90 protein-coding genes and 1 pseudogene are annotated in these 93,633 nt (G+C 72.3%); 55 read left to right on the plus strand and 36 right to left on the minus strand.

Going from position 1 to position 93,633, the window contains the following annotated elements:
* Window positions 1–15: 15 nt before the first annotated feature.
* Genes N801_RS04970 through N801_RS04985 form a run of 4 tightly spaced genes read right to left on the minus strand, consistent with a single transcriptional unit; the run spans window position 16 to window position 2,391 of the window.
* Complete coding sequence (locus tag N801_RS04970) at window positions 16–330, minus strand: AzlD domain-containing protein (protein WP_035933744.1); 315 nt, start codon at window positions 328–330, stop codon at window positions 16–18.
* On the minus strand, window positions 327–1,076 hold the full coding sequence (locus tag N801_RS04975; protein WP_052112621.1) for an AzlC family ABC transporter permease: 750 nt from the start codon (window positions 1,074–1,076) through the stop codon (window positions 327–329). Before N801_RS04975 ends, N801_RS04970 begins: the two co-directional genes overlap by 4 nt.
* Window positions 1,073–1,666, minus strand: coding sequence for a GNAT family N-acetyltransferase (locus tag N801_RS04980; protein WP_035933745.1), 594 nt, complete (start codon window positions 1,664–1,666; stop codon window positions 1,073–1,075). Before N801_RS04980 ends, N801_RS04975 begins: the two co-directional genes overlap by 4 nt.
* On the minus strand, window positions 1,663–2,391 hold the full coding sequence (locus tag N801_RS04985; RefSeq protein WP_035933749.1) for an enoyl-CoA hydratase: 729 nt from the start codon (window positions 2,389–2,391) through the stop codon (window positions 1,663–1,665). Before N801_RS04985 ends, N801_RS04980 begins: the two co-directional genes overlap by 4 nt.
* A gap of 41 nt (window positions 2,392–2,432) precedes the next feature.
* Here N801_RS04985 and N801_RS04990 point away from each other — a divergent pair, with 41 nt between their 5' ends.
* Complete coding sequence (locus N801_RS04990) at window positions 2,433–3,242, plus strand: FAD-binding oxidoreductase (RefSeq protein WP_035933751.1); 810 nt, start codon at window positions 2,433–2,435, stop codon at window positions 3,240–3,242.
* On the opposite strand, the gene N801_RS04995 is transcribed toward N801_RS04990, so the two are convergent.
* Together N801_RS04995 and N801_RS05000 are read right to left on the minus strand one after the other, a co-directional pair.
* Window positions 3,230–3,694 carry a dihydrofolate reductase gene (locus tag N801_RS04995; protein WP_035934236.1) on the minus strand — a complete coding sequence of 155 codons (465 nt, stop codon included), beginning with the start codon at window positions 3,692–3,694 and terminating at the stop codon, window positions 3,230–3,232. The genes N801_RS04990 and N801_RS04995 overlap by 13 nt on opposite strands.
* A gap of 101 nt (window positions 3,695–3,795) precedes the next feature.
* The gene (locus N801_RS05000; RefSeq protein ID WP_035933752.1) at window positions 3,796–4,587 is read right to left on the minus strand and encodes a thymidylate synthase; all 792 of its coding nucleotides are present in this window, start codon (window positions 4,585–4,587) and stop codon (window positions 3,796–3,798) included.
* Window positions 4,588–4,637: 50 nt separating this feature from the next.
* Between N801_RS05000 and dapA the strand changes: the two genes are divergently transcribed.
* The 3 genes from dapA to N801_RS05015 all read left to right on the plus strand — a co-directional run bounded on the left by dapA (window position 4,638) and on the right by N801_RS05015 (window position 10,140).
* A complete protein-coding gene (gene dapA, locus N801_RS05005) occupies window positions 4,638–5,525 on the plus strand; it encodes a 4-hydroxy-tetrahydrodipicolinate synthase (protein WP_035933754.1) in 888 nt (295 codons plus the stop codon).
* A complete protein-coding gene (locus N801_RS05010) occupies window positions 5,522–7,207 on the plus strand; it encodes a ribonuclease J (RefSeq protein ID WP_035933757.1) in 1,686 nt (561 codons plus the stop codon). Before dapA ends, N801_RS05010 begins: the two co-directional genes overlap by 4 nt.
* Window positions 7,208–7,422: 215 nt before the next feature.
* The gene (locus N801_RS05015) at window positions 7,423–10,140 is read left to right on the plus strand and encodes an FtsK/SpoIIIE family DNA translocase (protein WP_084108240.1); all 2,718 of its coding nucleotides are present in this window, start codon (window positions 7,423–7,425) and stop codon (window positions 10,138–10,140) included.
* Here the strand turns inward: N801_RS05015 and N801_RS05020 are convergent.
* Window positions 10,124–11,230: a MauE/DoxX family redox-associated membrane protein gene (locus N801_RS05020; RefSeq protein ID WP_035933760.1), complete on the minus strand. Its 1,107-nt coding sequence runs from the start codon at window positions 11,228–11,230 to the stop codon at window positions 10,124–10,126. The two genes, N801_RS05015 and N801_RS05020, sit on opposite strands and share 17 nt — an antisense overlap.
* A 53-nt stretch (window positions 11,231–11,283) precedes the next feature.
* On the opposite strand from N801_RS05020, the gene N801_RS05025 reads away from it, so the two are divergent.
* A complete protein-coding gene (locus N801_RS05025; protein ID WP_052112622.1) occupies window positions 11,284–11,991 on the plus strand; it encodes an ion channel in 708 nt (235 codons plus the stop codon).
* A gap of 15 nt (window positions 11,992–12,006) precedes the next feature.
* Here the strand turns inward: N801_RS05025 and N801_RS05030 are convergent, their stop codons facing one another.
* Both N801_RS05030 and N801_RS05035 read right to left on the minus strand, forming a co-directional pair.
* Complete coding sequence (locus N801_RS05030; RefSeq protein WP_035933767.1) at window positions 12,007–13,191, minus strand: dipeptidase; 1,185 nt, start codon at window positions 13,189–13,191, stop codon at window positions 12,007–12,009.
* Window positions 13,192–13,205: 14 nt separating this feature from the next.
* Window positions 13,206–14,159, minus strand: coding sequence for a hypothetical protein (locus tag N801_RS05035; protein ID WP_035933772.1), 954 nt, complete (start codon window positions 14,157–14,159; stop codon window positions 13,206–13,208).
* A gap of 208 nt (window positions 14,160–14,367) precedes the next feature.
* Between N801_RS05035 and rimO the strand changes: the two genes are divergently transcribed.
* The 5 genes from rimO (at window position 14,368) to N801_RS05060 (ending at window position 17,965) form a co-directional block, all read left to right on the plus strand.
* Window positions 14,368–15,768, plus strand: coding sequence for a 30S ribosomal protein S12 methylthiotransferase RimO (rimO, locus tag N801_RS05040; protein ID WP_035933777.1), 1,401 nt, complete (start codon window positions 14,368–14,370; stop codon window positions 15,766–15,768).
* Window positions 15,765–16,421 carry a CDP-diacylglycerol--glycerol-3-phosphate 3-phosphatidyltransferase gene (pgsA, locus tag N801_RS05045; protein WP_035933780.1) on the plus strand — a complete coding sequence of 219 codons (657 nt, stop codon included), beginning with the start codon at window positions 15,765–15,767 and terminating at the stop codon, window positions 16,419–16,421. The genes rimO and pgsA overlap by 4 nt, the downstream gene beginning before the upstream one ends.
* Window positions 16,418–16,945: a CinA family protein gene (locus N801_RS05050; protein WP_084108243.1), complete on the plus strand. Its 528-nt coding sequence runs from the start codon at window positions 16,418–16,420 to the stop codon at window positions 16,943–16,945. Before pgsA ends, N801_RS05050 begins: the two co-directional genes overlap by 4 nt.
* A 142-nt stretch (window positions 16,946–17,087) precedes the next feature.
* Entirely contained in the window at window positions 17,088–17,387 is a 300-nt protein-coding gene (locus N801_RS05055) for a helix-turn-helix domain-containing protein (protein WP_035933792.1), read from the plus strand.
* Between the two features lie 11 nt (window positions 17,388–17,398).
* Window positions 17,399–17,965, plus strand: coding sequence for a GrpB family protein (locus N801_RS05060; RefSeq protein WP_035933798.1), 567 nt, complete (start codon window positions 17,399–17,401; stop codon window positions 17,963–17,965).
* Here the strand turns inward: N801_RS05060 and N801_RS05065 are convergent.
* From N801_RS05065 to N801_RS05080, 4 genes are read right to left on the minus strand one after another with little or no spacing between them, the layout of a single operon-like run.
* A complete protein-coding gene (locus N801_RS05065; RefSeq protein ID WP_035933800.1) occupies window positions 17,950–18,816 on the minus strand; it encodes a DNA-formamidopyrimidine glycosylase family protein in 867 nt (288 codons plus the stop codon). The two genes, N801_RS05060 and N801_RS05065, sit on opposite strands and share 16 nt — an antisense overlap.
* Window positions 18,817–18,861: 45 nt before the next feature.
* Entirely contained in the window at window positions 18,862–23,589 is a 4,728-nt protein-coding gene (locus N801_RS05070; RefSeq protein WP_035933804.1) for an ATP-dependent helicase, read from the minus strand.
* 15 nt (window positions 23,590–23,604) lie between these two features.
* Entirely contained in the window at window positions 23,605–24,867 is a 1,263-nt protein-coding gene (locus tag N801_RS05075) for an MFS transporter (RefSeq protein ID WP_035933811.1), read from the minus strand.
* Window positions 24,864–25,451, minus strand: a complete 588-nt coding sequence (locus N801_RS05080; protein WP_052112624.1) for a winged helix-turn-helix domain-containing protein — start codon at window positions 25,449–25,451, stop codon at window positions 24,864–24,866. The genes N801_RS05075 and N801_RS05080 overlap by 4 nt, the downstream gene beginning before the upstream one ends.
* A 96-nt stretch (window positions 25,452–25,547) precedes the next feature.
* Here N801_RS05080 and N801_RS05085 point away from each other — a divergent pair, with 96 nt between their 5' ends.
* Window positions 25,548–25,772, plus strand: a complete 225-nt coding sequence (locus tag N801_RS05085; RefSeq protein ID WP_035933816.1) for a DUF3046 domain-containing protein — start codon at window positions 25,548–25,550, stop codon at window positions 25,770–25,772.
* A gap of 4 nt (window positions 25,773–25,776) precedes the next feature.
* A complete protein-coding gene (locus N801_RS05090) occupies window positions 25,777–26,784 on the plus strand; it encodes a nitronate monooxygenase (protein WP_035933820.1) in 1,008 nt (335 codons plus the stop codon).
* 53 nt (window positions 26,785–26,837) lie between these two features.
* Here the strand turns inward: N801_RS05090 and N801_RS05095 are convergent, their stop codons facing one another.
* The gene (locus N801_RS05095) at window positions 26,838–27,737 is read right to left on the minus strand and encodes a ribonuclease HI family protein (protein WP_035933822.1); all 900 of its coding nucleotides are present in this window, start codon (window positions 27,735–27,737) and stop codon (window positions 26,838–26,840) included.
* A gap of 335 nt (window positions 27,738–28,072) precedes the next feature.
* Here N801_RS05095 and recA point away from each other — a divergent pair.
* Window positions 28,073–29,071: pseudogene (gene recA, locus N801_RS05100) on the plus strand (recombinase RecA); the annotation flags it as partial.
* A 435-nt stretch (window positions 29,072–29,506) separates the two neighbouring features.
* Window positions 29,507–29,974, plus strand: coding sequence for a regulatory protein RecX (locus tag N801_RS05105; protein WP_035933838.1), 468 nt, complete (start codon window positions 29,507–29,509; stop codon window positions 29,972–29,974).
* A gap of 131 nt (window positions 29,975–30,105) precedes the next feature.
* Here N801_RS05105 and N801_RS05110 read toward each other — a convergent pair whose 3' ends face one another.
* Window positions 30,106–30,738, minus strand: coding sequence for a YceI family protein (locus N801_RS05110; protein ID WP_035933850.1), 633 nt, complete (start codon window positions 30,736–30,738; stop codon window positions 30,106–30,108).
* Window positions 30,739–30,932: 194 nt separating this feature from the next.
* On the opposite strand from N801_RS05110, the gene N801_RS05115 reads away from it, so the two are divergent.
* The 3 genes from N801_RS05115 (at window position 30,933) to miaB (ending at window position 34,293) form a co-directional block, all read left to right on the plus strand.
* Window positions 30,933–31,916 (plus strand): homocysteine S-methyltransferase family protein, encoded by a 984-nt coding sequence (locus tag N801_RS05115; RefSeq protein ID WP_084108246.1) that lies wholly within the window; start codon window positions 30,933–30,935, stop codon window positions 31,914–31,916.
* Window positions 31,917–32,018: 102 nt separating this feature from the next.
* Entirely contained in the window at window positions 32,019–32,753 is a 735-nt protein-coding gene (locus N801_RS05120) for a YoaK family protein (protein ID WP_035933859.1), read from the plus strand.
* Between the two features lie 22 nt (window positions 32,754–32,775).
* Window positions 32,776–34,293, plus strand: a complete 1,518-nt coding sequence (gene miaB / locus N801_RS05125) for a tRNA (N6-isopentenyl adenosine(37)-C2)-methylthiotransferase MiaB (protein WP_035933868.1) — start codon at window positions 32,776–32,778, stop codon at window positions 34,291–34,293.
* A 125-nt stretch (window positions 34,294–34,418) separates the two neighbouring features.
* On the opposite strand, the gene N801_RS05130 is transcribed toward miaB, so the two are convergent.
* Complete coding sequence (locus N801_RS05130; RefSeq protein WP_035933877.1) at window positions 34,419–34,634, minus strand: antitoxin; 216 nt, start codon at window positions 34,632–34,634, stop codon at window positions 34,419–34,421.
* Between the two features lie 126 nt (window positions 34,635–34,760).
* On the opposite strand from N801_RS05130, the gene def reads away from it, so the two are divergent.
* The 3 genes from def to dapF are packed head-to-tail and all read left to right on the plus strand — an operon-like array spanning window position 34,761 to window position 37,204.
* The gene (def, locus tag N801_RS05135; RefSeq protein WP_035933879.1) at window positions 34,761–35,411 is read left to right on the plus strand and encodes a peptide deformylase; all 651 of its coding nucleotides are present in this window, start codon (window positions 34,761–34,763) and stop codon (window positions 35,409–35,411) included.
* The gene (gene miaA / locus N801_RS05140; protein ID WP_035933889.1) at window positions 35,401–36,330 is read left to right on the plus strand and encodes a tRNA (adenosine(37)-N6)-dimethylallyltransferase MiaA; all 930 of its coding nucleotides are present in this window, start codon (window positions 35,401–35,403) and stop codon (window positions 36,328–36,330) included. The genes def and miaA overlap by 11 nt, the downstream gene beginning before the upstream one ends.
* Window positions 36,323–37,204 (plus strand): diaminopimelate epimerase, encoded by an 882-nt coding sequence (gene dapF / locus N801_RS05145; RefSeq protein WP_084108249.1) that lies wholly within the window; start codon window positions 36,323–36,325, stop codon window positions 37,202–37,204. The genes miaA and dapF overlap by 8 nt, the downstream gene beginning before the upstream one ends.
* A gap of 9 nt (window positions 37,205–37,213) precedes the next feature.
* On the opposite strand, the gene N801_RS05150 is transcribed toward dapF, so the two are convergent.
* Window positions 37,214–37,843, minus strand: coding sequence for a class I SAM-dependent methyltransferase (locus tag N801_RS05150; protein WP_035933907.1), 630 nt, complete (start codon window positions 37,841–37,843; stop codon window positions 37,214–37,216).
* A 21-nt stretch (window positions 37,844–37,864) separates the two neighbouring features.
* On the opposite strand from N801_RS05150, the gene hflX reads away from it, so the two are divergent.
* Window positions 37,865–39,346, plus strand: coding sequence for a GTPase HflX (gene hflX / locus N801_RS05155; protein WP_035933913.1), 1,482 nt, complete (start codon window positions 37,865–37,867; stop codon window positions 39,344–39,346).
* A gap of 124 nt (window positions 39,347–39,470) precedes the next feature.
* Here hflX and N801_RS05160 read toward each other — a convergent pair whose 3' ends face one another.
* Window positions 39,471–42,065, minus strand: a complete 2,595-nt coding sequence (locus N801_RS05160) for a DEAD/DEAH box helicase (RefSeq protein ID WP_035933922.1) — start codon at window positions 42,063–42,065, stop codon at window positions 39,471–39,473.
* Between the two features lie 50 nt (window positions 42,066–42,115).
* Between N801_RS05160 and N801_RS05165 the strand changes: the two genes are divergently transcribed.
* The 5 genes from N801_RS05165 to rpsT all read left to right on the plus strand — a co-directional run bounded on the left by N801_RS05165 (window position 42,116) and on the right by rpsT (window position 49,649).
* Window positions 42,116–44,836 carry an MGH1-like glycoside hydrolase domain-containing protein gene (locus N801_RS05165; RefSeq protein ID WP_035933930.1) on the plus strand — a complete coding sequence of 907 codons (2,721 nt, stop codon included), beginning with the start codon at window positions 42,116–42,118 and terminating at the stop codon, window positions 44,834–44,836.
* Window positions 44,833–45,627 carry an SDR family NAD(P)-dependent oxidoreductase gene (locus N801_RS05170; protein ID WP_052112625.1) on the plus strand — a complete coding sequence of 265 codons (795 nt, stop codon included), beginning with the start codon at window positions 44,833–44,835 and terminating at the stop codon, window positions 45,625–45,627. Before N801_RS05165 ends, N801_RS05170 begins: the two co-directional genes overlap by 4 nt.
* 179 nt (window positions 45,628–45,806) lie before the next feature.
* Window positions 45,807–48,092, plus strand: a complete 2,286-nt coding sequence (locus tag N801_RS05175) for an ATP-dependent DNA helicase (protein ID WP_035934288.1) — start codon at window positions 45,807–45,809, stop codon at window positions 48,090–48,092.
* A gap of 76 nt (window positions 48,093–48,168) precedes the next feature.
* Window positions 48,169–49,164 carry a DNA polymerase III subunit delta gene (gene holA / locus N801_RS05180; protein ID WP_052112626.1) on the plus strand — a complete coding sequence of 332 codons (996 nt, stop codon included), beginning with the start codon at window positions 48,169–48,171 and terminating at the stop codon, window positions 49,162–49,164.
* A gap of 224 nt (window positions 49,165–49,388) precedes the next feature.
* Window positions 49,389–49,649: a 30S ribosomal protein S20 gene (rpsT, locus tag N801_RS05185; RefSeq protein WP_035933937.1), complete on the plus strand. Its 261-nt coding sequence runs from the start codon at window positions 49,389–49,391 to the stop codon at window positions 49,647–49,649.
* 89 nt (window positions 49,650–49,738) lie between these two features.
* Here rpsT and N801_RS05190 read toward each other — a convergent pair whose 3' ends face one another.
* Complete coding sequence (locus N801_RS05190) at window positions 49,739–50,167, minus strand: type II toxin-antitoxin system PemK/MazF family toxin (protein ID WP_035934306.1); 429 nt, start codon at window positions 50,165–50,167, stop codon at window positions 49,739–49,741.
* Window positions 50,168–50,347: 180 nt separating this feature from the next.
* On the opposite strand from N801_RS05190, the gene lepA reads away from it, so the two are divergent.
* The 3 genes from lepA (at window position 50,348) to N801_RS05205 (ending at window position 53,269) form a co-directional block, all read left to right on the plus strand.
* Window positions 50,348–52,216 carry a translation elongation factor 4 gene (gene lepA / locus N801_RS05195; RefSeq protein WP_035933947.1) on the plus strand — a complete coding sequence of 623 codons (1,869 nt, stop codon included), beginning with the start codon at window positions 50,348–50,350 and terminating at the stop codon, window positions 52,214–52,216.
* A 151-nt stretch (window positions 52,217–52,367) separates the two neighbouring features.
* A complete protein-coding gene (locus tag N801_RS05200; protein ID WP_035933950.1) occupies window positions 52,368–52,832 on the plus strand; it encodes a hotdog fold domain-containing protein in 465 nt (154 codons plus the stop codon).
* A complete protein-coding gene (locus N801_RS05205) occupies window positions 52,829–53,269 on the plus strand; it encodes a nitroreductase family deazaflavin-dependent oxidoreductase (RefSeq protein ID WP_035933953.1) in 441 nt (146 codons plus the stop codon). Before N801_RS05200 ends, N801_RS05205 begins: the two co-directional genes overlap by 4 nt.
* A 42-nt stretch (window positions 53,270–53,311) precedes the next feature.
* Here the strand turns inward: N801_RS05205 and N801_RS05210 are convergent, their stop codons facing one another.
* The 3 genes from N801_RS05210 to N801_RS05220 are packed head-to-tail and all read right to left on the minus strand — an operon-like array spanning window position 53,312 to window position 55,623.
* The gene (locus N801_RS05210; protein ID WP_245618224.1) at window positions 53,312–53,872 is read right to left on the minus strand and encodes an NUDIX hydrolase; all 561 of its coding nucleotides are present in this window, start codon (window positions 53,870–53,872) and stop codon (window positions 53,312–53,314) included.
* Window positions 53,869–54,669 (minus strand): tyrosine-protein phosphatase, encoded by an 801-nt coding sequence (locus tag N801_RS05215; protein WP_245618225.1) that lies wholly within the window; start codon window positions 54,667–54,669, stop codon window positions 53,869–53,871. The genes N801_RS05210 and N801_RS05215 overlap by 4 nt, the downstream gene beginning before the upstream one ends.
* Before the next feature lie 18 nt (window positions 54,670–54,687).
* The gene (locus N801_RS05220; protein ID WP_035933955.1) at window positions 54,688–55,623 is read right to left on the minus strand and encodes an ornithine cyclodeaminase; all 936 of its coding nucleotides are present in this window, start codon (window positions 55,621–55,623) and stop codon (window positions 54,688–54,690) included.
* A 296-nt stretch (window positions 55,624–55,919) separates the two neighbouring features.
* Between N801_RS05220 and hemW the strand changes: the two genes are divergently transcribed.
* A complete protein-coding gene (hemW, locus tag N801_RS05225; protein ID WP_035933958.1) occupies window positions 55,920–57,146 on the plus strand; it encodes a radical SAM family heme chaperone HemW in 1,227 nt (408 codons plus the stop codon).
* Between the two features lie 64 nt (window positions 57,147–57,210).
* Here hemW and N801_RS05230 read toward each other — a convergent pair whose 3' ends face one another.
* Together N801_RS05230 and N801_RS05235 are read right to left on the minus strand one after the other, a co-directional pair.
* Window positions 57,211–58,227 (minus strand): IS3 family transposase, encoded by a 1,017-nt coding sequence (locus tag N801_RS05230; protein ID WP_342666901.1) that lies wholly within the window; start codon window positions 58,225–58,227, stop codon window positions 57,211–57,213.
* Window positions 58,200–58,667, minus strand: a complete 468-nt coding sequence (locus N801_RS05235; RefSeq protein ID WP_052112627.1) for a hypothetical protein — start codon at window positions 58,665–58,667, stop codon at window positions 58,200–58,202. Before N801_RS05235 ends, N801_RS05230 begins: the two co-directional genes overlap by 28 nt.
* An 81-nt stretch (window positions 58,668–58,748) precedes the next feature.
* On the opposite strand from N801_RS05235, the gene N801_RS05240 reads away from it, so the two are divergent.
* A complete protein-coding gene (locus tag N801_RS05240) occupies window positions 58,749–59,516 on the plus strand; it encodes an SDR family oxidoreductase (RefSeq protein ID WP_035933964.1) in 768 nt (255 codons plus the stop codon).
* Between the two features lie 79 nt (window positions 59,517–59,595).
* On the opposite strand, the gene N801_RS05245 is transcribed toward N801_RS05240, so the two are convergent.
* Both N801_RS05245 and N801_RS05250 read right to left on the minus strand, forming a co-directional pair.
* Window positions 59,596–60,099 (minus strand): DUF4870 domain-containing protein, encoded by a 504-nt coding sequence (locus N801_RS05245; RefSeq protein WP_084108251.1) that lies wholly within the window; start codon window positions 60,097–60,099, stop codon window positions 59,596–59,598.
* Window positions 60,100–60,447: 348 nt separating this feature from the next.
* The gene (locus N801_RS05250; RefSeq protein WP_035933969.1) at window positions 60,448–61,320 is read right to left on the minus strand and encodes a DUF3097 domain-containing protein; all 873 of its coding nucleotides are present in this window, start codon (window positions 61,318–61,320) and stop codon (window positions 60,448–60,450) included.
* Between the two features lie 69 nt (window positions 61,321–61,389).
* On the opposite strand from N801_RS05250, the gene hrcA reads away from it, so the two are divergent.
* The 3 genes from hrcA to N801_RS05265 all read left to right on the plus strand — a co-directional run bounded on the left by hrcA (window position 61,390) and on the right by N801_RS05265 (window position 64,370).
* Complete coding sequence (gene hrcA / locus N801_RS05255) at window positions 61,390–62,421, plus strand: heat-inducible transcriptional repressor HrcA (RefSeq protein WP_035933979.1); 1,032 nt, start codon at window positions 61,390–61,392, stop codon at window positions 62,419–62,421.
* A 69-nt stretch (window positions 62,422–62,490) separates the two neighbouring features.
* On the plus strand, window positions 62,491–63,624 hold the full coding sequence (dnaJ, locus tag N801_RS05260; protein ID WP_035933988.1) for a molecular chaperone DnaJ: 1,134 nt from the start codon (window positions 62,491–62,493) through the stop codon (window positions 63,622–63,624).
* Window positions 63,625–63,626: 2 nt separating this feature from the next.
* On the plus strand, window positions 63,627–64,370 hold the full coding sequence (locus N801_RS05265) for a 16S rRNA (uracil(1498)-N(3))-methyltransferase (RefSeq protein WP_035933997.1): 744 nt from the start codon (window positions 63,627–63,629) through the stop codon (window positions 64,368–64,370).
* Here N801_RS05265 and N801_RS05270 read toward each other — a convergent pair.
* Complete coding sequence (locus N801_RS05270; RefSeq protein WP_035934003.1) at window positions 64,367–65,416, minus strand: Gmad2 immunoglobulin-like domain-containing protein; 1,050 nt, start codon at window positions 65,414–65,416, stop codon at window positions 64,367–64,369. The two genes, N801_RS05265 and N801_RS05270, sit on opposite strands and share 4 nt — an antisense overlap.
* Entirely contained in the window at window positions 65,413–65,952 is a 540-nt protein-coding gene (locus tag N801_RS05275; RefSeq protein WP_035934012.1) for a SigE family RNA polymerase sigma factor, read from the minus strand. Before N801_RS05275 ends, N801_RS05270 begins: the two co-directional genes overlap by 4 nt.
* 50 nt (window positions 65,953–66,002) lie before the next feature.
* Between N801_RS05275 and N801_RS05280 the strand changes: the two genes are divergently transcribed.
* From N801_RS05280 to N801_RS05335, 12 genes are all read left to right on the plus strand, one after another.
* Window positions 66,003–66,350, plus strand: a complete 348-nt coding sequence (locus N801_RS05280; protein ID WP_035934020.1) for an HIT domain-containing protein — start codon at window positions 66,003–66,005, stop codon at window positions 66,348–66,350.
* A gap of 25 nt (window positions 66,351–66,375) precedes the next feature.
* On the plus strand, window positions 66,376–67,491 hold the full coding sequence (locus N801_RS05285; protein ID WP_052112628.1) for a PhoH family protein: 1,116 nt from the start codon (window positions 66,376–66,378) through the stop codon (window positions 67,489–67,491).
* A complete protein-coding gene (gene ybeY / locus N801_RS05290; protein WP_035934028.1) occupies window positions 67,488–67,955 on the plus strand; it encodes an rRNA maturation RNase YbeY in 468 nt (155 codons plus the stop codon). Before N801_RS05285 ends, ybeY begins: the two co-directional genes overlap by 4 nt.
* A 51-nt stretch (window positions 67,956–68,006) precedes the next feature.
* Entirely contained in the window at window positions 68,007–69,308 is a 1,302-nt protein-coding gene (locus tag N801_RS05295) for a hemolysin family protein (protein ID WP_035934037.1), read from the plus strand.
* On the plus strand, window positions 69,301–70,263 hold the full coding sequence (gene era, locus N801_RS05300; RefSeq protein WP_035934045.1) for a GTPase Era: 963 nt from the start codon (window positions 69,301–69,303) through the stop codon (window positions 70,261–70,263). The genes N801_RS05295 and era overlap by 8 nt, the downstream gene beginning before the upstream one ends.
* A gap of 177 nt (window positions 70,264–70,440) precedes the next feature.
* The gene (locus N801_RS05305; protein WP_245618227.1) at window positions 70,441–72,276 is read left to right on the plus strand and encodes a BCCT family transporter; all 1,836 of its coding nucleotides are present in this window, start codon (window positions 70,441–70,443) and stop codon (window positions 72,274–72,276) included.
* A 42-nt stretch (window positions 72,277–72,318) separates the two neighbouring features.
* Window positions 72,319–73,356: an aspartate-semialdehyde dehydrogenase gene (locus N801_RS05310; protein ID WP_035934054.1), complete on the plus strand. Its 1,038-nt coding sequence runs from the start codon at window positions 72,319–72,321 to the stop codon at window positions 73,354–73,356.
* On the plus strand, window positions 73,349–74,137 hold the full coding sequence (gene ddaH, locus N801_RS05315) for a dimethylargininase (protein ID WP_052112629.1): 789 nt from the start codon (window positions 73,349–73,351) through the stop codon (window positions 74,135–74,137). The genes N801_RS05310 and ddaH overlap by 8 nt, the downstream gene beginning before the upstream one ends.
* Before the next feature lie 264 nt (window positions 74,138–74,401).
* Window positions 74,402–76,153 (plus strand): 2-isopropylmalate synthase, encoded by a 1,752-nt coding sequence (gene leuA, locus N801_RS05320; protein ID WP_035934060.1) that lies wholly within the window; start codon window positions 74,402–74,404, stop codon window positions 76,151–76,153.
* Window positions 76,154–76,307: 154 nt separating this feature from the next.
* The gene (locus N801_RS05325) at window positions 76,308–77,117 is read left to right on the plus strand and encodes an alpha/beta fold hydrolase (RefSeq protein WP_211254671.1); all 810 of its coding nucleotides are present in this window, start codon (window positions 76,308–76,310) and stop codon (window positions 77,115–77,117) included.
* Window positions 77,114–78,088, plus strand: coding sequence for an alpha/beta fold hydrolase (locus N801_RS05330; RefSeq protein ID WP_211254672.1), 975 nt, complete (start codon window positions 77,114–77,116; stop codon window positions 78,086–78,088). Before N801_RS05325 ends, N801_RS05330 begins: the two co-directional genes overlap by 4 nt.
* Before the next feature lies 1 nt (window position 78,089).
* A complete protein-coding gene (locus N801_RS05335) occupies window positions 78,090–79,523 on the plus strand; it encodes a WS/DGAT/MGAT family O-acyltransferase (protein ID WP_035934067.1) in 1,434 nt (477 codons plus the stop codon).
* Between the two features lie 14 nt (window positions 79,524–79,537).
* Here N801_RS05335 and N801_RS05340 read toward each other — a convergent pair whose 3' ends face one another.
* Both N801_RS05340 and N801_RS05345 read right to left on the minus strand, forming a co-directional pair.
* Window positions 79,538–80,161, minus strand: a complete 624-nt coding sequence (locus N801_RS05340) for an alpha-ketoglutarate-dependent dioxygenase AlkB (RefSeq protein ID WP_035934076.1) — start codon at window positions 80,159–80,161, stop codon at window positions 79,538–79,540.
* A 62-nt stretch (window positions 80,162–80,223) separates the two neighbouring features.
* Window positions 80,224–81,123, minus strand: coding sequence for a GNAT family N-acetyltransferase (locus N801_RS05345; RefSeq protein WP_035934087.1), 900 nt, complete (start codon window positions 81,121–81,123; stop codon window positions 80,224–80,226).
* A 120-nt stretch (window positions 81,124–81,243) separates the two neighbouring features.
* Between N801_RS05345 and recO the strand changes: the two genes are divergently transcribed.
* Window positions 81,244–81,969 carry a DNA repair protein RecO gene (gene recO, locus N801_RS05350; RefSeq protein WP_035934095.1) on the plus strand — a complete coding sequence of 242 codons (726 nt, stop codon included), beginning with the start codon at window positions 81,244–81,246 and terminating at the stop codon, window positions 81,967–81,969.
* Complete coding sequence (locus N801_RS05355; RefSeq protein WP_035934102.1) at window positions 81,966–82,781, plus strand: isoprenyl transferase; 816 nt, start codon at window positions 81,966–81,968, stop codon at window positions 82,779–82,781. The genes recO and N801_RS05355 overlap by 4 nt, the downstream gene beginning before the upstream one ends.
* Here N801_RS05355 and N801_RS05360 read toward each other — a convergent pair.
* The 6 genes from N801_RS05360 to N801_RS05385 are packed head-to-tail and all read right to left on the minus strand — an operon-like array spanning window position 82,756 to window position 86,716.
* Window positions 82,756–83,160, minus strand: a complete 405-nt coding sequence (locus N801_RS05360; RefSeq protein WP_035934111.1) for a PIN domain-containing protein — start codon at window positions 83,158–83,160, stop codon at window positions 82,756–82,758. The two genes, N801_RS05355 and N801_RS05360, sit on opposite strands and share 26 nt — an antisense overlap.
* Window positions 83,161–83,213: 53 nt before the next feature.
* Window positions 83,214–83,639: a Fur family transcriptional regulator gene (locus tag N801_RS05365; protein ID WP_035934118.1), complete on the minus strand. Its 426-nt coding sequence runs from the start codon at window positions 83,637–83,639 to the stop codon at window positions 83,214–83,216.
* Entirely contained in the window at window positions 83,636–84,634 is a 999-nt protein-coding gene (locus N801_RS05370; RefSeq protein WP_035934127.1) for a metal ABC transporter permease, read from the minus strand. The genes N801_RS05365 and N801_RS05370 overlap by 4 nt, the downstream gene beginning before the upstream one ends.
* On the minus strand, window positions 84,627–85,448 hold the full coding sequence (locus N801_RS05375) for a metal ABC transporter ATP-binding protein (protein WP_035934376.1): 822 nt from the start codon (window positions 85,446–85,448) through the stop codon (window positions 84,627–84,629). The genes N801_RS05370 and N801_RS05375 overlap by 8 nt, the downstream gene beginning before the upstream one ends.
* Entirely contained in the window at window positions 85,445–86,380 is a 936-nt protein-coding gene (locus N801_RS05380; protein WP_035934137.1) for a metal ABC transporter substrate-binding protein, read from the minus strand. Before N801_RS05380 ends, N801_RS05375 begins: the two co-directional genes overlap by 4 nt.
* A 54-nt stretch (window positions 86,381–86,434) precedes the next feature.
* Entirely contained in the window at window positions 86,435–86,716 is a 282-nt protein-coding gene (locus N801_RS05385) for a DUF6703 family protein (RefSeq protein WP_035934150.1), read from the minus strand.
* A gap of 66 nt (window positions 86,717–86,782) precedes the next feature.
* On the opposite strand from N801_RS05385, the gene N801_RS05390 reads away from it, so the two are divergent.
* From N801_RS05390 to N801_RS05420, 7 genes are all read left to right on the plus strand, one after another.
* A complete protein-coding gene (locus tag N801_RS05390; RefSeq protein WP_035934160.1) occupies window positions 86,783–88,207 on the plus strand; it encodes a glycine--tRNA ligase in 1,425 nt (474 codons plus the stop codon).
* Between the two features lie 109 nt (window positions 88,208–88,316).
* Window positions 88,317–89,228 carry a hypothetical protein gene (locus N801_RS05395; RefSeq protein ID WP_035934171.1) on the plus strand — a complete coding sequence of 304 codons (912 nt, stop codon included), beginning with the start codon at window positions 88,317–88,319 and terminating at the stop codon, window positions 89,226–89,228.
* A gap of 98 nt (window positions 89,229–89,326) precedes the next feature.
* Complete coding sequence (locus tag N801_RS05400) at window positions 89,327–90,661, plus strand: hemolysin family protein (RefSeq protein ID WP_035934181.1); 1,335 nt, start codon at window positions 89,327–89,329, stop codon at window positions 90,659–90,661.
* A 79-nt stretch (window positions 90,662–90,740) separates the two neighbouring features.
* Window positions 90,741–91,832, plus strand: coding sequence for a CE1758 family FMN-dependent luciferase-like monooxygenase (locus N801_RS05405; protein ID WP_035934192.1), 1,092 nt, complete (start codon window positions 90,741–90,743; stop codon window positions 91,830–91,832).
* Between the two features lies 1 nt (window position 91,833).
* Entirely contained in the window at window positions 91,834–92,493 is a 660-nt protein-coding gene (locus tag N801_RS05410; protein ID WP_035934202.1) for an FMN reductase, read from the plus strand.
* 218 nt (window positions 92,494–92,711) lie between these two features.
* A complete protein-coding gene (locus N801_RS05415; protein ID WP_035934215.1) occupies window positions 92,712–92,915 on the plus strand; it encodes a cold-shock protein in 204 nt (67 codons plus the stop codon).
* A 129-nt stretch (window positions 92,916–93,044) separates the two neighbouring features.
* Window positions 93,045–93,633: sigma factor-like helix-turn-helix DNA-binding protein (locus N801_RS05420; RefSeq protein WP_052112630.1), on the plus strand; the 589-nt coding region annotated here is incomplete at its 3' end.

Raw genomic sequence — 93,633 nt, forward strand, 5'->3', positions numbered from 1 at the left:
GGGCGAGCGGGGGGCTCAGCCCCAGCCGAGCGCCCGCAGACCGGCCGCCACCGCCGCGGCGCCGATGACGACGACGAGGAAGTTCGCCCGGAGCAGCAGGAGCACGACCGCCGCCCCGACCGCGGCCAGCCGGGCGTCGACGTGGAGCGACCCGCCGTCGCCGCCGAAGGTCTGGATCGCCACCAGCCCCGCGAGCAGCGCCACCGGCAGCAGCGCGAGCACCCGGCTGCGCCTGGGTCCGTCCACCCACGCGGCCGGCACGAGGTAGCCGGCGAGCTTCGTCGCGAACGAGAGCCCGGAGGCGAGCAGCACGATCGTCCACGAGCTCACGCGACGTCCTCCGGGTCGACCCGCTCGTGGCGGCCGCCGCCGGAGAGTCCGATGACGGCCGCGGCGAGCACGGTGAGGATGACCGGCACCCCCACCGGCAGCAGGGGTGAGGTGAGGAGCGCGATCGCGACGGCGAGCACCATCGTCGCGGCCGCGTCGCGGCTGCGCAGGCGCGGCCACAGCAGCGCGGTGAAGGCCGCGGCGGCGGCGGCGTCCAGTCCCCACCGCTCCGGCTCGCCCAGCGCGTTGCCGACGTAGGCCCCGACGAGGGTCATGAGGTTCCAGAGTGCGAAGACGGTCAGCCCGGTCGCCCAGAAGCCGAGCCGGCCGGCGTGCCGGTTCTCCTGGCCCACGGCGACGGCCGTCGACTCGTCGATGGTGACGTGGGCGGCGAGGAGCCGACGCAGGCCGGCCACCCCGAGGATGCGCGAGGTCTGCAGGGCGTAGAGGCCGTTGCGCAGGCCCAGCAGGGTGGACGTCGCGACCGCGGCCGGACCGGTGCCGCCCGCCCCGAGGATGCCCACGACCGCGAACTGCGACCCGCCGCTGAAGAGCAGCACGGACAGGGCGACGGTCTGCAGGATGCTCAGCCCCGACGCGACGCCGAGCGCGCCGAAGCTGATGCCGTAGGCACCGGTCGCCACGCCGACCGAGAGGGACTGTCGCAGAACGGCTCTGCGCTGCTCGTCGGCCAGCGGTGCGTATGCCGCGTGCTCACCCTCGTGACCGGCGGCGGCCGCGCTCACCCCTCCTGCTCCGCGTCGTCGGGAGCGAGCGAGGCGACGAGGCGCACCTCCCGCAGGGTGTCGCCCTCGGGGGAGACCACCCGGTCGCGGTAGGCCCCGTCGGGCCCGAGCCCCGAGGCGACGAGGAAGGCCCGGGTGGCCTCGTCGTCGGCGAGGACCCAGATCGCGACGTCCTCGGCGCCGGCCCCGCGCAGGTGGTCGACGCACGCGTTGAGCAGCCGGGAGCCGTGACCGAGCCGCCGGCCACCGGGGTGCACGCCGATGGCGGTGACCTCTCCGCGCGCGGGACCGGCGTCCGGGTCCTGGCTCGGGCCGATGGCGGCGAAGCCGACGACCTGCTCGCCGGCGCGGGCCACGAGCAGCCGGTGGACGCCCTCCGGCGGGTGCTCCAGCGAGCTGCGCCACGCCTTCGCGAAGGACGGGGCGACGAACTGGGCGACGACGTCGTCGGGCACGCGGCCGGCATACGCCTGGGTCCAGACGGCCGCCTGCACCACCCCCACGGCGGGCGCGTCGGTCGGCACGGCCGTGCGCACGCTCGCGTCGGCGGTCGGCCCGGCGGCGTGCGAGTGTCCCTCGTGCTCGCTCATCGGCCCAGGAACTCCGGCGTGCGGCGCTCGCGGAAGGCGGCGCGTCCCTCGGAGAGGTCGTCGCTCGACCACGCCGTGGCGAAGGCCGCCTCGTAGCGTGCGACCTCGGCGTGGTCGGCGCCGTGCGCCTCGAAGCCGAGCTTGGACCCGGCCTGGGTCAGGGGGGCGAGGTCGGCGGCGCGCGCTGCCAGCGCCACGGCGGCGTCGAGGTCCCCGCGCTCCTGCGCGAAGCCCAGCCGCCACGCGTCGTCCGCCGTGAGCACCGCGCCGGTCAGCACCATGTGCCGGGCCGCACCCTCGCCCCAGAACCGGCTCACCCGCTCGAGCGTCCAGTGGTCGACCATGAGGCCGAGCCTGGCGACCGGGACCGCGAACCGCGCGTCGTCGGCGACGACCCGGAGGTCGCACGCCACGGCGAGCTGCATCCCGAGCCCCATGCACGACCCCGAGATCGCCGCGACCGTGGTGACCGGCGCCGCGGACAGGCGGGCGAGGACCTCGGCGAGCCGGTCGGTGAACCCGACGTCCTCGAGCTCGGTGAGGTCGGCGCCGGCGCAGAAGTGGCCACCGTTCCCGGTGACGACGACGGCCCGCGAGTCGCCGACGGCGCGTTCGACGGCCGTGTCGAGCTCGTCGAGGGCGTCGTGGTTCAGGGCGTTGCGTCGTTCCGGTCGGTCGAGGGTGATGACCGTGACCCGGTCCGTGCTGCGTGAGTGAATCGCCACGCGGTCGAGCCTAACCGGACGGCGTTTGTGAGGATGGGGCCGTGTCCCTGCTCCGCCGGCCCTCGAAGCCGCACCCGCTCTTCCGCCCCCTCGTCGTCGCCGAGGTGGACCCGGTTGCCGAGCACGCCGTGTCGATCGGGTTCGACGTCGGCACCATGCCCGTCTTCGTCGACTACCGGGCCGGGCAGTACGTGACCCTGCGCGCCCTCGTCGGTGGGGAGGACGTCCGCCAGTCCTACTCGATCTGGGTGCCGCCGAGCCGCGCCCGCAGCGAGGGCGTCATCCGGATCGCGGCTGCCGCCGTGCAGGGCGGGCGGATGTCCCCGTGGCTGGCCACCGAGGTCGAGGTCGGCGAGATCATGGGGGTCCTGCCGCCGCTGGGGGAGTTCGTGCTCGACGAGGTCGACGGGCCGCGCCACCACGTCGGAGTCGTCGGCGGCTCGGGCATCACGCCCGTCCTCGCGATCGCCGCCGCGGCCCTCGAGCAGCACCCCGAGTCCACGGTGGACCTCATCGTCGCCAACCGCACGCGGGACTCGACCGTCCTGGGCCGCGAGCTCGACCTGCTGGAGGCCGTCTCCGACGGTCGGCTCCGCGTCGAGCACGTCCTCAGCCGGGAGCGGGTGCCCGGGGTGCGCCGGGGCCGGATCGACGCCCTGGTCATCCGCGACGTGCTCGACGACGTCGGCGGCATCGAGGGCGTCGACGACTGGTGGCTGTGCGGGCCCGAGGGCCTCATCGCCGACGTCGAGTCGTGGCTCGGCGGGCAGGGCATCGCCGCGGGACGCATCCACCGCGAGCGGTTCACCTCCACCGGGCCGGTCGACCCGCTCAAGGCTCAGCGCTCGTAGGTCACCCACGCGAAGCCGTCGCGCTCCACGCGCGCGGTCTCGCGCCACTGGGTCGGGTCGATCTCGGGGAAGCGCACGTCGCCCTCGGGCTCCTGGTCGACCTCGGTGATGAGCAGGCGGTGCGCGAAGGGCATCGCCTGCCGGTAGACCTCTCCGCCACCGGCGACGAAGACCTCACCCACGGGACCCGCGAGCCCGAGAGCGTCGTCGAGCGAGTGGACGGTCTCGACGTCGGGGTGGTGCCAGTCCGGCTGGCGGGTGATGACGATGGTGCGCCGCCCCGGCAGGACCCGCCCGATCGAGTCGAACGTCCTGCGCCCCATGATCATCGCGTGGCCCATCGTCGTCCGCTTGAAGAAGGCGAAGTCCTCGGGCAGGTGCCATGGCATGTCGTTGTCGGCACCGATGACGCCGTTGCGTCCCACCGCCGCGATGAGTGTCACCTGGGTCATGCCGTTCACTGTAGGACCCACCGACACCCGTCGGCAGGCCGTCCGCGCACGGCGGGCGCGGGTCCCACGCTCTGCGTGGGCCGGCCTACGGACGCCTGCGGTCAGACCGCGATGGGCGCCTTGATCGGCGGGTGAGGGTCGTAGCCGACGAGCTCGAAGTCGTCGAGGTCGTAGGCGTCGATGCTCTCCTTGCGCGCGATGGTCATCGTCGGGAGGGCGCGCGGCTCCCGGGTGAGCTGGAGGCGGGCCTGCTCGAGGTGGTTGGAGTAGAGGTGGGCGTCGCCGAGGGTGTGCACGAACTCGCCCGGCTCGAGGTCGGTGAGCTGGGCCACCATCATCGTGAGCAGCGCGTAGGAGGCGATGTTGAACGGCACGCCGAGGAAGACGTCGGCCGAGCGCTGGTAGAGCTGGCACGACAGGCGGCCATCGGCCACGTAGAACTGGAACAGGGCGTGGCACGGGGGCAGCGCCATGTCGTCGACGTCGGCGACGTTCCAGGCGCTGACGATGTGACGGCGGCTGTCGGGGTTGGTGCGGATCGACTGGATGACCTTGGCCACCTGGTCGACCTCGCGACCGTCGGGGGTGGGCCACGAGCGCCACTGGTGGCCGTAGACGGGGCCGAGGTCGCCGAGCTCGTCGGCCCACTCGTCCCAGATCGAGATGCCGCGCTCCTGCAGCCAGCGCACGTTGGTGTCGCCGCGCAGGAACCACAGCAGCTCGCCGATGATCGAGCGCAGGTGCAGCTTCTTCGTCGTCACCACGGGGAACCCCTCGGCGAGGTCGAACCGCATCTGGTGGCCGAAGACCGAGAGGGTGCCGGTGCCCGTCCGGTCGGACTTCTCGACACCCTCGTCGAGGATGCGGTCGAGCAGGTCGAGGTACTGGCGCATGGGCCAGAGCGTAGCCCCGCCCTCGGACGGCACCCACTACCCTGAGCCGCATGACGACGAACCCCTTCGGCCGGGTCATCACGGCCATGGTCACCCCCATGCATCCCGACGGATCGGTCGACGAGGTGGGGGTGCGTGCGGTCGTCGAGCACCTCGTCGCGACCGGTCACGACGGGATCGTCGTCAACGGCACGACCGGCGAGTCGGCGACGCTCACCGACGACGAGAGCATCGACGTCGTGCGGATGGCGGTCGAGACCGCCGGGGACCGGGCTGCCGTCACCGCCGGGGTCGGGTCCAACGCGACCGCGCACAGCATCGAGATGGCGGCCCGTGCGGCCGAGGTCGGCGCCCACGCACTGCTGCTCGTCTCGCCGTACTACAACAAGCCGACCCAGGCCGGCCTGCTCGCGCACTGCCGGGCCGTCGCCGACTCGACCGAGCTGCCGGTCATGCTCTACGACATCCCCGGGCGGACCGCTACGCCGTTCGCGACGGAGACGCTCATCGCCCTCGCCGAGCACCCCCGGATCCTCGCCGTCAAGGACGCCAAGGCCGACCTCTGGGCCTCGTCGCACGTCATGGCCTCGACCGACCTGCTCTGGTTCAGCGGCGACGACGTCCTCAGCCTCGCCCACCTCGCCCAGGGTGCGGTGGGAGTGGTCTCGGTCGTCGGTCACGTCGCCGGCAGGGAGTATGCCGCGATGCTGGCTGCGACGAACCGGGGTGACTTCGCGTCCGCACGGGAGATCCACCACCGGCTCATCCCCGCGGTCGACGCGATCATGACCCAGTCGCAGGGCGCGATCATGGCCAAGGCGGCCCTCGTCGAGCTCGGCGTCATCGAGTCGGCGTTCGTGCGGCTTCCCCTCGTCGAGTCGCCCCCGGAGCACCTCGACGTCCTGCGTCACGGCCTCGTGGAAGCAGGGCTGCGGTGAGCCACCCGCACCCCGAGCTCACCCTGCCGCCGGCCCTCGTGGACGGCGGCGTCCGTGTCGTCGCCCTCGGTGGCCTGGGCGAGGTCGGCCGCAACATGGCCGTCATCGAGCACCGGGGTCAGCTGCTCGTCATCGACTGCGGCGTCCTCTTCCCCGACGACCACCACCCGGGCATCGACCTCATCCTCCCGGACTTCAGCCACATCGCCGACCGGCTCGACGACATCCAGGCGATCGTCCTCACCCACGGCCACGAGGACCACATCGGGGCCGTCCCGTTCCTGCTGCGCCTCAAGCCGGACCTCCCCCTCGTGGGCTCGCAGCTGACCCTGGCCCTCATCGAGGCCAAGCTCAAGGAGCACCGGATCACGCCCCTCACGCTCAGCGTGAAGGAGGGCGACCGCGAGACGTTCGGCCAGTTCGACTGCGAGTTCGTCGCCGTCAACCACTCCATCCCCGACGCCCTCGCGGTGTTCGTGCGCACGTCCGGCGGGACGATCCTGCACACCGGCGACTTCAAGATGGACCAGCTGCCGCTCGACGGCCGGCTCACCGACCTGCGCGCCTTCGCGCGCCTCGGCGAGGAGGGCGTCGACCTCTTCATGACCGACTCGACCAACGCCGAGGTGCCGGGGTTCACCACCCCCGAGAAGGACATCGCCCCCGCCATCGACCGGGTGTTCCGCCACGCGCGCCGCCGGATCATCGTCGCGTGCTTCTCCTCGCACGTGCACCGCGTGCAGCAGGTCCTCGACGCCGCCGAGAAGTCCGGCCGCAAGGTCGCGATGGTCGGCCGCTCGATGGTCCGCAACATGGGGATCGCCGCCGACCTCGGCTACCTCAAGGTGCCGGACGGCATCCTCGTCGACTTCAAGCGGCTCGGGGACCTGCCGGACGACAGGGTCACGCTCATCTGCACCGGCTCCCAGGGCGAGCCCATGGCGGCACTGTCGCGCATGGCCAACCGCGACCACCAGATCGAGGTGGGGGAGGGCGACACCGTCCTCCTCGCGTCCTCGCTCATCCCGGGCAACGAGAACGCCGTCCACCGCGTCATCAACGGGCTCATGCGCCTCGGCGCCGACGTCGTCCACAAGGGCAACGCCCGCGTCCACGTCTCCGGCCACGCCAGCGCAGGCGAGCTCCTCTACTGCTACAACATCGTCAAGCCGCGCAACGTCATGCCGGTGCACGGCGAGTGGCGGCACCTGAGGGCCAACGCCGACCTCGCGCTCGCGACGGGCGTCGACCCCAGGGGTGTCGTCGTCGTCGAGGACGGCGTCGTCGTCGACCTCGTCGACGGCCGCGTCCGCGTCGCGGGGGCGGTGCCCTGCGGCTACGTCTACGTCGACGGGTCCTCGGTGGGGGAGGCCGACGAGGGCCTCCTCAAGGACCGCCGGATCCTGCGCGACGAGGGCTTCATCTCGGTCATCGTCGTCATGGACTCCTCGAGCGGCAAGATCGTCGCCGGACCGGAGATCACCGCCCGCGGCTTCGTCGAGGGCGACGTGGCCTTCGACGACGTCATGCCGCGCCTGGTCGCGGCGCTGGACGACGCGACGGCCCACGGGGTCGTCGACAGCTACCAGCTCGAGCAGGTCATGCGGCGCGCCATCGGCGGGTGGGTCGGACGCAAGATCCGTCGCCGCCCGATGATCATCCCCGTCGTCATCGAAGCGTGACTCTCGCCTCTTGACCGACTGATTGCGCATTCCGACCGGCTCGCTGGAGCTCGCCCGCCTCTTGACCGACTGATTGCGCATTCCGCCCGGCTCGCTGGAGCTCGCCGGGCGGAATGCGCAATCAGTCGGTGGGGTCGCCGGGCGGAATGCGCAATCAGTCGGTGGGGCGCGTGTGACGCGTGTGTCCAGGGTGACTTTCGCCTAGGGTGCGGAGCATGGCCTCTCGTTCGACGACACCAGCGCGCTCCCGCACGGCCAGCAGCCGTCCGGCGAACCGGCGCGCGCCCGCTCGCACGACGAGCCGCAAGAAGGCGCCCGCCAAGGGCGCCACCCCGCTGCCCCTCGCCGCCGTCAAGGGCGCCTGGATGGGCCTGGCCCACGTCACCGGCGGGACCGTCCGCAAGGTCTCCCACGTCGGGCAGGACCTCGAGCCCGAGCACCGCCGCGACGGCGCCGGCCTCGCCCTCATCGCGCTCGCCGTCGTCGTCGCCGCCCGCGAGTGGTGGGGCCTGACCGGTGTCGTCGGCAACGCCGTCCACGCCGTGGTCGCGGGCACGTTCGGGCGCGTCGCCTACGCCCTCCCGATCGTCCTGCTGCTCTTCGGCCTCCACCTCTGGCGCACCCCGCGAGGGCACTCGGCCACCAACCGCATGTCCATCGGCACCGCCCTGCTCGCCTTCGCGGCCTGCGGCGTCGTCCACGTCTCCGCCGGCATCCCCCAGCCCCCGGCCGGGGCCGACGGGATGCGCGCGGCCGGCGGCATCATCGGCTTCCTCGCCTCCAGCCCGCTCGAGGCGGCGGTCTCCGTCTACGGCACGATCCCGCTGCTCCTCCTCCTCGGGATCTTCGGGCTGCTCGTGCTCACCGCGACGCCGGTGCACGAGATCCCGAACCGGTTCGACCACCTGCGGGCCGCGCTCCTCGGCCACCCGCTGCCCGAGCGCGACGCCGACGCCACCGACGAGGTCCCGGTCAAGAAGCCGCGCCGCCGCCGGGACTTCACCGACGAGCCGATGGTCGGCGACGAGGCCTACGAGCAGGCGGCGATCGTCGACTACGAGGAGAAGGGCAGGTCCGGCAGGGGCAAGGCACCGGCGACGCCGGCGAAGGCCCCCGAGGACAGCGGCTTCCGCCCCGGCCAGAAGCGCCCGACCGCCCCCGGCGTGCTCGCCCCCTCCGCGGCGCCGGTCGAGCAGGTCCGTCTCGAGGCGCCCCCGACGACGCCGTTGCCGCAGCGCGTCGAGCAGCTCTCCCTCGCCGGTGACATCACCTACACGCTCCCCGACAACGCCGCGCTCAAGCAGGGCGCGCCGCACAAGGAGCGCTCCGAGGCCAACGACCGCGTCGTCGAGTCGCTGACGACCGTCCTCGACGAGTTCGGCATCGACGCCCAGGTCACGGGGTTCACCCGCGGCCCGACGGTCACGCGCTACGTCGTCGAGCTCGGCCCCGGCATCAAGGTCGAGCGCGTGACCGCGCTCTCCAAGAACATCGCGTATGCCGTCGCGTCGGCCGACGTGCGCATCCTCAGCCCCATCCCCGGCAAGTCCGCGATCGGCATCGAGATCCCGAACCCGGACAAGGAGATGGTCTGCCTCGGCGACGTCCTGCGCAGCCGGGTCGCCCGGGACAACCACCACCCGATGGTCATGGGCGTCGGCAAGGACGTCGAGGGCGGCTACGTCATCGCCAACCTCGCCAAGATGCCGCACCTCCTCGTGGCCGGTGCGACGGGCTCGGGCAAGTCGAGCTTCATCAACTCGATGATCACCTCGGTGCTCATGCGCTCGACGCCGGACGAGGTCCGCATGGTCCTCGTCGACCCGAAGCGGGTCGAGCTCACGGCGTACGAGGGCATCCCGCACCTCATCACCCCGATCATCACCAACCCCAAGAAGGCCGCCGAGGCCCTCCAGTGGGTCGTGCGCGAGATGGACACCCGCTACGACGACCTCGCGGCCTACGGCTACAAGCACGTCGACGACTTCAACAAGGCGGTCAAGTCGGGCAAGGTGCAGCCGCTGCCCGGGTCGCAGCGCGTCATCCACCCCTACCCCTACCTGCTCGTCATCATCGACGAGCTCGCCGACCTCATGATGGTCGCTCCGCGCGACGTCGAGGAGTCGATCGTCCGCATCACCCAGCTCGCGCGGGCCGCCGGAATCCACCTCGTGCTCGCGACCCAGCGGCCGTCGGTCGACGTCGTCACGGGCCTCATCAAGGCCAACGTGCCGAGCCGGATGGCGTTCGCGACCTCGTCGCTGGGCGACAGCCGGGTCGTGCTCGACCAGCCCGGGGCCGAGAAGCTCCTCGGCCAGGGTGACGGCCTCTTCCTGCCCATGGGCTCGAGCAAGCCCATGCGTGTGCAGGGCGCCTGGGTCACCGAGTCCGAGATCCAGGAGATCGTCGCCCACGTCACCGGCCAGCTCAAGCCGACCTACCGCGACGACGTCACCGTCGTCGCGTCCAAGAAGCAGATCGACGACGACATCGGCGACGACCTCGACCTGCTGCTGCAGGCCACCGAGCTCGTCGTGACGACGCAGTTCGGGTCGACGTCGATGCTGCAGCGCAAGCTGCGGGTGGGCTTCGCCAAGGCCGGGCGACTCATGGACCTCCTCGAGTCGCGTGGCGTCGTCGGTCCGTCGGAGGGCTCCAAGGCCCGCGACGTGCTCGTCCGCCCCGACGACCTGCCGACCACCCTGGCCCTCATGCGCGGCGACGAGGTGATCGACGCCGACCCGGCCTTCGACAACGAGGCGCCCGACGCGCCGTCGGAGGCGTCACCGGCACCGCAGCCGCGACCTGCCCCGCACGACCGCTACGGCATCGACGCGGTGGCCGCCGACCTCGAGAGCCGCCCCCGGGTGGAGCCGTGGGACGAGGACGAGGACGACAGCGAGGACGCCTGGGAGCTCACCGGCCGGAGGTGACCGGGTCCGACTCGGCAGGTGCCGGGTCGGACCCGTCAGCCGCTGGCACGACGGCGGACGGGTCGGGCACCTCCCGCAGGGCGTCCCCGACGTCGTCGATGAAGGCCCGGACCTCGTCCGACCCACCCACGGGCCCCCCGGCGAGGTAGCCGTCCACCCCCAGCAGCACCGCGCTGGGCGACCTCGTCAGGCCCAGGCTCGTCCACACGAGCCCGGCGTGGTCGAGGAGCGTACCGCTCGGCGGGGGGCCGACGAACTTCTCCGCGATGGGCACGGAGAAGACGATCCGCACGTCGACCTGGTCGAGACGCGCGTTCCAGCCGTCGAGGTCGGCCATCGCGGCCTTGGTCGACGCGCAGTAGCAGTTGACGAAGACGAGCAGCTGGGCCCTGCGGCGGGACAGCTCGAGGAGGGTGACCGGCCCCCGGTCGGGTCGGTGGAGCACGGCCGACGGCGTGGGGGCCCGCGCGTACTCGTCGTCGTCCCCGTCCTCGACGTCGCCGGGGAACGCGGCAGGCGCGGGCCCGCCCGGCCCGGGTGGCGTCGCGCTGGCAGCCCGCTGCGGCGCCGCCGGCCCCCCGAGGACGAGTCCGGTGACGACGCAGGCGAGGGCGCCGAACGCCAGCCACAGCCCGTCTCCGCGGTCGGCTCCGCCGAGCAGTGACCAGACCGTGCGGCCCGACGCCGCGAGGGCGGTGGACGCCACGGCGGCCGCGACGAGCAGCGTGTTGCGCAGCAGCGTCCGCCCGGTGACCTCGTGGTTGCCGACCTCGCCGAAGCAGTCGCAGGACGGCCGGGGGGAGAGGCTGAGCCCGCGGGCGATGAGCCCCCAGTAGACCGTCATGAGGACGAGCGCGCCGCCGCTGGCGAGGGCGAAGACCGGCCGCCACGGCGTGAGGAGCCCTGCGACGAGGGCGAGCTCGACCACGGGAACGGCGCGGGCCAGGGCCCGCGGGAGCACCCAGGCCGGGAGCTCGAGGTTGGCCACGACCGAGCGCAGCGACTCGCCCCTGCCCCACTTGGCGGCGGCGGCCAGGCCCAGCACCCCCGCGAGCACGAGTGGCGGGATCACCCAGGCGGCGTGGCGCATGTCGTCATCCTAGGTCGGCGCAGCCGTCCGCGGACGCGCCTAGAGTGACGCCCATGGAGACGACTCTCTGGGACGACCTGCGCGAGCCTCCGACCCGCACCGAACGGTGGGCCGCGGTGCTGCGCAAGCAGCCGTCGGCCTTCCTCCTCGCCGTCCAGCTGCTCGTCATCGTGCTGCTGCCATGGCTCCAGGGACTCGAGTACGGCCGGGTCGCCCTCACCGTACTGAGCCTGTGTGCCCTCACGGTGGCCGTCTTCACGGTCCGGAGCACGCCCGCGCTCACGTGGCTGTCGGTGCTCCTCGGCCTTCCTGCCGGCATGCTCGAGATCTGGTCGGTCGCGTCACCCGGCAACACGGTCGTGGTGGCCCTGGCCCACACCGCCTTGTCGCTCTTCTACTTCTACACGGCCTACGGGCTCGTCTCCTACATGTTCGAGGACGCGTGGGTCACCAAGGATGAGATGTTCGCGGTCGGCGCGGCCTTCACGGTGCTGCTCTTCGCCTTCACCTACCTCTTCCTGGCCATCCAGGAGCTGTGGCCCGGGTCGTTCATCGGCCACGACGAGACGGTCCAGCGCAGCTTCCTCGAGCTGCTGTACCTGTCGGCGGCGAACCTCACCAGCGTCGGCCTGTCGGACATCGTGCCGGTCGGCTCCCAGGCGAGGGCCTTCGCCATCCTCGAGCAGCTGGGCGGGGTCATGTACATCGCCATGGTCATCTCACGACTCGTCGCGCTCACGGTGCTGCGCAGCCGGAACTGACCGCGCGGAGTCGGCTCAGCGGCCGTCGAGGTCCTCGATGCGCGCGATGCTCGGGCCGCGGGTCGCGGAGACGTCGCGCGCGACCTCCTCGACGCCCTCGAGCACGCGCATGGCGTTGCCCCACGTGAGCCTGCCGAGGTCCTCGTCGGACCAGCCCCGCTCGGCGAGGGCGCCGAGCAGCCTCGGGTAGCCCGCGACGTCCTCGAGCCCGGTGGGGAGCTGGTCGACACCGTCGTAGTCGCCGCCGAGCCCGATGTGCTCGACGCCGGCGACCTCACGCACGTGCTCGACGTGCGCGACGACGTCGTCGACGGTGGCGTGCGGCTGGGGGTTCGCCTGTTTGTGCCGCTCGATGAAGGCGCTGTATGCCGTGTGGTCGGCCCAGTGGACGTCTTCCGTCGCGGCCGCGTCGGCGGCCTCGAGGTCCCACTCGCGCACGGCCGGTGAGATGAACTTGGGGACGAAGGTGACCATGCAGAGCCCGCCCTTGGTCGCGAGCGTCGCGAGGACGTCGTCGGGCACGTTGCGCGGGTGGTCGCACACGGCCCGGGCCGAGGAGTGCGAGAACATCACCGGTGCGAGGGAGGTCTCGAGCGCGTCGCGCATCGTGTCGGCCGAGACGTGGGAGAGGTCGACGGCCATGCCGATGCGGTTCATCTCACGCACGACCTCGTGGCCGAACGCGGACAGGCCCCCGAGCACCGGCTCGTCGGTGGCGGAGTCGGCCCAGGGCACGTTGTCGTTGTGGGTGAGGGTGAGGTAGCGCACCCCGAGGGCGTGCAGCATCCGGAGGGCACCGAGCGAGCTGTCGATGCTGTGACCCCCCTCGGCACCCATGAGCGAGGCGATGCGACCTGACGCGCGAGCCGCGCGGACGTCGGTCGAGCTCACCGCGAGAGCCAGCTCACCGGCATACCGGCTCGTCATCGTCCGCACGAAGTCGACCTGCTCGAGGGTGGCCGTGACCGCCCGCTCACCGGCCCACTTCGCGTCGACGTAGACCGACCAGAACTGCGCGCCCACGCCACCGCGGCGCATCCGGGGAAGGTCGGTGTGGGTCGAGGGGACCTCGCCGCCGATGTCGAGTCGGTCGAGGTCGTAGGCGACCTGCTCGCGAGAGGCCCACGGGAGGTCGTTGTGACCGTCCCACACGGGATGGCTCGCGAGCAGGTCGCCGATGCGCTGGGGCGTCGAGGTCATCGCCCCAACCTAGGTCAGCGGCCGGCGCGCTTGAGGAGGGCGGTGGCGAGGCTCTTCGCCCTGGCGGTGGTGCGCTTGGCCTTGGTGTCGGCCGCGTCCAGGGCGATCGACCAGTCGTTGCGGACTCCGATGACGCGGTAGGACACGGTGCCCCCCGCGGCGCCGCCGGCCACGGACACGACTCCGGCCGGGCTCGTCGAGATCCACAGGTTCGGCATCGGTCCGGTGATCGGGGAGACGAGCGACACCGGCTCGGTGAGGTCGACGTCGGCGACGGTCGCGGCATCGAGGGTGGCGGCGCCGGCGCCGGAGCCGTTGAGCGTGATCTGGCCGCTGAACGTCACCTCCGGTCCGTTGGCGGACGTCACGCCGTAGACGACCGAGCTCAGGGTGAGGACGACCTCGTGGCCCTCGATGTAGTAGGTGTCACCGATGGAGACGACGGCGGGGACGCCGATGGGGGAGAGCGCGGCGATGCCGACCCCGTCACCACCGTCGGCCCAGATGCCGCCGCCCGCGCCGCCGTCACCGGAGCTCGTCGTGGAGAGGTTGGTCGCCTCGACCGCGTAGCGGTCCACGTTCGCCGTGTTGGCGAGCACACCGGTGTTGTTGATTCCACTCGCGGCCATGCCGGCGCCGGAGCTGGCGCTTCCGGTGTTGGCAGCCGACAGGCCGTACTTCGACCCTGCCCCTGTGCCACCGGCGAAGCCGTTGTTGTTCTGAGCGAAGAAGAATGCCCCAGCGCCGGCACCGTTGTTGCGGACCGTGAGCGTGATGCCGGAGCCGGCACTGATGAGCGTGGTGCCGGCGGTGCCGGCGTTGTTGGACAGACCTTGCAGGATCGGCTGACCCGGGGCAGCTTCTGCCCCGGTGGCGGTGACGACGGTGACCGCGCTGGCGGCCGCACCCACGGCGCCGGCTCGTATGGCCGTGCGGCGGTTGAAGGCAGCGTTGACCTTTGTGGACATGAGGGACCCCTTGATCGAATGGTGTGACGGTGTGTCGCGGCTGAGTATCCACCGCCGAACCGCCCCTGAACAGCCCTTTCGGCAACACTTGTGATGACTTGTCGTCGGCTTCGCGACGTCGGGTGACCGGCTTTGTGACGACTTGTGGTCGGCCGGTGCGGATCCGGGCCTGCAGGCGCACTCCTTCGGCCCAACTAGAGTGGCACCCATGCCTGCTTCCGCGACGACCTCCCGCTCGGTGGCCGTCGTCACCTTGGGCTGCACCCGCAACGACGTCGACTCCGAGGAGCTGGCCGGTCGGCTCGCGGCGGGCGGCTGGACCCTCGTCGACGACGCGGCGGACGCGGACGTCGCCGTCGTCAACACGTGCGGTTTCGTCGAGCAGGCCAAGAAGGACTCGATCGACAGCCTCATCGAGGCGTCGTCGCTCAAGGAGACCGGCCGCACCCAGAAGGTCGTGGCGGTGGGCTGCCTGGCCGAGCGGTACGGCCAGACCCTGGCCGACGAGCTCCCCGAGGCCGACGCGGTCCTCGGCTTCGACACGTATGCCGACATGTCGACGCACCTGCGGACCATCCTCGACGGCGGCACGGTGCCCAGCCACGTGCCCAGCGACCGCCGCAAGCTGCTTCCGCTCTCCCCGGCCACCCGTCAGGGTGCCGCCGCCGACGTCGCGCTGCCCGGACACTCAGCCCCTCGCGCCCGGCTCGGGACCGGACCGTGGGCCCCGCTGAAGATCGCGAGCGGCTGCGACCGTCGGTGCGCCTTCTGTGCCATCCCGATGTTCCGCGGGTCCTTCGTGTCGCGCCGCCCCACCGACGTCATCGACGAGGCACGCTGGCTCGCCACCCAGGGCGTGAGTGAGCTCTTCCTCGTCAGCGAGAACTCCACGTCGTACGGCAAGGACCTCGGGGACCTCGCCCTCATGGACGCCCTCCTGCCCGAGCTCGCCGGGCTCGACGGGATCGAGCGAGTGCGCGTCTCCTACCTCCAGCCCGCCGAGGTCCGCCCCGGGCTGCTCGACGCCATGGTCGCGATCCCCGAGGTCATGCCGTGGTTCGACCTGTCCTTCCAGCACGCGTCGGCGCCGCTCCTGCGACGCATGCGACGGTTCGGTGGCACGGAGGCTTTCCTCGGCCTCATCGACGACGTCCGTCGCCGCTCGCCGCTCGCCGGCATCCGCAGCAACGTCATCGTCGGCTTCCCGGGCGAGACCGAGGCCGAGGTCGACGAGCTCGCGCAGTTCCTCACGGCGGCGCGCCTCGACGTGGTCGGGGTGTTCGGCTACTCGGACGAGGACGGCACCGAGGGCGAGCTGCTGTCCGACAAGGTCCCCGCCGCGGCCATCGCCGAGCGGGTCGAGCGCATCACCGACCTCATCGAGGAGCTCACCGCCCAGCGCGCCGAGGACCGCATCGGTGAGACGGTGCGGGTGCTCGTCGAGGAGACCGACGACGAGACCGGCGACGCCGTCGGTCGCGCCGAGCACCAGGGCCCCGACGTCGACGGCACCACCCGGCTCGTGGGTGTCACGGCCGCCCCCGGCGAGACGGTGCGTGCACGGGTCGTCGGGACCGAGGGCATCGACCTGGTCGCGGACCCGACATGACCGACCGCACGACCCCGGTCTCCCGGATCGCCCCGAGCGCGTGGAACGTCGCCAACGGGCTGACCGTGCTCCGGCTGCTCCTCGTGCCGGTGTTCGGGTGGCTGCTCCTCTGGGGGGAGGGCCAGGACGCCTCGACCCGGTGGTGGGCCCTCGGTGTCTTCACCGTCGCGATGATCACCGACCGGATCGACGGCGACATCGCACGCAGCCGCGGCCTCATCACCGACTTCGGCAAGGTGGCCGACCCGATCGCCGACAAGGCGCTCGTGACCATGGCGCTCGTCGCCCTCTCGGTCATCGGCGACATCCCGTGGTGGATCACGGTCGTCATCGTCGTGCGTGAGTGGGGCATCACCGCCATGCGGTTCTGGGTGATCCGCCACGGCGTCATGGCGGCCGGACGCGGGGGCAAGGTCAAGACCCTCCTCCAGGCCCTGGCCCTCGGGTTCTTCGTCCTCCCGCGCTTCTCGCTCCCGTTCGAGGGCGTCCTCGACGTGGTGGCGTGGGTGACGCTCGTCGCGGCCCTCGTCGTCACCGTGGTCACCGGCGTGGACTATGCCGTCGACGCCCTCCGGCTGCGCCGCACCAGCCCGCGCGCCCTGGCCAAGAAGGCTGCTCGCGCCGCCAGGCGGGACCCGGAGCAGCGCGGGTGACCGCGCCGGACCCCGCACCGGATCCCGCAACGGACCCCGCACCCCGTCGCGGGCCGGAGGCCGTCGTGCCGCTCCTCGTCGCCCGGGGGTGGACGGTCGGCACCGCCGAGTCGCTCACCGGCGGGCTCGTCTGCGCCGCACTGACCTCCGTGCCGGGATCGTCCGACACGGTGCGCGGGGCCGTCGTCGCCTATGCCACCGACGTCAAGGCGGAGCTGCTCGGTGTCGACCGCCGCCGGCTGTCCGAGGTGGGGCCGGTCGATGCGCTCGTGGCCGCGCAGATGGCCCTCGGCGTGCGACGCCTGCTCGGCACCGACGTGGGTCTCGCGACCACGGGGGTCGCCGGCCCGGGGCCCTCCGACGGTGTGCCGGCGGGCACCGTCCACGTGGCGGTGTCCGGTCCGTGGGGTCCCGAGCCGACGACCCGCGCCCTGACCCTCAGCGGCGACCGCGAGGCCGTCCGGTCCTCGTCGGTGGTCGCTGTGCTCGACCTGCTCGCCGAGGCGCTGACCGCGTCGCCCTGACGACACACCGGGGCTCTGCCGGCCGCGATGTCCGGCGACCTGCGGGAATAGCCCAACTCGCCGAACCCTTCGACGTGAGGTGCCCCCCGCGATGTAGCGTGGAGTCCACGACCACCGGCCCACAGCGAAGGGAGGCCCGCTCATGATTCTGCTCCGACACGAGCTCGGTGAGGTCCTGCGTGAGCGCCGCCAGGACCAGAGCCGCACCCTGCGCGACGTGGCCGCCTCGGCATCGGTGTCCCTCGGCTACCTCAGCGAGATCGAGCGCGGTGTCAAGGAGGCCTCCTCCGAGCTGCTCGCCGCCGTGTGCGACGCCCTCGACGTGCCGATGTCGATCGTCCTCGACGACGTGAGCCGCCGCGTCGCCCACGTCGAGTCGCTCAGCGCCCCGGTCTCGCTGCCCGTCGGCGACCGCGCCGTCGTCTCCGCCTCCGCGGCCTGAGCCCACCGCCGATGGGCGACCCGGTCGTCGGGGAGCGGCCAGAACCCTGGTCCGTCCCCGTCGTGCTCCACGACCCGGATCCGGCGTGGCCGGACGTCTGGGCCGAGGACGCGGCGGAGATCCGTGCCGCCCTGGGACCGACGGCGCTCGCCGTCGACCACGTGGGGTCGACCTCGGTGCCGGACCTCCCGGCCAAGCCGGTCATCGACATCCTCCTCCAGGTGCCGGACTCTGCCGACGAGGACGCCTACGTCCCGGCCCTGGTCTCGCTCGGCTACTGGCTCCAGATCCGCGAGCCCGACTGGCTGGAGCACCGCGTGCTCTACCGGACGACGGCACGGGGAAGCACGCACAACGTCAACCTGCACGTGCTCTCGCCCGGCCTCGCGTCCTCGGAGATCGCGCGCATGCTCACCTTCCGGGACCGGCTCCGCTCCCACCCGGGTGACCGGGAGCGGTATGCCGCGGTGAAGCGCGAGCTGGCCACGCGCCGGTGGCGCTACGTCCAGGACTACGCGGACGCGAAGTCCGAGATCGTCGAGGACATCCTGCGCCGGGCCGCTCAGGCGCGGCGGTAGGGGTTCGACCGTCCGCCCGAGGAGCCGAGCGGGCGCTGCGCCCGGCCGTCGTCGCCGGGAGCCATGCCTCCCTGGCAGGCCGGGCAGTAGAACATCGTCCGCTCCCGTCCGGCGGGCCCGATCATCGACACCCGCACCGGGCCGCCGCAGCGACGGCACGCTCGTCCGGAGCGCGCGTGCACGTAGTGCTCCTCGCCGCGACGCCGCACGCCGGTGCTCGACTGGACGGCGTGGTGGCGTGACGCGTCCATGAGGCGGTGGATCCGCGCGACGAGGGCCTCCACCCGGGCCGGACCCACCTCGCTCGCCGGGGTCCACGGACCGACGCGCTCGATGAAGAGGGACTCCGACGCCCACAGCGTGCCGACCCCGGCGAGCACCCGCTGGTCGAGCAGGGCGGCCCCGATCACCGTGCCCGAGGCGAGGACGTTCGCGACCGCACGCTCGGGGTCCCAGTCGGGTCCGAGGACGTCGGGGCCGAGATGGCCGACGACGTCACCCTCACGGGAGGTCGGCACGATCTCGAGCATGCCGAGCCGGAGGCCGAGGGCCGACCAGGTCCGCGTGCCGACCGCGGCACGCAGGTCGGCACGGCGCAGCCAACGCGCGGTGTCCGCGACCCGCTCGACCCGCCACTGTCCCTCCATCCTGAGGTGGGAGTGGATGGTCAGCCCCGAGTCGACGCGGTGCAGGAGGTGCTTGCCCCGGCTCACCACGTCGATGGTCGCCGCGCCGCGCAGGTCGGCGGTGGCGATCTCGGGGAACCGGAAGTCGCTCAGCGTGATCGTCTCGCCGGACAGAGCCTGGTCGAGCCGGTGAGCGGTGCGCCAGACGGTGTCGCCCTCAGGCACGCTCACCCTCCCGGGCCGGGACCGGCCGCGAGGCCGCCACGGGGGTCATCGCCGCAGGCGAAGCCCGCGCGGCGTCGCGTGGAAGCCGGCCTGGGCCAGCGCGTCGACGAGCGGGTGGCCGGACCCGAGGAGCGCGCCGCCGTCCGCCTTCTCGACGGTGAGCCGACCGAGGGCGCCCTCCCGCACCGCCAGGGCGAGGGCGTCGGCCGCGGCCTGGAGGCTCACGCCGTCGTCGGTCCAGGAGAGCAGGGTCTTGCCGCCCCGCTCGACGTAGAGGACGAGCTCACCGTCGACGAGCACGACGAGCGCGCCCGCCTTGCGACCGGGCTGGTGCCCCTTGCGTCCGGGGACGTCGGGCTCGTCGGCACCCTCGGGAACGGGGCGGTCCGGCCACGGCAGCGCCGCGCCGTAGGCGTTGGCGGGGTCGGTGGCGGCGAGCACGAGGGCGCGCTGGTCGCTGGGCTCCGGTGACGCCCCGAGGGCCCGGGCCCCGGCGCGGAGCCGGTCGATGGCCCCGGTCGTCGCGAACTGCGCCGCCCCGAGCGACTCGACGAAGTAGCCACGGCGCACCCGCCCGGACTCCTCGGCCGCGGCGAGGACGCGGTAGACGGCGGCGAACCCGCCGGGCACGTCCTCGGCGACGACGCTGCCCCGGGTCAGCACGCCGTAGCGGTCCTGGAGGATCTCGGCCGTGGCGAGGGTGCGGACGGTGGTCTCGGTCTCCACCTCGGGCAGGAGGGCCCAGCGTCCGGCGACGGTCGCCGGGGCGGAGCGGGCGACGGTGTGGGGGCGTGAGCCGCCCCGTCGACCACCGAGCGTGCCGAGGGAACCGGTGCGGCCGGCATACCGGGTCGAGCGGGGACCGGACGTGGCTCGCTTGTGGGCGGTGCGTCCCCCGGCGAGCAGCGCGCGCACCGGGGTGAAGGTGTCACCCGAGACGTGGCCGGACCACACGAGCGACCAGAGGGCGTCGACGACCTCGGTGTCGCTCGCCTCGACGGCGTCGGCCAGGGCCCGGAAGAAGTAGGCGCCGCCGCGGGAGAGCACGTCGAGGACGGTCTGCGCCCGGTCACCGAGCTCGGCGTCGTCGGGCGCCGTCATCGTCAGGTGGGCCGTGTCCGCGAGGTGGAGGGAGACCCAGCCGTCGTCGCCGGGGAGGGATCCGTGGCCACGCCAGACGACCTCGCCCACGCTCATGAGCTCGTCGAGCATCGCGGGGGAGTAGCCGGCGACCCGCGCCGGCAGGACGAGGGTCTCGAGGGCGCTGGCCGGCAGGACGGCCCCGGCCAGCTGCTCGACGGCCCGGATGAGGCCCTCGCGACCGCGCAGGCCTCCCCCGACCGACTGCCACTGCGGCAGGAACCGGGCGAGCTCGACCGCGGCGACCGGCTCGACCTCGGCCCGCAGGGCGGCGAGGGAGCGTCGGCGCAGGGTGCGCAGCACCTCGGCGTCGCAGTAGTCGAGGCCGTGCTGGCCACCGCCGCTCTCGGTCGGCAGCAGCTCGCCCTCGACGACCCGACCGGACGAGACGAGGCGGCGCAGCGCGTCCATGGCAACGGCCGGGCCGACGCCCCACCACTGGGCGACCGCGACGACGGGGAAGGGGGCGTGGGTGCGCGCGTAGCGGGCCACGAGGTCGCCGAGCGGGTCGGGGACCGGGTCGAGGAACGCCTGGGGGACGCCGACCGGCAGCGAGACCCCGAGGGCGTCGCGCAGCCGGGAGGCGTCCTCGATGGCCGCCCACCGCTCCTCGCCGCCGACCCGGACGCGGATGACGCGACGCGCGCCCTCGAGCTCGACGAGCCAGCCACCGATCTCGTTCGTGCTCGCGCCGTCGCGGGTGCGGGCCTCGATCTGCGCGAGCGTCAGCGGGCCGAGGGTGCGCAGGAGGTCTGCGACGTCCTCGCCGTCGCGGCAGCGTCGTTCCTCGGCGAGGCGCTGCAGCTCGGACTCGGTGCGTGCCACCGCCTCCGGGTCGAGAAGGTCGCGCAGCGACAGGCCCTCGCCGCGACCGAGGAGCTCGGCGAGCAGCGTCGGGTCGAGCGACAGCGCAGCGGCCCGCTTCTCCGCCAGCGGTGAGTCGCCCTCGTAGAGGAACTGGGCGACGTAGCCGAACATCAGCGACCGGGCGAAGGGGGAGGGCTGGCTCGACTCGACGTCGACGAGCGTCACCTCGCGGGAGGCGATCGAGGACATGAGGGCGGTGAGACCGGGCACGTCGAAGACGTCCTGCACGCACTCGCGGACGGTCTCGAGGACGATGGGGAAGGAGGCGTACTGGCTCGCCACCTCGAGCAGCTGGGCGGCGCGCTGGCGCTGCTGCCACAGCGGCTGTCGCCGGTCGGGCCGGCGCCGGGGCAGCAGCAGCGCCCGGGAGGCGCACTCGCGGAAGCGGGCGGCGAAGAGGGCGGACCCGCCGATCTCACCGGTGACGAGGTCGTGGACGTCGTCGGGCTCGAGCCGGACGAGGTCGAGCAGCTCGGCCGCGGCCCCGCGACCGGACGAGCCCTCGCCGTCGAACTCGAGGTCGGGCAGCCGGAAGACGATGCCGTCGTCGCCGTGCATGGCCTGCACGTCGACCCCGAACCGCTCGCGCATGCGGGCCGAGACGCACAACGCCCACGGGGCATGGACCTGGCCACCGAACGGGGAGTGGACGGCGACGCGCCAGTCGCCGATCTCGTCACGGAAGCGCTCGACGACGATGGTGCGGTCGTCGGGGACGTGCCCGGTCGCCGCCCGCTGCTCCTCGAGGTAGGCGACGAGGTTGTCGGTGGCCCACTCGTCGAGCCCGGCCGCGGACACCCGCGTGCGGGCCTGCGCGGGGGTCGACGCCGCCACCTCGCGCACGAACGCCCCGACGGCCCGGCCGAGCTCGGCGGGACGGCCCAGCTGGTCGCCCTTCCAGAACGGGAGCTTGCCGGGCTGGCCCGGGGCCGGGGTGACGAGGACGCGGTCGTGGGTGATGTCCTCGATCCGCCACGTGGACGTGCCGAGGGTGAAGACGTCGCCGACCCGCGACTCGTAGACCATCTCCTCGTCGAGCTCGCCCACGCGCCGTCCGGTGCCCTCACCGGTGGCGAGGAAGACGGCGTAGAGGCCGCGGTCGGGGATCGTGCCGCCCGAGGTGACGGCGAGGCGCTGGGCACCCGGCCGCCCGGTGAGCACCCCGGTGACGCGGTCCCAGACGATGCGCGGCCGGAGCTCGGCGAACTCGTCGCTCGGGTAGCGACCGGAGAGCATGTCGAGGACCGACTCGAGGATGGAGCGGGGCAGGGACGCGAAGGGGGCGGCGCGCCGCACCACCTGCTCGAGGTCGTCGACGGCCCACTCGTCGAGCGCGGTCATCGCGACGATCTGCTGGGCGAGGACGTCGACCGGGTTGGCCGGGACGCGCAGCGACTCGATGGCGCCGAGACGCATGCGCTCGACGACGACGGCGGTCTGGACGAGGTCGCCGCGGAACTTGGGGAAGAGGATGCCGTGCGAGACGGCACCGACCTGGTGACCGGCGCGCCCGACCCGCTGGAGGCCGCTCGCGACCGAGGGGGGCGACTCGACCTGGACGACGAGGTCGATGGCGCCCATGTCGATGCCGAGCTCGAGACTGGAGGTGGCGACGACCGCGGGCAACCGGCCGGCCTTGAGGTCCTCCTCGATGAGCTGGCGGTGCTCCTTGCTGACCGAGCCGTGGTGGGCCCGGGCCAGCACGGCCGGAGCGCCGGCGGACCCGCCGGCCTGCGCCATCACCTGGGCCGGGGTGCGGGACCGCGCCTGGCGGGGGTCCGCCCCCACCGGCTCCGCGTCCCCGGCGGCCCGGGCCTGCGCCTCCAGCTCGAGCCGCTCCTCCCAGATCTCGTTGAGCCGCGCGGTGAGCCGCTCGGCCAGCCGACGGGAGTTGGCGAAGACGAGCGTGGCCCGGTGCGACGCGATGAGGTCGACGATGCGCTCCTCGACGTGCGGCCAGATCGACGCGCGCCGTTCGGCACCGGCGGCCGGGCCGCTGAGGTCGCCCTCGACGACCTCGCCCAGCGAGGACATGTCGGGGATGGGCACGACGACGTCGAGGTCCCACTCCTTGGTCGAGGGCGGACGCACGACGTCGACCGGGCGACCGCCCGCGAGGAACCGCGCGACCTCGTCGACGGGCTCGACCGTGGCCGACAGGCCGATGCGCTGGGCGGGCCGGTCGAGCAGCGCGTCGAGCCGCTCGAGGGAGAGGGCGAGGTGGGCACCCCTCTTGGTGCCCGCGACGGCGTGGACCTCGTCGAGGATGACCGTCTCGATCCCGCGCAGCGCCTCACGCGCCTGCGAGGTGAGGAGCAGGAAGAGCGACTCGGGGGTGGTGATGAGGATGTCGCTGGGCGCCCGCGCGAAGACGCGTCGCTCGGCGGCGGGGGTGTCACCGCTGCGGACGGACACCGTGATGTCGGGAGGGGTGGAGCCGAGCCGGGTCGCGGCGTGACCGATGCCGACGAGGGGGCTGCGCAGGTTGCGCTCGACGTCGACCGCCAGCGCCTTCATCGGCGAGACGTAGAGGACCCGGCAGCGACGCAGCTTCTCGTCGGGGATGGGCTCGGACCCGAGACGGTCGAGGGCCCAGAGGAACGCGGACAGCGTCTTGCCCGACCCGGTCGGTGCCACGACGAGCGCGTGGTGCCCGCTGCTGATGGCCTCCCACGCCCCGGCCTGGGCCGGGGTGGGTGCGCTGAACGAGTCCCGGAACCACGTCGCCGTGGGCGGGGAGAAGCGCTCGAGAACGTCGGTCGTCATGAGAGGGCCAGCCTCTCACTCACGTCCGACAGCCGACGGGCTCCGGGCGAGGTCCATCTCCCTCCACTCCGGACGCAGCCCCGGCACGGTCGTCGAGACGAGGTATGCCGTCCCGGCGGCTCCCAGCGCCGGCGCCACCCCCACGGCGGCGACCGCGGCGCCCCCGACGATCCCGCCGATGGGGATGCCGGCCCAGGCGAGGGCGTCGGCGAGCGATCCCACCCGGCCGACGATGTGGCGCGGGACCCGCTCGAAGAAGATCGCCCCGATCGTCGGGTTGATGAACCCCGCCCCGAGACCGGCGGCGACGTTGGTGACGACGATGACCCACAGCGGTGCGTCGACCGCGAGGGCGAGGTAGCGCGGCGCCCCCGCGAGGGTGAAGCCGACGAGGTAGGCCGTGCGCCGGCTGAAGCGCCCCGACATCGTCGTCGCCACGAGGCTCGACGCCACCGCGGCGCCGCCGAAGAGGAGCCCGAGCAGCCCGATGAGCTCCGGGCCGCGACCCTGGTCGAGCACCCAGACCGGGAGCATCACCGAGATGTAGGCGGCCTCGAGCAGGTTGGTCACCGCGATCATCGCGAGGACCGAGCGCAGCAGCCGGTCCTGGCGGAGGAACGACGCGCCGGCCCTGAGCCGCGACGTGTACGAGCCGGTCTCCGTCGAGCCGGCCGCGGTCAGCGGTGGCACGAGGACCGCGACGACCAGGGCACTGAGGAACGAGGCGCCGGCGGTCACGGCGACGGTCTCGGGCGCACCGAAGCCGGCGACGAGCAGGCCGCCGATGCCGGCCCCGAGCAGCCCGCTCGCCCGGTCGATCGTGCTGTCCAGCCCGGTGATCTTCTCGATTCGCATCCCGGAGGCGTCGGCGACCGCGGGGATCATCGTGTTGCGGGCGCCGTCGCCGGGCCCGCGGAAGACGCCGGCCAGGGCGACGAGGGCCAGCAGCAGCGGGATCCGCTCGGGCAGCGACAGCTGCCCCACGGCATACAGGATCGGGATGAGCGCGAGGAAGGCGCCGCTCACCAGGTCCCCGATGACGCTGATGGCGCGCGGACCGCGACGGTCGACGAGAGGCCCGCCGAGCGCCTTCGAGACGACGTAGGGCCCCATCTCGGCGGCGAGGACGAGGCCGGTGAGGCTGGGTGACCTCGTCTGGGTGTAGACGAACACCGGGAGCGCGATCGTCGAGACGCGCGTGCCCGCGATGGACACGCCCGACGCGACGAGCATGCCGTAGAGACCGCGCCGGCTGGGGCGCGTCGGTGCGGCGTTCACTCGTCGGACATCCCGGGGGCGAGGAAGACCTCGAGGTTGACGGAGACCGGCCGGGCGTCGGCGGGGGCGTCCTCGGTGCCCTGGTGCGGGCGGTAGGCCCGGATGACCGCGGTGAGGTCGGCCATGAGCGTCGTGGTCTCGTCCGGTGTGAGGCGCAGCGTGAAGTTGCTGAACGTCCCCGCGTCCTCCCACTCCGGCGGAAGGGTGGCGATCTCGGCGATGGCCCTCTGGGCGTTGTCGGCGTACCCGGCCGCGACCGCGGACAGGTAGGCGGCCGACGTCTCCTGGTCCGCGTCGTGGGTGTCGAAGTAGGTCCGGGCGTGGGCGGCTCGCCACCACCGGTCGCGGGCGTTGCCCAGCTCGCTCGCCTCGACGACGAAGCCGGCCTCGGCGAGCTGGCGGACGTGGTAGCTCGTGGCCCCCGTGTTGACCCCGAGATGGGCCGCGAGACGGGAGGCCGTGGCCGGTCCGTGGAGGCGCAGGGCACTGAGGATCCGCGGACGCAGGGGGTGCGTCAACGCCTTGAGCGTCGTCGCGTCGAGGACGACGTCCCGCCGCGGGTCGGGCTCCAGGGGGGTCGCCATGGCGATGACCCTACAAAGGAATGTGTGGGATCGCAGGATCTCGCCCGGTTCTTCGGCGATTCATGACAACGAGGTCGGTGTGACACACTCGCGCCCATGCGGATCAGCCACTTCTGGACGCTGATGCACGACGAGTTCGGCGAGACCTACGCACCCACGCTGGCGCGTGACCACGTCCTCGGAGTCCTCGGCGGACGCAGCGTCATGCAGGCGCTCGACGACGGCATGCACCCCCGCCTCGTCTGGCTCGCGCTGTGCGACGACATGGACGTGCCGCACGAGCGCCGGCTCGGTCGCGAGGACGCGCCCGAGCGCGCCTGAACCGGTGACCCTCCTCGACCGCCGCGTCGTCCTCGCGCCGATGGCCGGCGGGCCCGGCACGGTCGAGCTCGCGGCCGCCACGACGCGAGCCGGGGCGTTCGCCTTCCTCGCCGGCGCCTACCTCCCTCCGGACCGTCTGCGCGACGACATCGTCCTGCTGCGCTCGGCCGTCGGCGGCGCGCCGTTCGGGGTCAACCTCTTCGCGCCCTCGCCCTACGAGCCGGGCAGCGCGGCCCGCGTCGACGACTACGCCGCGCGGCTGCGGCCGCTGGCGGAGAAGGCCGGGGTCGCGCTCGGGGAGCCGGTCCACGACGACGACTCGTTCGACGCCAAGATCGAGGTCGTCCTCGCCGAACGCCCGGCCGTCGTGTCCTTCGCGTTCGCGTGGCCGCCCGCCGACGTCGTCGACCGCCTCCGGTCCGCCGGCATGGAGGTGTGGGTCACGCTCAACGAGGCGAGCGAGACGGCGTGGGCCGACGAGCTCGGCGTCGACGCGATCGTCGCCCAGGGCTGGGAGGCCGGGGGTCACCGCGGGGGCCCGGTCGACACCGGGCACCACCAGGCGCCGACCCGCCTGCTGCTGCAGAGCATCCAGCAGCTCACCTCGCTGCCGGTCATCGCCGCCGGCGGCGTGTCCGACCCCGCCCACCTGGCCGCGCTGCTCGACGCCGGAGCGCACGCCGTGGCGTGCGGGACGGCCTTCCTGCGCGCCGACGAGGCCGGCACCGCCGAGGTGCACCGGCACGAGCTGACTCACCGCGCCGACACCGTCGTGACCCGTGCCTTCACCGGGCGCAGTGCCCGCGCACTCTCCACGTCGTGGACCGAGGTGTTCGGCGAGGCGGCCCCCGCGGCCTACCCGCAGGTGCACCACCTCACGGCACCGCTGCGCCGTCACGGGAAGGCCACCGGCCAGCCCGACCTCGTCCACCTGTGGGCGGGCACCGGGCACCGCAGCGCCCGCCAGGCGCCCGCGGCCGACATCGTGGCCGAGCTGCTCTCGAAGGCCTGACCCGCTCGGGTCGGCTCACCCGCAGCCGTATGCCGGTCCGCCGGGTCGGGTGGTCAGGTCTCGGGGGTGCCCTGGTGGAACAGCTGCTGCCAGTGGCCGGACGTGCGCACCCACAGCGACGACCGCAGCGTCGAGCCGGAGTCGGTCGACGCCCGCCAGGTGAGCAGCAGCGCGTCCTCGCCCACCCGGAGGCAGGAGATGACGTCGAGCGTCACCGGCGACGTGAGCGGGCCGATCTCGTCGAGGATCTCGGCGCGGGTCCAGAGCCGGCCGGACCGGCCGACCTCCGACCACTGCGGATGCAGGAGGGCGGCGACCGCGGCGCTGTCGGAGCGGGTCGCGTCCTCGAGGAGGGCGCGTTCGAGGGCGATGACCTGCTCCTCGTCGGTGGGGGCGGGGGTGTCGTCGAGGTCCGAGAAGAGGTCGGGCTCCGGCGCCGGAGGAGAGGGCGCCGAGGCCGGGGCGGGGCGCTCCGGGGGTGTGGTCCCCGCTCCGGTCCAGCCGGGGCCGGGGTCGGGGGCGGCGCCGCGCTGCCACGCCGTCGCCGCACCGTTGGCGAGGCGGTCGGCCTCCTCGTTGAGCTCGTGCCCGGAGTGCCCCTTGACCCACTCGAAACGCACCGTCCGGCCGGTCATCGCGCGGTCGAGCGCCTGCATGATCTCGACGTTCATCACCGGCTTGCCGTCGCCCTTCTTCCACCCCTTGCGCTTCCAGCCGGGCATCCACTGGGTGATGGACTTGATGACGTAGGTGCTGTCGCAGTAGATGACGAGGTCGTCGTCGGCGTCCGCCGTCTGCTCGAGCAGGTCGAGCACCGCGGTGAGCTCCCCCTGGTTGTTCGTACCGTGCGGCCACCCGCCGGCGGCCCAGTGGGCGTCGTCGACGTACCAGGCCCACCCCGCCGGTCCGGGGTTGCCGAGGGCCGAGCCGTCTGCTGCCGCGATGATCGTCACGGCGCAGGAGTCTGCCAGTGCCCGGGCCCCGACCGTGGACCAGTCGCTTCCCGACCTCCGGGTCCGGCGTCGCCGACCGGCTGACCGGCCGGCCGACCGACCGGCCGAGGGTCCGGCGTGTCGCGACCGGCGATCCCTTGCGTCGAACACGTGTTCGTCTACTGTTGTGCACAGGTCGCCGGATCCGCAGCCCCTGTCCACAGCCTCCACGGCAGCTGCAGACCGCTGTCGGTGCGACGACCTAGCGTCTGACCCGAGATCGCGACGAGACCGACCGCGGACACGGGTCGCCGGCGGGCGCGCACATCGAACGACACAGGAAGAGCAGGTGCGACATGGCTGCAACAGCCGTCAGCAACGACCGCGCGAAGTCCCTCGGCGTGGTCCTCGGGCAGATCGAGAAGCAGCACGGCAAGGGCGCGATCATGCGCCTCGGCGACGACGTGCGTCCCCCCATCGAGGTCATCCCCACCGGCTCGATCGCGCTCGACGTCGCGCTCGGCATCGGCGGCCTGCCCCGGGGCCGGGTCGTCGAGATCTACGGCCCGGAGAGCTCGGGCAAGACGACCGTCGCCCTGCACGCCGTGGCCAGCGCCCAGCGCGCGGGTGGCATCGCGGCGTTCATCGACGCCGAGCACGCCCTCGACCCGGAGTACGCCGCGAAGCTCGGCGTCGACACCGACAACCTGCTCGTGTCCCAGCCCGACACCGGTGAGCAGGCGCTCGAGATCGCCGACATGCTCATCCGCTCCGGCGCCCTCGACATCATCGTCATCGACTCCGTCGCCGCCCTCGTGCCGCGCGCCGAGATCGAGGGCGAGATGGGTGACAGCCACGTCGGCCTCCAGGCCCGGCTCATGAGCCAGGCCCTGCGCAAGATCACCGGCGCGCTCAACAACACCGGCACCACCGCGATCTTCATCAACCAGCTGCGCGAGAAGATCGGCGTGATGTTCGGCTCGCCCGAGACCACGACCGGTGGCAAGGCCCTGAAGTTCTACGCGTCCGTGCGTCTCGACGTCCGCCGCATCGAGACCCTCAAGGACGGCAGCGACCCCGTCGGCAACCGCACCCGGGTCAAGGTCGTCAAGAACAAGGTGGCGCCGCCGTTCAAGCAGGCCGAGTTCGACATCCTCTACGGCCAGGGCATCTCCCGTGAGGGCGGGCTCATCGACATGGGGGTCGAGCAGGGCTTCGTGCGCAAGGCCGGCGCCTGGTACACGTACGAGGGGGACCAGCTCGGCCAGGGCAAGGAGAACGCCCGCAACTTCCTCAAGGACAACCCCGACCTCTCCGACGAGATCGAGAAGAAGATCAAGGAGAAGCTCGGCATCGGCCCCCGGGTCGACACGCCGTTGGAGGCCGTCCCCGAGGTCCCGGTCGACTTCTGACCGGGCGACCGTTGACCGCTGCCCGGAGCTGACGCGATGACCTTCGCCGACGCGGACGCGCCGCCGCCCCCGTGGGCGGCGGCGCGACCTGACCTGCCGCCCCCGCCCCACCCCCCGCCCCCGTCGGCGAGCCCGGGCTTCGAGCCCGTGGGCAGCGAGCCGCTGGGGTACGGGTCGACCCGGCCCGGGACCGGCTCCTCGTCGTCGACGCCCGGCCGGTCGTCCACGTCACCGTCGACACGACGGGGGCAGCGGCGCGGGCAGGGACGAGGGGAGGGCCGAACGGGCCGAGACGGCGGGTCCCGACGCGGCCGTGCTGCACCGGCACCTCCGCCGCCGGACGCCGAGTCGACCGGCACCGAACCGGACGCGCACGACGTGGCGCGCCAGATCGTCCTGCGCCAGCTGACGAACTCGCCCAAGTCACGCGCCCAGCTCGAACAGGCGCTGGCACGACGCGAGTGCGACCCCGACGTCGCCTCCGCGGTCCTCGACCGCATGGAGGACGTCGGGCTGGTCGACGACGAGGCGTACGCGGGCATGCTCGTGCGATCGCAGCAGGCCGGTCGCGGGCTCGCCCGGCGCGCCCTGGCGCAGACGCTGCGCCAGAAGGGGGTGTCCGACGAGGTGGCAGAGGCCGTGCTCGAGGACGTCGACCCCGCGGACGAGGAGGAGCGCGCCCGGGCGCTCGTCGAGAAGCGCCTGCGCCGCCTGCACGGCCTCGACGCCACCGTGCAGACCCGGCGGCTCGCGGGCATGCTCGCCCGCAAGGGCTACCCCTCCGACGTCTCGATGCGCGTCATCCGTGAGGCGATCGCGGGGACGGCGGAGCACCAGCGGGACTGACGTCGGGCCCGAGGGGCCGGACCTGCCCTGACGTGGGCCGGCCGCGGGAGGGTCCGGGGGGCGTTGGCCTCACCCGGACGCCACGAAGGGCGAGGACCGTGTGGTCCTCGCCCTTCGCTCCCTCGGGTCGGTCAGACCTGGGACGGGACCTGAGCGATCGCCGAGATGTCGAACTCCAGCTTGACCTTCTCGCTGACCAGGACGCCGCCGGTCTCGAGGGCCGCGTTGAAGTTGAGGTTCCAGTCGGTGCGGTCGATGGTCGTCGAGCCCTCGAAGCCGATCCGGGTGTTGCCGTACGGGTCCTTGGCGGACCCGGTCTCCTCGAAGTCGATGGTGACGGGCTTGGTGACGCCGTTGATCGTCAGGTCACCGGTGATGGCCCACTCGGAGCCGTCGCGGGCCACGTCGGTGGAGACGAAGGTCAGCGTCGGGTGGTTCTCGATGTCGAAGAAGTCGGGGGTCTTGAGGTGACCGTCACGCTGCTCGCTGCCCGTGGTGACGGACGCGGCCTGGATGGTGACGTCGACCTTGGAGTTGGCCGGGGTGGCGGTGTCGACGTGGGCGGTGCCCTCGAACTCGTCGAAGTTGCCGCGGACCTTGGTGACCATGGCGTGGCGGGCGGAGAAGCCCAGACGCGAGTGGCTCGGGTCGAGGACGTAGTCGCCGGAGATGTCGGAGACGAAGCTCGACGACGCCTCGGTGGCGGCGGGCGCCGACGTCGGGGCGGGGGTGGTGGTCTTGGCGGTGCGGGTGAACAGTCCCATGATCAGTCCTTCGGTGGTAGTGGTTGAACCTTCAATCGATAGTCTGCACGACTTTGGTTGTCATGTCAACTATTGGACGAGGGGGCGGTGGGGGTGGGCACCTCGACGTCGGCGACGAGCCCTCGGACGGGGTCTGGTGCGGGTCGCCGCGGCGGGGGAGGCTGGGACCTCCGCACCCCGAAGGGAGGCCCTGGATGAGCGCTGGCACGCGTCACGGTTCCGACCCGGTCCCGGCAGGATCCGCCTCGTCCGGGGGTTCGTCGCAGACCGGTTTCCGGTGGGTCACCGACGGGGGCCTGGAGACGGACCTCATCTTCCGTCACGGGGTGGACCTGCCGTTGTTCGCCGCCCACCCGCTGCTGTCGGACCCGCACGGCCGGTCCCTGCTCACCTCCCACTACTCCGGCTTCGCCGAGGTGGCATGTGCCGCCGGTGCCGGGCTCCTCCTCGAGACGCCGACGTGGCGGGCCAGTCCGGACTGGGTGGCGGCCCTCGGCGGCTCGCTCGCCGACGTCCTCCAGGTCAACTTCGAGAGCATCGTCTTCCTCGCCGGTCTGGCGGAGAACCTCGGGGCGTCGGGACACCTCACCCGCTCGCGGACCAGGGTCGTGGGCGTCATCGGTCCGCGCGGTGACGGCGACATCCGCAGCGCGACCGGCTCCGCCGACGAGTTCGCCGCGTACCACTCCTTCCAGGTCGGCGCCTTCGCCGAAGCGGGAGCCGAGCGGGTCACCGCCTACACGCTCACGAGCGTCTCCGAGGCGGTGGGCGTGGTCCAGGCCGCCCGCGACCACGACCTCGAGGTCGCGATCTCGTTCACGGTGGAGACCGACGGGCGACTGCCCGACGGGACGCCGCTCGACGCGGCGGTCGAGTCCTTGTGGAGCCAGGCGCCGCCCGACGGCCTGCTCGTCAACTGCGCGCATCCGGCCCACGTCGCCGCCGCGCTCGACGAGGGTGACTCCTGGGCCGAGCGGGTCACCGGACTGCGGGTCAACGCCTCACGGCAGTCGCACGCCCAGCTCGACGCGGCCGAGGAGCTGGACGAGGGCGACCTCACCGACCTCGTGGCGGAACACCGGCGGCTGGAGGACCGGCTTCCCCGGCTGGAGATCGTGGGCGGGTGCTGCGGCACCGACGTCCGCCACGTCGCGGCCCTGTGGGGGGTCACCCCGTGATCGACCGACGGCGACCCCGCGGGGCGCCGAGGACCCACGCGCGCCCGGCCGCGTAGCGTCGGTCCTCGTGACGCACGAGCCCCTGCCCCGGTCCACCTCCGGATGAGATCCCGAGCGGCGCGGGTGGCTCGGCTCGCCGGCGCGGACCGCACGGCCCGCCGCAACGCCTGGCTGGCCGCGGTCCTGGCCCTGGTCGCGGGAACGCTCAACTCCGTGGGCTTCGTCGCCGTCTCGGTCTACACGTCGCACATGACCGGCATCACCGCCTCGATCGCCGACCAGCTCGTGCGGGGTTCTCTCGGGCTCGTCGTCATCGGGGTCGAGGCCCTCGCCTCCTTCGTCCTCGGGGCGATGACCTGTGCCCTGGTCTTCAACTGGGGTCGCCGTCGGGGGCTCCGGGGCAAGTTCGCGAACGTCCTGCTGCTCGAGGCCGTGCTCGTCCTCGCGTTCGGAGGGCTCGCCGACCAGCTCGTCTGGGAGCACCGTGGTCATGTCTTCGTCGTCGTCCTCTGCTTCACCATGGGTCTGCAGAACGCGACGATCACCAAGGTCTCCGACGCCCAGATCCGCACCACCCACGTGACCGGCATGGTCACCGACATCGGGATCGAGCTCGGCAAGCACCTCTACCGCAGCCGCATGCCCGGTGAGCCGCCCGTGCGTGCCGACCTGCGCAAGCTCGGCATGCTGGCCGGGCTCGTCACCCTCTTCCTCCTCGGAGGCGTGCTCGGTGCCGCGGGCTACCTCACCCTCGGCTTCCAGGTCCTCATCGTTCCGGCCCTCGTGCTCTTCGCTGTGGCCGTCCCGCCGGTGCTCACCGACCTGCGGCGTCGGTGAGGCCCCGTACCCTGTGAGGGCGATGACTGACCTCAAGACCTACGACGTGCGCACGCACGGCTGCCAGATGAACGTCCACGACTCCGAGCGCCTCGCCGGCCTCCTCGAGACCGCGGGCTACGTCGACCTGGCCAGTGTCCCCGCGCCCGAGCGCCCCGACACGGCCGACGTCGTCGTCTTCAACACCTGCGCCGTGCGCGAGAACGCCGACAACAAGCTCTACGGCAACCTCGGGCAGCTGCGCCCGGCCAAGACGAGCAACCCCGACATGCAGATCGCGGTCGGTGGCTGCCTGGCCCAGAAGGACCGCGCGACCATCGTCACGAAGGCGCCGTGGGTCGACGTCGTCTTCGGCACCCACAACATCGGCAGCCTGCCGGCCCTGCTGGACCGCGCCCGCCACAACAAGCGCGCCGAGGTCGAGATCCTCGAGTCCCTCGAGACCTTCCCCTCGACCCTCCCGACGCGCCGCGACTCCGCGTACGCCGCGTGGGTGTCCATCTCCGTCGGCTGCAACAACACCTGCACGTTCTGCATCGTCCCCAGCCTGCGCGGCAAGGAGACCGACCGCCGCCCGGGTGACGTCCTCGCCGAGATCCGGGCGCTCGTCGAGCAGGGCGTCGTCGAGGTCACCCTGCTCGGCCAGAACGTCAACACCTACGGCGTCGAGTTCGGCGACCGCCTGGCGTTCGGCAAGCTGCTGCGGGCCTGCGGCGAGATCGAGGGCCTCGAGCGGGTCCGGTTCACCAGCCCGCACCCGGCGGCCTTCACCGACGACGTCATCACGGCCATGGCGCAGACCCACAACGTGGCACCGAGCCTGCACATGCCCCTGCAGTCGGGCTCGGACCGCGTCCTCAAGGCCATGCGCCGCTCGTACCGCAGCGACCGGTTCCTCGGGATCATCGACCGGGTTCGCGACCAGATCCCGGACGCGGCGATCACGACCGACATCATCGTCGGCTTCCCCGGGGAGACCGAGGAGGACTTCGCCCAGACGCTGCGCGTCGTCGAGCAGTCGCGCTTCGCCAGCGCGTTCACCTTCCAGTACTCCATCCGTGCCGGCACGCCCGCGGCGACGATGGCCGACCAGGTGCCGAAGGCCGTCGTGCAGGAGCGGTTCGAGCGGCTCGTCGCCCTCCAGGACGAGGTGTCGTGGTCCGAGAACCGCGCCATCGAGGGCAGCACCGTCGAGGTGCTCGTTGCTCCCTCCGAGGGCCGCAAGGACCGCGAGACCGCCCGGATGAGCGGGCGTGCCCGCGACAACCGGCTCGTGCACTTCGCCGTGCCCGAGGGCGGCGAGGTCGCCCGCCCCGGCGACGTCGTCAGCGTCGACGTGACCTACGGGGCGCCCCACCACCTCGTCGCCGACGGCGCCCTCCACGGCGGGACCTACGCCGTGCGCCGCACCCCGGGCGGCGACGCCTGGGCGGGCCTCCAGGACGCCCCCGTCCCGGGCAAGCCCGCGGTCAGCCTCGGGATGCCCTCGATCGGCCGACCGGTGGCCTCGCCCCCCGCGCCGCCGGCCTGCGGGACCTGAGCCACCAGGCACCCGGCACCCGGCGCCATGGGCGGACCGGACCGGACGGCATACCCGCCCGCGACAGCACGAGGCCCCGGACCGCCTGGTCCGGGGCCTCGCGTGTGTCGAGGAGATCGAGGGTGCTACTCGGCCGGGGGGTTCTCACCCTCGCCGGAGCCGATGCGCTCGTCCGCCGCAGCCTGTCCCTGATCGATGTGCTCGGAGAACCGACCGCCCGAGGCGCCGTCGGCGAGGTCGCCGCCGCGCTCCAGACCTTGGTCGCTGAATTCCTCGAGCTTGTCAGGGTTGTCCGCGGCCAGACTCTCCGCCTTCTCCTTGGCACTGTCAAAGAAACTCAAGGGGGCTCCTCTCTCTGGGCAACAGGGGTCCGCTCCCGGGGGAGCGGTCCACCCACCATGGACCTGTTGACCCACCGGCGCAAGGGGAGGTCGTGGGACGGCCCGCGGATTTGCGACACTGGACCCATGACGATCCGCCCCATCACCATCACCGGCGAGCCGGTGCTGCACCGCCGCGCCGAGCCGGTCGAGGTCATCGACGACGGCATTCGCGAGCTCGTGGCCGACATGTTCGAGACGATGGACGCCGCCCGTGGTGTCGGGCTGGCCGCTCCGCAGGTCGGCGTGGGGCTGCGGATCTTCACGTGGCAGATGGACAACCACGACGGCATCCCCGTTCGTGGCGTCGTCATCAACCCGTTCGTCTCGGCGGCCAAGCCGGTCGTCGGGGACCCCAGCCCGCAGGACGAGTCCGAGGGCTGCCTCTCCGTGCCCGGCGAGTCGTTCCCCCTGCGCCGGGGCGAGTCCGCCACGCTCACCGGGCTCGACCTCGACGGCAACGAGGTCTCGTACGCCGCGACCGGCTGGTTCGCGCGGATGTTCCAGCACGAGTACGACCACCTCAACGGCTTCCTCTACGTCGACCGTCTCCAGGGCAAGTGGGCGCGCAAGGCGAAGAAGGCGGTCAAGGCGCAGGGGTGGGGCACGCCGGGCCTGACCTGGATGCCCGGCGTCGACCGTGACCCGTTCGGCCACGACGACGAGGACGAGTACGACGACGACGAGGTGATCGCCGAGGGCGGGCACGCCCGCTCCGAGGACGAACTTGCCCGCTGACGGCCCGCTCGTCATCGCGGTCGTCGGGCCGACCGCCAGCGGCAAGTCCGAGCTGGCCCTTCGGCTGGCCGAGGCGGTCGGCGGCGAGGTGGTCGGCGCCGACGCCATGCAGCTCTACCGCGGCATGGACATCGGCACCGCGAAGCTTCCCCTGGCGCAGCGGCGCGGCGTCCCGCACCACCAGATCGACGTCCTCGACGTCACCGACGAGGCGACGATCGCCGCGTACCAGGTGGCCGCCCGCAGGTCGGTCGCCGACGTCCGCGGTCGCGGCCTCCACCCCGTCGTGGCGGGGGGGTCCGGGCTCTACGTCCGAGCCGCCCTCGACCACCTCGAGATCCCGCCGACCGACCCGGAGGTGCGGGCGCGGCTCGAGGCCGAGGCGGAGGCGCAGGGTCCTGCGCCGCTGTTCGCCCTGTTGACGGAGCGTGATCCCGTTGCGGCAGGACGCATCGGGCCACACAACGTGCGCCGGGTGATCCGGGCGCTCGAGGTCGTCGAGATCACCGGACGGCCGTTCAGTGCGACGATGCCGGAACGGCGCCATCTGCTGCCCACCGCCGTGCTCGGACTGCGCCCGCCTCGTGAGCTGCTCGACCTCCGCATCGACAGCCGGGTCGAGCAGATGTGGCGGGAGGGCCTCGTCGACGAGGTGCGCTCGCTCGTCCCCCACGGCATCCGGCGCGGACGCACGGCCTCCCGTGCACTCGGCTACGCCCAGGCGCTGGCGCAGCTCGACGGCACCATGACGCGGGACCGGGCGATCGCCGAGACGGCCCAGGCCACCCGGCGCTACGCGCGGCGCCAGGAGTCGTGGTTCCGTCCGGACCCGCGGATCCACTGGGTCGACCCCGGCGGCGCCGGCGCGCTCGACGACGCCGTGGCGTGGGTCGAGAAGGCGATCGCCGACAATGGCTGACATGACGACCTGGCGCTTCACCAAGGGGCACGGCACCGAGAACGACTTCGTCCTCGTGCCCGACCTCGACGCGCGCCTCGACGTCGACGCCGAGATGGCCCGCAGCCTCGCCGACCGCCGCGCCGGGATCGGGGCGGACGGCGTCATCCGCGTCGTCCCCACGGCATCGGCCACTGAGGAGTCGGTGCGCGCCATGGCCGAGCGCGCCCCGTGGTTCATGGACTACCGCAACGCGGACGGGTCCGTCGCCGAGATGTGCGGCAACGGCACCCGCGTCTTCGCTGCCTACCTGCGTCGTGAAGGCCTCGAGGGGGCGGACGAGTTCGAGATCGCCACCCGTGGGGGCATCAAGGGCATCCGCATCGAGGGCGAGATGATCGCGACGAACATGGGCAGGTGGCGCTTCCTCGACCCGGACCGCGCCGCGGCGGACGGCTTCGACTCCCTCGTCCACGTCGACGGGGGCGACGAGCCCTGGTCGGCGCTGTCGGTCGACCTGGGCAACCCGCACACGGTCGTGGCCCTGCCCGAGACGGTCGTGCTCGCCGACGTCGACCTGACCCGTGCGCCACACGTGAAGCCCGATCCGTCGAACGGCACCAACGTCGAGCTCGTGCGGGTCCTCGGCGACGCCCACATCGCCATGCGCGTGCACGAACGAGGCGTGGGTGAGACCCGCTCGTGCGGTACCGGCGTCTGTGCGGCTGCCCTGGCGACCAGCTTCTGGGCCGGTGACGCCGAACCCACCCGCGACTGGACGGTCGACGTGCCGGGCGGCCGGCTGCGGGTGCGGGCGCTTCCCGGCCACCAGGTCGAGCTCGCCGGCCCTGCTGCCCTCATCGCCGACGGCACCGTGGACCTCTCCGCCCTCTGAGCGGTCCCGCTACCGCGCCCCTGCGTCCACCCGGAGGACGCGGAAGCCCTTGGCGGACCCCTGGCGACCACACGGCATACCGAGCTCGGCCTCGATCCAGCGTTGGAGGCTGTCGGACCCCAGGTTGCGCTGGACGACGAGGTAGGCCGACCCGCCGGGGGCGAGCCGGGGCAGCCACTCGCGCAGCAGGTCGTGCAGGGCCGCCTTGCCGATGCGGATCGGCGGGTTGGACCAGATGAGGTCGTATGCCGCGTCGCTCGGCACCGCGTCGGGGGTCACCGCGCGCACGTGGTCGAGGCCGAGGGCCTGCGCGTTGCGGGCGAGGAGGTCGACGCTGCGCTCGTTGACGTCGACCCCGAGGACGTCGGCGTGCTCGGACAGCAGGCCCAGGGTCAGGGCGATGGGCCCCCACCCGCAGCCGAGGTCGAGGAAGCGGCCGGAGGGTGGGGGGTCGGGGACCTCGTCGAAGAGGACGGCCGTCCCCTTGTCGACCCCGCCGGGGCTGAAGATGCCCGGGGCGACCTCGACCGTGACCGCGCGGCCCGCGAGGGTGACGTCGAGCGGCCGGCGCTCGTCCGGGCTGGCCGGGGACGCGGTGAAGTAGTGGTCCACCGAATCCGTTCGCCCCGAGCTGGTCATAGATGAGACCCTAGACGGAACATGACTGAGCGACACCACATCCTCTCCGGCCAGGCCGACGCCCTCTCCGACCCCGACGTCGACTCCGACGGGTTCCTGGTCGACGGTGACGACGACGACGAGGCCCCTCTCGCCCTCTACGACGGCGACCAGCTCGAGCGCGAGGAACGCGCGGCGCTGCGCCGGGTCGCGGGCCTGTCCACCGAGCTCGAGGACGTCACCGAGGTCGAGTACCGCCAGCTGCGGCTCGAGCGCGTCGTCCTCGCGAGCGTCTGGTGCGACGGCACGCTCGTCGACGCCGAGAACTCCATGCGTGAGCTCGCGGCACTCGCCGAGACCGCGGGGGCCGAGGTCCTCGAGGGCGTCATGCAGCGCCGGCAGAAGCCCGACACGGCGACCTACCTCGGCAAGGGCAAGGCCGAGGAGCTGCACGACCTCGTCGTCTCCGAGGGAGCCGACACCGTCATCTGCGACACCGAGCTCGCCCCCAGCCAGCGGCGCGCGCTCGAGGACGTCGTCAAGGTCAAGGTCATCGACCGGACCGCGCTCATCCTCGACATCTTCGCTCAGCACGCCAAGAGCCGTGAGGGCAAGGCCCAGGTCGAGCTCGCCCAGCTCCAGTACCTCCTCCCGCGCCTGCGCGGCTGGGGTGAGTCGATGTCGCGCCAGGCCGGTGGACAGGCCGCCGGCGGCCAGGGCATGGGCTCGCGCGGACCGGGTGAGACCAAGATCGAGCTCGACCGTCGACGGATCAACACCCGCGTCGCCAAGCTCAAGCGCGACATCGCCGGGATGAAGACCCACCGCGACACCAAGCGAGGGAGCCGACGGTCCAACGGCATCCCCAGCGTCGCCATCGCGGGCTACACCAACGCGGGCAAGTCCTCGATCCTCAACCGGCTCACCGGGGCCGGCGTCCTCGTCCAGAACCAGCTGTTCGCGACGCTCGACCCGACGGTCCGGCGCAGCGAGACCCCGGACGGGCGCGAGTTCACCTTCACCGACACGGTCGGGTTCGTCCGCCAGCTCCCGCACCAGCTCGTCGAGGCCTTCCGCTCCACCCTCGAGGAGGTCGCCGAGTCCGACCTGCTGCTCCACGTGGTCGACGGGTCGCACCCGGACCCCGAGGGCCAGATCTCGGCCGTGCGCGCGGTCCTCGCCGACGTCGACGCCACCGACGTCAAGGAGGTCATCGTCGTCAACAAGGCCGACATCGCCGACCCCGAGGTCGTCGACCGGATCCTGCGCCAGGAGAGGCACGCGATCGCGGTCTCCGCCCGCACCGGTGCGGGGTTCGACGCCCTGCGCGCCCTCATCGGCGACGAGCTGCCGCAGCCGGACATCGACGTCGAGGTCCTCCTTCCGTACGACCGGGGCGACCTCGTGAGCCGCCTCCACGAGGAGGGCGAGATCCTCGCCAGCGAGCACGTCGGCGAGGGCACCCGGGTCACCGCCCGCGTCAACGCCGACCTCGCGGCCGAGCTGTCGGGCTACCGCGCCTGACCCGTCCGCTTGGTGCCGAACTCGCCAATTCCCCCACTCGGTCCGCGACACGCCGTGTGCCCAACGGGGGAATTGGCGAGTTCGGCACGGGACCCGGGGGTGAGGGTCGGGGTGTGGGGTGGGGTCAGAGGCGGCGGAGGCCGGTGGTCACGAGGACGAGCTCGCCGGCGGCGTCGCTCGCGTCGAGGTCGACGACGGCCTCGATGACCCAGTCGCGGTCGTCGGCCGGGTCGGCGAGCACCTGCCGGACCCGCCAGATGCGGTGCTCCTCGTCGTCGTCCAGACCGGGGACGTGGTCCTTGGCCGGCTCGACCTGGAGCAGCGAGGGTCCGCGCGCGTCGGCATCGACGCCGATCGAGCCGTGCTCGTCCCAGTACGCACCGAGCGCGGCGTCCCACGCGCCGAGGTCCATGACGACGGATCGGCCGTCCTCGGGCACGACCACCGACGACACCTCGAGCCGGGCGAGCGCCTCGATGTCGTCGAGCGACGCGAGCTCGGCCCGACGCCACATCGCCTGCCGCACCATGGCCCGGAACGCCCGCTCGTTGGCCGTGACCGGTCGCGGCGGCGGCGGCGCCTCGCCGTGGGCGGCGACCGCGTTGCGCACCGACTCGGGGTCGGTGAGTGCCGCCCACTCGTCGATGAGCGAGGAGTCGGTCTGGCGGATCGTCTCCCCGAGCCAGTCGATGAGGGTGTCGAGCTCCTCACCCCGGTGGGAGTCCGGGACGGTCTGGCGCAGCGTGCGATAGGCGTCGGAGAGGTAGCGCAGCACCACACCCTCCGAGCGGGTGAGGCCGTAGCGGCGGATGAGGTCGCCGAAGCTCATCGCCTGCTCCCACATCTCGCGGACGATGCTCTTGGGGTCGAGGGCGTCGTCCCGGAGCCACGGGTGGGTCTGCCGGTAGGTCTCGTATGCCGGCTCCAGCAGGTCGAGGAGCGGGCGCGGCCAGGTGATCTCCTCGACGATGGCCGTGCGCTCGTCGTACTCGACGCCCTCCGCCTTGAGCTCGGCGATCCGCTCGCCGCGGGCGGACCACTGCTGGGCGCGCAGGACCGGGCGGGGTGAGTCGAGCACCGCCTCGACGATGGACACGGTGTCGAGGGCGCGGGTGGGGGAGTCCGGGTCGAGCAGGTCGAAGGCCGCCAGGGCGAAGTGCGCCAACGGCTGGTTGAGCGCGAAGTCCGCCGGCAGGTCGACGGTGAGGTCGACGGTGCGGCCGTCCGGACCGGGCTCGGGGAGGCGGACGATGACGCCCGAGTCGAGCAGGGACCGCCCGAGGTGGATCGCCCGGCGGGCGAGCCGAGCCTGCCCCGCGAGGCTCTCGTGGTTGTCGCGGGTGAGCCGGCTGACCGCGGCCACCGGGTCGCCGGGCCGGGCCATGAGGGCGAGCAGCATCGAGTTGTCCATCCGCATCCGGGGCGTCAGTGCCTCGGGCTCGCTGGCGACGAGCTTGTCGAACGTCTGCTCGGTCCACACGATCGAGCCCTCCGGGGCCTTGCGGCGCTGGACCTTGCGCAGCTTCTTGGGGTCGTCGCCCGCCTTGGCGATGTTGCGCTCGTTCTCGATGACGTGCGGGGGTGCCTGCACGACGACCGAGCCGCTCGTGTCGAAGCCGGCCCGCCCGGCCCGCCCGGCGATCTGGTGGAACTCACGCGAGCGGAAGATCCGGTCCCGCTGGCCGTCGAACTTCGCCAGTCCGGTGAACAGGACGGTGCGGATCGGGACGTTGATGCCGACGCCGAGGGTGTCGGTCCCCGCGATGACCTTGAGCAGCCCCGCCTGGGCGAGCTGCTCGACGATCCGGCGGTAGCGGGGGAGCAGCCCGGCGTGGTGGACGCCGATGCCGCGGCGCAGCAGGCCGGACAGGGTCCGTCCGAAGCCGGCGGCGAAGCGCACGGTCGCGAGGCGGTCCGCGATCTGCGCCTTCTCGTCGGCGGTGAGCAGCCGGAGGTTCGTCAGCGACGCCGCGTGCTCCGCGGCGAGCTGCTGCGTGGGGTGGACGACGTAGACCGGCGCCTGGTGCGTCGTGACGATCTCCTCGACCGTCTCGGCGAGGGGCGTCAGCGACCACGCGAACGACAGCGGAACCGGCCGTTCGGCCGTCGTGACGACCGACACGTCCCGCCCGGTGCGCCGGGTGAGGTCCTCGGTGATGCGCGCCATGTCGCCGAGCGTCGCCGACATGAGCAGGAACTGTGCCTGCGGCAGCTCCAGCAGCGGCACCTGCCACGCCCACCCGCGCTGCCCGTCGGCGTAGTAGTGGAACTCGTCCATGACCACCATGCCGACGTCCGCCGACGAGCCTTCTCGCAGAGCGATGTTGGCGAGCACCTCGGCGGTGCAGCAGATGATCGGGGCGTCGGCGTTGACCGCGGCGTCGCCGGTGAGCAGGCCGACGTTCTCGGCACCGAAGACCTCGCAGAGCGCGAAGAACTTCTCGTTGACGAGGGCCTTGATGGGCGCGGTGTAGAAGCTGACCCGGTCGCCGGCGAGGGCGGCGAAGTGGGCCGCGACACCGACGAGGGACTTGCCAGAGCCGGTGGGGGTGGCGAGCACGACGTGGCGTCCCGTGACGACCTCGATCACGGCCTCGTCCTGGTGGGGGTACAGGGCGATGCCGGAGTCCTGCGCCCAACCGGTGAAGACGGCATACAGCTCGTCGGCGTCGGTGGTCACGGAACCCAGTGCGCGGTCGGCCAACGGGTGTGAAGTCATCGCCTGCATCCTCCCACTGCTGCAGGGCCCCACCGTGCGAAGGTGGGGCCATGACGTCGGTCGAGCCCGAGGGGCGCCCCGTGACCGAGGAGCACCAGCGCCTGCGCGACTCCCCCCACGACGGCGACGTCTGGCGTGCCTGGGGGCCCTTCGTCTCGGGCCGGCAGTGGGGGACCGTGCGTGAGGACTACTCCGCCGACGGCGACGCCTGGGCGTTCTTCCCGTTCGACCACGCGCACGCCCGGGCCTACCGGTGGGGCGAGGACGGCATCGCGGGGGTGTGTGACCGCTACGGCTTCCTCAACCTCGCGGTCGCCATGTGGAACGGGCAGGACGACCGGCTCAAGGAGCGGCTGTTCGGGCTCACCAACGGGGAGGGCAACCACGGCGAGGACGCCAAGGAGTACTGGTGGCACCTCGACGCCACACCCACGCACAGCTGGGCGCAGTACCTCTACCGCTACCCGCAGGCGGCGTTCCCGTATGCCGCACTGCGCGAGGAGAGCGCGGCGCGCGGCCACGACGTGCCCGAGTTCCAGCTCTTCGACACCGGCGCGCTGGACGAGGACCGCTTCTTCGACGTGGTGACGACCCACGCGAAGGCGGCTCCCGGGGACCTCTGTGTCGTCGTCGAGGCGACGAACCACGGGCCGGAGGCTGCGCCGCTCGACCTCGTGCCGCAGCTGTGGTTCCGCAACACCTGGGCGTGGGGCCGTGACGACCGCACGCCGGTCATCGAGGTCGTGGAGTCCACCGTCCCGGGAACGGTCGCGCTGCGGGCGACGCACGACCACCTCGGCGTCGTCCGCCTCGTCGCCGAGGGGTTGCCCGAGGTGCTCGTCTGCGACAACGAGACCCACGTCGAGGCCGTCTTCGGCGAGGGCACGAGCCTGAGCGAGCACCCCAAGGACGCGGTCGACCGGGCCGTCGTCCACGCCGACCCGAGCCTGCTCGCCACCGACGGCCGCGGGACCAAGGTGGCGCTGCGCTACCACTTCGACGCGGTCGCCCCGGGTGCGACCGTGCGGATCCGGCTGCGCCTGCACGACGACGACTGGGTCGGCGGCGTGGACGAGGTCGACCCCCTCGGCGACCCCTTCGGCGCCGGCTTCGACGGCGTGCTCGCCGCCCGCCGGACCGAGGCCGACCGCTTCTATGCCTCCGTCATCCCGGACCACGTCGGCGACGAGGAGCGCCACGTCGCCCGGAGGGCGTTCGCGGGGCTCAACTGGTGCAAGCAGCTCTACCGCTACGACGTCCGCGAGTGGCTCGAGGGCGACCCCGCCGGCCCGCCGCCCCCGGACTCCCGGCTCGCCCGAGAACCGTTGGGCCGCAACACCTCTTGGTCACACCTCGCCCTCGCCGACATCATCTCGATGCCGGACGAGTGGGAGTACCCGTGGTTCGCGGCGTGGGACCTCGCCTTCCACACCGTCGCCATCGCCCACATGGACCCGCAGTTCGCGAAGAACCAGCTCCTCCTCATGTGCCGCGAGTGGAGCCAGCACCCCAACGGCCAGCTGCCGGCATACGAGTGGTCGTTCGGCGACGTCAACCCGCCCGTCCACGCGTGGGCCGCGTGGCACGTCTACGTCCTCGACGGCTCGCGCGACCGCGGCTTCCTCATCCGGGTGTTCACCAAGCTGCTCTTCAACTTCTCGTGGTGGCTCAACCGCAAGGACTCCGACGGCTCGAACCTCTTCGAGGGCGGCTTCCTCGGGATGGACAACATCAGCGTCTTCGACCGGTCGCGCGAGGTGCCGGACGGGTGGCGGCTCGAGCAGTCCGACGCGACGAGCTGGATGGCGTTCACCTGCCTGCAGATGCTGCGGATCGCGCTCGAGCTGAGCCGTGGCGACCGTGACTGGGACGGGCTCGCGACGACCTTCCTCGAGCACTTCTTCTCGATCGCCGAGGCGATGGAGACGTTCGGCACGGAGGGGGTGTCCCTGTGGGACGAGACCGACGAGTTCTTCTACGACGTCCTCGTCGACGGGGACGGCCACGGCGCGCCCGTCCGGGTCCGCTCGCTCGTCGGGCTGCTGCCGCTCATCGCGGTGGCCAACGTGCCGGCGTGGGCGTTCGAGGAGCTCACCGACTTCACCTCCCGGCTGCGTTGGCTCCAGGACCGGCGGCCCGACCTCACCGACTCGCTGCTGCACAGCCAGGACGGCGACGTCGTCCACAACAGCCTCACGCCGGTGGTCCGCCCGCGGCTCGAGGCGATCCTGCGACGCCTCTTCGACGAGGAGGAGTTCCTGTCGCCGCACGGCATCCGCTCCCTGTCGGCGTCCTACCGCGGAGGCGCCGAGATCGCCGTCGGTGACACCTCGGTCCGCATCCAGTACGACCCGGGGGAGTCCTCGAGCGGCATGTTCGGCGGCAACTCGAACTGGCGCGGTCCGGTCTGGTTCCCGACCAACGTGCTCGTCCTCGACGCGCTCCTCGTCATGGCCGAGGGTGCCGACGGAGACCTCGTCGTCGAGTTCCCGACCGGCTCAGGCCACCGGATCTCGCTGGAGGAGGCGGCGATCGCCGTCCGCGGACGCCTGATCTCGCTCTTCCTGCCGCGGGCGGACGGCCGCCGTCCCGGTACCCCGCGCGAGCACCCGGCCGGCCCGCTGTGGGACGTCCACCCGACGTTCAGCGAGCACTTCAACGGCGACGACGGGACCGGACTGGGCGCGTCGCACCAGTGCGGCTGGACGGCCCTGGTCGCGCACCTCATCTGCACCAGTCCCGAGGACCTACGCAAGGAGATCGACCCATGACGACGGCCCCGCTGCCCCCCACCCCCGCCCGTCCCCTGGAGGGCAGGGTCGTCGTCGTCACCGGGGGCAACAGCGGGATCGGCGAGGGGATCGTCCGGGCGGCGGCCGCCCAGGGCGCCAGGGTCGTCATCGACTACGTCTCGCGTCCCGAGGACACCGACGCGATCATCAGGGACATCGAGGCCGCCGGCGGTGAGGCCGTCGGGTGCGAGGCCGACGTCAGCATCGTCGCCGACCTGCGGCGGCTCGTCAGCACGACGGTCGAGGCCTTCGGCCGGCTCGACGTCATGGTCAACAACGCCGGGGTCGAGTTCGAGGAGACGCTGGCCACGCTCACCGAGGAGAAGTACGACCTCCTCATGGGGATCAACCTCAAGGGCGCGGTGTTCGGCACCAAGCTGGCGGCCGAGCAGATGCGGGCGCAGGGCGGCGGCGGGGTCGTCGTCAACATCTCGTCGACGCACGAGGACTGGCCGATGCCGAGCGACCTCGCCTACTGCATCTCCAAGGGCGGGATGCGCATGCTCACCCGCACCGCCGGTGTCGAGCTGGGACCGGACGGCATCCGCGTCGTCGCCGTCGGCCCGGGCGCGATCCGCACCCCGATCAACGCCGAGGACACGCCGGCCGAGACCCGGGCCCTCGAGGCGGCGATCCCGCTCGGCCGGATCGGCACGCCGGAGGAGGTGGGCGCGCTGGTGTGCTTCGTCGCGAGCGACGCGGCCTCCTACGTGACCGCGACGACGGTCATGGCCGACGGCGGGCTGATGCAGCAGCCGGGTGCCGTCTGAGCGTCCGGTTCAGGGTGGGGTTCGGCGTGTCGCGGGCCCAACGGGGGAATTGGCGAGTTGGGCACGGGGACACGCCGGTATGCCGGGTGCCCGCCGTGCCGGGTGCCCGCTCTCGCGCCGGGCGGCGCACCTGTGGAGGGGGCGCCTCGGGAGTCGGCGGGACGGCATACCCTGTGTCGGTGCCGACCCTCGACGACCTCCTCGCGGCCGCGGTCAGCGGTGTCAAGGGGAGCGAGCGACCCGGCCAGGTGAGCATGGCCAAGGCCGTGGCGCACGCCGTCGACTCGGGTGAGCACCTCCTCGTGCAGGCCGGCACCGGCACCGGCAAGTCCCTCGCCTACCTCGTCCCGGCGGTCCAGCACGCCATGGAGGTCGGCAAGCCCGCGGTCGTCGCGACCGCCACGCTCGCCCTGCAGGCCCAGATCGTCGACCGCGACATGCCCCGGGTCGCCGACTCGCTGGCGCCGCTGCTCGGACGGCGACCGACCTACGCGATCGTCAAGGGGCGGCGCAACTACCTCTGCACGCACAAGCTCGAGGGCGGCTTCCCCGACGACGAGGAGGGCCTGTTCGGGGTCGGCGACGTCGACCAGCAGGCCGGCTGGCTCGGCAAGGAGGTCGTGCGCCTGCGCGAGTGGGCCGACGAGACCGAGTCGGGTGACCGCGACGAGCTCGTGCCCGGGGTCTCGGAGCGCGCGTGGCGACAGGTGTCGGTCAGTGCCCACGAGTGCCTCGGCGGCAGGTGCCCGATGGTGGCCGAGTGCTTCGTGGAGCGCTCCCGCGAGGCGGCCAAGGGCGTCGACGTCATCGTCACCAACCACTCGTTCATGGCCATCGACGCGTTCGAGGGCCGCCAGATGCTCCCCGAGCACGACGTCCTCGTCGTCGACGAGGCGCACGAGCTCGTCGACCGGGTCACCGCGACGATCACCGACGAGGTCACCCCCGGCATGGCCCGGGCCGCCGCGAAGCGGGCCGGCCGTCAGGCCGAGTCCAGCGAGAGCATCGACGACGCCGGCACGTTCCTCGAGTCCGTCCTCGACGAGCTCCCCGAGGGTCGGCTGACCGGCATCCCCGACAACCTCGGGCTCGCCCTCGCCCGTCTGCGCGACACCACCCGGCAGGTCACCACCGAGCTCAAGCCACCCCCCGGCCAGGAGGTCGACGGTGCGCGCCAGGTCGCCCGGGCCGCGGTCGAGGAGCTCCACGACAACGCCTCGCGCGTGCTCGAGCAGCGCGAGCTCGACGTCGTCTGGGTGAACAAGGACCCGCGGCGCGGGAGCGTCCTGCGGGTCGCGCCGATGAGTGTCGCGATGCTGGTGCGCGACAAGGTCTTCGAGGACCGCACGGTCATCCTCACCTCCGCCACCCTCGAGCTCGGCGGGACGTTCGACGCCGTGGCCGGCACGATCGGCCTGCGCGGCGAGGGCGCGCCGACGTGGACCGGCCTCGACGTCGGCAGCCCGTTCGACTACCCGCAGCAGGGCATCGCCTACGTCGCCAAGCACCTCCCGCCTCCCGGTCGTGACGGCGCCTCACCGGAGATGTTCGACGAGATCGAGGCCCTGGTCCGGGCGGCGGGCGGGCGCACCCTCGGGTTGTTCTCGTCCATGCGCGCCGCCCGTGCGGCCACCGACGAACTCCGTCAACGACTGGCGGCCGATCCCTCCACGGACGGCGAGGTCGCCGTGCTCTGCCAGGGCGAGGACCAGATCTCGACCCTCGTCCGGCAGTTCGCCCGGGACCCGCGCACCTGCCTGTTCGGCACGCTCAGCCTGTGGCAGGGGGTCGACGTCCCCGGGTCGTCCTGCCAGCTCGTCATCATCGACCGCATCCCGTTCCCCCGCCCCGACGACCCGCTCGCGTCGGCGCGCTCGCAGGCGATCGCGCGGATGGGCGGCAACGGCTTCATGGCCGTCTCGGCGACGCACGCCGCGCTGCGGCTCGCGCAGGGTGCCGGGCGCCTCATCCGCCGTGGCGACGACCGCGGCGTCGTCGCCTTCCTCGACTCCCGCATGATGAGTGCCCGGTATGCCGGGTTCCTCCAGCGCTCGCTGCCGCCCTTCTGGCCGACGTCCGACCGCGCCCTCGTCCTCAACGCGCTCAAGCGCCTCGACGAGACGGCGCCTCCTCCCGAGGACGTCGCCGAGCCGGCGCTGCGAGGCCTCACCGGCGCCGTCAGGGGAACCGCCATGGGCGACGCCGAGACGACCGGTGCGGTCGACGCGACCGACACCCGCCCGGTGGCCACCGCGCCGCCGCCGGCTCCCGCCGCCCGGACCGCCGTGACGCAGGGGCACGCCTGGACGGCGGAGGAGGACGAGGAGCTGCGCGACGGGGTGGAGCTCGGGCTCGACCTCGAGGAGCTCAGCGAGTCGCTCGAGCTGCCCAGCGAGGTCATCGCCGCCCGGCTCGAGGGCCTGGGCCTCGAGCCCGGCAGCGGGTCGATGCTCGACCTCGACTAGGGCCCCGCCCCCCGGGGGCCTCTCGGCCCTGGGCCCTCCTGTGGTGGCGAAGCCGCCGTCGCACCGTCGTGGCAGAGTGGGAGCCGTGAGCGATCTCGTCGAGGTGCAGCGCCGCGTGCCGCCGCTGGTGCTCATCACCGGCCCCGAGCAGGTGCTCGCCGAGCGTGGCCTGGCCGAGGTCCTCGAGGCCGTCCGTGAGCGCACCCCCGACGTCGAGGTCATCCGCCTCTACGCTGCCGCCTACCAGCCGGGTGAGCTCATGGTGCACGCGAGCCCGTCGCTGTTCGGTGGCGACAAGGCCGTCGTCGTCCACGACCTCGACGAGGCCACGGACGAGCTGCAGCAGGACCTGCTCGACTACCTGGCGTCTCCGCCCGAGGACGTCACGCTCGTCGTCGTCCACAAGGGCGGCAACCGTGGCAAGAAGGTCCTCGACACCCTCAAGAAGGCGCGCGCCCGCGTCATCGACGCCCCGGCGATCAAGTCCGACCGCGACAAGGCCGACTTCGCGATGAACGAGTTCCGTCGGGCCAGGCGCCGCGCGACCGGCGAGGCCGTCCAGGCGCTCGTGGACGCCATCGGCAAGGACCTGCGCGAGCTCGCCTCCGCCTGCCACCAGCTCGTCGCCGACACGACCGGCACGATCGACGAGCAGGTCGTCCTGACCTACCACGGGGGCAAGGTCGAGGCCACCGGCTTCAAGGTCGCCGACGCCGCGGTGGCCGGCGACGCGGGGGAGGCCCTGCGCCTGCTCCGCCACGCGATCGCCGTCGGGGTCGACCCCGTCCCGATCGTCGCCGTGCTCGCCCAGCAGATCCGCCAGCTCATCAGGGTCGGCTCGGCCGGTCGCGGCCGCTCCGCCGACCTCGCCCGCGACCTCGGCATGGCCCCGTGGCAGGTCGACAAGGCGCGGCGCTCGCTGGGTGGCTGGACCGCCGAGGGCCTCGCCCGGTCGCTGCGCGCCGTCGCTGCTGCCGACTTCGAGGTCAAGGGCGGTGGCCGCGACCCGGTCTACGCCGTCGAACGCGCCGTCCTGACGATCACGCGCGAGAAGGCCGCCGGTGACGGCTGAGCGGCATCGGAGCGCGGGTACCACGGTCTGTGTGGACCGGCATACCGGCGTTTTGCGTGGGGGGCCGCCCCGCTGGTAGTTTTGCTCCTTGCGTGCGCGCTCAGGTCGTGCGCGCACGTTGCACCACCCAGTCGCGGTTCACGCAAGGGCGTCCCCACTCCCGGTCCCGAGCTGCGACTGCCGCCCTCTACGGCAACCACCGACCTCTCAGAAAGTCTCACTTCGTGGCAAACATCAAGTCCCAGCTCAAGCGCATCAAGACCAACAAGGTCGCGACCGAGCGCAACAAGGCGGTCAAGTCCGACGTGCGCACGGCGGTCCGCAAGTTCCGCTCGCTCGCCGACGCCGGCAAGGCCGACGAGGCGAAGGACGCCCTCAAGGCGGCCTCCACCAAGCTCGACAAGGCCGTCAGCAAGGGCGTCCTGCACAAGAACAGCGCGGCCAACAAGAAGTCGGCGATGGCCAAGAAGGCGTCCAGCCTCTGAGTCGTCCGCGACCCGCACCACGTCCGTAGCGCGCCACCGGTTCTCGAACCGGGGCGCGCTTCGTCGTCCCCGGGGTGGGCGCGCCGCCCTCAGCCCCGGCCGGCGCGACCCCGCGACACGGGGGCCCACGCGGCCATGACCTCGTCCCAGCGGTCCCGGGCGAGCACGGCCCCCTCGCGCCGCACCGTGGCCGGGTCGACCCGCACGACCCGGTTGACCCGCACCTCCGACGGGCGGCCCTTGCTGTCCCAGCCGCCCGGCCCGACGTCGACCCAGAGGCGCCCCGCACGCCGCTCCTGCTCGTGGTCGCGGTCGTGGTCCTTGCTCGTGAGGTACATCCCGAGCAGCCACGGCCCGTCGTCGCCGACGACGAGCACCGGCCGGTCCTTGCCCTGGCGGGGGTCGTCCTCGTAGGGCACCTCCGCCCACACGACCTCGCCCGGGTCCGGGTCTCCGTCCGGGTCGGGGGCGTATGCCGGGTCGAGCGGTCCGAGGAAGTCGCCGGGTGGGGAAGCCATGGCCGCCACGCTACGTCCAGGCCCGGGCGAGCGCGCCGCCCCGCGCAAGCGGGTCACCGCGCGCCGTCCCCTGCGCCGTGCGCCGTGCGCCCGTGCGCCCGTGCGCCGGTTCGGACGCGCTGCCGGGCCGTGGGAGACTGTCCGGGATCTGTTTCCGCCTTCCCGAGGACTTGAGCGACTGTGTCTCCCCGTGCCCGCACCGCGCTGCAGCCGCACGCCACGCCGCCGGAGGCGATCCGCAACTTCTGCATCATCGCCCACATCGACCACGGCAAGTCGACCCTTGCCGACCGCATGCTCGGCATCACCGGGGTCGTCGACGACCGCCGGGCGCGTGCTCAGTACCTCGACCGCATGGACATCGAGCGCGAGCGCGGCATCACGATCAAGAGCCAGGCGGTCCGGATGCCGTGGGAGAGCGTCGGCGCCGACGGCACGAGCGGCGACTACATCCTCAACATGATCGACACCCCCGGCCACGTCGACTTCACCTACGAGGTGTCGCGCTCGCTCGCCGCGTCCGAGGGTGCGGTGCTCCTCGTCGACGCGGCCCAGGGGATCGAGGCGCAGACGCTCGCCAACCTCTACCTGGCGATGGAGAACGACCTCACGATCATCCCGGTGCTCAACAAGATCGACCTGCCGGCGGCCCAGCCGGAGAAGTACGCCGAGGAGCTCGCCAAGCTCATCGGCTGCGAGCCCGAGGACTGCCTCAGGGTCTCGGGCAAGACCGGCGTCGGCGTCGAGCCGCTGCTCGACGAGATCGTCCGGCAGATCCCGCACCCCGTCGGCGACCCGGACGCCCCGGCGCGCGCCATGATCTTCGACTCCGTCTACGACACCTACCGCGGCGTCGTCACCTACGTGCGCGTGGTCGACGGCAACCTCAACCCGCGCGAGAAGATCATCATGATGTCGACCCGGGCGACGCACGAGCTGCTCGAGATCGGGGTCATCAGCCCGGAGCCGGTGCCCGGCAAGGGCCTCGGGGTCGGAGAGGTCGGCTACCTCATCACCGGCGTCAAGGACGTCCGGCAGTCGCGTGTCGGTGACACCGTCACCAACGAGCGCAAGCCGGCGGCCACGGACCTCGGTGGCTACCGCGACCCCAAGCCCATGGTCTTCTCCGGGCTCTTCCCGATCGACGGCTCCGACTACCCGATCCTGCGCGACGCCCTCGACAAGCTCAAGCTCAACGACGCGGCGCTCGTCTACGAGCCCGAGACGTCGGTCGCCCTGGGGTTCGGGTTCCGCTGCGGCTTCCTCGGCCTGCTCCACCTCGAGATCGTCCGGGAGCGGCTCGAGCGCGAGTTCGACCTCGACCTCATCTCGACCCAGCCCAACGTCGTCTACGACGTGACCATGGACGACGGCTCGGTCATCGTCGTGACCAACCCGAGCGAGTTCCCCTACGGCAAGGTCGCCGAGGTGCGCGAGCCGGTCGTCAAGTCGACGATCCTCGCGCCGAGCGAGTTCATCGGCGCGATCATGGAGCTCTGCCAGGGCAAGCGCGGCCAGCTCCTCGGCATGGACTACCTGTCCGAGGACCGGGTCGAGCTGCGCTACACGTTGCCCCTGGCCGAGGTCGTCTTCGACTTCTTCGACCAGCTCAAGTCGCGCACCCGCGGCTACGCCTCGCTCGACTACCAGGAGGCCGGGGACCAGGTCGCCGACCTCGTCAAGGTCGACATCCTCCTGCAGGGCGAGAACGTCGACGCGTTCAGCTCGGTCGTCCACAAGGACAAGGCGTACGCCTACGGCAACATGATGGCCGGCAAGCTCAAGGAGCTCATCCCGCGCCAGCAGTTCGAGGTGCCGATCCAGGCCGCCATCGGCGCCCGGGTCATCGCCCGCGAGAACATCCGGGCGATCCGCAAGGACGTCCTCGCCAAGTGCTACGGCGGGGACATCAGCCGCAAGCGCAAGCTGCTCGAGAAGCAGAAGGCGGGCAAGAAGCGGATGAAGAACATCGGCACCGTCGAGGTCCCGCCGGAGGCCTTCATCGCCGCCCTGTCGTCGGACGACAACGGCGAGACGAAGAAGAAGTAGGTCGGGGCGCCGTCGTTCAGGGGTGCCGTGCGCCCGGACATCGACATCGGTCCCGGTTGCAACCGGGACGGACGACGATTTCCGCGTCCTGCTCGGGTGAGCGTGGCCACGGGCGGTGAGCGGCCGGCATACCGAGCAGTAACATCGGCGTATGCCGGACACCTACAGCCTGTACCGCACGCTCACCTCCCTGCCCCTGGGGAAGCCGGCGTTCTCGTTCCTCTTCGCCCAGAAGGCGCCGTACTTCTGGACCGTGCGGCCCCGGGTACGGGAGGTGCGCCCGCACCACGCCGAGCTGTCGATCCGCAAGCGTCGCGCCGTCCAGAATCACATCGGCACCGTCCACGCCATCGCCGTGTGCAACGGCCTCGAGGCGGCGATGGGGCTGCTCGCCGAGGCGACGACGCCCCCCGGGCGCCGGTGGATCCCCAAGGGCATGGAGGTCGCCTACACCGCGAAGTCGACCACCGACCTGCTCTGCACCGCAGACACCGACCCGGCCGACTGGGAGCAACCCGGCGACGTGCCGGTGCGGGTCCGGGCCATCCGGGAGGACGGGACCACCGTGGTCGAGGGCGTCATCACGATCTACGTGAGTGATAGGAAGAAGTCATGACGATCACCGGCACGTACGTCCCGAGCCCCAGCACCTGGGTGCGCAAGCAGGTCGAGACCATCGAGGAGAGCGGGACCACCGAGTCCGTCGACATCCTCGGGCGGCCCGTCGTGCTGCTCACGATGAACGGCGTGACCGGCACCGTGCGCAAGGTCCCGCTCATGCGGGTGGAGCACGAGGGGGTGTATGCCGCCGTGGCGAGCAAGGGCGGCGCGCCCGAGCACCCGAAGTGGTACGCGAACCTGCGCAAGCACCCGGTCATCGAGCTCCAGGACGGGACGCGCACGTGGGTGGCGAGGGCGCGCGAGCTGGAGGGTGACGAGCGCGAGGAGTGGTGGCCGCGGTGCGTCGAGGCGTTCCCGAACTACGCCGAGTACCAGCGCAACACCGACCGGCTCATCCCGGTCTTCGTGCTCGAGCCGGTCGACGCGGGCTAGGGGGCTGAGCCCTGGTCGGGCCGGGGTCCTGCTCGGCGAGGCTCAACCCGGGGACACCGTCGACTCGTCGACGTCGCCGAGGTCCAGGGGCTCGTCGGGGCGAGCTCCTGCGGTCGGCACGTGGTCCCAGATCCGCAGGAGGTCGCGCGGCCAGATGTCCTCCGCGGCGTGTGCGACCTCGGAGCGACTCCACCAGCGGTGTGCCGTCATCGTCGCCAGCTCGACCTCGGTGTGCCCGGCCGTCGACACGTCGAAGGCCTCGCAGCGGACGAACCAGAAGAGCTCGTCCTGGGTCGTCACGACGTCGCTGTAGCCGTGCACGACGACTCGCTCCGCGAGGGGCCCGACCAGGTCGTCCGCACCGATCGCGAGCCCGGTCTCCTCGGCGATCTCCCGGATCGCGGCGCCCGCGTCGCTCTCGCCGGGGTCGACGCCACCGCCGGGGGTGATCCAGAAGACCGGCACCGGCTCGAGGCCGGGGTCGCTGTCCCGGAACAGGAGGAGCCGGTCGTCGCCGTCGACGAGGAGGACGCGCATGGCGCGGCGCCGGTTGCGGGGCCGGTCGTCCGGCACGGGGGCGGGGAGCGCCGCTCCGGCAGTCATGAGGTCAGACGGTGCCGCAGCCGGTCGACGTCGGAGTCCTGCCACCCCTGCTCGCGCAGCCACCCGGCGGCGCCGCCAAACTCGCTCTGCACCGTGTCGAGGATCGTCTTCATCGTCTCCGGCCTCGGGGCCTGGTCGGCGACGCTCTGCGCCTTGAGAGCGGCGCCGTAGAGCTTGCGCGGCATGAGGCGCGCGATGATCCGCTCGATCCGTTCGGCGGAGAGGGCGTAGTCCTCGATGATCGCGTCGTGCGGGACCCCCGCTGCGTCGAGGGCCAGGGCCACGACGGTGCCGGTGCGGTCCTTCCCAGCAGCGCAGTGGACCACCGTGGCGCCGTGGCTGCGGGACACGACGTCGAGGGCCGCGGAGATCGAGTCCGGCCGCGTGGCGAGGTAGCCGAGGTAGTGCTCAGACCAGAACGTCGCGTCGCGCACCGGCCGGTTCGAGGAGTCGGGCACCGCCAGCGCCTGCTCCGCGGTGATGCCGCGACCCTCGCCGAAGAGCGAGTGGTGGTGGTGGGTCAGCGACTCGACGTGCCAGAGCGGCCCGGGACCCTCGGTGCTCACCTCCGTGTCGCTGCGCAGGTCGACGATGTCGCTCACGCCGAGGACCTCGACGACCGTGCGGACGTCGGTCGGGCTGAGGTCCTGGAGGTTGTCGGAGCGGAGCAGTCGTCGCGGCTGGATGGTGGCGCCGTCGAAGGTCGGCAGGCCGCCCGCGTCGCGCATGTTGACGACCCCCTCCAGCTCCACCCAGCGGTCCGGCAGGGGCTCGTCAGGACTGCGGTGCGCGCTCACCGGGCCATCGTAGGTCGCTCAGATGTCCACGACCTGGCCAGCGCCCGACGCCTCGGCGCGCTCGGCCACCGCGGCGGCGACGACGAGGTCGGTGATCCCGGTGCCGAGGTTCTGGACGACGAGGCGTCCCGGCGGCCGGGGCGCGTGCAGCAGGTGGCCGGTCCACGTCGTCGGCGTCGGGTAGCCGTCGAGCTTGCCGCGCACCGCCCTCACGGCGGCGAACTGGTGCGGGTCGTCCGCGGCGAGGACCGCCGTGTCGGCGAGGTCGGCGCCCACCGAGCTCGCGTAGTCGATGGGCAGCAGGAGCGCGTCCTCGCGCGGCCACGTCACCGGGATCGCCATGTCGGTCAGCCCGATGGACAGGCCGGTGACGACCGCGGCCTTGTCGCGGACGGCGGCCTCGCGCGACGACGACCGGACGACGCGTATGCCGGGTGCCACCGTCGCGGCCTCGCGCACCAGGTCCTCGACGGCCCGCCCGCGACGTGCCCAGACGTGGACCTCGGTGTGGCCGAGCGCCTCGAGCACCCGCAGGTGGGAGCGGGCCTGGGTCCCGGCGCCGAGGAACGCGACGGGACCGTCCCCGGCCAGGGCTCGGATGCAGGCGCCGGTCACCGCCGCCGTGCGCACGGCCGTGAGCTCGCCCGCGGGGAGGAGGGCGCGTGGCTCCCCGGTCGTCCCGTCGTTGACCACCATGACGCCGTTGGCCGTCGGCAGTCCTCGCACCGGGTTGTCCGGGACGATGCTGATCCACTTGCAGCCCAACAGGTTTCGCTCGGGGTAGGCCGCCGGCATCGCATTGGCGAACATGCCGGGGGAGGTGCGCACGGTGGGCTTCGGCGGGACGTCCGCCCGACCCTCGGCCAGGGCGCTGAGGGCGTCCGCGACGAGGTCGACCACCTCCACGAGGGGAGGGAGTGAGGCCCGGACGTCGGCGTCGGTGAGGATGCGCACGGGCGCCAACCTATCGGGCACAGAGGTGAGGGCCTCGGAAAGTATGAGTTTCCGAGGCCCTCGCAGATCAGGAACCGAAGTTCTTGATCTGACGCTCTCACCGAGGTGAGTGCGTAGGCACAGTTCTAGTCGACAGCCGTGCTGTCCCGCAAGGTTTTCGGCCGAAGTCGTCCGGGCATTTTCGGGGGCGCGGCGTGTCGCGCTGGACACGCCGCTGCGGGTCCCTCGCGGCGGGCGGACCGCCCCCCACTGGGCGGGGAGGGAAGGCGGCCGGCCGGGGTGCGAGGATTCTCGGCATGCCCCGACTTCCCGACGGAGACCCCGCGCCGCCGTCGGGGGAGCTGCCGCCGCAGGCCCTCGCGGGCCTGGGGGAGCGGCCGTTCGGCATCTACCTGCACGTCCCGTTCTGCCGGGTGCGCTGCGGCTACTGCGACTTCAACACCTACACGCTCACCGAGCTGGGGCCGGGCGCCGGCACGTCGAGCTTCGTCGACACGGCGCTGGCCGAGCTCGATCTCGCCCGGGACGTGCTCGGCGGGTCGGCGCCGCCCGTCGACACCGTCTTCGTCGGCGGCGGGACGCCGACCATGCTCCCGGCGAGCGACCTCGTCCGGGCCGTGGACGGCATACGGGAGCGGTTCGGCCTCGCCGACGACGTCGAGGTGACCACGGAGGCCAACCCGGACTCGGTCACCCCGCAGTCGCTGCGCGAGCTCGCCGACGGCGGGTTCACGCGGGTCTCGCTCGGCATGCAGTCGGCCGTCCCGCACGTGCTCGCCACGCTCGACCGCACGCACGACCCGGAGGGCGTCGGCCGGGCGGTGCGCGGCGCGCGCGACGCGGGCCTCGTGACGAGCGTCGACCTCATCTACGGCACGCCCGGCGAGAGCATCGAGGACTGGTGCCGCAGCCTCGCACAGGCCATCGCCCTCGAGCCCGACCACGTCTCCGCCTACGCTCTCGTCGTCGAGGAGGGCACCAAGCTCGCGGCCCAGGTCCGGCGCGGCGAGGTGCCCCGGCCCGACGACGACGACGAGGCGGCGAAGTACGAGATCGCCGAGGAGACGCTCGCCGCAGCGGGATTCGCCTGGTACGAGGTGAGCAACTGGACGCGCACCCCCGCAGGTCGGTGCCGCCACAACGACGGCTACTGGACCGGTGGCGACTGGTGGGGCGTCGGCCCGGGGGCGCACAGCCACGTCGGCGGGGTGCGCTGGTGGAACGTCAAGCACCCCAGGGCGTATGCCGGCCGGCTGGCCGAGCGCCTCTCTCCCGCCGCGGGGCGCGAGACGCTGACCGACGAGCAGCTGCGCGACGAGCTGGTGCTGCTCACCGTGCGGGTGCGGGACGGCCTGGCCGTGGACGCCCTCGACGAGGAGGGCAGGCGAGCGGTCGCGGGGCTGGTCGCCGACGGGCTCGTCGACGGCGTCGCAGCCGTGCGTGACCGCCGGGTCGTCCTCACGCTGCGCGGGCGCCTGCTCGCCGACACCGTCGTGCGCCGCCTCCTCGGCGTCGGCTCCTGACCCGATCCCCGGCTCCCGGCTCGCGAGCCGGGTTGGTTCTCCCGAGCCGCCTCGACGGAAGTTGTCAACCTGTCTTGGACAGATTGATGCCGGTCGGAGCTGGGAGCTGGGGCGCTTGGGGTGCCTTCGCGTAGCGACTCGGGTATGCCGTGTGCAGCCGGTCCAGGTGTGCCTGCCGGGTGTCGCGCACGTGGTGTGCCACGCCGGTGAAGACGTCGTGGGGTGTGTGTCGGTGCAGGCCGAGGTGGCGGTGCTCGCGGCTGTAGCGGTCCAGGAAGTCGCTCATCCACTCACGCGCGTGCTCGATCGAGTCGAAGTGCTCAGGCATCGCCGGGTCGTACTTGATCGTTTTGAACAGCGCCTCGGAAAAGGGGTTGTCATTGCTGACGTGGGGCCGGGAGTAGGACGCGGCGACGACCCCGGCCAGGAGGTCACGCAGCTCGTGGGAGCGCATCTGTGCCCCGTTGTCCGAGTGCAGCACCTGAGGCAGTCCGCGACGGGCGAAGGCGTCCGTGAACATCTCGATCGCATGCCCACGCGAGGCGCGGTTCTCGATCCGCCACCCGACCGGGTAGCGCGAGTACACGTCCATCGCGAGGAACAGGTGGTAGCGGACCCGACCCGGGCCGCGCAGCTCGCTGATGTCCCAGGACCACAGCTGGTTCACCTCGCCCGCAGCCGCGACGGGTTTCGGGCGGCTGGGGCCGCTGCCGCGGGCACGACACGGACGTCGATCGCCGACCAGGTCACGGGCGCGAGCGATCCGATAGAAGGTGCTCTGCGAGCACGAGAGACGGCCAGCGTCGAAGCCGGCCCAATACGCCTGACACACCGACCTGTCGACCAGATCAGGGTCGGACAGGACCTGGACGACTGCGTCGACCTCGTCCGGGGACAGCGCGTGCGGCTGCCGAACATCCCGCCGTGACCACGAGCGATGCGTGAGGGCCTCGCGGGAACGACGGTGATAGAACGTCGAACGGGGCACCCCCAAGATCTGGCAGGCGCGTACGACCGACCACTGCGGCCCCACGAGCACGGTGACGGCCTCGATCAACAGGTCTTGTACCTGGCGAGCCACTGCTGATACTGATCCACACTCATCAGCGACACCGGGACCTCGTCCTGATCGTGCGAGCTCTTCAAGGTCCCTTCCAAGAGCTCGTGTGCTTTTCCCATGATCTCCAACGCACCCTCAGCCGCGGCGACCTTGGCGCGCAACCGTTCGTTCTCCTGCTCCAACGCCACCAGCCGAGCGCGTTCCTGACTCCGCATCTCCAGCCGTCCCGCGGGCGCACCCGGACCGAGCCGGCCCTCCGCCGCCGCAGTCACCCACTTGCGGGCTACCGACTGCTCAAGGTTCCACCGCCGCAGCAGCGCGGCCTTCTCCCCACGCTCGACACACGACTCAAACTCGCGCACGAACTGCTGTTTCTCGGCAATCGTGAAAGTCCTCGCGCCACGCGCCTTCCGACCCGGCATACCAAACCCTTCCGTCACACCCGAACTGTCCAACGTCATCCTGACAATGAACGTCGATGCGGCTCGGGAGCGGAGAACCGGCTCGCGAGCCAGGTCTGCGTCGGCCCTAGGGTGGCGCGCATGACTGCCACGCACACCCGTCGGCTCGAGGGCCGCACCGCCATCGTCACCGGGTCCAGCCGGGGCATCGGTCTGGGCATCGCCGAGCGACTCGTCGCGGAGGGCGCCCGGGTCTGCCTCACCGCCCGCAAGCAGGACGCGCTCGACGCCGCCGTCGAGTCCCTCGGAGGTCCGGAGGTCGCCATGGCGGTCGCCGGTCGTGCCGACGACCTCGAGCACCAGGAGGCCGTCTTCGCCGCGGTGGGGGAGCGGTTCGGCGACGTGGAGCTGCTCGTCAACAACACCGGCATCAACCCGGCATACGGACGGCTTGTCGACCTCGACCTCGACGTCGCGCGCAAGATCGTCGAGGTCAACTGCATCGCCGCGCTGTCGTGGGTGCAGAAGGCTGTCGCCCACGGCCTCGAGTCCCGCGGCGGCGCGATCGTCAACGTCTCGTCGGTGGCCGGAGTGCGCCCCGCGCCCGGCATCGGGTTCTACGGTGCGAGCAAGGCAATGCTCACGCACCTCACCGAGGAGCTCGCCGTCGAGCTCGGGCCGACGGTGCGGGTCAACGCCGTCGCGCCCGCGGTCGTCAAGACCCGGTTCGCGGAGGCGCTCTACGAGGGGCGCGAGGAGCAGGTCGCGGCGGGCTACCCGCTGGGCCGGCTGGGTGTGCCCGAGGACATCGCCGGGGTCGTTGCGTTCCTGCTCTCGGACGACGCGGCGTGGGTCACCGGCCAGTGCCTCGTCGTCGACGGCGGGCTGCTGCTCAAGGGTGGCGTCTGAGAGCTGCTCCACGACGAGATCAGCCCCACCCGGGTCCGGGTGGGGCTGACGTGCTGAGGGACGAGTCGGGCTCAGCCGGTCACGAGACGAAGCGCGGCGTGAACGGCGGGGTCCACAGCTGGCCCTCGTTGGCGCGCAGGGCGCCGATGATGTGCAGGACGAACGCGAAGGCCAGCGCGATGAAGTACGTCACGAAGCCCACGAGCACGAGCATCAGCGGGAACGAGATGAGCAGGAAGATGCCGGTGATGATCTGGATGTTGAGCGAGTTGGCGGCGTGCTGGCGCACGAAGTCGCCGCGCTCCTTGTACATCACGTAGATGACGAGCGAGCCGACGAAGCCCAGCAGGCCGGCGCTCAGCACCATGGCGATGAGCGGTACGAGGTGGGCGAACATGCCCCACTGCCGCTGCTGCGCCGGGTCGAGCACGGCCTGCTGGTAGGGCGCGGGGTATCCCTGCTGCTGCGGTGTCGGAGGAGCGTACGGCTGCTGCGCGACGTGCGGCTGCTGCGGCGGCTCGGGCTGCGGGGCCGCGGGCGGGGGGTTCTGGCCCTGCTGGTGCTCCGGGTACGGAGTGGTCATGGGGTCCTCCTTCGGGGGACGGGGTGCTTGCCTCCAGTGAAACCCATGCGGCGCCCGTTTGATCCCCGCTTCGGGGTGAGTTCAGGGTGTGCTCAGGGCTGACCCTGCCGCCCCGGCCGGCGGGACGGCATACCCCCGCTGTCAGCGTCCGCAACCCTGGTCGGGAAGGCGACCATCTCTGCGGACGCAAGCTGGAGGTGCGCTGGCAGCGTCCGCAACCCTGGTCGGGAAGGCGACCATCTCTGCGGACGCACGCGGGAGGGGCGCCGACAGCGTCCGCAACCCTGGTCGGGAAGGCGACCATCTCTGCGGACGCACGCGCTCGGGGCTCGGCAGCGGGAGGGCGGGTCAGGGGGCGGTGACGAAGTCGATGAGCTCCTCGACGCGGCCGAGCAGCGACGGCTCGAGGTCGGCGTACGTCCGCACGGTGCCGAGGATCTGCTTCCACGCGCGAGCGATGTCGGCCTGCTCGTCGTGCGCCCACCCGAGGTGAGCGCAGATGCCGTGCTTCCACGACGTGCCCCGCGGGATGACCGGCCAGCGCTCCATGCCGAGACGCTCCGGACGGACCGACTGCCACACGTCGACGTAGGGGTGCCCGACGATGAGCACGTGCGGGGCGAAGGGGTGCAGCCGCGAGGCGGCGTCGACGACCCGCGTCTCCTTGGTGCCGGCCACGAGGTGGTCGACGAGGACGCCCATCCGTCGGCCCGGACCGGGGGCGAAGTCGCGGATCGCGGCCTCGAGGTCGTCGACGCCGTCGAGCATCTCGACGACCACGCCCTCGATGCGCAGGTCGTGGCCCCAGACCTTCTCGACGAGCTCGGCGTCGTGGCGTCCCTCGACGAAGATGCGTGACGCGCTGGCAACACGTGCGGGGGCGTCGGCCACGGCCCGCGAGCCACTCGCGGTCCGGGACGCGGCGGCGCGGGCGGCCGACAGCCGGGCGTCGGCGGCGGCCTGCGGCCTGGTGAGCGTGACGGGCCGGCCGTCGACGTGGAACCCCGGCCCGAGCGGGAACGCCCTGGTCCGGCCGCGACGGTCCTCGAGGTGGACGACGAGGATGCCGCCGGCCTTCTCGACCCGGACGACGGCGCCGACCCACCCGGTCTCGACGTCCTCGACGACGACCCCGCGTTCCGCGGCGAGAGGCGTCGACCGGCCCTTGGGCGGTGCCTTCCAGTCGCCGGAGAGCACGTCGCGGCCGTAGCGATCAGTCACCTGCGCGAGGGTAGACGTAGAATTGGCACTCACCAAGCAGGAGTGCCAACGATCGAGGAGGTGTCGCGCATGAGTGAGGACCGACGGCTCGCCGTGCTGCGGGCGATCGTCCAGGACTACGTCGAGACCTCGGAGCCGGTGGGCTCCAAGGCGCTGCTCGAGCGCCACCATCTCGGCGTCTCGGCCGCCACGGTCCGCAACGACATGGCCGTCCTCGAGGAGGAGGGCCTCATCGCCGCGCCCCACACGAGTGCCGGGCGGATCCCCACGGACGCCGGCTACCGGGTGTTCGTCGACCGCCTGAGCACGCTCAAGCCGCTCAGCGGGGCCGAGCGCCGGGCGATCAGCACCCTGCTCGACGGGGCCATCGACCTCGACGACGTCGTCGACCGGACGGTGCGCCTCCTTGCCTCGCTCACGCGGCAGGTGGCGGTGGTCCAGTACCCGTCCCTCACCCGCTCCTCCGTCCGGCACATCGAGCTGGTGCCGCTCGGCGCGTCCCGCCTGCTCGTCGTGCTCATCACGACCTCGGGCCGGGTCGAGCAGCGGGTGCTCGAGACCGGTCTCGACCTCGTCGATCCGACCGCCGAGCGGATGCTCGCCACGCTCCGCTCCGACGTCAACAGCGCCACCGTCGGCCGGACGCTCGCGGACGCCGCGGGTGGGCTCGGCGAGCTCCCGACGCAGGTGGACCCGGCGGCCCGCGGCCTCCTCGCCGCCATCGCCGCGGAGCTCACCGAGGTGCTCGTCGAGCAGCGCGAGGAGCGGGTCGTCATGGCCGGCACCTCCAACCTCGTGCGGGCGGGCGAGGACTTCCCGTCCTCGATCGGCCCGGTCCTCGAGGCGCTCGAGGAGCACGTCGTGCTCCTCAAGCTGCTCGGCGGCGTGAGTGAGCAGGGGTCGACGGTCGCGGTGCGGATCGGGGCCGAGAACCCGTATGCCGGCCTGCGCAGCACCTCGCTCGTCACCTCCGGCTACGGCCTCGGGTCCGACCTCGTCGCCGGCCTCGGGGTGGTGGGCCCGACCCGCATGGACTACCCCACGACGATGGCCGCCGTGCGCGCCGTCGCCACCTATGTCAGCCGGATCCTCGCCGACTGACCCTGCTCTCCGCACCGAACCGCCGAACCACCTGACCGCAACAGCCACCAGCGAAGGACGTCCACCGAAGTGAACGACTACTACGCCGACCTCGGCGTGGCCCGTGACGCGACCGCCGACGAGATCAAGAAGGCCTACCGCAAGGCCGCCCGACGGCTCCACCCCGACGTCAACAGCGGGCCCGAGGCCGAGGAACAGTTCAAGAAGGTCTCCCAGGCCTACGACGTGCTCTCCGACGAGGAGAAGCGGCGCAGCTTCGACATGGGGGCCGACCCGTATGCCGGCGCAGCGGGCGCCGGCTTCGGCCAGGGCTTCTCGTTCAGCGACGTCATGGACGCCTTCTTCGGCCAGGGCGCTGCGCAGTCGCAGGGCCGCGGTCCGCGCTCGCGGCAGTCCCGGGGCCAGGACGCCCTCGTCCGGCTCGACATCGACCTCGCCGACGCCGTCTTCGGCGGTGAGCAGGAGCTCACCATCGACACCGCGGTGGGCTGCGGCACCTGCCACGGCGCCGGCACCCAGCCGGGCACCGGGACGCGCACCTGCGACGTGTGCCGCGGGCAGGGCCAGGTCCAGCAGGTCCAGCGCAGCTTCCTCGGCCAGGTCATGACCACCCGCCCCTGCGTCAACTGCCAGGCGACCGGCCAGGTCATCGAGGCCCCCTGCTACGAGTGCTCGGGCGACGGACGGGTCCGCACCCGCCGCACCATGACGATCCGCGTCCCCGCCGGCGTCGACACCGGCACACGCATCCAGCTCGCCGGCGAGGGCGAGGTCGGCCCCGGGGCCGGCCCGGCGGGTGACCTGTACGTCGAGGTCGTCGTGCGGCGCGACCCGCGCTTCCAGCGGCAGGGCGACGACCTCCACGCCACGCTCGAGCTGCCGATGACCGCCGCGGCGCTGGGTGCGACGGTGCCGTTCGAGACCTTCGACGGCGTCAGCGACCTCGAGGTCCGGCGCGGCATCCAGTCCGGCGAGCAGCTCCTGCTCCGGGGCCTGGGCGTGACGCACCTGCGGGGTTCGGGACGCGGCGACATCGTCATCCACGCCATGGTGGCGACGCCGACGAAGCTCAGCCACGAGCAGGAGGAGCTCCTGCGCACCCTGGCCACGATGCGTGACGAGGAGAAGCCCACCGGCCGCCTCGCGAACCCCACCGAGGGCTCCCTGTTCGGCAAGCTCCGCGACGCCTTCAAGGCCCGCTGACCTTGAGCCTCGCGCTCTACCTCGTCGCACCCGGGTCGCTCGCCGCGACCGCACCGGGTGACGTCGTCGTCCTCGACGGCGCCGAGGGGCGCCACGCGGCCACGGTCAGGCGCACCCGGACCGGTGAGCGCCTCCGGGTCGCCGACGGCGCCGGCCGGGTCGTCACCGGCGTCGTCGAGGCGGTCGAGCGGGACCGTCTCGACGTGCGGGCCGACGTCGTCGAGGACCTGCCCGAACCGCGCACCAGGCTCGTCCTCGTCCAGGCCCTCGCCAAGGGCGACCGGGACGACCAGGCCGTCGAGGCCGCCACCGAGCTCGGGGTCGACGAGGTCGTGCCGTGGCAGGCCTCGCGCAGCATCGTCCAGTGGCGGGGCGAGCGCGGCGCCCGGGCGCGGGCGAAGTGGGACGCCGTCCTCGTCGCGGCGACGAAGCAGTCACGCCGCCCCCGGCGGCCGGTCCTCGGTGAGACCGCGAGCACCGCCGAGCTGGCCGCGCGCATCGCGGCGGGCGCGGCGGCATACGTCCTGCACGAGGACGCCGACGTCCCGCTCGCCGGCCAGGTCCTCCCGGAGGAGGGCGAGGTCCTCGTCGTCGTCGGCCCGGAGGGCGGCATCGCCCCGGACGAGCTCGACACCTTCCGCGCGGCCGGCGCCGTGGTCGTCCGCCTCGGCGACACGGTGCTCCGGTCCTCCAGTGCCGGACCTGCCGCGCTCGCGGTGCTCAGCGCCGCCGGCCGCTGGCGCTAGGAACCCACGGTGAAGGTGACCAGCCGCTCGGCGACGACGGTCTGACCGTCCTCGGCCGAGGTGGTGAAGGCCCGGAAGGTCCAGGTGCCCTCCTCCAGACGACCGAGGTCGACGGTGAACGTCCCGCGCCGTGGCGCGCCGGCGTCGGCCGTGGTGAACCCGTCGCGCAGCACCGTCGTCCCGCGCAGCAGCTCCCACTCGACGGTGGCCTCGAACGCCACCGCCTGCCCCGTCACAATCACCGGGTCGCCGCCGCGCAGCCCGGCTCCGGGACCGGGGTTGTCGATCCAGAGGTCGGCCACCGACTCCGGCGGGGTCGCGGCGCGCGTGAAGGAGGTGTCGGTCGACACGTGGCCCAGGAGCGGGCCCGCGTCGTCGCTCGTGATCCGGACCGGTGTGTCGCCCCGCCCGACCGCCGCCTGGGCCGTCCACGCCAGGGCTGCCACCTCGAGCTCCGCGGCCTCGACGGTGCGAGCGTCCTGGCCGCTGTCCGAGAGCCGGATGCTGATGCGGCCCGCGGTCACCCGGACGTCCTCGACGACGGTTCCGCGCCACAGCGCCGAACGGCGCATCGACTCGCCGACGGCGGCTCGGACCTGCGCCGACGCCGGCTCGGTCGCTTCGAGGTCGGCCCCCCAGAAGGCGCGCACCAGCGCGGGCCGGTCGCCCTCCCCGCCGTTCGTGCCGACCCAGTAGACCGCGAGCGCCAGGGTGAGCGCCGGTCGCGGACCTGGCTGGGGCGGCGACGCCGAGTCCGACGGTTGCGGGGCGGGACTCGCCGTGGCCGACGGGGGACCGGCGGGCAGGGTCGCGTCGCCGGTGCCGGGGCGGGACGCCCAGACGACCCCGGCGAGGACGGCCGCGGACGCGGCGACCGCGACCAGGGCGAGGCCGCGGTGGCCCCCCTCGACCCGCTCCGGCTGGGACGCCTCGCGCAGGATCGCGTCCAGGCGGGAGGACGGCTGGACATGCCGGGCCCGGGTGGCCAGGGCCTCGCGGAGGGCGCGTTCGGTCTCCGCGAAGTCGAGCTCGTCGAGCGTGGTCATGACACGTCCTCCATCTGGGTGCGTAGGGCGGCGAGGCCGCGGTGCGCGTGGGCCTTGACCGAGCCGGGCGCGATGCCGAGGGCGTCGGCGATCTGCGACTCGCTGAGGTCGAGGTAGTAGCGGAGCACGAGCACCTCTCGTTGACGGGCGGGAAGCCGCTGGAGCCGGGCGAAGAGGTCCGCGGAGCCGACGGAGGCCAGGGCGGCGTCCTCAGCGCTCGCGACCTGCAGGTGGCCCCCGCGGGTCGTGGAGTCGAGGTAGCGCTGCTCGACCTTGTGGTGCCGAAGCGCCGAACGCGCACCGTTGACGACGCTCTGCCGGAGGTATGCCGTCTCGCGCCCCTCCCGCACGTCCTGCCACTTGCGGTGCAGGGCGACGAAGGCGTCCTGGACGATCTCCTCGGCGAGGAGGTCGTCGTGGACGAACAACCAGGCGAGCCGGACCATGGGGAACCACTGGACGGCATACAGGCTCGACACGCCGTCGTCCGCGGCCGCGTGCGCCGATGCGTCACGTCGAGAGCCCACGAGTGCCATTGTCACGTCCGGAGGACGCGCAGCAGGGCGGTTCGGTTTACTGTCGGGGCATGTCCGCCACCGACTGTCTCTTCTGCTCGTTCGTCTCCGGCGAGATCGAGCCGGAGATCGCGGGCGAGACCCGGCACAGCCTCGCCTTCCGCGACACCGACCCGCAGGCCCCGACCCACGTGCTCGTCGTCCCCCGGCGCCACGTGGCCAACGCCGCCGACCTCGCCGCCGCGTCCGTCGACGAGCTCGCCGACCTCGTCCTCCTCGCCCGCACCATCGCGGAGCGCGAGGAGCTCGGTGGCGACTACCGCCTCGTGTTCAACACCGGCGCCGGTGCCGGGCAGAGCGTCTTCCACGCCCATCTCCACCTGCTGGGTGGGCGACCGATGCAATGGCCACCCGGCTGAGACGAACCGTAGACTGGTCGGCGACATGACAGACGCACCTCATACGCCCCCGCCCGACGCCACGTCGACGCGCACCCCGGTCCACACCGTCACCATCCCGGCGGAGGTGTCCATGGTGTCCCTGCTGGGTCCGCGCGACGAGCTGCTCCGCACCATCGAGCGACTGTTCCCGCTCACCGTCATCCACGTGCGGGGCAACGAGTTCCACATCTCCGGACCGAGCGGCGAGGTCTCCCTCGTCGAGCGGCTCATCGACGAGCTGCTGGCCGTCATCGACGGCGGACAGGCCCTCAACCGGGACTCGGTCGAGCGCTCGATCGGCATGATGCGGGCGCAGACGCTCGAGCGCCCCGCCGACGTCCTCACGATGAACATCGTGTCCTCGCGCGGTCGGACGATCCGTCCGAAGACGTTGGGGCAGAAGCGCTACGTCGACGCGATCGACGAGCACACCATCACCTTCGGCATCGGGCCCGCGGGGACCGGCAAGACCTACCTCGCGATGGCCAAGGCGGTCGCCGCGCTCCAGGCCAAGCAGGTCAACCGGATCATCCTCACCCGCCCGGCCGTCGAGGCGGGGGAGCGGCTGGGCTTCCTGCCCGGCACCCTCAACGACAAGATCGACCCCTACCTGCGGCCGCTGTACGACGCTCTGCACGACATGGTCGACCCCGACTCGATCCCGCGCCTCATGGCCGCCGGGACCATCGAGGTGGCGCCCCTGGCGTTCATGCGCGGCCGGTCGATCAACGACTCGTTCGTCATCCTCGACGAGGCCCAGAACACCACGCCCGAGCAGATGAAGATGTTCCTCACCCGGCTCGGGTTCGGCTCCCGGATGGTGGTCACGGGCGACGTGACCCAGGTCGACCTCCCGGGTGGCACGCAGAGCGGGCTGCGGATCGTGCGCGACATCCTCCACTCGCTCGAGGACGTCCACTTCGCCGAGCTCACCGCCCAGGACGTCGTGCGGCACCGGCTCGTCGGCGAGATCGTCGACGCCTACGGCCGCTGGGACGCCCTGCAGGGCGAGCACGCGGGCTCCGGTGCCATCCGCACCCGAACCGTGCGACGTCCGCGCCCGTCGGGCACCGACGGCGCGGCCCGTGCCGCCACCCCCGTCGCCGAGGGCGACGCGTGAGCATCGACGTCCTCAACGAGACCGAGTTCGAGCTCGACGAGCTGGAGCTCGTGGCCTGCGCCCGGTACGTCATGTCCGAGATGAAGGTCCACCCCCAGGCCGACCTGTGCCTGCGCCTCGTCGACGAGGACGCCATGGAGACCCTCCACGTCCAGTGGATGGACCTGCCCGGACCCACCGACGTCATGAGCTTCCCCATGGACGAGCTGCGGCCCGGACGCGACGACGACCCGCCCGAAGAGGGTGTGCTCGGCGACATCGTGCTCTGCCCCGGGGTCGCCGCGAAGCAGGCCGCCGAGGCCGGCCACGCCACCGAGGAGGAGCTGCTCCTGCTCACGACGCACGGACTGCTCCATCTCCTCGGCTACGACCACGCGGAGCCCGACGAGGAGAAGGAGATGTTCGAGCTGCAGCGGCAGCTTCTCCTCACCTTCCTCGCGACGAGGGGCCGAGCCGGTGCCTGATCCAGCCGGTCCCGGCGCCCCCACGGTGTCGGGAACCCGGACGGTGTCGCCATGACCAGGCTCGTCGTCCTCAGCATCGTCGGCCTCGTGCTCGCCTTCGGGCTGTCCGCGGCCGAAGCGGCCCTGCACCGGATGTCGCGCGTGCGTGCCCAGGAGCTGCACGACGAGGGCCGTCCCGGATCGCGCGCCCTGCTCACCGTGGTCGGTGACAGCGCGGCCTACCTCTCGGTCCTCGCGTTCGTGCGCGTCATCGCGGAGATGACGACCGCCGTCCTCGTGACGACCGCCGTCTTCCGCACCGTCGACGGCACGTGGAAGCCGCTCCTCGTCGCCATCGCGATCATGGCCGTCGTCTCCTTCGCCCTGGTCGGGGTCTCGCCGCGCACGCTGGGCGGGCAGAACGCCACGAGCGTCTCGCTCATCGCCGCGCCCGTCGCGCTCTGGCTGCGGCGCGTGCTGGGGCCCCTCTCCCGCCTGCTCGTGCTCTTCGCCAACGCGGTCACCCCGGGTCGGGGCTTCCGCGACGGGCCGTTCGACAGCGAGTCCGAGCTGCGTGACCTCGTCGACCTCGCCGGGGAGTCCTCGCTCATCGAGGCCGGGGAGCGGCGGATGATCCACTCCGTCTTCGAGCTCGGTGACACCCTCGCGCGTGAGGTGATGGTCCCGCGCACCGACATGCTGACGATCGACGGTGACCGCGTCGCGCGCCAGGCCATGAACCTCTTCCTCCGCAGCGGCTACTCGCGCATCCCCGTGACCGGCGAGGACTCCGACGACGTGCTCGGGCTCCTCTACTTCAAGGACGTCGTCCGCCGGCTCACCGCGGACCCGGCCGTCGCGACGGTCCCCGTGTCCGACCTCATGCGGCCCATGCCGTTCATCCCCGAGTCGAAGCCGGTCGACGCGCTGCTGCGCGAGATGCAGCGCGACCAGATCCACTTCGCCCTCGTCATCGACGAGTGGGGCGGCACCGCCGGTCTCGTGACGATCGAGGACATCATCGAGGAGATCGTCGGCGAGATCGCCGACGAGTACGACCGCGAGACACCCGACCTCGAGGAGCTCGCCGACGGCAGGTGGCGGGTCGACGCGACGATGGACATCGACGACCTCGCCGAGCACCTCGGCGTGACGATCGAGGAGGACGAGGTCGACACCGTCGGTGGGCTCATCGGCAAGACGATCGGACGCGTGCCGATCCTCGGTTCCACGTGCGAGGTCGCGGGGCTGCGTCTCACCGCCGAACGGATGGCGGGCCGCCGCCACCGCATCGCCACCGTGATCATCGAGCGCATCGACGCCCACGACCGCGCCATGATGGAACCAGCCGAGTCCGGGAGCGCCCATGACTGAAGATGCCACCACCCGTCCCGATGCCGTCGACGGCGGGGAGGCGCCTCCCTACAAGGCGGGGTTCGCCTGTCTCATCGGCCGCCCCAACGCCGGCAAGTCGACGCTGACCAACGCCCTCGTGGGCGAGAAGGTCGCGATCACCTCGAGCAAGCCGCAGACGACCCGGCACACGATCCGCGGCATCGTCAACGCCCCCGCGAGCCAGCTGATCCTCGTCGACACCCCCGGCCTGCACAAGCCGCGGACCCTGCTGGGCGAGCGCCTCAACGACCTCGTGCGCGAGACGCTCCTCAACGTCGACGTCGTCGGCTTCTGCCTCCCGTCGGACCAGCGCATCGGCCCCGGGGACCAGTACATCGCCCGCGAGCTCGTCGAGCTCCGCCAGGCGAGGCGCACCCCGGTCATCGCGCTGGCGACCAAGTCCGACAAGGTCGACCGGCAGCGCCTGGCCGAGCACCTCATCGCCATCGACCAGCTGGGCGACTGGGCCGAGATCGTCCCGTGCTCGGCGACCCGGGGCGACCAGGTCGACACGGTCGGCCAGGTGCTGGCCAAGCACCTCCCGTCGTCTCCCGGGCCGCTCTACCCCGACGACGTCCTCACGGACGAGCCGGTCACGATCATGATCGCCGAGCTCGTCCGCGAGGCGGCGCTGGAGGGTGTGCGTGACGAGCTCCCGCACTCGCTCGCCGTCGTCGTCGAGGAGATGATCCCGCGCGAGGACCGCCCCGAGGGCAAGCCCCTCATGGACGTGCGCGTCAACGTCTTCGTCGAGCGGTCGTCGCAGAAGGCCATCGTCATCGGCCGCGGTGGCTCGCGGCTGCGCGACGTGGGCGCGACGGCCCGCGAGGGGATCGAGAAGCTGCTCGGCCAGCGCATCCACCTCGACCTCCACGTCAAGGTCGCCAAGGACTGGCAGCGAGACCCGAAACAGCTGCAGCGACTGGGTTTCTGACCCCTCGACCCCCACCCCACGTGGGGCAGGTCACGTCGTCACCGGCCGCTCTCGGTTTGAGTTGTGCCGCGATGCTCGGCAGGGTGGGGCGCTGCAACCGACCCTGAGCACACGGCATACGAGCCGCACACGTGACTGACGAGAACCCGAAGGAGCGGCGTCCGCGCCGACACACCTGTGACCACAGAACTCTTGAAGACCGGGCCGACCGGGCCCGCAGACGCCGCCGACGGACGCGACGTCCTCGACCGACCACTGGCCGACGACACCCCCCACCCCGCACTGGACCACCAGGTCGAGGAGCACCGGGCTGCGGAGCCGCAGAAGCTGGACACCGTCGTGTTCGGCGTCACCGCCGCCATCGCCATCGGCTTCGTCGTCTGGGGGTTCGTCAGCACGAAGACGCTCGGCTCGGCCTCCACGTCCGGCCTCGGCTGGGTGGTGCACAACATGGGCTGGCTGTTCTCGCTCGTGGCCTCCGGCTTCGTCGTCTTCGTCATCTGGCTCGCCGCCGGCAAGTTCGGCCGGATCACCCTGGGCCGTGACGACGAGCAGCCCGAGTTCCGCACGGTCTCGTGGATCGCGATGATGTTCTCGGCGGGCATGGGCATCGGCCTGATGTTCTACGGCGTCTCCGAGCCGGTCGCACACCTCGTCGCTCCGCCCCCCGGCACCGGTGTCGCGGGCAACCCCGAGGCCGTGCAGACCGCGATGGCGACCACCCTGTTCCACTGGACGCTGCACCCGTGGGCGATCTACGCAGTCGTGGGGCTCGCGGTGGCGTACGGCGTCTTCCGCCGCGGACGCTCGCTGCTCATCAGCTCGGCCTTCGCCCCGCTGCTCGGCGAGCGCCGCGCGAACGGTCCGGCGGGCCGGGTCATCGACATCCTCGCGATCTTCGCGACCCTCTTCGGGTCGGCCGCCTCGCTCGGCCTCGGCGCCCTGCAGATCGGCTCCGGGCTCGAGATCGTCACCGGTCTCGACCGCACCGGCAACGGCGTGCTCGTGGCCATCATCACCGTGCTCACGCTGTGCTTCATCGTGTCGGCGGTCTCCGGGGTCTCCAAGGGCATCCAGTGGCTGTCGAACACCAACATGGTCCTCGCGCTGGTCCTCGCGCTCTTCGTCTTCGTCGTCGGCCCGACCGTGTTCATCCTCAACCTCGTGCCGACCGCCGTCGGCAGCTACTTCCAGGACCTCGCCATGATGTCGGCGCGCACCGACGCGGCCGGGGGCGACGCCATGCAGACGTGGCTGTCGGGCTGGACGATCTTCTACTGGGCCTGGTGGGTCTCGTGGACGCCGTTCGTCGGGATGTTCATCGCCCGCATCTCGCGGGGCCGCACCATCCGGCAGTTCGTCACCGGCGTCCTGCTCGTCCCGAGCCTGGTCTCCCTCGTGTGGTTCGCGATCTTCGGCGGCGCCGGCATCGCGACGCAGCGCGGTGGGACCGACCTCGCCGGTGCCGACACCCCCGAGGCGACCCTGTTCACCCTGCTCGAGACGATGCCGCTGTCCACGGTGACGTCGATCCTCGTCATGCTGCTCGTCGCGATCTTCTTCGTCTCCGGGGCCGACGCCGCCTCGGTGGTCATGGGCACGCTGTCCGAGCGGGGCACGATGGTGCCGAGCCGTCCGACGGTGATCTTCTGGGGTGCCGCCACCGGCGCCGTCGCGGCCGTCATGCTCCTCGTCGGGGGCGCCGACGCCCTGTCGGGCCTGCAGAACATCACGATCGTCGCGGCCCTGCCGTTCCTGGTCGTCATGGTGGGTCTCGCCGTCTCGCTCGTGAAGGACCTGTCGAACGACCCGCTCATCGTGCGGCGGGCGTATGCCGTGGCCGCGGTCGAGCAGGCCGTCGTCGCCGGCGTGACCGAGCACGGTGACCACTTCACCCTCACCTACGAGGGCGCCGTCCCGGGCGAGGGCGTCGGCGAGAAGGTCAGCCCGTCGGGTGCCGGCTCCACCGACGCGGCCCCCGGACCCGAGGCGCGGTCGGTGCCCACGACCTGAGCGCCACGTCACACCGGCTCGCACGGCTCCTAGACTGGGGCCATGCGAGTCGGTGTCTTCGGAGCGACCGGTCAGGTCGGCAAGGTCATGAGAGCTCTCCTCGAGCAGCGCGGGTTCCCGGCCGAGGAGGTGCGCTACTTCGCGTCGGCCCGGTCGGCGGGGAGCACGCTGCCGTGGAAGGGCACGCAGGTCACGGTCGAGGACACCTCGACGGCGGACTTCGCGGGGCTCGACGTCGCGCTGTTCTCCAACGGCGGCGCGACCTCCAAGGAGTGGGCGCCCCGGGTCGCCGCCGCGGGAGCGGTCGTCGTCGACAACTCCTCGGCCTGGCGACGTGACCCGCAGGTCCCGCTCGTCGTCGCCGAGGTCAACCCGGAGGACCTCGACTCGATCCCCAGGGGGATCGTCGCCAACCCCAACTGCACGACGATGGCCGCCATGCCGGTGCTCAAGCCGCTGCACGACGTCGCCGGCCTCGTCGCCCTGCGCGTCGCGTCCTACCAGGCCGTCTCCGGCTCGGGTGGCAAGGGCGTCCAGGAGCTCGACGGCCAGCTCCGCGGAGCGTATGCCGCGGGCGACCCGACCGGGCTCGCGCTCGACGGTCGTGCGGTGCCGCTACCCGCGCCGAACGTCTACGCGGTGCCGGTCGGCTTCAACGTCATCCCGCTCGCCGGGTCGATCGTCGACGACGGCTCGCTGGAGACCGACGAGGAGCAGAAGCTCCGCCACGAGTCGCGCAAGATCCTCCACGTCCCCGACCTCCGGGTGTCCGGCACCTGCGTGCGGGTACCGGTCTTCACCGGCCACTCGCTCGCCATCCATGCGGAGTTCGCCGACGACCTCTCTCCGGAGCGCGCGCTCGAGCTGCTCGGCAAGGCACCGGGCGTCGTCGTGACCGACGTCCCCAACCCGCTCGACGCGGCGGGTCGGGACGAGGTCTTCGTCGGCCGGGTGCGCGTGGACCAGGCCGCACCCGCGGGCCGGGGCCTGACCCTGTTCGTCGTGGGCGACAACCTGCGCAAGGGCGCCGCACTCAACGCCGTGCAGGTCGCCGAAGAGCTCGCCCGCCGCCGTGGCTGAGCCCTCCGCCACGGTTCCCGGTCGCCTCGCCCTCATCCGCCGCCCAGGTCCGTTGCTCGCCGACGGCCTCGTGACGCACCTGAAGAAGTCGAGCGTCGACCTCGACCTCGCACTGCAGCAGTGGGACGCGTATGCCGCGTGCCTGCGGTCCGCGGGCTGGGAGACCCTCGAGGTCCCGCCGGCCGACGACTGCCCCGACGCGGTGTTCGTGGAGGACGCGGTCGTGGTCGCCGGTGATCTCGCCGTCCTCACCCATCCCGGTGCGGCAGAGCGAAAGCCGGAGGTCGACGGGGTCGAGGGCGTCGTGCGTGACCTGGGCTACCGGGTCGTCAGGATCACCGACCCGGGCACGCTCGACGGCGGTGACGTCCTCAAGGTGGGGGATACGGCATACGTCGGGCTGGGTGGGCGCACCAACGGTGCCGGCATCGCCCAGCTCGAGGGGCACCTGCGTGGCGTCGGCCTGCGGACCCAGGCCGTGACCGTCGACCTCGCGCTGCACCTCAAGTCGGCCGTGACGGCCCTTCCGGACGGCACCGTCATCGGGTGGGACCCGGTCGTGGACTGGCCGGACGCGTTCCCCCTCTACGAGGGCGTGCCCGAGGAGGGCGGCGCGCACGTCGTCGTCCTCGACGAGAAGCTGCTGCTCATGGCGGCGAGCGCCCCGAGGACGGCCGAGCTGTTCCGGGGTCGCGGGTACGACGTCGTCACCGTCGACATCAGCGAGTTCGAGAAGCTCGAGGGCTGCGTCACGTGCCTGTCGGTGCGTTGCCGCGGCTGACCACCGCCGGCCCCGGTCCTCACGAACGCGGGACCTGTCACGCGGTCGTGAGGACCGTGAGCCGTCGCCGGCTGTCCGGATGGTGACCCGATCGCGGCGCGACATCGACGGATCCGCGCCCACGCGGCATACTCGACGTCGTGCAGCACCGTCTCCTCCTTCTCTGCCGCGGCGAGGCCTGAATCGGCCCTCCTCGTCGCGGCTCGTTGTGCCCCGGCTGAGCAGCCCGCAGAGCAGACGACGAGAAGTGAGTAGAGGCGCACGATGATCCACCCCCAGCAGTCCTCCGGGATGCCGACCGCGAAGTACCTGCCCTTCCAGGACCAGATCGAGGTCCACCTGCCCGACCGCACGTGGCCCGACCAGGTCATGAGCAAGGCACCGCGCTGGTGCGCCGTCGACCTGCGTGACGGCAACCAGGCGCTCATCGACCCGATGGACTCCGAGCGCAAGATGCGGATGTTCAAGCTGCTCGTCAAGATGGGCTACAAGGAGATCGAGGTCGGCTTCCCGAGCGCGAGCCAGACCGACTTCGACTTCTGCCGCGAGCTCATCGACGGCGGGCACATCCCCGACGACGTCACCATCCAGGTGCTCACGCAGTGCCGTGACCACCTCGTCGAGCGGACCTTCGACGCGATCCGCGGCAGCAAGCAGGCGATCGTGCACTTCTACAACTCGACGTCGGTCCTCCAGCGGCGCGTCGTCTTCGACCTCCCGCAGGAGGGCATCATCGACATCGCCCTCCAGGGTGCGCGGCTGTGCCGCAAGCTCGAGGAGACCGTCCCCGAGACCGACGTGTACTACGAGTACTCCCCGGAGTCCTACACCGGGACCGAGCTCGAGTTCGCCGTGCGCGTCTGCAACGAGGTCATCGCCGTCATCGACCCGACGCCGGACCACAAGATGATCATCAACCTGCCGGCGACGGTCGAGATGGCGACGCCCAACGTCTACGCCGACTCGATCGAGTGGATGGTCCGACACCTCGACCGGCGCGAGTCGGTCGTCGTGAGCCTGCACCCCCACAACGACCGCGGCGAGGGCGTGGCGGCGGCCGAGCTCGGCTACCTCGCCGGCGCCGACCGCATCGAGGGCTGCCTGTTCGGCAACGGGGAGCGCACCGGCAACGTCGACCTCGTCACCCTCGGCATGAACCTCTACAGCCAGGGGATCGACCCCCAGGTCGACTTCTCCGACATGGCCGAGATCCGCCGGACCGTCGAGTACTGCAACCAGCTGCCGGTCCACGAGCGCCACCCCTGGGGCGGCGACCTCGTCTACACCGCCTTCTCCGGCTCGCACCAGGACGCGATCAAGAAGGGCCTCGACGACATGGAGCGCCGCGGCAAGGCCGCGGGCAAGACCATCGACGAGCTCGACTGGGGCGTGCCGTACCTGCCGATCGACCCGCACGACATCGGCCGCTCGTACGAGGCCGTCGTCCGCGTCAACAGCCAGTCCGGCAAGGGCGGGGTCTCCTACCTGCTCAAGGCCGAGCACGGGCTGGACCTGCCGCGCCGCCTCCAGGTGGAGTTCAGCGGGGTGGTGCAGAAGCGCACCGACGCCGAGGGCGGCGAGCTGACCGCGGCCGAGATCTGGCAGATGTTCTCCGACGAGTACCTCCACGCGGACGTGCCCGAGGAGCGCTGGGGCCGTTTCACCCCGGTCCGCTCGACGGTCAGCGGCGCCGAGGACGGGGTCGACGTCATCGAGGCCACGGTGCTCGACCACGGTGAGGAGGTCGAGCTGTTCGGCCGGGGCAACGGACCGATCGCGGCGTTCATCGAGGCCCTGTCCACCGTCGGTGTCGACATCCGCGTCCTCGACTACGCCGAGCACGCGCTGTCCGCCGGTGGCGACGCGCGGGCCGCTGCCTACGTCGAGTGCGCGGTGGGTGAGCGCGTCCTGTGGGGCGTCGGTCTGCACGAGTCGATCGTCAAGGCGTCGCTGCGCGCGGTGATGTCCGCGGTCAACCGGGCCGAGCGCGACGCCGCCGTCGTCGTCCACGCCTGACGGCTCGCCCGGCAGGGCGTCCCGAGGAAGGGACGCCCTGGGCGCGGCGACCGCCGATGTGCGACCAGACACCGGGGAGCGGTGGGAGAATGCGATCACGGGACGTCGTCTTTGATGACGGGTCCACCCGCGACGAGGACGGGCAGGTGGTCGTGTGGGTATCGGCGAGGTGGTTCCCGACGCGACGGAGCCCGAGTACCTGCGTGCGGTCGGACGCATCCCCGGCCGTGCCCTCTGGCTCACCGAACCCGTCCGGGCCGTCGTCGACGCGGGCCTGCTGGTCGCGGCGACTCCCTGGCTCGCGGCGGCCAAGAACGGCGACGGCCACGGGGTGCTCGTGCTGCCCGGCCTCATGGCGAACGACGGCAGCACCAAACCGCTTCGGGCCTACATCCGCCGCCGCGGCTACTACGTCCGCGGGTGGCGGCTGGGCCGCAACCTCGGCCCCACCTCGACCATCCTCCAGGGACTGCCCGGCGGGCTCCGGGACCTGGCCGAGACCACCGGGGGGCCGGTGTCCGTCATCGGCTGGAGCATGGGCGGGATCTTCGCCCGCGAGCTGGCGCGAAGCCACCCCGACGAGGTGCGACAGGTCATCACGCTCGGGAGCCCCATCGGCGTGGCCCACGGCCACCGCACCCGCGCGGACCGGACCTACAACCTCCTGTCCGTGATGCACGCGCGCGGAGGCGAGTTCCCGGAACGGGCCCAGCTCGCCCGCCCCGTGCCGGTGCCCTCGATCTCCGTCTACAGCAGGCTCGACGGCATCGTCGGGTGGCGGTCGTGCCTCGCCGAGCCGAGCGACACCCACCAGAACATCGAGGTCCGGTGCGCGCACCTCGGGTTCGGGATGGACCCCGCCACCCTGTGGGCCGTCGCCGACCGGCTGGCGCAGCAGCCGGGCCGGGTGGAGCCCTTCGACCCACCGCGCGCGCTGCGCGCCTTCTACGGGAGCATCACGTGACGGCACGCGACGTCGGGCCCGGGGTGCGGACCGGGCCTGCGCCCTGGTCGTTCACCGGTGACACCGGTGGCACCGGCTTCGTCTCCGACCTCGACGGGGGCCCGGTGCACTGGGTGCGGTGGGGCGAAGCCGGCCGCACCGACACCGACCCGTTGCTGCTCGTCCACGGGCTCGGCGGCAGCCACCTGAACTGGTGCCTCGTGGCCCCGGACTGGGCGAGGGACCGGTCGGTGTTCGCCATGGACCTGCGCGGGTTCGGGATGACCCCGGGCTTCCCTCGTCCGACCAGTGTCATCTCGAACCGTGACCTCGTGATCGCCTTCATCGAGCAGGTCGTCGGTCGACCGGTCGTCCTCGTGGGGAACTCCATGGGTGGCATGGTGAGTGCGCTCGTCGCCGCGAGCCGACCGGACCTGGTCCGGGCCACGGTGCTCGTCGACCCGGCGCTGCCCCTCGTGGTGGCCAGGCCGGATCCGCGGGTCGCCGCCCGGTTCGGACTGTTCGCCATCCCGAGGGTCGCGGAGGTCTCCATGCGCCGCAACCGGACGCGCCTGTCGCCCGAGGCCCTCGTCGGACAGCTGGTTTCCCTCTGCTTCGCCGACCCGACCCGGATCGACGCCGCGGTGCTCGGGGAGCTCGCGGCGCTGGCGAGAGCGCGCGCCGCCGACCCGGGCCAGGGCGACATCGAGAGAGGTTTCACCGGGGCCGCCCGCTCGCTGCTCCTCGTGCTGGGGCGAAGAGGGCGCTACTCGCGCCTCCTGGCCGGGCTCGAGGGACCGGTGCTGCTCATCCAGGGTGACCGTGACCGACTCGTCCACGTCGACGCGGCCCGCCGGGTCGCCCGGGACAACCCGCGCTGGACCTACGTGGAGCTCGCGGGCGTCGGCCACACGCCCCAGCTGGAGGTGCCCGAGGAGACCATCCGCGTCGTCCGCGGCTGGCTCGCCGACGCCCTCGAGCCGAGGGCCTGAGATGCGGCGACTCTCGGGCCTGGACGCCGCCTTCCTCGCGCTGGAGACCCCCACCTCGACGGGACACGTGGGGGGACTCAGCGTCCTCGAGGCCCGCGAGGGTTCGTCCGCGCTGACGTTGACAGACCTCACCCGCCTCCTCGAGTCACGGATCGGCGCGGTGCCGGTCCTCCGGCAACGGCTCATGACGGTCCCGCTCGGCATCGACCAGCCGGTCTGGGTCGACGATGTCCACTTCGACATCGGCTACCACCTGAGGGAGCTCGCCCTGCCCGAGCCCGGGTCGGACGAGCAGCTCGCCGAACAGGTGGCTCGCATCCACGCACGACCACTCGACCGCGCTCGGCCGTTGTGGGAGGCGTACCACATCAGCGGTCTCACGGGCGGTCGGACCGCGCTGTACACCAAGGTGCACCACGCGGCGATCGACGGGGTGAGCGGGGCCGAGCTCCTCATGGTCCTCTTCGACCTCTCGCCCGAGGGCGACGGCGTCGCGGAGCCCGCCCCGTTCGTGCCCGAACCGGAGCCGCGACGTTCCGTGCTCGGCGCCCGAGGTCTGGTCAGGCTGGCCTGGCGTCCGGTCGAGGTGACCAGGATCGCGGTCCAGGCGGTCCGGGCCATTCCGGCGATGGGACCCATCGCCGGACCGGTCCTGGCGGCCTGGGTCGGTGCGGGTCGCGCGGAGGCGGACGGAGCGATCCTCGCGTCCCCGACGCCGCTCGTGGCTCCCCAGACCCCCTTCAACGTGGCCATCTCCCCGCACCGGAGGTTTGCGTTCGGCTCGCTGTCACTGCCCGACGTCAAGCTCGTCAAGAACACGTTCGGGGTCTCGGTCAACGACGTCGTCATGGCGATCTGCGCCGGTGCCCTGCGCTCCTGGCTCATCGCACACGAGGCGCTTCCCGACGGTCCGCTCGTGGCGATGGTCCCGGTGTCGATCCGCTCCGAGTCCTCGGACGAGCGCGGCAACAAGGTGTCGGCCATGCTGGCCGCACTGCCCACGAACGTCGAGGACCCGGTCGAGCGCCTCGGCGTGACCAGCAGGGCCACCGCCGTGGCCAAGTCACAGCAGGCGTTCATCCCCCAGGGCCTCGTCGACGAGGTCACCGACTTCGCCCCGCCCGCCCTGACGGCCCGGGTGGCACGGGTGACGTTCGCGAGCAGGGTCCTCCACCGGCTGCCGGCGTTCAACGTCGTCATCTCCAACGTCCCCGGCCCCAACATCCCCGTCTACCTCGCCGGCGCCCGCCTCCTGGCCCACTACCCGGTCTCCGTGGTCACCGACGGCGTCGCCCTCAACATCACCCTCATCGGCTACCTGGACCAGCTCCACTTCGGGATCACGGTGGCTCGGGAGGTCATGCCCGACGTCGACCGGCTCATGGCGGACCTGGGCCACGAGCTGGCCCTGCTCGTCGAGGCCGCACACTCCTGACGGTGCCGGGGCCCTCAGCGGACGCCGCGGGGGCGGAACTGGATCGAGATGCGCGGGCCGACCGGTCTGCTCGTCTTGGGGATGGCGTGGTCCCAGGTGCGCTGGCAGGACCCGCCCATGACGACGAGGTCACCGTGGCCGAGCGAGAAGCCGATCGACGAGCCACCGCCGCGCGGCCGGAGCATGAGGGAGCGCGCGGAGCCCACGGACAGGATCGCCACCATCGTGTCGGTGTCCCTGGCGCGACCGATGCGGTCGCCGTGCCAGGCGACGGAGTCGCGCCCGTCGCGGTAGAGGCACATCCCGGCGGAGACGAACGGCTCCCCCAGCTCGCCGGCATACCGCTCGGACAGGAGGTCGCGCGCCTGCTCGAGGGCGGGGTGGGGGAGCGGCTCACCCTCCTCGTGGAACGCCAGCAGCCGGGGCACGTCGACGACGCGCTCGTACATCTCCCGCCGCTCGGCCTTCCACGGCACGTCGTGGTGGAGCGCGTCGAAGAGCAGGTCGGCGCCGGTCAGCCAGCTCGGCTGGTAGTCGACCCAGGCGCCGCGCGAGAGCAGGGTGCGGGTCGGCGCCAGCCGGCCGAGCTCGATGGCGTCGCCGGTGTCGAAGAGCGAGTGCTGGAAGACCGCCGCCATGGCGTCCACGCTACCGCAGATCGAACGTCTGTTCTAGTACCGGTGTGACGAGGGGGCGTGGCTCAGAGGGCGGTCTGCCAGTGGTGGTAGGTCCTCGTGACGACCATGCCCACCTTCTCGTAGACCCCCAGCGCCCCGGTGCGCGAGTCGGTCGACAGCTCGCTGCGGACGGCGCCGCGGGCGCGGGCGCGTTCGAAGGCGTCGACGAGGAGGGCCCGGGCCAGGCCGCGGCCCCGCTGGTCGCGGCGCACCGCGAGCTGGTCGACGTAGCCGAAGTCCCCGGCCTTGATGACGAAGGCCGTCCCGACCGGAGTGCCGGTCGGGTCGGTGGCGAGGCGGATCTGCCACGGCTCGAACCCCGGGCGGCGCACGGTGATGGCCGCCCAGTCCTCGAACGACGACGGCTGGCGTTCGGGCCACTCGTTGAAGGCGTCGTCGACGAGACGGTGGACGACCTCGTCGTCCTCGCCGGGCACGAAGTCCCGCAGCCCGTAGCCCTCCGGCAGCGGCTGCGGCTCGATCGCCGCGCCCTCGGGGACCTCGAGCACCCAGGACGTCCACCCACGCTCGTAGCCGAGGGCCCGGAAGAAGGCCTCGGCCTCACCACCGGCCGGCACGGTCTGGCCCACGACGCTGCCGCCGTTGCGTGCAGCGGCCTCCCGGGCCCACTCGGCGAGCCAGGTCCCGATGCCGCGGCCACGGTGGTCGGGGTGCACGGTGACCTCGGCGCGGCGCCCCTTGTAGACCTCACCGGCGGCGACCATGACGTCGCCGTCGAGGACGGCGACGCTGTCGCGCTCCAGTGAGAAGCTCGGCCGATGCCAGTCGCCCTCGATGTCCTCGAGCTCGACGGCCACCTCACCGGTGTCGTGCTCCTCGGCGGCGGCGAACACCGCGAAGACGTCCGCGGCGTCCGTCGGTCGGCAGGGTCGGGCGGTGAGGCCGGCGGGCAGCTCGCTCATGGCCTCGAGGATGCCGCACCTGCGGGGCCGGCGCCTCCGGTTTTCGGCGGTCGGGCGGCGGGAGCGGCGGGCGCGGCCCGGCATACCGGCTTTGTCGGCACCGCGGGGGAGACTGGTGGGGTGCCGCTCTACCGTGACCAGGGGATCGTCCTGCGCACCCACAAGCTGGGTGAGGCGGACCGGATCATCACGGTGCTCACCCGCAGCCTCGGCAAGGTCCGCACCGTCGGCAAGGGGGTGCGCCGGACCAAGTCCCGCTTCGGCGCCCGGCTCGAGCCCGGCATGCTCGTCGACCTCCAGTGCTACGAGGGCCGCACCCTCGACACGGTGACCCAGGCCGAGACGCTGGAGTCGTGGGGCGACGTCGTCTCGCGCGACTACGGCGCGTGGACGGCCGCCAACGCGGTCCTGGAGACCTGCGACCGGCTCACCGAGGAGCGTGAGCCGGCGCTCCAGCAGTACCTCCTCGTCACGGGCGCGCTCCGCTCGCTCGCCGGCAAGGAGCACGACCCCAACCTCGTCCTCGACGCCTACCTCCTGCGCGCGCTCGCGATCGCCGGCTGGGCGCCGAGCTTCCACGACTGCGCCAAGTGCGGGTCGGAGGGTCCGCACCGGGCCTTCCACGTCGTCTCCGGTGGGGCCGTCTGCTCCGTATGCCGTCCGCCCGGGTCGTCCGCGCCCGCGCCGGAGACGCTCCGCCTCCTCGCGGCGCTGCTCGCCGGCGACTGGTTCGTCGCGGACGCCTCGGACACCCGGCACCGCCGTGAGGGCAGCGGGATGACGACGGCGTTCCTGCAGTGGCACCTCGAACGCGGGGTGCGCTCGCTCCGTATGGTGGAGCGGTGACGAGCCGCCCCTTCGCCCACCCCAGCGGCGCCCGGCCGCCGGCACTACCCGCAGCCCGGGTCCCCGGTCACGTCGCGATCGTCATGGACGGCAACGGTCGCTGGGCCAACGCGCGCGGGCTGCCGCGCACCCGGGGCCACGAGGCCGGCGAGGCCGCCCTGCTCGACGTCGTCGCCGGGGCCATCGAGGCCGGTGTGACCCACCTGTCCGCCTACGCCTTCTCCACCGAGAACTGGAAGCGCAGCCCCGACGAGGTGCGCTTCCTCATGGGCTTCAACCGCGACGTCATCCGCCGGCGACGCGACCAGCTCCACGAGTGGGGCGTGCGGATGCGCTGGGTGGGGCGGCGGCCCCGCCTGTGGACCTCCGTCATCAAGGAGCTCGAGGTCGCCCAGGAGCTGACCCGGCACAACACCGGGCTCACCCTCTACTTCTGCGTCAACTACGGCGGCCGGGCCGAGCTCGGCGACGCCGCCCGCGCCCTGGCCGAGGACGTCGCCCGCGGCCGCCTCAAGCCGAGGAACGTCGACGACCGCACCCTGGCCCGCTACCTCCCGGAGCCGGACATGCCCGACGTCGACCTCTTCGTGCGCTCCTCGGGGGAGCAGCGGACGAGCAACTTCCTGCTCTGGCAGAGCGCCTACGCGGAGATGGTCTTCCTCGACACCCTCTGGCCGGACTTCGACCGGCGCGACCTGTGGCGAGCCATCGAGATCTACGCCGACCGGGACCGTCGCTACGGCGGGGCGGTCGACCTCGCCGCGTCCGGCGAACCGGTGCCGACGGTCAGCCCGGACCCAGCAGCGCGCTGAGCGGGGCGACCGGGACGACGCCCTCCGCGGCGGCGACGAGGTCGGGGTCGACGCTGACGAGGGCGTCGGCCTGGAGCCGGGCCACCGCGAGGTACTCGGCGTCGCGCAAGGTGGCCCACCCGCGCTCTCGCGCGATCCGCCACGCCGTCATCCGGGACACGCGGTCCCCGAGCAGGCGCATCCTCATCTCGGTCATCCGCTCGTGCGTCGACCTGACGGTCGCCTCGTCGCGCTCACCCCGCAGCACCTGAGCGAGCAGGAGCTCCAGCGCCTGCGAGCGGATCCCGCTGGGGGCGACGAGCTGGTGGTCGGGGTCGACCGTGAGGTCGTGGTCGACGAGGTGCACGAGCGTGGGTGCGTCGATGACGAAGCGGGTCATGCGGGCTCCTCGGGGCGTCGGTCTCGTCGGCGTCGGCGTCGGCGTCGGCGTCGTCAGTGGGAGGTGCAGGTGCCGAACAGCTCGATGGTGTGCGTGACGTCGGAGAAGCCGTGCTGCCGGGCGACCTCGGTGGCCCAGCGCTCGACCGCCGGGCCCTCGACCTCGACGGTGCGCCCGCACTCGCGGCAGACGAGGTGGTGGTGGTGGGAGTCGGTCGAGCACGAGCGGTAGGCGGCTTCTCCGTCGTCGGTGCGCAGCACGTCGACGTCGCCGTCCGCGGCCATCGCCTGGAGGTTGCGGTAGACCGTCGCCAGCCCGACCGAGGCGCCGCGCGCCTGCAGCTTGGAGTGCAGCTCCTGCGCGGAGAGGAACTCCGACGTCGTCGCCATGAGCTCGGCGAGGGCGGCCCGCTGGCGGGTGGGTCGTCGGCCCGCGCCGGACGGCCCGGACGTGCCCGTGTCGGCGGGGTGGGTGATCATCGGGTGGCCTCCTCGGTGTCCGCGCGCTCGTGCTCGTCGTGCTCGTCGTAGTGGTCCCGGTGCGGGGCGTGCCGGTGGCCGTCGTGCAGGTAGTCGACGTGGTCGTGATGGACGACCGCGGGGTGGCCGCACGCCGGGCCGTGCTCGTGCTCGTGGCGCTCGGCGCGTTCGTGGGCGGCGCGTCGGGCGCGGCTCACGGCTGCGGTGACGCCGCCGAGGACGAGGAAGGTGGCGATGGCGAGGAGGACGATCGTCCCGCCCGACGGCGTCTCCGCGTAGAAGGACACGACGACGCCGCTCACGCTGGACAGGACGCCGATGAGCGAGGCCCAGACCAGGCTGCTGCGGAAGCTCCGGGAGACGAGCTGGGCCGAGGCGTTGGGGATGATCATCAGCGCCGTGATGAGCAGGAGACCGACGACCCGCATGGAGACGACGACGGTGACGGCGGTGAGCACCGAGAGGGCGATGTTGTAGCCCATGACCGGCATCCCGGCGGCCCGGGCGTACTCCTCGTCGTTGGCCACGGCGAAGAAGCGGCGGCGCAGCACCCAGGTGACGGTGGCGACGACCACGGCGAGCGCGGCGAAGACGACGATGTCGGCGCGGCTCGTCGTGAGGATGGCGCCGAAGAGGTAGCCCGTGAGGTTGGCGGGCGAGGTCGCGCTGGACTTCGAGATGAGCACCACGCCGAGCGCGATGCCGCCATAGAACATCACCGCCAGCGCCATGTCACCGCTGGTGCGCCCGGTGGCCCGGATGAGCTCGACGGCCACCGCGGCCGCGACGGCGGCGACGAGGGCGGTGAGGACGGGCATCGAGCCGGTGAGGATCCCGACCGCGACACCGGCGAGGGCCACGTGACCGATGCCGTCACCGATGAGGGAGAGGCGTCGCTGGACGAGGAAGCCGCCGACGAGCGGCGCGGCGAGCCCGACGAGCACCGCCGCGACGAGCGCCTGCCGCATGAAGTCGAGGGCCAGCAGGTCACCCATGGTGGACCTCGCGTGGGGGGAGGGGGTCGCCCGCGATCGCGGCCATGCCCGGCGTGCGCGCGCCGGGCCCGTCCGGCGCGTCGTGGTGGTGGTGGCCGTCGCCGACCTCGTGGCCGCGGTGGGTCGCGAGGTAGTCCCGGGGGGTGCCGTCGTAGTCGACGTGGCCTCCGTCCATGCAGACGATCCGGGTGACGACCTCGTGCAGCGCGGCGAGCTCGTGGGTGACGATGAGCATCGACGTGCCCCGCGCGGCGAGCGCGGACAGCACGTCGGCGAGGATCCGCTGGTTGGCCGCGTCGACGCCGGCGGTCGGCTCGTCCATGACGAGCAGGTCGGGGCGGGCGGCCAGGGCCCGGGCGATGAGCACGCGCCGCTGCTGGCCACCGCTCAGCGCGCTGACGTCCTCGCGCTCGCGGTCGCGCAGGCCCACGGCGTCGAGGGCCTCGTCCACCGCGGTGGCGTCGGCGGTACCGGCAGGTCGCCACCACGGACGCCGGGTGAGGCGACCGACCTCGACCACCTCCCGGACGGTGGCCCGCACCGACGCCGAGAGCGAGTGCCGCTGGGGGACGTAGCCGATGCGCGGCCTGTCGCGGAAGCGGGCCAGCGGGGTGCCGAAGAGCAGGACCTCACCGCCGAGGTGGTCCGAGAGGCCGAGCAGGCCCTTGACGAGAGTGGTCTTGCCCGAGCCGTTGGGCCCCAGCAGCGCGATGACCTCGCCGCGGCCCTGCGACAGGCTCACCCCGTCGACGACCCGACGGTCCGCGTACCCGAAGGACGCCGCCCGCAGCGAGATGAGGGGAGTGTCGGTCACCGACACCCCTGCCCCTTCGTCAGGGTCGCGAGGTTGGAGCGCATGACCTCAAGGTAGTTCTTGCCGGCCGATGCGTCGGTCAGCCCCTCGATCGGGTCGAGGACGGCCACCACCGCGCCGGTCTCCCTCGCGATGGTGTCGGTGAGGTCCTTGCTCACGAGGGTCTCGGCGTAGACCGTCGTGACGTCCTTCTCCCGCACGTGCTCGACGATCTCGTTCATCGCCGCGGCGTTCGGCTCCGCGTCGGGGGAGACCCCGGCGATGCCGACCTGGTGCAGGTCGTAGCGGTCCGCCAGGTAGGCGAACGCCGCGTGCCCGGTCACGAGCTCGCGCGTCGTGCAGCTCGCGAGTCCCGCCGAGAACTCGGCGTCGAGTGCCGTCAGCTCCGCGACGAACGCGTCCGCGTTCTCGGCGTATGCCGTCGCGTCACCCGGGTCGGCCAGCGCGAGCCTCTCGGCGATCGCCGTCACGGCGCTGGCGTAGCGCGTGGGGTCGAGCCAGAAGTGGGGGTCGACGCCCTCGCCGGTCCCGCCGCCGTGGTCGTGGCCGTCGTGGTTCGCCTCGATCGACAGGTCGACCACCGTCGAGACGTCGAGCGCGACGTCCTCTTCGACCTGCACGACCGCCTCGTCGACGGCGGGCTGGAAGCCCTTCTCGTAGACGACGACGGCGGAGCGGGAGAGGGTGGCGACGTCCTTGGGGGTCAGCTCGACGTCGTGGGGCTCGGCGCCGGGCTTGGTGAGGCTTGAGACGGTGACGCGGTCACCCCCGACGCGCTCCACGGCATACGCCAGGGGGTAGAAGGCGGCCGTCACGGCGATCGTGTCGGGCTCCGTCGCAGCCTTCCCGCCCTCGGACGCGGCCGAGCCGGCGCCGCAGCCGGCCAGGGCCAGCGCGCAGATCAGGGGGAGGGCGAGACGGGTGCGCTTCATGACAATCATTCTCAAATGAAGTGAGAATGAATGTCAACTCGGCTCAGCGGGGGCTCAGCGGGGGATGGCCTGCGTGATGGTGATCGCCAGGGCCAGCGCGACGACGGCGACGCGCATGAGCCGCTCCTGGGTCGCGAGCCGCGGCCAGCCGAGGACGAGCAGCCAGGCGAGGAAGAGGGTGACGAGGGCGAGCAGCACCCAGCCCCATCCGGGGATGAGGGCGCCGGCGACCATGAGGGCGAGGACGACGAGGAACGGGACGGCGCGGGGGAGAGAGGCGATGGTGCGCAGGAGGGGCGCGCTGGCGCTCTCGAGGGATTCACGAAGGGACGGCACGAGCGAGAAGCCTACGTGGACAAACCGGTGCGGCCACGGTGCGGGGTGGCCAGTAACCTTGCGCCCATGCCCAAGGAGACCTCCACCGTCGATACCGTCGTCAACCTCTGCAAGCGCCGGGGTTTCGTCTTCCCGAGCGGGGAGATCTACGGCGGTACCCGGTCGGCGTGGGACTACGGGCCCCTCGGCGTCGAGCTCAAGGAGAACATCCGGCGCCAGTGGTGGAAGTCCATGGTCATCGCCCGCGACGACGTCGTCGGCCTCGACTCCTCGATCATCCTGCCGCGCGAGACCTGGGTCGCCTCCGGCCACGTGGGCACCTTCACCGACCCGCTCACCGAGTGCCTCAGCTGCCACAAGCGCTTCCGCGTCGACCACATGCAGGAGGCCGTCGCCGACAAGCAGAACAGGCGGGCGGCCGCCGACGCATCCCATGAGCCGGTCGACCCCGACAGTGTTTCCCTGACCGACCTCGCCTGCCCGAACTGCGGGACGCGCGGCCAGTGGACCGAGGCGCGCGAGTTCAACATGATGCTCAAGACCCACCTCGGCGTCATCGAGGACGAGGGCGGCCTGCACTACCTGCGTCCGGAGACCGCCCAGGGCATCTTCGTCAACTTCCTCAACGTCATGCAGACCTCGCGCAAGAAGCCGCCGTTCGGCATCGCCCAGACGGGCAAGAGCTTCCGCAACGAGATCACCCCCGGCAACTTCATCTTCCGGACCCGCGAGTTCGAGCAGATGGAGATGGAGTTCTTCGTCAAGCCCGGCGACGACGAGCAGTGGCACCAGTACTGGATCGACGAGCGCACCCGCTGGTACGTCGACCTCGGCATCGACCCGAACAACCTGCGCCACTTCGAGCACCCGAAGGACAAGCTGAGCCACTACTCGACGCGCACCGTCGACATCGAGTACCGCTTCAACTTCACCGGCAGCGAGTGGGGCGAGCTCGAGGGCATCGCCAACCGCACCGACTTCGACCTCTCGACGCACAGCAAGCACAGCGGCACCGACCTCCTCTTCTTCGACCAGACCTCCGGCGAGAAGTACACGCCCTACGTCATCGAGCCCGCGGCCGGGCTGTCGCGCTCCCTCATGACCTTCCTCGTCGACGCGTACGCCGAGGACGAGGCGCCCAACACCAAGGGTGGCGTCGACAAGCGCGTCGTGCTCCGCCTCGACCGCCGCCTCGCCCCGGTCAAGGCCGCCGTCCTGCCGCTGAGCCGCAACGCCGACCTCTCGCCCAAGGCCCGCGACCTCGCGGCGACGCTGCGCCGGAACTGGAACATCGAGTTCGACGACGCCGGCGCCATCGGCAAGCGCTACCGCCGCCAGGACGAGATCGGCACGCCGTTCTGCATCACCGTGGACTTCGACACCCTCGAGGACCAGGCCGTGACCATCCGCGAGCGCGACACGATGGCGCAGGAGCGGATCGGCCTCGACCAGGTCGAGGGCTACCTCGCCCAGCGCCTCGTCGGCTGCTGACCGCCTCGGACGATGGCGCGTTCCGGTCGTGCGTGGGCGGCGAACCTGAACGGAATGCGCAAGAAGTCGGACGGCGGGGACCGGAATGCGCAATGAGTCGGATGACGGGATGAGCGGCGAAGTCGAGGACGCCGTCGACGAGGCCGTCGAGGACGCCGTCGACGAGGCCGTCGCCGCTGCCGCGGCGGCCCTGTATGCCGTCCCGCAGACGGAGTTCATCCCCACCCGCAAGGCGTTGGCCGCGACCGCGAAGTCGTCGGCGGGCCCCGCGGCCGCCAAGGCCGTCCTCGCGCTGCGCAAGCCGACGCTCACGGCGTGGGCGATGAACCTCGTGCCGCGCGCTGGCGACGGCTCGCTCGCGGACGTGCTCGGGCTCGGCGCCCGCATGCGCGCGGCCCAGTCGACGCTCGACACCGCGACGCTGACCTCGGTGCGCGGCGAGCGGGACGCGACCCTCACGGCATACGTCGAGGCGGTGGCCACGGCCGCGGAGGCGGAGGGGGTCGAGCTGTCGCCGGCCGCTCGCGAGGAGGTGCGGGCGAGCGCCATCGCGGCGCTCGCCGACGAGACCGCGGCGCGGGCGCTCGCGTCGGGCCAGCTGACGAGGTCGCTGCACTACAGCGGGTTCGGCGAGGTGGACCTCTCGGGCGCGGTGGGGGTCACGAGCTCGGGCTCGATCATCTCGGTCCTTCGAGGCGGCGCTCGGTCGTCCCGTGTGCCCGCGGAGCCCGCCGAGGCGGAGCGGGAGAGTGCTGCGTCCGAGGACGCGAACGAGGACGACGACGAGCTCACCGAGGAGGAGCTGGCCGCAGCCGTCGCGGAGGCGAGGGCCGCCAAGGCGGCAGCGAAGGCGCGGCGCCTGGCGCAGGCCGAGCTCGAGGCCGCGCAGGCCGGGATGTCCGAGGCACAGGCCGGACTGCGGGCCGCCGAGGACGCCGCGAGGCGGGCACGCCAGGCCGTCATCGCCGCCCAGAAGCGCCTCGACTCGGCCCGCGCCGCCGTCGCCGGCCCCGGCCGCTGACCGTCGGTCGACAGCCGGACGCTCCGTAGGATGGCGCCCATGGATCGCCCTCGAAGTCCCATCCGGAGCCGGTCTGCGCGCCCTGCCAGGAGGCTCCGGTGAACCAGGACACCGCCCTCGCCTTCGGCCTCGTGCTGCTGTTCGTCCTCGTCGGGGGGGTGTTCGCCGCCACCGAGATGGCACTGGTCTCCCTGCGCGAGACGCAGCTCGGGGCGATGGAACGCAGTGGCGCGCGGGGCGCCAAGGTCGCGAAGCTGGCGCGCGACCCCAACACCTTCCTCGCCGCGGTGCAGATCGGCGTGACCGTCGCCGGTTTCCTGTCGGCGGCCTACGGCGCGACGACGATCGCCCCGGACGTGGCGCCGCTGCTCGAGGGGGCGGGGGTCCCGGAGGGGGCCGCCGAGACCGTCGCCCTCGTCCTCATGACGTTCGTCATCGCCTACCTCTCCCTCGTCCTCGGCGAGCTCGTGCCCAAGCGGCTCGCCCTCCAGCGGGCGGCCCCGATCGCCCTGGCGGTGGCGCCCCCGCTCTCGCACTTCGCGACCGTGATGAAGCCGGTCATCTGGTTCCTCTCCCGCTCGACCAACGCCGTCGTGCGGCTGTTGGGCGCCAACCCCGACGCCTCCGGTGACGAGATGAGCGAGGAGGAGCTGCGCCACCTCGTGGGTCACCACAAGGACCTGGAGGCGGATGAGCGACAGATCCTCCAGGACGTCTTTGCGGCGACCGACCGGAGCCTGCGCGAGGTGATGCGTCCCCGCGGCGAGGTCGACTTCCTCGACACCTCGTCGACGCTGGAGGAGGCGAGGGCCGTCATCCGCCGGACGCCGCACTCCCGCTTCCCCGTGACCCGGCACCACTCCGCCGACGACGTCGTCGGTTTCGTCCACGTGCGCGACCTCCTCTCCGCGGACCCCGACGACACCTCCGGCGCGACGATCGCCCCGCTGGTCCGCGAGATCTCCGTGATGCCGAGCAGCGGTCGCCTGCTGTCCGCGCTCACCCGGATGCGCGAGGGCATGCACATGGCGCTGGTCGTCGACGAGTACGGCGGCACCGACGGCATCGTCACGCTCGAGGACATCGTCGAGGAGCTCGTGGGCGACATCCGGGACGAGTACGATCCCGCCGCGAGCGATCAGGGCCCGCAGGAGCCCACCACGGGGCAGCTGCCCGCTGACGCCACCACCGAGGTCGACGGGGGGATGCACCTGTCCGACTACGCCGAGCTCACCGGCACCGACGTGCCGGTGGAGCGCTACTCGACCGTGGCCGGGCTCGTGCTCGAGCACCTGCAGAACATCCCCGTAGTGGGGGACGGGGTCGTAGTGGACGGGCGTCGCCTCACGGTGCTCGAGATGGACGGTCGCCGGATCGCGCGCGTGCGCGTCTCGGGTGACGCCCACGGCGCGGACCGTCGGCTCCCCACCTGAGGCTCGCCCGGGAATGTGCACCGACCTCCCGTCGTTGAGTAGGTTGAATCATCAACTACTTAGCTGAGGAGTGAGCCAGATGGAGTTCGGCATCTTCACCGTCGGGGACATCACGACGGACCCGACCACCGGCCGTACGCCGACGGAGAACGAGCGCATCAAGGCCACCGTGGCCATCGCGAAGAAGGTGGAGGAGGTCGGGCTCGACGTCTTCGCGACGGGCGAGCACCACAACCCGCCCTTCGCCGCCCCGGCCAACCCCGCGGTGCTGCTCGCCCACGTGGCCGCGCAGACCGAGCGGATCGTCCTGTCCACCTCGACGACGCTCATCACGACGAACGACCCGGTGCGGCTCGCGGAGGACTACGCCTACCTCCAGCACCTCGCCGACGGCCGCGTGGACCTCATCATGGGGCGCGGCAACACCGGGCCGGTCTACCCCTGGTTCGGCAAGGACATCCGTGACGGCATCGACCTCGCGATCGAGAACTACGCGCTGCTGCGCCGCCTCTGGACCGAGGAGTCGGTGACCTGGCAGGGCCGGTTCCGCAGCCCGCTGCAGGGCTTCACGTCGACGCCACGGCCGCTCGACGGCGTGCCGCCCTTCGTCTGGCACGGGTCGATCCGCAGTCCGGAGATCGCGGAGCAGGCCGCCTTCTACGGTGACGGCTTCTTCCACAACCACATCTTCTGGCCGATGTCGCACACCAAGCAGATGGTCAACCTCTACCGCCGCCGCTACCAGCACCACGGTCACGGCAAGCACGACCAGGCCATCGTCGGCCTCGGTGGGCAGGTGTTCATGCGGGCGAACAGCCAGGACGCGGTGCGGGAGTTCCGCCCGTACTTCGACAACGCCCCCGTCTACGGCCACGGCCCCTCGCTCGAGGACTTCGCGCGGGAGACGCCGCTCACCGTGGGCTCGCCCCAGCAGGTCATCGAGCGCTACGGCGCCATGGCCGACCACGTCGGCGACTACCAGCGCCAGCTGTTCCTCATGGACCACGCGGGCCTGCCGCTCAAGACGGTCCTCGAACAGCTCGACATCCTCGGCGGTGAGGTCGTGCCCGAGCTGCGCCGGATCGCCGACGCCCGCCGACCCGCACACGTCCCCGCGACCGCCCTGCGCCACGCCGAGCGCGTCGCCCAGCCCGAGACCGTGGAGGTCTGAGGTGACCCGTCGCATCGTCGCCGTCTCCGCCGGCCTGTCCGAGCCCAGCTCGACGCGCCTGCTCACCGACCGCCTCCTCGAGGCCGCCGACCGCCACGTCACCGCCCACGGCGAGGACGTCGCGGTCGAGGTCGTCGAGCTCCGACCTCTGGCCCGGCTCATCGCCGACCAGATGCTCACCCGGTTTCCCAGCGGTGAGCTCACGTCGGCGATCGAGAAGGTCCTTGCCGCCGACGCCCTCGTCGCCGTCTCACCCGTGTTCTCGGGGTCCTACAGCGGGCTGTTCAAGTCGTTCTTCGACAACCTGGACGTCGGCGCGCTCGACGGCACGCCCGTGCTGATCGGCGCGACCGGGGGGTCGGCGCGGCACTCGCTCATGCTCGAGCACGCGATGCGTCCCCTGTTCTCCTACCTGCACGCGGCGGTCGTCCCGACGGCCGTCATGGCCGCGACGGACGACTTCGGGACGACGGGGCTCGACCGCCGGATCGACCGTGCCGCAGCGGAACTCGTGACGACGATGCTCGTGTCGCCGGGCAGCGCGTCGTCGCGCCAGGGCGGGTTCCTGCCGGCCGAGGCGGAGCAGCGCGAGGCCGGTTTCACCGACCGGTTCGACGAGGTCACCGACTTCAGCGAGCTGCTCCACCGGGCGTCGTCCTGACGCGTGTGGCGCGACTCGCCGGAGCCGAGTTGGCCTCGATGACACATCCCAGCCCGAGTGCTGCTAACGTCATCCTCGTTGCCTTTCTAGTCCACGTCCTACGTGGCCGACACGACCAACTCACCCGCGCCACCAGTTTCGCGTGTGTGACCGGGTCGGAGAATCGGCGGCATGAGTTCTCCACACGGGAGTTCTCGCAACACAGATAGGCAACACCAGTGGCAACCGGCACCGTGAAGTGGTTCAACAGCGAAAAGGGCTTCGGCTTCATCGAGCAGGACGGCGGCGGCGCTGACGTCTTCGTTCACTACTCGGCCATCGAGAGCGGCGGCTACCGCGAGCTCCAGGAAGGCCAGAAGGTCGAGTTCGACGTCACGCAGGGCCCGAAGGGTCCGCAGGCTGAGAAGGTCAAGGGTCTCTGACCTGTAGCACCTTCGAGACTCCGATCTCAGCGAAGGCCCCCCGACCGCAAGGTCGGGGGGCCTTCGCCATGCCCGGGGCGCGTTGCGCGTTCCTTCTCGTGTGCCGCCCGGGTGGGAGAGAGTGTCAGGGTGACCGGTCCGCTGTTCGAGGTCGACGACGAGTTCGCCGACTTCGTGCGGGCGCGCCAGCACCAGCTGCTCCGGGCGGCCTACCTCCTCCGGGGCGACGAGCAGGAGGCCGAGCGCCTCGTGCGCGGCGCGTTCACCACCCTGTCCCTGCGCTGGCGCACCGTCCGGGACGAGGACCTCGATGCCTTCGTCCGGAGGGTCCTCTACCGCGACGCCACGTCCCGGCGGTCGGGGCGACGCGTGCCGCCTGCGGCCCGTGAGACCTCGGCGGGGCAGGCGCCCGGTGGGCTCCTGGCCGCCCTCGCCGAGCTGTCCCCGCGACAGCGTGCCGTCACCGTGCTGCGCCACTTCGAGCAGCGCACCGAGCACGACACCGCGGAGGCGCTCGGCATCTCCGCGCACGCGGTGGCCGCGCAGGAGCGTGCGGCCCGCCAGCGCCTGCACGAGCTGATGCCGCCGCACGGAGGGGACCCCGGCGGTCTCACCACGACGGACCTCGGGCGATGGCTCGACGACGCGTCCGCGCAGGTCGAGGAGCGCGACGTCGTCGAGGCCGCCCGCGAGGCGGCGCGGGCCCACCGCCGGCGAC

It is taken from the genome of Knoellia aerolata DSM 18566 (genome assembly GCF_000768695.1).
In the GTDB taxonomy this organism is placed as follows: domain Bacteria; phylum Actinomycetota; class Actinomycetes; order Actinomycetales; family Dermatophilaceae; genus Knoellia; species Knoellia aerolata.

Bases quoted from the DNA above. Each gene is read 5' to 3' on its own strand.
- N801_RS05110 (WP_035933850.1), bottom strand. From the start codon at position 30,738: ATGGGACTGTTCACCCGCACCGCCAAGACCACCACCCCCGCCCCGACG.
- N801_RS05015 (WP_084108240.1), top strand. From the start codon at position 7,423: ATGGCCTCTCGTTCGACGACACCAGCGCGCTCCCGCACGGCCAGCAGC.
- N801_RS05200 (WP_035933950.1), top strand. From the start codon at position 52,368: ATGCCGGACACCTACAGCCTGTACCGCACGCTCACCTCCCTGCCCCTG.
- N801_RS05025 (WP_052112622.1), top strand. From the start codon at position 11,284: ATGGAGACGACTCTCTGGGACGACCTGCGCGAGCCTCCGACCCGCACC.
- N801_RS05030 (WP_035933767.1), bottom strand. From the start codon at position 13,191: ATGACCTCGACGCCCCAGCGCATCGGCGACCTGCTCGCGAGCCATCCC.
- N801_RS05235 (WP_052112627.1), bottom strand. From the start codon at position 58,667: ATGACGTTGGACAGTTCGGGTGTGACGGAAGGGTTTGGTATGCCGGGT.
- N801_RS05285 (WP_052112628.1), top strand. From the start codon at position 66,376: ATGACAGACGCACCTCATACGCCCCCGCCCGACGCCACGTCGACGCGC.
- N801_RS05365 (WP_035934118.1), bottom strand. From the start codon at position 83,639: ATGATCACCCACCCCGCCGACACGGGCACGTCCGGGCCGTCCGGCGCG.
- miaB (WP_035933868.1), top strand. From the start codon at position 32,776: ATGACTGACCTCAAGACCTACGACGTGCGCACGCACGGCTGCCAGATG.
- hrcA (WP_035933979.1), top strand. From the start codon at position 61,390: ATGAGTGAGGACCGACGGCTCGCCGTGCTGCGGGCGATCGTCCAGGAC.
- N801_RS05070 (WP_035933804.1), bottom strand. From the start codon at position 23,589: ATGACGACCGACGTTCTCGAGCGCTTCTCCCCGCCCACGGCGACGTGG.
- N801_RS05055 (WP_035933792.1), top strand. From the start codon at position 17,088: ATGATTCTGCTCCGACACGAGCTCGGTGAGGTCCTGCGTGAGCGCCGC.
- N801_RS04980 (WP_035933745.1), bottom strand. From the start codon at position 1,666: ATGAGCGAGCACGAGGGACACTCGCACGCCGCCGGGCCGACCGCCGAC.
- def (WP_035933879.1), top strand. From the start codon at position 34,761: ATGACGATCCGCCCCATCACCATCACCGGCGAGCCGGTGCTGCACCGC.
- N801_RS05120 (WP_035933859.1), top strand. From the start codon at position 32,019: ATGAGATCCCGAGCGGCGCGGGTGGCTCGGCTCGCCGGCGCGGACCGC.
- N801_RS05150 (WP_035933907.1), bottom strand. From the start codon at position 37,843: ATGACCAGCTCGGGGCGAACGGATTCGGTGGACCACTACTTCACCGCG.
- rimO (WP_035933777.1), top strand. From the start codon at position 14,368: ATGCCTGCTTCCGCGACGACCTCCCGCTCGGTGGCCGTCGTCACCTTG.
- N801_RS05080 (WP_052112624.1), bottom strand. From the start codon at position 25,451: ATGGCGACCCCCCTGGAGCCCGACCCGCGGCGGGACGTCGTCCTCGAC.
- pgsA (WP_035933780.1), top strand. From the start codon at position 15,765: ATGACCGACCGCACGACCCCGGTCTCCCGGATCGCCCCGAGCGCGTGG.
- N801_RS05335 (WP_035934067.1), top strand. From the start codon at position 78,090: ATGCGGCGACTCTCGGGCCTGGACGCCGCCTTCCTCGCGCTGGAGACC.
- N801_RS05020 (WP_035933760.1), bottom strand. From the start codon at position 11,230: ATGCGCCACGCCGCCTGGGTGATCCCGCCACTCGTGCTCGCGGGGGTG.
- N801_RS05380 (WP_035934137.1), bottom strand. From the start codon at position 86,380: ATGAAGCGCACCCGTCTCGCCCTCCCCCTGATCTGCGCGCTGGCCCTG.
- N801_RS05205 (WP_035933953.1), top strand. From the start codon at position 52,829: ATGACGATCACCGGCACGTACGTCCCGAGCCCCAGCACCTGGGTGCGC.
- N801_RS05275 (WP_035934012.1), bottom strand. From the start codon at position 65,952: ATGGCACTCGTGGGCTCTCGACGTGACGCATCGGCGCACGCGGCCGCG.
- N801_RS05035 (WP_035933772.1), bottom strand. From the start codon at position 14,159: ATGTCCACAAAGGTCAACGCTGCCTTCAACCGCCGCACGGCCATACGA.
- N801_RS05345 (WP_035934087.1), bottom strand. From the start codon at position 81,123: ATGAGCGAGCTGCCCGCCGGCCTCACCGCCCGACCCTGCCGACCGACG.
- N801_RS05085 (WP_035933816.1), top strand. From the start codon at position 25,548: ATGCGGATCAGCCACTTCTGGACGCTGATGCACGACGAGTTCGGCGAG.
- era (WP_035934045.1), top strand. From the start codon at position 69,301: ATGACTGAAGATGCCACCACCCGTCCCGATGCCGTCGACGGCGGGGAG.
- N801_RS05295 (WP_035934037.1), top strand. From the start codon at position 68,007: ATGACCAGGCTCGTCGTCCTCAGCATCGTCGGCCTCGTGCTCGCCTTC.
- N801_RS05360 (WP_035934111.1), bottom strand. From the start codon at position 83,160: ATGACCCGCTTCGTCATCGACGCACCCACGCTCGTGCACCTCGTCGAC.
- dapA (WP_035933754.1), top strand. From the start codon at position 4,638: ATGACGACGAACCCCTTCGGCCGGGTCATCACGGCCATGGTCACCCCC.
- hemW (WP_035933958.1), top strand. From the start codon at position 55,920: ATGCCCCGACTTCCCGACGGAGACCCCGCGCCGCCGTCGGGGGAGCTG.
- N801_RS05165 (WP_035933930.1), top strand. From the start codon at position 42,116: ATGACGTCGGTCGAGCCCGAGGGGCGCCCCGTGACCGAGGAGCACCAG.
- leuA (WP_035934060.1), top strand. From the start codon at position 74,402: ATGATCCACCCCCAGCAGTCCTCCGGGATGCCGACCGCGAAGTACCTG.
- dapF (WP_084108249.1), top strand. From the start codon at position 36,323: ATGGCTGACATGACGACCTGGCGCTTCACCAAGGGGCACGGCACCGAG.
- N801_RS05000 (WP_035933752.1), bottom strand. From the start codon at position 4,587: ATGCGCCAGTACCTCGACCTGCTCGACCGCATCCTCGACGAGGGTGTC.
- N801_RS05390 (WP_035934160.1), top strand. From the start codon at position 86,783: ATGCCCAAGGAGACCTCCACCGTCGATACCGTCGTCAACCTCTGCAAG.
- N801_RS05270 (WP_035934003.1), bottom strand. From the start codon at position 65,416: ATGACCACGCTCGACGAGCTCGACTTCGCGGAGACCGAACGCGCCCTC.
- N801_RS05240 (WP_035933964.1), top strand. From the start codon at position 58,749: ATGACTGCCACGCACACCCGTCGGCTCGAGGGCCGCACCGCCATCGTC.
- N801_RS05210 (WP_245618224.1), bottom strand. From the start codon at position 53,872: ATGACTGCCGGAGCGGCGCTCCCCGCCCCCGTGCCGGACGACCGGCCC.
- N801_RS05115 (WP_084108246.1), top strand. From the start codon at position 30,933: ATGAGCGCTGGCACGCGTCACGGTTCCGACCCGGTCCCGGCAGGATCC.
- N801_RS05160 (WP_035933922.1), bottom strand. From the start codon at position 42,065: ATGACTTCACACCCGTTGGCCGACCGCGCACTGGGTTCCGTGACCACC.
- N801_RS04995 (WP_035934236.1), bottom strand. From the start codon at position 3,694: ATGACCCAGGTGACACTCATCGCGGCGGTGGGACGCAACGGCGTCATC.
- N801_RS05170 (WP_052112625.1), top strand. From the start codon at position 44,833: ATGACGACGGCCCCGCTGCCCCCCACCCCCGCCCGTCCCCTGGAGGGC.
- N801_RS05340 (WP_035934076.1), bottom strand. From the start codon at position 80,161: ATGGCGGCGGTCTTCCAGCACTCGCTCTTCGACACCGGCGACGCCATC.
- N801_RS05245 (WP_084108251.1), bottom strand. From the start codon at position 60,099: ATGACCACTCCGTACCCGGAGCACCAGCAGGGCCAGAACCCCCCGCCC.
- N801_RS05190 (WP_035934306.1), bottom strand. From the start codon at position 50,167: ATGGCTTCCCCACCCGGCGACTTCCTCGGACCGCTCGACCCGGCATAC.
- N801_RS05405 (WP_035934192.1), top strand. From the start codon at position 90,741: ATGGAGTTCGGCATCTTCACCGTCGGGGACATCACGACGGACCCGACC.
- N801_RS05370 (WP_035934127.1), bottom strand. From the start codon at position 84,634: ATGGGTGACCTGCTGGCCCTCGACTTCATGCGGCAGGCGCTCGTCGCG.
- N801_RS05060 (WP_035933798.1), top strand. From the start codon at position 17,399: ATGGGCGACCCGGTCGTCGGGGAGCGGCCAGAACCCTGGTCCGTCCCC.
- hflX (WP_035933913.1), top strand. From the start codon at position 37,865: ATGACTGAGCGACACCACATCCTCTCCGGCCAGGCCGACGCCCTCTCC.
- N801_RS05280 (WP_035934020.1), top strand. From the start codon at position 66,003: ATGTCCGCCACCGACTGTCTCTTCTGCTCGTTCGTCTCCGGCGAGATC.
- N801_RS05310 (WP_035934054.1), top strand. From the start codon at position 72,319: ATGCGAGTCGGTGTCTTCGGAGCGACCGGTCAGGTCGGCAAGGTCATG.
- N801_RS05395 (WP_035934171.1), top strand. From the start codon at position 88,317: ATGAGCGGCGAAGTCGAGGACGCCGTCGACGAGGCCGTCGAGGACGCC.